The organism is Sporosarcina aquimarina (assembly GCF_023715615.1).
GTDB classification, from domain to species: Bacteria; Bacillota; Bacilli; order Bacillales_A; family Planococcaceae; genus Sporosarcina; species Sporosarcina aquimarina_A.
The window spans coordinates 57,672-173,014 of record NZ_JAMBOM010000002.1 but is presented as its reverse complement, the minus strand read 5'-3'; the positions used below and the strand labels follow the sequence as shown (position 1 = coordinate 173,014).

Genomic DNA, 115,343 nt, shown 5'->3' with positions numbered 1-115,343 from the left:
ATGCGGCAACTCGCAAAATCACGCGGTGAAAAAATTAGTGAATACGGTGTCGAGCAAGAGGACGGAACCGTGTTAACATTCGATTCAGAAGAAGACTTTTTCGCCCATTTTGATTTACCGTTCATCCAACCAAACTTACGTCAAGACGGTCGGGAGCTGGATCGCATAGACGAACTAGATGGTTTGGTCGCACTGAGTGACATCCGGGGCGACTTCCACATGCATACGACTGCTTCTGATGGAGGCTATTCGATTCGTGAAATGGCAGACGCATGCAGAGAAAGAGGCTATAGCCACATGGTGATTACAGACCACTCCCATTATTTGAAAGTGGCCAATGGTCTAACACCTGAACGGTTACTCGACCAATTGAAAGAAATCCGGGAAATCAATGAAGAGTATCCAGACATCGAAATTTTTAGTGGGACAGAAATGGATATATTGCCAGACGGTACACTCGATTTTGACGATGAAGTACTCTCGCAACTTGATTTTGTAATTGCATCCATTCATTCAAGTTTCAGTCAATCCCAAGAGCAGATCATGGAACGATTACATTCGGCAATGAAAAACCCGCACGTCGATTTAATTGCCCATCCTACAGGACGTCTCATTGGAAAACGGGATGGCTACAATCCGGATGTGCCTCAATTAATCGAATGGGCTGCGAAATATGGTAAGATTCTAGAATTGAACGCAAGCCCTCATCGCCTTGATTTGGACAAAGAATACTTAGAAATGGCGCAAGAGGCTGGTGTAAAGATATCGATCAATACAGATGCCCATGCCAAAGAGCAATTGGAGCTTATGGCTATCGGTGTAGAATATGCACAAAAAGCATGGTTGAAAAAAGAGACAGTTGTCAATACCTGGTCATTGGATCAGTTCAAACAAAGAATCGTTGATAAGTGAAAGGAAGGGATCCGCAATGGATTCACGTGTATTAAAAACTTTAGAGTTTGACAAAGTCCTCGCACAAGCGGCACAACAGTGTACGTTTCCTGCAGGACGAGCTGAGATGGAAAAGTTGAAACCGGATACCGACTTCGAAACGGTAGAACGACTTTTAGAAGAAACGGACGAAGGTCTTGCGATTTTACGTGTACGAGGAAATGTACCGATGGGAGGAATTACGGACATACGCCCGCACGCACGTCGTGCACAAATCGGTGGTGTCTTAAGTGCGCAAGAATTGATGGAAACTGCGTCAACCATTCGAGCGAGCCGTATTTTCCGTCAATTCATCGAAGCAGTTGTACAAGATGAAGAAGTAGAAATTCCAAATTTTATCACAATTAAAGAAGCCATGCCAATCGTAACGGGGTTAGAACATGAAATTAATAGTGCAGTCGATGAGAATGGACGAGTGTTGGATAGTGCATCCAGTGCACTACGTTCCGTCCGTCAAAGTCTGCGTATTCAAGAAGGTAGAGTACGCGAGAAGTTGGAGAGCATTATTCGAGGGAAAAACGCAGCGATAATGTTGTCTGATAGCATCGTCACAATTCGGAATGAACGATTTGTAATTCCTGTGAAGTCAGAATATCGCAGTCATTATGGTGGGGTCATTCACGATTCGTCTTCTTCAGGTCAGACGGTATATATTGAACCTGATGCAGTCGTGCAAGCAAATAACGAGATCCGTACGTTGAAATCGAAAGAAAAAGAAGAAATTGAAAAGATTCTTCGAGAGCTTTCCGCGTTTGTTCAAGAACACGCTCATGACTTGTTTATCTTAGTCGATCAGCTTGTGAAAGTGGATGTCATTTTAGCAAAAGCGAAATACGGAATGGCAAACAAGTGTACAAAACCAATAGTGAATCAAGATGGCTACATGCGCCTTTCAAAAGCCCGTCATCCACTATTGCCGATCGAAGAAGCAGTAGCCAATACGATTGAATTCGGAAATGACATTACTACAATTGTCATTACTGGACCGAATACTGGTGGTAAAACCGTGACCTTAAAGACTGTTGGACTTTGCACGTTAATGGCACAAGCGGGATTACCGATTCCTGTATTGGACGGCTCGGAAATCGCTGTTTTCGGATCCGTTTTTGCCGATATTGGTGATGAACAATCCATTGAACAAAGCCTTAGTACGTTTTCATCTCACATGGTGAATATCGTTGATATCTTGAAGAAATTCGATCATGATTCTCTCATTATTTTCGATGAACTTGGTTCCGGAACCGATCCACAGGAAGGGGCAGCACTCGCAATCTCCATTTTGGATGAAGTCCATGGAACAGGTGCGCGAGTGATGGCAACTACACACTACCCTGAATTAAAAGCCTACAGTTATAACAGAAATGGTGTTGCGAATGCAAGCGTAGAATTCAACGTCGATACATTGAGTCCTACGTATCGCTTGTTAATAGGCGTTCCAGGACGGAGTAACGCATTTGAAATTTCAAAACGACTAGGTCTCGGAGATCATTTGATCGAGCGTGCCAAAACGTTTACCGGAACGGATCGTGGTGAAGTCGACTCTATGATTGCTTCTTTAGAATCGAGTCGTGTTCAATCCGAAAAAGATGCAGAACGAACGCATGATTTACTTTTAGAAACCGAATTGTTGAAAAAAGAACTTGCCGAAAAACTTGCTGAAAACGAAGCGATGCAAACTAGATTAACGGAAAAAGCGAAAGAGAAAGCTAAAAAGATTGTGGAAGAGGCGAGGCTTGAAACTGAAGCAATCATTTCAGATTTACGTGCGCTTCGCATGACTGCAGGGGCATCTGTGAAAGAACACGAACTCATCGAAGCACGAAAGCGTCTTGAAAATGCTTCGCCGAAAGAAGCGAAAAAGAAAGCACTGAAAGCGAAAGCCGCTCCTCGTCCATTGCAAGTAGGCGATGAGGTAAAGGTTTTAAGCTACGGTCAAAAAGGAACACTAATTGACAAAGTGTCCGATACAGAATGGATTGTTCAAATCGGCATTTTGAAAATGAAGCTGGAACAATCTGGTTTGGAATTTGTGAAACCTGAAAAAGAAAAGAAGATAGTAGCTTCGACCGCAATTCGTGGGCGAGATCAGCATGTTAAATTGGAGCTCGATCTCCGTGGGGAACGTTATGAAGATGCAATCAGAAGGACAGAGAAGTATTTGGATGATGCATTGTTGTCCAACTACCACCAAGTATCCATTATCCATGGGAAGGGTACGGGTGCACTCCGACAAGGTATCCAGACCTACCTTAAAAAGCATTCCCGTGTAAAAAATTTCCGTTTTGGTGATGCAGGTGAAGGTGGACTCGGTGTAACAGTTGTTGAGTTGAAATAATTTTTTTTTGAAAAGTGAAACCTATTCGAGGCTCATTCGTACTCGTTAAGACATCACCGTAAAGGGGCCATCGAACTATGTCAAAGACTGGGTTTTGGAGTCATCCGTTAGTAGAAACAACTGGTTATTTTAGTACAGTCGTCCTTTGTCTCGTTGTTTCAATGGTCATATTTGAAATTGTGACAAAGTACAGATGTTGGGATGAAATTAAAAAAGGGAACTTGTCTGTTGCTTTTGCAACGGGAGGTAAAATATTCGGTGTTGCGAACATTTTCAGATATTCTATCGAACGTCACAACACGCTTCCTCAAATGATTGGATGGGGATTGTTTGGATTCTCGTTGCTCATTTTTGCCTACCTGCTGTTTGAATTTTTAACACCGATGTTCAAAGTAGATGAAGAAATTGAGAAAGATAACCGTTCTGTAGGGTTTATTTCGATGATTATTTCTGTCGGATTATCATTTGTCATCGGTGCAAGTATTTCATAAGAGTATGGTCAGTAGGAGACGATTACGTATATGGAGAAATTATCAAAAATATTACTCGTATTGTGTGTTTTATTTATCGCTTTCGGTATATGGTGGATGGTCAAGCAAACCCCGTAACTCTTGTAGTTACGGGGTTTGCAATTCCTTCCATTATTAACATTGTAAACGCCTTCATTTTTCGTTATACTTAGTAAAGAAAGAATATTCTATGAATATACTGGAGAAAAGGAGGCTGTTCCATGACGAACAAACCATGGCTTTCACAATACCCAACTGAAATACCTGCGGTTATCGACTTTGTTCCGATTCCTCTTCAAGAATTTTTAACACGCACTGCGTCCAAGTATCCTAAAAAGAATGCTATTCACTTTTTAGGCAAAGACATTACGTTCGGAGAGTTTTATGAATCCTCTTTGAAGTTTGCAAACTATTTACGGAAACTGGGAATCGAAAAAGGCGACCGAGTGGCCATTATGCTACCGAATTGCCCTCAAAATGCCATTGCTTACTATGGGATTTTGTTTGCAGGAGGTATAGTTGTTCAAACGAATCCGCTTTACAAAGAACGTGAAATCTCGTATCTGATGTCCGATTCAGGTGCCAAGGCAATTATTACACTGGACTTACTATTTCCCCGAGTGTCCTCAATATTAAAAGAAACTCAGTTGGAAAACATTATCGTAACTAGCATTAAAGATTACTTACCATTCCCGAAAAACGTCCTTTATCCTTTTATACAAAAGAAAGAAAACGGAATTGTAGTAAAAGTGGAGCACCGAGGAATTCATCATCTATACACTGAAATCATGAAGTCGACGCAAGCTGAATCGATTCAACTAGAATTTGATTTTGAAAAAGATATTGCTTTGCTACAATACACGGGCGGGACTACGGGACCTCCAAAAGGAGTCATGCTTACCCATAAGAACCTCATTGCAAACGCGGAAATGTGTAACGCATGGCTGTACAAATCCAAAGAAGGCGATGAAGTCGCAATGGGAATTTTACCGTTCTTCCATGTCTATGGGATGACGACTGTGCTCATTTTCTCAGTCATGTGTGGAAATAAAATGGTATTGATTCCAAAATTCGATTTCAAGACAGCACTCAAAGAGATTGACAAACAGAAGCCGACGTTATTCCCAGGCGCACCAACAATCTATATTGGCTTACTTAATCATCCAGATGTTGCGAAGTACGATTTGTCGTCCATTAAAGCCTGTTTGAGTGGGTCAGCTGCACTTCCAGTAGAAGTGCAAGAGAAATTTGAAAAAGTGACAGGTGGGAAACTGGTAGAAGGATATGGACTCACTGAAACATCTCCAGTCGCGATTGCTAATTTTGTTTGGGAAGGTCAGCGTAAACGCGGTTCCATTGGCGTACCATGGCCGAATACCGACGTTGCTATATTACCACCAGATTCTTCTATACCGATGAAACCGGGTGATGTAGGAGAGATTGCCATTAAGGGACCTCAAGTGATGACTGGCTATTGGAATCGCCCGGAAGAAACAAAAGAATCATTCCGTGAAGGTTGGTTTTTAACAGGGGACCTTGGTTATATGGATGAAGATGGCTTCTTCTACGTCGTTGACCGGAAAAAAGACATGATTATTGCAAGTGGTTTTAATATTTCACCACGAGAAATCGAAGAAGTATTATATGAAAACGAAGCGATTCAAGAATGTGTGGTCGCAGGAGTACCAGATCCTTATCGCGGGGAAACTGTGAAAGCCTATATTGTCTTAAAAGAAGGATATTCACTGACCGAAGAAGAACTAGATACGTATTGCAGAACAAATATGGCATCATTCAAAGTCCCACGGATTTATGAGTTCCGAAATGAGCTTCCGAAGACCGCTGTTGGGAAGATTCTAAGAAGAGCTTTAGTAGACGAAGAGAAAAAGAAAGTCGAGCAACAACAGTTGACATCCTAACTAAAAGGCTTGACTAAAAACTAAATAACTATTAATATGAAAATATGAATGAACCATCATTCATATTTTCTTTTTTATGGTGGTGAGAAAAAATTGAAGCGAGAAAAACCGAAATATAAAAAAATAGTGGACGCTGCTGTGTCAATTATCGCACAAAATGGCTACCACCAAGCACAAGTGTCGAAGATCGCAAAAGAAGCAGGCGTCGCAGATGGTACGATTTACTTGTACTTCAAAAACAAAGAAGACATCCTCATTTCGGTATTTCAAGAGAAGATGGCCGTTTTTGCAGACTACGTAAAAGATATTTTAGAAATGGATTTATCTGCTTCCGACAAGCTATTTAAAATGATCGAGAACCATTTTAAAGTGCTGCACGATGATCGCAACTTAGCCATCGTCACACAACTGGAGCTACGTCAATCCAGCAAAGAACTTCGTTTCCGTATCAACGAAGTACTAAAAGAATACTTAACCTTATTGGATGCTTTACTTCGAGAAGGAATTGAAAGTGGGGAGTTCTCTTCAGATCTCGACATCCGACTCGCTAGACAGATGGTTTTCGGCACAATCGACGAAACTACCACATCCTGGGTCATGAACGATCAGAAATACGACCTACTCGAACTAGCCCCAAGAGTACACAAACTACTACTCTCTGGCATGAAAGGGTAACTTTTATTCATAACTATTTGAGGTGTTATCTCTTTTGATGGAAGTATCCGTTGATTGAAGCGGAAGGCGTCGACTCCGAAGGGATAAGCGAAGATTGAAGACCCCGCAGGGAGCAACGCGACTGAGGAGGCTGAAATCGAGCCCCTCGGAAAGCGTACGCCTGAAGCGTAAATCAACCCCGTAATCTATCTGTGTAAACAAAATTGTCGCAACAAAGTGGAAAATCTTTATTTTTAAGAAACTAGTATGCTATCATTGAAGGCGCTTCCATTTTACAAATCATCATAGCAAACCGTACTGAAAAAGGATGGGATGACATGGATTTTTTGAAAGTCTCAATTGATCAAGGGGTCGCCGTCGCAACAATCAATCGTCCCCCTGCAAACGCTCTCTCAAGAGCACTCATTCTAGAAGTTGGCGACTTGCTAGAACAACTGAAGGACATCGAAGAAGTACGAGTGATCGTCCTTCACGGAGAAGGCAAATTCTTCTCAGCTGGAGCCGACATTAAAGAATTCACAACTGTCACTTCAGGAGCAGAATTCTCAAAACTGTCAGCAGACGGTCAACGTATCTTTGAGAAACTGGAAACCTATCACAAACCAGTGATTGCAGCCATCCATGGCGCAGCATTAGGTGGAGGGCTCGAACTTGCCATGGCGTGCCACATGCGTTTTGTAACTGAAAACGCAAAACTCGGTCTACCAGAGTTACAGCTTGGCCTGATTCCTGGCTTCGCTGGAACACAGAGGCTACCGGGATACGTTGGGAAAGCTAAAGCAGCCGAAATGTTGCTGACGAGCGATCCGATTTCGGGACTCGAAGCTGTGAAATGGGGACTTGCAAACCGTGTCTTTGCTGAAGACGTGTTGCTGTCCGAAACGATGGCGATCGCACACAAAATTGCAAAGAAGAGCCCAGTAGCTATGAAAGCTGCATTGGCCATGCTTCAATTCGCCAAAGACGATTCTTATCATAAGGGCGTCGAGGCAGAAGCGGATTCGTTTGGTGAAGTATTTGTATCAGAAGATGCCAAAGAAGGCATTCAAGCATTTATAGAAAAACGTGAACCTAAATTTAATGGACGATAATACGTCAAGGAGGTCTGCAGTATGAACATTTATGCTTTAGTAAAACGTACATTTGACACAGAGGAAAAGATCGTTGTTAAAAATGGTGCCATTCAAGAAGACGGTGCAGAATTCATCATTAATCCGTACGATGAGTATGCTGTTGAAGAAGCAATTCAGGTCCGTGATGAACACGGTGGTGAAGTAACTGTCCTTTCACTTGGTGGAGAAGACGCTGAAAAGCAGCTCCGCACTGCACTTGCAATGGGCGCTGACAAAGCGGTATTGATCAACACAGAAGATGACTTGGATGAGATGGATGAATTCTCAGCAGCTAAAATCATCTCTGAATACTTAAAAGACAAAGATGCTGACTTGATCATCGCTGGAAACGTTGCAATTGACGGTGGATCCGGTCAAGTCGGACCACGTGTCGCAGAACTTCTAGGCATTAACTATGTCACGACAATTACTGACTTGAAGATTGACGGGACATCTGCAACGCTTGTCCGTGACGTTGAAGGCGACTCTGAAACAATCGAAACTTCATTGCCACTTCTTGTGACAGCTCAACAAGGGTTAAACGAGCCTCGATATCCATCACTCCCAGGAATCATGAAGGCAAAGAAAAAGCCTCTTGAAGAATTGGAATTGGATGATCTCGATCTTGATGAAGAGGACGTCGAAGCAAAGACAAAGACAATCGACATCTTCATGCCACCAGAAAAGGCAGCTGGGCGTGTACTTGAAGGCGACATCTCGGATCAGGTAAGTGAATTGGTAAACTTATTAAACAAAGAAGCGAAAGTCATATAATACCAGCATCTTAAACCGTTCTAGGAGGGACTCTATATGTCTAAAAATGTATTAGTACTTGGCGAAGCTCGTGAAGGCGAACTGCGTAACGTCTCATTTGAAACGATTGCTGCAGCAAAAACAATTTCAGAAGGAGGAACAGTGACAGCTGTTCTCCTTGGGGACTCTGTTGAAAATCTAGCTCAAGAAATGGTTCAATACGGCGCAGATCGCGTTGTAACAGTTGAACATCCTCACTTGAAGCAATACACTTCAGATGCTTATAGCCAAGCATTCATGGCAGTCTATGAGCAAGAGAAGCCTGACGCAATTGTCTTGGGACATACTGCATTGGGGAAAGACCTTTCTCCGAAACTAGCAAGTAAACTAAGCTCAGGACTCATTTCTGATGTGACGAAAATTGAAGGAGAAGGCGATGCAGCTGAGTTCATCCGCCCAATCTATTCAGGTAAAGCTTTTGAAAAAGTTCAAAGCAAGGGCGGACTTCTATTTATCACGATCCGTCCAAATAACATAGAACCACTTGCGAAAGATGAAAGCCGTTCAGGTGACGTTTCATCTTTGTCAGTCGATATTACAAATCTTCGTTCTGTTATTGCAAACGTTGTTCGTAAATCTACTGAAGGTGTAGACTTGTCAGAAGCGAAAGTAATCATCGCTGGCGGACGCGGTGTGAAGAGTGAAGACGGATTCAAACCGCTCGAAGAACTTGCACACTTGCTAGGCGGAGCTGTTGGAGCTTCACGTGGGGCATGTGACGCGGATTACTGTGATTACTCCTTGCAAATCGGACAAACAGGTAAAGTTGTAACACCTGATTTGTACATTGCAGTAGGAATCTCTGGTGCAATCCAGCATATGGCTGGAATGTCGAATTCAAAAGTAATCGTTGCCATCAACAAAGACCCGGAAGCGAACATTTTCAAAGTTGCTGACTACGGAATCGTAGGCGATCTATTTGAAGTTGTGCCAATGATGATCGAAGAAGTTAAGAAACTAAAAGGGTCACCAGCTGTTTAATCAGTTGATGAAATAGCGAATTGATTTGAGAGAGCAGAAGTGGTTCCTTCACTTCTGCTCTAAAGTATTTGTAGATGAAAATGCGCTAGGAATGCAGTAGGCAGATATTTCGCCTGTTCAATAACTGCATGATATAATGTTTACATAGTTGTTACCTATAAAGGAGGACTTACCCAATGGCTATTTTGAATGCAACAGATGCAGATTTCACAGAAATAACTAATGATGGCGTAGTACTTGTTGATTTTTGGGCACCTTGGTGTGGACCTTGTAAAATGATTGCTCCAGTTCTTGAAGAGTTGGATGGAGAAATCGAAGGGAAAGCAAAAATCGTTAAAGTAAACGTGGACGATAACCAAGAAACAGCAAGCAAGTTCGGCATTATGTCAATCCCAACATTGCTCGTTATGAAAAACGGCGAGACTGTTGATAAAGTGGTTGGCTTCCGTCCGAAAGAAGAGCTCGCAAAATTGGTTGAGCAACACGCATAAGTTTACTATCTCAAACCGGGTCCCTTTTCTAGAGGAACCCGGTTTTTTTGGCAGGTGATTCTAGATGAATGAATTGATTCAAAACAAGCTTGCAATCCTTCCTGATATGCCTGGCTGTTATATGATGAAAGATCGTCAAGGGACTGTAATTTACGTCGGCAAAGCGAAAGTTCTAAAAAACCGTGTCCGCAGTTATTTCACGGGCTCCCATGATGCCAAAACACAGCGACTTGTGACTGAAATCGAAGACTTCGAAACGATTATCACGTCCTCTGATATTGAAGCGCTGATCCTCGAATTGAATCTGATCAAACAATACGATCCGAAGTACAACATCATGTTGAAAGATGATAAAACGTACCCCTACTTGAAGTTGACTGCGGAAAGACATCCTAAACTAATTGTTACACGTATTGTGAAAAAGGATAAAGGACGATATTTCGGACCCTATCCGAACGTCACGGCAGCGACGGAAACGAAGAAATTACTGGATCGGTTATATCCATACCGTAAATGCCATACGCTTCCAGATCGTGTTTGTCTGTATTACCATTTAGGGCAATGTCTTGCTCCTTGTGTGTATGATGTTCCTAAAGATACTTATAAAGAAATGACAGATGATATTGCTCGCTTCTTAAATGGTGGCTATAAGTCCATGAAAAAAGAGCTTACTCAAAAGATGCAGGATGCAGCTGAGAATCTTGAGTTTGAACGAGCCACTGAATATCGTGACCAAATCTCTAATATTGAAACCGTCATGGAAAAACAAACGATGACGATGCATGACTTTAAAGATCGGGATATTTTTGGTTATGCTGTTGAAAAAGGCTGGATGTGTGTTCAAGTATTTTTTGTACGTCAAGGCAAGCTCATTGAGCGTGATGTTTCTCTTTTCCCGGTTTATCGAGATCCAGAAGAGGAATTATTAACATTCATTGGACAATTTTATGGCAAACTATCGCATATTAAACCGAGTGAAGTGTTGTTGCCACCAGGAATTGACCAGGAGATCGTCGAACAATTGCTGGATGTCCATGTCTACATTCCTCAACGTGGGAAGAAAAAAGATTTGGTTCAGCTTGCAAATAAGAACGCAGCCATTTCTTTGAAACAAAAGTTCCAGTTAATCGACCGACAAGAAGAGCGGACGATTGGGGCTTGTGAAGAATTAAGCGATGCGATGAACATCTCAATTCCTTTGCGAATTGAGGCATTTGATAACTCCCATACTCATGGTGTGGAGCCAGTTTCAGCAATGGTTTCATTCGTCGATGGAAAACCGAATCGTAAAGACTACCGGAAATACAAGACGAAAACCGCTTCGGCACATGACGATTACGGCGCAATGCGCGAAGTCATACGCAGACGGTATACGCGTGTCCTAAAAGACAATTTGCCATTACCAGATTTAATTGTTATCGATGGTGGAAAGGGGCAGATGGGCATTGCGCGTGAGATCATTGAAGATGAGTTAGGACTATCCATACCGATAGCCGGGCTTGCAAAAGATGATAAACACCAAACTGCACAATTATTATATGGGTCACCGCCTGAGCTTATCCCGTTAAAGCGTTCGAGTGAAGCATTCTATTTACTTCAACGAATTCAAGATGAAGTCCACCGTTTCGCAATTACGTTTCACAGGCAACGTCGCGACACGGGTTCTCTCGTATCTTCGCTCGATGGATTGCCCGGAGTTGGTCCCAAGCGTAAGCAGAAATTACTGAAACACTTTGGTTCTGTGAAGAAAATTAAAGCTGCTACGAAAGAAGAGCTTGTTGAGGCAGGACTTCCAAAAGTTGTTGCAGAATCTGTAGCTGAATATTTTGCAGAAAAGAACAAGAATGCAGAACAAGCGAAAGAGTAAAAGAACGGGCCACCCTGGCTCGTTCTTTTTCATGCAATGGACAGGGTTATCTCTACTATAGAACCGTCGAGAGGGAAGAGTGCTCATAAAACGGGGGGAAGTGATCATAAATCGTAGAAAGTGCTCATAAAACTGGGATTGTGATCATAAACCACGAAATTTGCTCATAAACCAAGAAATGTGATCATAAATCTGAGAAAATGCTCATAAAGCACAAAAAGTGATCATAACCACCACGAAGCCCCTATCACGCGGCACGATTCACTGTAATTCAAGCTCAAACTCGCGCGAAGTGTTCACTTAACCAAATTAAATTAAGTGGTTGTATGTGTGCTTCGCTGTGCGAAGCATTTAGTGATCAATTTGAGATAATTTGAGTCGCTGTAGTCCGATTAATCCCACGTGCAACCTCCAACTCCTACTTACAGATGGTGGTGTGCTCATAAAACAGGGGAAGTGATCATAAATCGTAGAAAGTGCTCATAAAACAGGGATTGTGATCATAAACCACCAAATTTGCTCATAAACCCAGAAATGTGATCATAAATCTTAGAAAATGCTCATAAAGCACAAAAAAGTGATCATAACCACAGGCAAGCCCCAATCACGCATCACGATTCTCTATTAACCCCAGTACTACCTCGCGCAAAAATGCACTTAATCAATTAAAACTAAGCACTTAATGGAAATCAAGAGTATGCCTTCAATAGACAATGACAAAAATCCACACAAAAAACTGGAGGATGCGAAACCGCTCATCCTCCAGCCACGTGATTATTTTTCTATCTTATAGGTTTCATCCCAACGTACTTGCAAGATGATCTGTCTGGTTTTCTCATCTCGTGAACCGTAACATTCTGTCAAGCAACCATTCGCAATCTGGTATTGCTCAGCTATGAAGCCGGACTCCAAGTGATACGAATCCTTAGTAGCTGGAGAAATAATCCGTCCAGACAACTCATAATCAGCTTCTTCTTTACCTGAACTCACTAAACTCAATTCGCCCCAACCAGCTTCTTTAAAAAAGTCGGGGATTTCATCGACGGAAAAGACAGGGAACTTACGAGCAATTTCTTTTCCCGCCCAATACAAAATATCATCTTCATGTTTTCCCAGAATGCCAGGAATTACATGGTCTCTCAGTAGTTCGTAGCCGAATCGTGTCGGCTCTCCAGTTGAATCGTGTGCCAAAACGCGAGCATCCCTTTCGTATCTATCAAATTACCTCTCATGGTATGTCATTAGATTTACAACTAAAAGGTCAATCATACAAGTTCGTCACCTTGACCTTCCCAATATGGAGGAGTACAATGTACATGTTATTATATTGTAACATGAAGAGACGGACCGTCAAACATTCGCTTGTCGTTTTATCAGGTAGAAAAAGACATCCGGCTCCGAAATAAGGGAGGGTAAATCACTTGGTGAGAGAATCAGAGTTTTACTGGCGCCGACTGCATTCATTGCTTGGAATTATTCCAATTGGTTTGTTTGTGACGCAACACTTAATCATCAACCATTTTGCAACTAGAGGTGCTGAGTCATTTAACACAGCGGCGCACTTTATTGAAAACCTGCCGTTCATCTATTTCCTTGAATGGTTCGTCATCTACATACCGCTCATGTTCCACGCGTTTTACGGAGTGTATCTCGCATTTACTTCGAAAAACAACGTACAACGTTATGGTACATTCCGTAACTGGATGTTCATGTTGCAGCGTGTAACAGGGGTATTCCTTGTCATCTTCATTGCATGGCACATTTATGAAACACGTATCCAAAAAATGTTTGGTGCGGAGGTTAACTACGATATGATGGCAGAGATTTTTGCCAATCCATTCATGATCGTGTTCTACGCGCTTGGTATTCTTGCGGCTACTTTCCACTTGGCGAACGGCGTTTGGTCATTCCTAGTAACTTGGGGATTGGCACAATCACCACGCTCACAGAAGATTGTTACTTATGTAACTCTAGGTATTTTTGTAATTCTTTCTGTGATTGGAATGCGCGCACTATTTGCATTCGCTTAAGAAATACTACGTTATTATGTAAACTTTGAGGAGTGAAACAATAATGTCAAAAGGTAGAGTGATTGTCGTCGGAGGCGGTCTTGCCGGCCTAATGGCGACCATCAAGGCATCAGAAGAAGGCGTCGGAGTAGACTTGTTTTCCCTCGTTCCTGTAAAACGTTCTCACTCCGTTTGTGCTCAAGGCGGTATTAATGGCGCTGTAAACACAAAGGGTGAAGGGGATTCCCCTATGATTCACTTTGATGATACGATTTACGGCGGGGACTTCCTAGCGAACCAACCACCTGTAAAAGCGATGGCTGAGGCAGCACCAGGAATTATCCACTTGCTTGACCGTATGGGCGTTATGTTCAACCGTACTCCGGAAGGTCTATTGGACTTCCGTCGTTTTGGCGGAACAATGCATCACCGTACCGCGTATGCAGGTGCGACTACTGGACAACAGCTCCTTTACGCATTGGACGAGCAAGTTCGTGCGCAAGAAGTTGCAGGTCTAGTTCAGAAATTTGAACATTGGGAATTCCTTGGTATCATCATGGATGACGAAGGTGTTTGCCGTGGTATTAAAGCACAAAACCTTAAAACTATGGAAATCAAAGCATTCCCTGGTGATGCTGTCATTATGGCAACGGGCGGACCTGGAATTATCTTTGGTAAATCGACGAACTCTGTTATTAACACAGGTTCAGCAGCTTCCATCGTTTATCAACAAGGGGCTAAATATGCAAACGGAGAATTCATCCAGATTCACCCAACTGCAATTCCTGGAGACGACAAACTTCGTCTCATGAGTGAATCTGCACGTGGTGAAGGTGGTCGAATTTGGACATATAAAGACGGTAAGCCTTGGTACTTCCTTGAGGAAAAATATCCTGCTTACGGAAACCTCGTACCACGTGACGTTGCAACGCGTGAAATTTTTGACGTGTGTGTAAACCAGCGCCTTGGCATTAACGGGGAGAACATGGTTTACCTCGATTTGTCTCACAAAGATCCACATGAGCTCGATATCAAGCTTGGCGGAATCATTGAGATCTACGAGAAATTTACTGGGGATGACCCACGTAAAGTTCCTATGAAGATCTTCCCTGCAGTCCACTATTCAATGGGCGGACTTTGGGTCGATTACGACCAGCATACATCTATCCCGGGCTTATTCGCTGCGGGTGAATGTGATTACTCACAACACGGTGGTAACCGTCTAGGTGCCAACTCTCTGCTATCTGCCATCTATGGTGGAATGCTTGCTGGACCAGAAGCCGTTAAGTATATGAAGGGTCTGAAGCATTCTGCAGACGATATGCCTTCTAAGATCTTCGACGACGCTGTGAAAGAAGAGCAATTGAAGTGGGAAGCGATCCTCAATATGAAGGGAACTGAGAACGCGTATGTAATTCACCGCGAACTTGGGGAACTGATGACTGAGAATGTAACGGTTGTGCGTTATAACGATCGTTTGGAAGCTACGGATAAAAAGATTCAAGAATTACTTGAGCGTTGGGAAAACATCAACATGACGGATACACAACAGTGGTCGAACCAAGGTGCGACATTCACTCGTCAGTTGAAGAACATGCTGTACTTGGCTCGTGTTATCACTCTTGGAGCACTGAACCGTAACGAAAGCCGTGGGGCTCACTACAAGCCTGACTTCCCAGAACGTGATGATGAAAACTTCTTGAAGACGACAATTGCGACGTTTGATGGTGAATCCGCACCAATCTTAACGTATGAAGATGTGGATGTTTCACTAATTCCACCTCGTAAACGTGATTACTCTTCATCTAAATAAACTTGACGCGACTCGAGTAAGACGATAATTTCGCATCGAAAGGAGACTGACGGAAATGAGTGAACACCAAACAGCTGTTCAAGAACAGACAGCTCCCGCTAAAACTGTAATGTTCGAAATCCAGCGGCAGGATACACCTGAATCTGCGCCGTACATGGAATCTTTCGAAGTCCCATATAAAGCCAACATGAACGTCATTTCTGCTTTGATGGAAATCCGACGTAACCCAGTGAACGCTAAAGGTGAAAAAACAACGCCTATCAACTGGGACATGAACTGTCTGGAAGAAGTTTGTGGAGCATGTTCAATGGTCATCAACGGACGTCCACGCCAGTCGTGTACAGCGTTGGTTGATCAGTTAACACAGCCGATTAAATTAGAGCCGATGCGTACATTCCCAGTCGTTCGTGACTTGGTTGTCGATCGTGAAGGCATGTTCGATTCTCTTAAGAAAATCAAAGCATGGATTCCGATTGATGGCACGTATGATCTTGGCGAGGGACCACGTATGCCTGAGCGAAAACGCCAATGGGCATATGAGCTTTCGAAGTGTATGACATGTGGTGTGTGTCTAGAGGCATGCCCGAATGTTAACGATCAAACAAACTTCATGGGACCATTTGCGATCTCACAAGTTCGTTTGTTCAATACACATCCAACGGGTGCACAGAACAAGGATGAGCGTTTGTCAGCGTTGATGACAGATGGCGGTCTTGGGGAGTGCGGAAACTCACAGAACTGTGTAGTGGCTTGTCCGAAGGGAATTCCTTTGACAACTTCTATTGCGGCGATGAACCGTGCGACGACTGTACAAATGTTTAAGAACTTCTTCGGAAGTGACCATATGGTAGACTGATGTCTACTTGAAGATTGTCCGGAAAGTCAGCGAGAGCTGATTTTCTGGGCTTTTTGTTGGAATGAATTCTTGGACGGTGTTGATATTCGTTTCAGACGGACGCGTTCCGAGGGGCACGGATGGTGAGCCGCTTCAGTCGCTCCGCTCCCTCCAGGGTCTCCCCATCGTGCTGATCCCTCCGGAGTCGCCGTCTTCCACTACAATCAACGGCTAGTAGTGGAAGACGGTGTCTACATTCCAAAAAAATGTTCAAAGCAGAATCACTACTTATTGTCTGAGTTGTTTGATATAATGGGAGAATGAATGGTCATTCACTTTATCGACTGGGGGAGAATAGTATGAAGCAGAGCTATATAAAGAATTTTGAGGAGTGGGAAGAGGGGTTTCGGTTTTCGGCGCGGATGCGAGTGCGATTTTCTGAGACGGATATGTTTGGGCATCTGAATAATACGGTGACGTTTGCTTATTTTGAACAAGCGCGGATTGATTACTTAAAAAGTTTAGGATTGATGAATGATTGGCTCGATCCAAAAGGAGAACGCATACCTGTTGTGGCGGATCTGCAGTGTGATTATATGAAGCAAGTGTTTTTTGATGAATCAATTGATGTGTATGTGAAAGCGGATTCGATTGGGAACAGTTCCGTCGATATTCATTATATGGCGAAGAATGCGGAAGGCGACGTCGTATTCACCGGACGTGGTGCGATGGTGCAAATCTCGAAGAAGACAGGCTCGGGAGTTGCTTGGACAGAAGAAGAAAAGGATTTGTTCTACGAAAGAACTAGGAATTAAGCCGGCACAGCCTCTCCCTATTTGGAATACTGTAAAGGGAAACCGAATAGGAGGGGCGCGTCTTGATGGAGGAGTTAAACAACCGATCTGTTCTCACGGGTAGGGAACGTGAAATTTTCACATTGCTCATTGCCGATCATACAACGAAAGAAATTGCGGGAAAGCTTGGAATCAGTGAAAAAACTGTCCGCAATCACATTTCAAATACAATTCAAAAGCTCGGCGTTTCTGGTCGAGCACAAGCGATGATAGAATTGCTTAGACTCGGCGAGCTCAGTTTGAATTAGTATCTGAACGCTATTAGAAAGGTTGCAGAGAGTTTTGCAACCTTTTTTTCTTTGTCTGTCAATCGTATTGTTATTTGTAAAGCGGTAAGATCAAATTGTGTGTGCTAAACTGAATTTATATTGTTATTTTTTATGAGCTCAATTAAAAGGAGGAATAGGCGTTGAAATCGATTACTAAAAAACGGACCAAGGCATACTTCATTCACTTGGCGATATCGACTGCAGTAGTAGGGGCGGCTGAATTTTTTCTCCGAAAAAAGGTGAAGAATGAAGCAATTCATGCTCTCGTGACGCCAACAGTTGTCTATAGTACTCTCGAATGTGTTCAACTATTTAGAAGTGGACAAACAATCGGCTACAAGAAAATGGGGTTGCGATTGGAAAGTAAAGATGGGTCAGTTTTGAACAACAAGCAGATTATGAAAAGAATGTTTTATCGTGATACGTTCAATGCGTTCCAGTTCATGGGGAACCGCCAAGAGTTTGAAAAAAGTGGCGGGGAAATATTACCACATGATTCCTATGCAAGAACGGTTGTGAAGGAAGTATAATAAGAAGGTGATGAATGATTGGTCTTTGACTTTTTTGCGTCTTTAAAATGTGTCAATCCCGTGGAATGATGACTCCTAAGTGGCGCATTGGCATATCCGTTGATTAGTTATGTATTGCATTTTTTTAGATTTAAGAGGAAAATGATAAGCAAAATCATGATTTGGAGCTGGTATCATTGACAAAAAAAGTCATAGCGAATCTTGAAGAAATTCATCATATGGAGAAGGATTTGCGTTACATTGCCGCGATCATTAAAGAACAAGGGCGTCAGATACTAAGTAATTATACCATTACACCTCCTCAATTCATCGCACTCCAATGGCTATTTGAGCATGGAGATATGACCATTGGGGATCTGTCGAACAAAATGTTTTTAGCATTCAGTACGACAACTGATTTAGTCGATCGAATGGAAAAGAATGAATTGGTAAAACGAGTACGCGACGAAAAAGATCGTCGTGTCGTACGGATTCATTTACTAGCAGAAGGCGAGCGGGTAATCGAAGAAGTAATTGATAAACGACGTGAATACTTACAAGATGTTGTAAAAGATTTTAATCCAGAAGAATTGTCAACGTTTACAGAACTACTATCAAAACTACACGTGGAAATGAGCAAAGAATAACATGAAAGAATTATCGGATTTACCAATCGGCATCATTGACTCAGGAGTTGGCGGGCTTACAGTGATGGACGAGCTCCTGAAGAGGATGCCGAACGAACAATTTTTATACATAGGAGATGACGCTCGCTGCCCATATGGCAATCGGTCTCCACAAGAAGTCGTCAAATTCACTCAAGAATTAATCAGTGCGCTCAACGAATTTGGCGTCAAAATGGTCGTTATTGCTTGTAACACGGCGACCGCATTTGCGTTGGAACACGTACAACCTTTGTTCGACTTTCCGATTATCGGTGTAATTGAACCAGGTGCACGGACAGCGGTTGAAAAATCCGCGACGAAACAGATTGTTGTTCTCGGGACAAGTGGGACTGTGCAGAGTCAGGCATATGACCATGCGATTTTAGCGTTGTCGTCTGATGCATGCGTTCATGGACTCGCGTGTCCTGAATTTGTTCCAATCGTAGAACGTGGCGTTTATAAGTTGGAAGAGGCGGACCGAGTCGTCGAAAAGACGCTTGCACCCCTATCTTCTGAGACTTTCGATGCCGTGATTTTGGGATGCACACATTTTCCGTTGTTGTCCCATTTCATACAGAAACACTTGCCTGCGGGGTCAGTGCTCATTACTTCTGGTTCTGCAACAGCCGATATGGCAATTCGGATTTTGGATGAGTTACAACTTCACAGAGAAGCTTCGACGGAACAACGCTCTACATTCTTCACGACGGGGAACCCAGATCATTTTGAGTTAATCGTAAAAGATTGGTTACATATAGTGGATCCAGTTGTGGAGAAGCTAATTCTTTAACGTGTACTAGAAATTACATTCATTAACCCGGCGTGCTGGTTGCCGGGTTTTTGCGTGGGTTTGAATGGTTATGATAAGATGGATGGATGAAAAGAAAGAAGGAATATATGAATGAGACATGATGGACGAGCAGTTGACGCACTAAGAAATGTGCAGATTGAAAAAGATTATTTACTTCATCCTGAAGGATCAGTTCTAATCACAATTGGGAATACAAAGGTGATTTGTAATGCGTCCGTTGAAGACCGGGTACCTCCATTTTTGCGTGGTAGCGGAAAAGGTTGGGTTACTGCAGAATATTCAATGCTTCCAAGAGCAACGGGGCAGCGTACACAACGTGAAGCAACGAAGGGTAAAATTGGTGGACGTACGATGGAAATCCAGCGTTTAATCGGAAGAGCGCTACGTGCCGTAATTGACCTAGAAGCACTCGGTGAGCGGACGATTTGGATTGATTGTGACGTCATCCAAGCGGATGGCGGAACGCGCACAGCGTCAATTACAGGTGCGTTTGTTGCTATGGCGCTAGCAACTGCAGGCATTGTGGAGCAAAAGAAATTACCAAAGTTCCCGATTACTCAATATTTAGCTGCAACGAGTGTTGGGAAATCAGAACAAGACGAGCTTATCCTCGATTTGGATTACATTGAAGATTCATCGGCAGCAGTGGATATGAACGTCGTTATGACTAGCGAAGGGGAGTTTGTCGAGTTACAAGGTACAGGAGAAGAATCTACATTTACTCGCAAAGAGATGAATGGATTACTAGACCTTGCTGAAGACGGCATCCAACAATTGATCGACCTACAAAAACTAGCACTCGGCTCGATTTGTGACCTGATCGAATCTAAAGAGGAGGCTGCAAAATGAAACAAGTTTTAGTCGCAACGAACAATAAAGGAAAAGTGAGAGATTTTGAAGAGTTGTTCAAACCTCATGGTATTGAAGTGATTTCTCTGAAAGATTTGGAAGAGCCGATCGAAGTTGAGGAAACAGGAACGACTTTTGAAGAGAATGCGATTCTTAAAGCAGAGGAAACTGCGCAGATTCTAGGTAAATGGGTCATTTCTGATGACAGTGGTCTTGAGATTGATGCATTAAACGGCGAACCAGGGGTCTACTCGGCCCGATACGCAGGAGAACCGAAAGATGATGAGGCCAATATCGATAAAGCGCTAAACGGTCTTAAAGACGTTCCTGAAGGCTCTAGGAATGCACGCTTCCGTTGCGTGTTAGCGATAGCAGGACCTGGAATCGAAACAAAAACGTTTTCTGGAAGTTGTGATGGCTCAATTCTATTTGAACGTCATGGGGAGAATGGCTTCGGGTACGATCCAATTTTCTACGTACCTTCAGAAGGAAAAGCAATGGCGGAGTTGACGCCAGCTGAAAAAGCAGCGATTTCACACCGTGGCGTAGCGATGCGTAAATTCGAAAAAGAACTTCCGAATCTGATTGGCGAGGCGGGGATGAACGCATGAAATTGATCGTAATGAGCGATTCCCACAGTGATCAGGAGACAATCCAAGCGATTCGCAACCGGGAAACCGATGCAGATGCATTTTTCCACTGTGGGGATAGTGAATTGGCGGTAGATGCGAACATCTTGCAAGGAATGGAAATCGTTCAAGGGAACTGCGATTGGAACGCAACATTTCCTGAATCAGTGGTTTCTGAAGTAGGTACTCTAAAAATCTTAATGGTTCACGGTCACCAACACGGCGTAAAACAATCACTCATGCAACTGAAATACGCTGCAGAGCAAGTAAACGCCAACGTCGTGTTATTTGGTCACTCGCACCTATATGGAGCGGAATTGCAAGAGGGTGTGCTCTACGTGAATCCAGGGAGTACATTACTTCCTAGAGATGGACGAGTGGCAACATATGCAGTCATCGAACAAGAGGATTCCCTCAAGGTGACATTCCGCAGTCCAGACACTGGAGAAGCGGTAGAAAAAGTTATTTTCACAACAAATTAAAAACCTGTTGACTTCTATTCGTTTTTTGCATATAATAAAACCTGTCGTTCAAGTCATTTATGAATTTGACGCAGTTGTCTCAGTAGCTCAGCTGGATAGAGCAATGCCCTTCTAAGGCATCGGTCGGGGGTTCGAATCCCTCCTGGGACGTAAAGTAAAGTGAAAACACCGGATCTGTTGATGGAAAACAGATCCGGTGTTTTTTTGTGTTCTAAAGAGAGCTGTGCAGGACACAACTCCAGAAGTATTCAAATTGGTGTTCGAGTTGGTGATATACAGGCGGCGATTATTCTGATTCATCTTCTATCAGTTCAACTAATTAAAAGTAGGTGCTTGTGCACGGAACAATCATGAATGTTTAAACAAACATGAAAGTTTCTTGCGCAGGCACCTGATACTAAAATGCAATGGCTACCTAAGTAAATCTGCTATTTCTTCTTCAGTCAAGCAGCGCCATTGGCCGATCTCTAGTGATCCGAGCTGAATATGCTTAATTCGAACTCTCTTTAAGTGTCTAACAGTATATTGAAAATGTCTGCACATTCTACGGATTTGTCGATTTAATCCTTGGGAGAGTGTTATCCGAAACGTATAATCATCAAGCTGAAGTACTGAGCAGGCACTTGTTCTGGAAATGTCTTTTTTTCTAGGATTGTAAATATCCACACCGCTTGATAAACCGACTATAAAAGACTCTGTAATCCTTTTATCAACGGTTACTAGATATTCTTTTTCCTCATGGTTTTCTTCTTTCATTAACTTATTTACAATGCTTCCGTCATTTGTTAATAGAATAAGACCTTCAGTTTCTTTGTCTAGACGTCCGACCGGGAAAATACGTTCAGGATAGGCTATATAGTCGATAATATTATTTTCAATAGTAGGTAAGGCTGTACAAGTAATCCCGCTTGGTTTGTTAAACTTCAAATAGATTTTTTCGGATGTGTGTTTAATTCTGTGACTGTTCACTTCGACTACGTCGTTCTCTTCAATAAAACATACATGACGTGCAATCTCGCCATTCACTAAAACTTTCTCAGCAGTAATAAATCGCTCAGCTTGTCTTCTGGAACAGAATCCAGAAGAACTAATATATTGATTCAACCTCACATTTTTCGCTCCTTATCACTGCTTCTTTCTTTATGATACCACGTATGTATGTTTGCTGAATTCACAAGTTGAAACGCATGACCACAACAAACAAAAGTAGGTGCCTGTGCGCGGAACAATCATGAATGTTTAAACAAACATAAAAGTTTCTTGCACAGGCACCTAACACTAAAGGAGAAGAAGCAACTAAAGGCAATTACAGTGGAGCATAGAGAGCCTTTAGCAAATGTGTATTTGGAGCTTTGTGAGGAACTGTTTAGCGTATTTCAATAGCCTTCAAGCTTCTGTAAAGCGCTTGCGAGAGCATAACAAAAGCTCCCTTTCATTGAAGTTCAAAAGAGTTTTATTGCGGCATATTGTAATTGTCAGGACGCCCCACTTCTCGTAGAGTGTCGGCTCTCGCTGTGTTCTGATTCAATGATTTTTCCTGGTCACTAAAATTATTTTTCCGCCTAGTCAAAAAATCTACAAGATTGATGACTACAAGAAAAGTTACAATGGAACCCCAGAAAATCCAATGCATTATATTCACCTCCATTTTTCAATATATGCGTAGTGTTCAATTAAAAGTTTCATGTATTTCACTATTGAAGTAATCTGTCTGACGGCATATAGACTGAATAATCAGCTGTTTATTGTAGTGTAACATATTTCCAAATACTTGTGTATAGAAGTCTGTATGTGTAGTTGTAGCGTTTAACGAGCCATTAGCACCTGTAATCTTTAATAGTGAAGTAGGAATCATTCACACAGATTGTCAAATAGTTGCTACAGAGCTAACGGTGAAACTACAGGGGAGACTGTGAGGGCATAAAAAAAGGACTTGCATATATGAGAATCAATCATAAACTCAAGTCCAGGTCTTATTAATCTAAGCACCAGTTAGTTTAAATACGTTTATTCAAAAAACTGCTCTTTACTTGATTGCTAACTGCAATGCTCTATTTTAAAACTGTCTCGGCTGGGGTAAATGCTTCCCATTGATTATATTTTGTTGTTATTGATGAAATAAACCAATACTCTCTAAATGGTTCTAAATTCTTTTCCACGATAATAATCTTCTGTCCGCTACCAAAATTTTTATATGATGTCTCTAAATCGTATTTAACGGTATACCGCAATTTGGATTCGCTAAGCTTTTCTACTTTAGTAAGACGAAAGTTACTAACCCAAGGGCTTGACTGTCCTGTTACCCAGTGGTTTTGCTCAAATTTTCTCCTTGACTGTTTTTGAAGAGAAGGGGACAACATTGCATATTGAACAGCACCACTTCGATTGTTTACGCCTAATATCCACAATTCAACGGCTTGTTTCGGTTCGCCTACGTGCAAACCATCCATAAAAGATAATAACTGTATTTCCATACAACTAGTCACCTTTCGAACATACTTTTCTAATAAGATATGCTTCGAATGACATTAAAGTTCAAATGATATAGTGCAAAAAACTTGCAAATGTTGGTATTGAGAAATGCGGGAGGTTCAAAAGTAGGTGCCTGTACGCGAAACAATCATAAATGTTTAAACAAACATGAAAGTTTCTTGCACAGGCACCTCACATTATAATGCTGGCGGAGGAACAGCAATCAATGCGATTGACCGTTGTTGTTCAAAACAGGATGAGGAACTCCAAGGCTCAAATCGAAAACCAAGATGTACTGCTCATAGTAATCTGCTTAAATGTATGGATGGATTAAAAGGGCCATGAGATACTACAATCCGTGCCGGAATCAGATATGACGCATTTGCGAATGATTGCGGACTTATTTAATAAGTAACGCACGTAGGAATGGGGTAACATATCCCAAGACAATAAAAACGATTGCAACGTAAAGAACAGCTCCAGCTAATGGCAGATACCATTTTTTCTTCTTGGATTTGTATTGGAGCCAATAATTAACTGCCCACAAGACAAACATAAAACCAGTAGAAATGTTTCGAGATACTTTATCAATAGGATCATCTATAGGTGCGCTAACACTAAAACTAGCGATTAGCAAAAAAAGACATATGAATCCCAATAGTATAACGTTTACGATAGCAACGAGAATATGGTAATTAAATTCTTTCAAAAAATCTACACCACCAGGAATTTAGATTTTGAATTTCAAATTTATATTATATAACATATATGCACCTGCTTGAATTATCAGAATGATAAAAAGGACGAATCGACGTGCATTACTTAAACACTTACACTTGCAATTAAATGCGCAATTACAAATTTTTTTTATTTGTTTTGTCAAATATATCTCATTTTATACTTTTACTATAAACACCCGCAGGACTTTGGTTCTCTATAAAGCTATTAATTTCCATGTTATTATCGGAATATATTGAAATCAAAAACTCTGACAAATTAATATCGAAATCGTTAGCGATTTTTCTAGGCGTTAGTTCAATGCTTGTGAAGACAACAGCGATATGACGCAGACTTTTCCATTCGTTTAATGAGGACGCTGTGAGCAAAACAGTCATAAATGTTTAAACTACCATAAAAGTTTATTGCACAGACACCTAAAACTAAAAAAATTAATCAAAATTCCTTTTAAGCCTCTCTGCAATGGTTCTGTTGTTAACGCTACGTCAAGAGAGACATCTGCTTCTTGCAGTGCACAAGTTTACAAAACAATTCAAGTTGCTCCAAATATTAAAGCAAGGGTATTGTATATACATAATGGATATACAGGCCATTCTGTAGGAAAAACATATCACACAAATTTAATCATTATTAAAAATAACGGTACCTCTTACGTTGATATAAGAAATTATCATATAACCGCAAAAACAACTAATGGATCTGTTTGTTGGAATATTTGGCAGAGTACTACAAAAAAAGAGTATAAAAATCACCACCCTGGACTCAAAGAAAATGGTGCACCAAATGCAATGCACAGTATGTCGAAGGAGTTAATTGGAGTATGCTTAAGTAACAACTATCAGAGTAAAGGTTTGCTAATAGCTCTTATTGTAATAGTCTGTTATGGCCAATGGCTAGAGTAAGACAAGCCTAGCCGCTCAGAAAAGTATATCTATGATAAATGGAGGGATGACACTATGAATTATCTCATGGATACAGGTAACTTGAGTGAGACTGAAGAGATGGACAAGATAAACGAAGAAAAATGGGTAAAAGTTTTCAAATACTATGTCGACAAAGGAGATTTTCTATTTTTAACTTACTGGGAGGAGTATGACGATGATGATTTTCCAACACCTCACATAAAGATTCTAGAAACTCTTGCTGAGGGATGTGAAGAAAATATCTTTATGCAGAGAGTTATGAAACTTCCAGTTTCCAATGAAGTAAGAGATATTATACATGATGGAGCCTTCACTACTGGATCATCTCTCGTATCCTATTTTCAATTGGACATAAGGACTATTGAAAATAAAATGTTATTCTCTTCAGAAGATGGCGGTTCAGTAGTATTACTTGAAATTGATGAAGAAGATGATTTTTTTAAACAAGATAAAAATATTGTTAACTCATTGATTAAACTCTAAACACCCGTTGACGATGAGATACAATTTCATAATACCCCAGAACAATACTGATTATTGTTCGAATTAGTGGTGCACTGGCGACAAGTAGCCTAATTCCTCTTCTATCAGTTCAACTCATTTATCTTCGACTACTTGCACTATAGGCATTCTAACGGATGAGTTCGTATGTTCATAAGACACTCTCAATTTCTCAACTTTATCATCAACTAATAGTTTATGGCTTTCCCCCATGTGTAAGGGATGTTATTTTTGTCATAATGGACTTTGTGTAATTTGAAATAGGCTTAGTTAAACAAATTGGCCAACTCTTCTAATTTCCTCTAATTCCAGTACATCCTATGTTCCTTAATGTACAACATTATTAATTTAAGTAGGGGATGACTGATAAAAAAAATTATACTAAACGACCCCGTTTCCTCTAAATTGAAATGAGCCTGTAAAATTGTAATACGTAACTTATGAATATTAAAGATTGTGTCGTGTACAGGCAGCGATTCTTGTTTTCTATTGTCATAGTTATGATAACGAGTCTTTTAAATCGCTCTAGGAAGAAAATGTTTCGTAAAACACCCAATTTTGAGTTATTTTTTAATAACTCAAAATTGGGTGATTATGGTATGATGGCGTAAATACTGTTATTTTACTATCAACCATTCAGTTGACGAAGATAATCACTTCATTTGAAACCTCCACCAAAAAAATCGTTAAATATCTGTGTGGAAAATGGTTGTAGAATCGATAATTTTTTTAAAAGGAGAAGCGGTGATGATAAAAAGAATCATAATGTCAGGGGTTTTGTTTAGTTCAATTTTGTTAGTTGGATGTAATGGAGAGCGGGAAGTGGTAGTACTAGAGGATTCGGAAAACGAGGAAAATGATGTTGAACTATCATCAGAATTGAATTTTTTTGCAAAGTTGAAAGATGAGATACTAGCATCTATTACTAAACAAACGAAACTTGATAGAGAATCTACCGCAATAATGATAGATGGTACTGTTAAAGAAATGGCTGTATCTGTAAGTTACCCAAAGAATGAAAAAGTTGATGAGACACTGTTTCAACAAATAGTTGAAGATTCTATAAAGAAAGTTTCTGAAACAGAAAAAGCAACAATAAGCGAAGAAAATATAACAATCAAAATTGAAAAATACTAATGCGGTACATAAGCTATCGTAAACGTTTGTAGATCAACTTTAGAACATCTCTAAAAGTTTCTGTAAAACAATAATGCACCCATTTATGTATAATTTTTTAATACTTCAAATTGAATGGTTGTTATAGATTGAGAGGAATACTGTTAAATAACATTCGGAGTCACAGAGTTCGATAACCCTTGCACAAGGTAACTGTTCCAAATCAGTTGAAACATATAAAAGGGAGACTTTGTTATGAATCTTATGCTTGAAGAAGTTATTAACAACGAGATACATATCGTTAAAAATCTTTATTCTCTTTATCTCCATGACCTTTCGAGATTCACTGAAACCCTGGATATCAGTGCAGATGGTGCGTTCCATTTTGATGACTTAGATCTGTTGTGGAACGAAGAAGGATTTTCTCCGTATTTCATAAAACATCAGGACGATGTGATTGGTTTTCTACTGCTGCTGGAGCGTCCGTTTCTAAAAAAGGAGTATGATTTTGGCATCAATGATATTTTCATACTGAATAAGTACAGGGGGAAAGGATTCGGTAAGCAATCGATAGAGACATTATTCAAAGAAAAACGGGGTTCCTATTTTGTGATTGAGCTTACGGAAAATCAACCGGCCATTCTTTTCTGGAAGAAAATCTATCAACAACTCAAGATTGACTTCGAAGAAACGAAAAAACATATCGATGATGAGCCCTGTCTTATTCAAACATTCACCATACAATAAATTCTCGATGAACATATTTGCAACTGGTCCAGATGGGAGAACGAAAGTAACCGGAGGGAAATATGAGTACACATGTATATTTGACCAGACACGGAGAAACTGAGTGGAATACACAAAAACTGATGCAAGGATGGAAGGACTCTCCGTTAACGGAGAAGGGGACGAACCAAGCAAAACAATTAGCCGTAAGGTTGTCTGATGTTCAATTTGACGCTATTTATTCAAGTACGAGTGGTAGGGCAGTGAATACTGCTGAACTGATTAAAGGGAAAAGACTTTTGCGAGTAATTCAAACGGATAGGTTACGGGAAATCTCCTTTGGGAATTGGGAGGGCAAAACATTTGAAGTGAATGAAAGGGAGTCCCCGGAAGACTGGCAATGTTTTTGGCAAACTCCTCATCTTTTTTCGAACAATACAGTGGAGGACTTTCGTGATGTCCAATCTAGAATGGTAACAACCGTAAACCGGATTGTTACACAACACCCTTATGAATCTGTTTGTATAGTTTCTCATTCTATTGCGCTTAAACTACTGATTCATCACTTTGAGAACAAACCTCTTGAGGATTTATGGTCCACTGCACCTATACCTCCAACAAGTTTGACTTTGCTTAAGGTAAACAGTATAACCAGTGAGTTTATATTAAAATATGATACGTCTCATTTGGAATAAGTGTTGGTTAGGGCCGACGAAGGTAGCTTGGTAAGTCGGATCCGGAGTCATATAAGTTATCCGGCAAAACTGAAATAGGGACTGCTTTTAAAAGGTGGTGTCTGTGCGCTGAACTATCATGAATGATTAAACAAACATAAAAGTTTCTTGTACAGACACCTAACACTTTACTTTACAACAATGGCACGAATTGCTTTGCGATTCCTGTCGTTATTGTGTCAGCCATTTCAAGAGCTTGCTGTTCAATTTTATCAAATACAGCAATACTCGATTCAAAATCTTGTTGTAGCATAAATACTGCTTCCTGTTTGGTAAGAGCCAGATGCTCAAACCACATTTTTTGGAATTCATCTCTTGAAATAAAAGGATTTATTCTACTTAGAAATTCGGCTACATCTTTCCCATTCTCGTACCATTTTCTCTCTAAGGCTGCTACATCTTTCTGATTTCCCACTTTTGCAGCTTTAACAAGTTCCGCAGCAATAATCAAGTGCTCTCTTATTAAATTGCTGTACATGGCGGCTATTTTATTTCCATAGAAAGGCTTTAGTAAGTTCCCCATATCGTTAGCATTTTGGAGCAGACGGTTAGTAGTAGAATCGACATCAGGTAAACCGAAAACCATGCTTATTATCGTCATTCTCGTCCAGTACACATGTTGTTCCCAAACTAAACGCATTGAACTTTTTAAACTAACTTTCTGCTTCTTATCATGAGGGGTGTTTCCCCATCCATCATGACATTGTTGACTATGATTACACTGACAAATCTCCCCACATTGACAATAGGGATTTAAACAAGCAAAGTTAGAACAATTACGTTGGTAATAAGGAAAATATCTCTGTTCATTTTGCCACACATTTCATCCCTCCAAAAAAAATTAAATATGAACAAATTATCATTATCGTTGTAATACAATTGCTGGTTGTGAAGGATTTTCTGCATTTTAATAAAACGTGTATGGGGAGATGGGGAGCAATGAGTCTATACAGATTCTAATAGTTTCCATTAGTATGGTTATGGTATATGTAAATTATTTTCTCTATTCTATCTTATAGCTTATTTAAAAAGAGAAGAAGGTTAGTCTGAAGTTGCTTTTTTATTTGTGCAGATGTCTATAAGTATATGTCAACGGGTAGCTAGATGTTCAGAAGACGCAAGTAAAACGATTCCTAAATGACAGATGAGGAACTGCTTGCAGGAGAACCTGTAAACTCTTGAATTTAACCGATGAGCATTAAATCAGTGGCAGCTTGACATGGAGGGGGCTGTATGATAGGTTTTCTAATTGCACTTGCCTGTGGCGGATTCTGTGCAGCCCCGATTCCTATATGCTGCAGGGATCGGTGGATATTCAACGCTAGTATAGCAGGAGTTTTAGGTTGTTTCGCTTTAGTGTAAGGTGGTGTTTGAATGCATAAAATTTTAGCGTTTACAATCCTAGGTATGGCGTTAACAGGAGCCATTTTAATCATTTCGGTTTCTCTGTTATTCAACACTCCCATAGGGATTGGATGGACGATAGTCGTTGCTGGGGCAGCGACAGCTTTTGTAATCTTCGCTAGTTCGGCTCTTGTGCTTCGTCGGCGATTGTTTGAGCAAGACAAGAGGATAAGCTAATGAATAACATAGACATGCAGAAAGGAGTAGACGTTTGGTCTACTCCTTCTCGCACGAAAACTAGATTTGAAAGACGATAATGACTTAGGAGAACGGGCTGGAAATACAACTAGAGTAAATGTGCTCTAAATCTGATATATAAAGGGATTCCGAGAATGTACAGCATTCCAGTAATTAATGACGTGGTTTTATTCACCACTATGCCTTTAAAACCGATTCCTAAAGAACGGCGTCTTCTTCAACGTGAGACACAGCGGAATGGCAATCAGCATGCCGACCAAGCTCTGAATCAGATCTCCCGGAATGGAAGCGAGTGGCGCGGCCCAGTTGTTGTACATGATCGCCTGCCCGATGTAGTAGACGGCGAGCATGACGGGGGTGGAGGCTACGGCTGCGACGATGTTGAGTTTTACGCTGTCGCCTCGACGGCCATTCGACCAGGCGATTTTTCCGACGATGTAGCCTTGCAGGAAGCGGGCGATGATGGTCGTTGGTGCCCAGATGAACCAGCCGCCGAAGATGTCGAATAAGCCCATCCCAATTGCACCGGCCAGTGCTCCCTTTTTTGGACCGAAAAGAATCGCGGCGGTGAAGAGTGCGCCGGTGCCGAGATGGATGAGGCCGCCTTGTCCAATCGGCAGTTTGATGTTGATGAAGACGGTGGACACTAATACGATGCTCGACAGAATGGCTGTCAGCACGAGATCCATTGTTTTTGTACGTAACTGAGTCGATGTTTGGTATTGTACCGTTTGCATACGGGCATTCATCTCCTTGCTTTATAGAATGTTGATACTTTTTAGTTTACTGAATGGCTGACCGTTGAGAAAGTGCCAGTTTTATTAAATTGTTAGGGGTCAGTTTTATGAGGAAGAAATTGAGGTTTTCTGTATTTTTGCTTTCCCTTTCTTATGGTAGGATGGAAGCAATACAAGTATCGAAGAGTTAGGTGGGAGTTCTATTGAAAAAAGTTGCGGTCATCCAGGATCTATCTTCCTTTGGCAAGTGCTCGCTCACGGCGGCTATCCCCGTGTTATCTGTTATGGGGATTCAGGCCGTCCCCCTGCCCACTGCCATTTTGACGTCGCAGACGGAATATCCTAGTTACCATAGTGAAGATTTAACGGGGAAGATGCCCCGTTTCATCGAGGAGTGGCATAAATTGGGCGTTGCTTTTGATGGCATCCATACAGGGTTTGTGACAGGAAGAGAGCAGATCGATCATATCTTTTCGTTTTTACATACGTTTTACAAGGAAGACACAACACTGCTAGTAGATCCAGTCATGGGCGACAGAGGACAGTTGTATGATGTGTTTACGGATGAGTTGATCGGCTCTATGAAAGAACTGGTGAAGTGTGCAGATGTCATTACCCCGAACGTGACAGAATGCTGTTTGCTGACAGGTCTGTCGCATGACAAACTGCAGACATATAGGACGAATGTAGAATATCTCGCTGCCGTCGAGGAAGCAGGCCGGCAGCTGCAGGCAGACTCAGGTGCTAAAGTCATCATTACCGGGTTAAATCCGCCGGCGCTAGAAGGAAAAAGGCTTGTCGGTAATATGTATATGGATGGCTCCAATTCGTATCAAAGTCTTCAAACGTATAACGGCAAGAGTTATTCCGGGACGGGGGATCTGTTTGCTTCCGTCATGATGGGCGGCCTGATGTGTGGCCAGAATCCAGTAGAGACCATGGAGCTCGCAGAGAAGTTTCTATCTGCCGCCATCCAGTCGACCTCAGAAGAGTGTATTCCAACAGTTGCGGGTGTGAACTTTGAATCCTTTCTGGGGATGCTGCTCTAACTTTTCCTAATTTAAGGGTGCCTGTGTGACAAGCAATCATGAATGTTTAAACAAACATGAACGTTTGGAGCGCTGGCACCTTGCATGATGACTACTTTTGACCTTAATAGGGATTCATCCCGTAATTGTAGGGTCACTTAAGTGACAACCCAACTATATTTTCATCTGGAGGATAGCAATGAGAATAATTGTCTTACTATTTTGTGCTTTGGCAACACTTACACTTTTTGGTTGCAGCGAGATTGAGGAAAAAACTAAACATCCTAACGCAGAAGAAAAAGAAGTAGCTGAACAAGAGGAACTACATACAGACACTGAAAAAACCACATCTTCCTTAAAAGTACCCGATGGAGAGACCTTTTTGTACAACGGCCAAGTATTTCAGATCATTTATTTCTATAAGCCCTTCCTAGACTACATCGAGCAAGCGGAAGCGCAACCGGATCACTTGGATGATTTGTTCTTGGAAACCGTGGTTGATCCGATGGCGGGCGGTAATGGGCAAGCGCTGCTGAAGCAATACTATTTGAGCACACCTATGCGCCCAGCTCTGTTAGAGGAGTATCTTCAGTCCCTTTCAGACAATCAGGAGATTATCCACACACTGATTGTGGATGCCCTGAAAGAATCTGCAGACCGTCTGCAGCCGGGTGTGTCGAAATACGTCTATGTCCTGCCCGCCAATCCGGACGATGCATTCACGATGAAAAAAATGGATGGAGTGACTGGTGTTGCGTTTGATGAAAATACGGTTCTGCTTCAAATTGCTCCTCCGTTTTTGACTGATGCCCCATTAAAACATACCGTTGCCCACGAGTATCATCACTCCGTTTTGAAAGAAAAGTCAGAGGTGTCTACAGGGAATACTCTATTGGATTTTGTTCTGATCGAAGGGAAAGCGGATACATTCGCGCGCATCCTCTATCCGAATGTTCGAACGGGATATAGTGATTTTTCCACTGACACCGACGAAAAGGATACGTGGACCGTCTTGAAAGATCAGAAGGCATCCACTGATCCTGTACTGCAACAGCTCTTCTTCCATGGAGATGGTTCCAAAGGACTGCCGAGATGGGCGAACTATAAGATTGGTAACAAAATCATGGATCGCTTTATCCAAGAAAATCCGGATGTCTCCATTGTCGAGTGGACGAATATGCCGTCGGAGGAGATCCTCGAGAAGAGTGAGTATGGTGACATGCAGTAAGGTTAAAGCGTCTGAATGTATAACGACACCTTACACGACACGAAAAGGAAGTGACCTATGACCATACAACAAACCAACCTCCAGCCTGACCTCGATGCAGACGCCATCCGCCTGCTAATCGGACCGAATGACAATTATTACATCTTTCACTGGAATGAGACTAAGAAACATTCTTTCAACTGGGGTGCGTTCTTGTTCATCTTCCTTTGGATGGGCTATCGCAAGATGTACGGGCTAGTGGCGGGAATATTAGCTGTGTTCCTGCTGATCGATGTCTTGGCTGTGCCACTCGGGTTCGATGCGGATTTGATCGTGAACGTTTTAATAATTGCAATGGGCGTCTTCCTTGGATTCTTCGGGACAGGGCTGTATCGGCGATTTGTGATTCGGAAACTGCGGAAGCTGAAAGCCCGGACGGCATCTGATGAGTTGTTGGCAGCTGCGGATCAGCGACGTGCCGGTTGGATCGGTGTTGTTGTGGTCTGGGTTGTGTTGCTGGTGTATACGGGTTTGTCGAATCTAATCGGCCGTCTCTAGTAGAATCAAGAGACATGTAGCTTACGTAGACAGCTGTCCATCTGCTGTTTCAATTGTTACTTCCTTCTGGCAGAAAAAGAAATACCTATTGCCCCGTTAACCAGGTTGGAAATGATGTAGAAAAAGAGGGACCCATTAGGAGATTAGGGATGGTATAAACTGTAAGAACAACAACAAGAACTGACGCTTGGTTCAAGTGAGTCTCGTCTTGATCGCAGTTGGTTGAGGGATCAGTGCGTAATTGAAATGGTAGTTCAATGAGGTGTCGGAGCTTAATGAGAAAGGGTATAATTTTACGATCCTAATCTTTGGCCACTATGCCGCCGTGTCGTTGCAAAAGCGGTGGGCAAACGAGAGGAAGACATTCCGGTGAGGTCGATCAATTATTGCATAGGCTAGGTAAAAATCGTCATCGCGATTGCGCCTCATGGCATTCGTGCTCAGCATGTTCTCGACAATCCCCCTGCAGAAGAACGTTCTGGAGACGAAAAAAACTCTTCGGATTGGATTGATTCTGGAACTTATGCAGCGTTGGATGTGGTAATGCCCGAACTTTTTCCATAATAATAAATGCTATTCACTAAAATAAGCATCCTTGCCCATTGTTGGCAGAGGATGCTCATTTGATATTATATGTTTATACTATTTAGACAATTAAGAAAGTTATTCTCGCAGGCATGGGGTTCCGTATCTTCTCCTATTAGTTATCGTATCCGCTGTTTTCGCATCCATTGGGTTGCGACCCATTTCTCACCGATTTCCACTGGAGCTCCGCCGTGCAGAGTCATGTCGTTCAGGTCAGGGTCGTTATAGAAATACTCAAAGTAGACGGCCATCCCTTTTTTGGGGGTTACGGACAGTTTCAGGTGGGGGAAGAACGTTTCACCGCCCTGTTCGACGTCATTCAAATACATGACGAGTGTGCTGATCCGGTTGTTCGTGACATTGCTTGTCGATGAAAAATAATCATGATGTGCTTTGTATTGCTGGCCGGGGGCGTAGCGCAGGATTTGTAAACCTTCGCCGTGCTCGATCGGGATGTTCATGACGGCTTCGATTCGCTTTTCGATCCGCGTAATAATCAGATTGTCGGTTTCGTCGATGAACATGCTGCTGCTTGTCCTGATGTCGTTTTCTTCCCGTGTCGTGCCGATTTTGGATCGCTTCATCTTAGCGTTTGACAGCTGGATCAGTTCATCGCATTCTTCGTCACTCAACATGTTTCCAAGGACGACGACGAGGGGTTCCTCGACTTTGGCGATGATTTCAATGTCCCGGTCCACTGTGATTTTTTTCCCTATATGATTGAATATTGTTTGCTCTTTTGTTTCCGCTATCAACTTCGAACACCTCTTCATTTGTTTGAATTTCAAAAACAAATACAGTCTTTCACAATGAGTGTACAGCCAATATCGGACTTCTTTTGAGTTTCACACTTCCTCTTTGGATATAAATTCAATATATTTTAGCATGCCGGAAATGCTTTCGACAATTGCGAATGTAGTTAAAAAGGTAGTTATATATTCCTGTTTTTAGCATTCGATTTTTATAAAGTAAGCTTATTCATCTTGAGATCGTTGAAGTCCTGGTGAGTCTGAATTTAAAATGTTAAGGTGAAAGAAAAGATTTATATGAAGGCTATGTAATTGGCTTTATTGAATGATTCTCCATCGACTACCTGAGTGAAAACAATCAAACTTTATTTCAATGTTGTATTAACACGTGAGCTGTGTAATGAAAACTAGAGCGGGTAATACCTCCTCCTACTATGTGAAGAGCTAAATAGAACAAGTTTTTACCTAAAATAAAACACGTCAAACCCTTATAAGTAGGGACTTGACGTGTTTTTACCTTCTTACGACAATACATTAGAAATTAACATACTTCTATCTACTAATGGTCCATTTTGGAATAGGAATACTAGAGGTAACATACGAATACTCAATAGTCGTCCTAATAAGTCTCAACTTATCAAAGAGTACGAACGACGGTGAGCTTGTCCTGTATAGGAGTCCTTGGTCTGGCTTCAGGAATGGTATCGGGATATCCGATTTGCAGTAACCCAATTAGCTTTTCGTTCGAGTTTAGCCCGATGTTCGTCCTGAATTCGGGTCTAAAAGTATAAGGATCTGTTAACCATTTTACACCGATACCACGTTCCCATGCTGCAAGTTGAAGGTTTTGGACGAAGGTACCAGCTGCGAGCATATCTTCTTCCAACTGACGCTGACGTTCATCCTCTTTAATGATGACGGCCAAGTAAGCGGGTACTTGCATCAGTTTCACAGGGTCCTTTGGCTTTCTGGCGCTTTCTGCAATTTTACTGATCAGAAATTGCTTACCTTCTCCTACAAACAATATGAACCTCCAAGGCTCGCGGAGTCCATGGTTAGGAGCCCAGCTTGCTGTATTTAATAATTCAAGCAATAATTCTTCCTCAATCGGATCGGTCTTGAATTGCTTTATTGTTCTTCTTTCTTGAATCGCTTTAGCTACTGGAAATGTACTATTTTGCATAATAACTCTCTCCTCCATATTTATACTAATAAGCTAGTGCGTAAGGCAAACAAAGGGGGAGACCACTGCGAGGATCTACGATAATGTCACTTTTAATGCCAAACACGGATTGTAGCACTTCTGGTGTCATTACTTCCGCAGGACTGCCACTATTAATGACACTTCCATCTTTGATGGCCACGATATGGTGTGCAAAACGGCTTGCGTGATTGAGATCGTGAACGACCATAACAATGGTCCTCTGTTCCTCTTCGTTTAGCTTTTTTAGCAAATGTAGTATTTCTATTTGATGGGCCATATCTAGAAAGGTAGTTGGCTCATCTAAGAAAAGTACTGGAGTTTGTTGCGCAAGTGCCATAGCGATCCAAGCCCTTTGTCGTTGGCCACCGGAAAGCATGTCCACTGGACGGTTAGCAAACTCCATCATATTGGTTATTTCTATTGCCCATGTGATCTTTTCCTTATCCTCAGATGTTAATGACCCGAAACCAGACTGATGTGGAAATCGACCATAAGATACAAGCTCGGTTACTGTTAGGCCGTCAGGTGCAGTCGGATTTTGAGGTAACACTGCTAGCTGTTTTGCTACATCTTTCGTTTTCTGTCCATGAATGGATTTACCATCGAGGTATACAGCGCCCTTTTTTGGTTTATGCAGGCGTGCCATCGTTTTTAATATCGTGGATTTTCCGGAACCATTGGCACCGACTAACGCCGTGATTTTTTTCTCAGGGATATGCAATTGCAGTTCTTCCACAATGATGCGTTCTTCATAGCCAATTGTTAGTGCTTCTGTTTGAATCATTTTACATCTCCATTCCATGTGCGGGAGGGGCAAAATTATTCCTCTATATCTGACCGCACAGAGCTATTGAAATACCTCTAAATCGTTACTTCCCAAGATTTTCTTTAATCGCTTCCATTCCTGCAACTTGCCCTAAGAAAAAGGTATCTCCGACAAGTGTATCGACTGAGTATACTTGGTCGTTTTTAACTGCTTTTAAGTTTTTCCATACTGGATTATCCGTCCAGATATTAATAAGCGCTTCTGGATCATCTGGGTTCATTTGTCTGCGGTTTTCTGCAATAAAGATATGGTCTGGAGAAAACTCACTCAGTGCCTCAATACCGATTCGACCGCCAATCTTTCCTTCCAGCGGTAATCCTTCTACAGGTTTCAGACCAACTTCCTCATAGTAAATTGGAAAATTGTTCGGATGAATAACGGTGAAATCTTTACCATTAGATACAAGGAACAAAACGGTCTCATCCTTATGGTCGGCTGCTACAGTAGTCGCTTCTTCTTTAAGCTTATTGAATGAAGCGATGACTTCCTCGGCTTTATCCTCTTTGCCAACAATCTTTGCAAATTTTCTAAGCCTAGTAGGAGCATCTACGGTAAAATCAATGACAACACTGTCGGCCATCTTATTAAATTCATCGAATTTATCCATTTTATTGGAGCTTGTGTTACTCATAACGATCAGGTCAGGCTCGAGCTCGAGCAACGTTTCAAGATTTGTCTTACCTCCGAGATCGGTCACATCTTTACCTTCAGCATATTTGTTGAAGATAGGGGACTTGTCTTTTGTGCCAAAGCCCTCTGACACAATCGGTGCAATATCAAGTGCAAGTAAGTAGTCTGTTGCCATAATATCGACGCTCGCAATTCTCTTAGGCGGCTCATTCAGTGTGAGTTCACCCATCTCGTGCTCGATAGTACGTGGGAATCCAGATTGTTCTGAGCTCTTCTCGGAATCCGCTTTATTATTTGTATTTGAATTAGAGTTATTTGTTTCATCGGTTCCGCATGCTGTAAGAGCAAGTGAAGCTGAAAGTAGCAACGTTATGATGGTTTTGTGCTTAGTCATAGTATTATCTCTCCAATTTCTTTAAATTTGGTTTAACCTTTAGTTCTCATGAGTAGGTAGATAAAGTACGGACCTCCGAGTAATGAGATTACTACACCTGCAGGAATTTCTGTATATTCCATAAAACTTCGCCCGATTGTATCGCCTGTCAGAACAAGTAACCCACCAACAAATGCAGTAATAGGCAACATAAATTGGTGTTGTGGACCTACCAATCTTCGCGCAATATGAGGACCTAGCAGGCCTACAAACCCAATGCCGCCGCCGATTGCTACACTGGCAGCTGCTAGACCGACAGCTGAGGCGAGTAACACAAGACGTTCTCTATGGATTGAAACGCCTAAGCTTCCTGTAATTTGTTCATGCATGCTAAGCATGTTGAGTATTTTGGACTTCCAGTAAACGAAGGGAAGCAAGATAACAATCCAAGGTAGCAGTGCAAGAACAAATTTCCAGTTAGAACCCCATAAAGATCCCATTTGCCATGTTACTACGAACTCCAAGTTCCGTGGGTTCAGCTGAAGCGTCAAAATGATGCTAACTGCACTTAACCCTGCACCAACCGCTATCCCCGTAAGAAGTAACCGTGTAGGTGAAATACCGTGCCCTTTTTTATAAGACAAAATATAAATCAGGATAGCGGTTAAACCCGCTCCGACAAGTGCAAGAAATGGCATAAAGAAGGGGGATGCCATGTTGTTACTAGGATAGAAAGATACAAACAACAGCACAGCCAACCCAGCCCCAGAGCTTATGCCGAGGATGCCAGGGTCTGACAATCCATTACGGGAAATTCCTTGGAGCACGGCCCCTGATACTGCTAGCCCCATCCCCATTAAAACTGCGATAATCATACGGGGTAAGCGAAGGTCAAATAAAACTATGTTTTGTTTTTTAGAACCATTCCCCATCAAAGTTTGCAGTACTTCCATCGGAGGGATGCTGTATCGCCCAACATTTAAGCTAATGAAGAAGCCGACGATGAGTAAAGTGAACATGATAATTACAAGCTTGATACTACGTTTTTGGCGGAGTGGATTGAACAATTCTGTGCTCATTACAGCTCCCTCCTTTCCTTACGGGCTAGGTACAGGAAGAATGGAACCCCAATTACTGCGATAACTGCACCTAGTGGCGTTTCATAAGGAGCAGCGATCATCTTCGCTACAACATCAGCAAAGATGACTAGTACAGCTCCCACCACTGCTGAGCAGGGAATAATCCAACGATAGTCCACGCCAACTAGAAATCTGACAATATGAGGTACCATTAATCCGATAAATGCAACGCCACCTACAGTGGAAACAGAGGCTCCTGCAAGAACCATAATGACAACTGTTCCAAGTCCTTTTACCAACTTCGTTCGCTGTCCGAGTCCAGATGCTATGTCTTCGCCTAGACTAAGAACGGTAATGGAACGAGACAGAAGCATCGCTACAATTAGTCCACCTATAATCCATGGCATCATTACAGACACTTGAAACCATTCAGCTGTCGATATTCCACCGGCTGACCAAAATGCTAAATCGTAATTGATCTGAAATAGTAATGAAACAGCCTGGCTGATACCCGTGGTTAGAGAGCCGACTACGACCCCAGCAAGTACCAACTTAAGCGGTGACATACCGCCTTTTGACATGAAAGCAATTCCATATACGAGTAAAGCACCAAGACCTGCCCCGATAAATGAAAAAAGAATGATGAATTCAAAAGGCAAAGCAGGAAGGAAAGCAAAAACAAGAACAAGTGCCAGTCCAGCGCCAGCGTTAATGCCAAGTAGACCAGTATCAGCAATGGGATTGCGAGTCATTCCTTGAATAATTGCTCCGGAAACTGCGAATGCGGCTCCCACTAATGCACCAGCCAATGCGCGCGGCAAGCGTAGTTCTCGGATAATCGTATGTTGTTCATTGCTTACATCGTAATTAGTCAAAGCTTGCCAAATCGTTTCGTAAGATATGTTGGCTACACCCGTTAAAATCGAGAAACTGATACCAAATAAGGTCAATAACAGTCCGAGTACGATAATGATCGTTGCCATCCATGGGCGTGTTCGGATAGGTGGTTTATCAAGTTTGTTCGATGGATTTAACAAAGTAGGTACACGCTCCCACAATATCCGCTGGGTGGATTGCAATTTTTTTTAGCTGTGCAAGTGTTGGAGTTGAGATGACCTGAACCAACTGGGCATAACCGATATGTAATAGTTGGAAAAACTTTTTTCTGGGCATGACGCCATATATTATTAGAATTTTTAGGCGATAAAAGTGCTGTTTCATAACCCATGTCATTACATTTCCTTTTTCTCTCTCCAAAGATTAAGAGAAATGGCATCAACTTAATACGTCCCAGAGAAGATCTCATGGTTGTTAGTTTAAGAGGTTTGCATATAAGTTTCTCTGAAAGTGTGAGTGGTTTAAACTGTCTGATCACGTTGCGTTCTAGACTAGTTTCGTCTATTGGGATAGATGATGCGGTCATGTCTTTTCTCCTTTTATTAATCATTGATAATGATAACTATTATCAATTAAGATTCTACGAAATAAACTTTTAAATAGAAATAGCAAATCCTGATTATTTAGATGTACAATCCTCTAACCCCCTTATTCTGATGAGAAATAAAAAAGGGCTTCTTCAATAGACCTCTCATGACCTACCGCAGAATAATGTAACCATGGACATAATCTAGCATGATGGACTTGACCTGAGATCTGCGCAGGAGTTTCTTGTTCAATGGAATCGTCACCCAGGAGTAATATGTGATCTGCGTTGAACTCGTTTAGTTCTGTCAGATTTTCGATATCAGAAAAAGCGAATCTGTCTGTACCGATTGGCGCATTCAGCTGTAAATCCCCGTATAGAAAGCGTCCGATTTTACGTCGATTAGCCCCACATACACGAATTTTTTCGTCGTGTACTAATGCTACCAACACGGTTTGATCACCAAGTTGGCGATGAATGCGTTCTCGAACAGCTACTATTTTTTGTTCGTAGTAACTCAACCAATATTCCGCGATTTCTTCTACTTGAAGGATGGTTGCTAGTTCACGTAAATGTTCGCGCCAAGTAAAAGGCTTGTATGTTAGTAGATGAGTAGGTGCAATCTTAGCTAGTTGGTCATATATGGGCTTTGCATTGTCGATACCAAAAATTAGTTCTGGTTTTTCTCTGCTCAGCCATTGAAATTCCATGCCAGATGTATCGTGATCTCTATAGACCTCCTTCTGATCATCTCTGTTCCAGAAGGGAATCAGCATATCTCTCGGGACCCCAAGTGCTAAAAGGTTGTCATAAAGTGGTGGGTTTAAAACAGCTATTTTTCTTTGAAGTAATTGGCGATAACGATTAGGAGGGATGCCAACAACCTTTTTAAATATACGGCTAAAATAGTACACGTCAGGATAGCCAACAGCATTCGCAATTTCACGAATTGAGGCGTCTCCTGCGACTAGTAGTTGTCGTGCTTTTTCTATTCTATTTCTAGTTACGTATTGCAACGGACTAAGTGAAGTAGATTCTTTGAAAAGTTTAAAAAAGATGGTTGGAGTTACACCAGAGTGACGAGCCATGTCTTCAACCTGGAAATCGTCGTTATAATGTAGATCCATATGTTTAATAATGTTCTGGAGTTCTTTCTCAATATTAGATTCTTCTACAAATTCACCGGCTCTAATGGCCTCCCAAAGTTCCAACCAGGCGATATGAAGGGGAATAGTGAAGTCTAAGCTCTTCTTCCATAACTGATGGAAGTGATCAAACCTTTGTCGTATGAATGGAATCGGTTGAACACGCATCTTGCCACTAACAGGAGGGGGAGCGTCCTCAATTTTCCAGTTGCCTTTCAATCTAGAAACACTAGCGGAAGAAAAGCGTATGTAGTAAGCAGAAATAGGTTCCGTAATAGGTGTAACTGAATAAGATTCGGATCCTGAAGGATGTACAAACATGTCTCCATTCTTTAGAATTCCATTAAATAGCGTGGATTTAATGTTGACTCTACCTTCCAGGATGTAGATCAAATAATGATTCTTAGAATTTGGTTGTTTCCATTGCTCTGTTATCTCAATAAGTCGCATTTCCTCTAAAGCAGGAATACATGCTAAATCGTGAATTTTTTTCATGGACGAAATCTACTCCTTTAGAACGGATGGAATTGATAATGAAAATCATTATCAATTCCACCTATTGTAATACACTGAATTTTTATGTGCAACCGAGTATGGTAGTTAACTAGAGAATACAGTGAAGGTTTATAGAATGACTTCAGATTAAAAGAGGTAGCTATGCTTATGTAGGAAATTTAGCAGAGTTGAATTTAATTAGGAGAATAAGAGAGAAGAAATCCTTACAAAAATCCAAGACATGACCACCTTCAGTGATAGAGATTGAATGACTGGCTGTCACTATGTATTAAATTCACTTTATTGACAGATGAATTGACTAAAGCATTTAAGTTAAGAACTTGAATCGTTGTTGAATAAAAATCAAAAAAACTTACCAGATCGTGAACGGTATAGGCTTCATTTTTTATGTACATTTATACTTCAGGTATTGAAATTTCATTCGGTGGAACTACAGTAAGTGCTTACACCATAATTTTACCGACCACCGACTATTAAATAAAAATAACAAAACTAAAATACAATCTTTGAAAAAATTAAGTCAAATGAATTACCAAATATTACACCTATGTATAAAAATGTTGAAATGGTATATTAATTACGTTGTTTACAATTTGTTCACATTTTGATTACACATTGTTTCAATATCATTTCATTCTACTAGTTTTGTTACATACGCGGACTTCAAATCCCCCCAAAAAGAAAGGGTGTTAAAAAACATATGCTGAATCTGTACACGGTAAATCTTGCAGAGAATAAGGCAGGTAATTTAGTGGGAGAATGGATTTCGCTTCCAACAGAAAAAGAAACGATTGATGCTCACCTGAATGCAGTACTGGGGATTAATAAGGGGATACTCATTCATGAGTATGAAAGTTCCTTTCCTATTGAGGTTGGTGAATACGATGACATCTATGAGTTGAATCGTATCATGCAGTATCTTGAAGGGGTTGCAGAAACAGAAAGACAAATTATTGCCCTGATAGCCAAAACAAAAAGACTGGAATTGGAACAGGTCATACAAGTACATAAAGATGGCAAGTATATGGCTTTCAATTGTCATAGTTTGAATGAACTTGGACACTACCTTAATGACGAAGGTTTTCTCTCCTATGAAATTCCTAAAGAAGTTGTGGAATTCGTTGATATGGAAAAACTCGCAGCCAATTGGTTAAGTACAGGTGAACACATAGACTTATCTGACATTGGTTATTACATCACATATTGAACCTTCTACAATAAAACACAACCGCAGAACAGAGAACTTATAGCATGACTAATAAACAACCAAATGCAAAAGTAAAAAAACCAATCTATAAAAAATGGTGGGTTTTGGTTCTAGCAATAATCGTATTGCAGTTTCAACTGGTAGGGAAGACGAAGCAACGACTGCAGATACAACTCCCCTAAAAGAACAACCCGCTAAAGCCGAAACACCAAAAAAAGCAAAGCCTGAAAAGAAAGAAGCTAAGGTTACTGGTGTTGGCGAAGTGGTTAAAGTAGGCAAGGTTGAGTTCACAGTGAATAGCACATCCACAGCAAAGAACGTGGGTGGGGAATACGGACAAAATGCACAAGGTACGTACTTACTTGTTAATGTAACTGTTAAAAATACAGGAAATGAATCGATAACAGCGGATACTTCGTTCTTCCAAATCAAAGCTGGAGATAAAACATATGATGCGGATAGTACTGCATCCATCTATGCAAATGAAGCAACTGATTTCTTCCGTCAGCAAGTGAACCCTGATTTATCAGCAACTGGCGTTGTCGTCTTTGATGTATCAGACGAATTAATTGCAAATCCTGAACTAATGCTTCAGGTGCAAACTGGATTCTTTGGTACAGAAACGGGACTCATTAAGATTGGTCAGTAACAAAATATATTGTTAGATAGATGGTGGTTTGTTAGGTCTAACCTTTCAAATCACCATTTTTTTATGTAATAATTTTTGTATTGATATTCGATAACCTACATCTTCCTATTTCACGATTTGTCGGATGCGGAAATACTAATTAAAACCACAGTTGAAAAGATTACGTGATCATACTTATGTCATTCTTTTGGAAACGCACAAAAGTGCACTGCATACTAACAATCGGAATCCTCAATAATATGAAATGAAACCCGTAATTCGAATTTCGGAAGACGAAAGTTACATTAAATTATGGACCGATTTAGAAGTCAGGAAGCTCTACGCTGACACCATGGACGTTGCTCGAATGCCTTATAATCGATATTTGAAAGAAGCCCATTAATCATTAGACTTTGAAGAACTCTATTAAGAATTAATAGGCGTTGGACTATTACATAAGAAAAAGCGTTAGATTAGATTTTTTGGTTAATTACAGCACGCACAAGCAAATTCTCGTCAATCTCTATAATTGTGTTCATAGGTACTATTTGTATGGATCTAACCGCTTTTCGCTCATTAAATCACTCACAGTACCTAGATGAATTCCTCTCTTTTTTATCCCTTCAATTATTGCAGCAAGCCCCTCAGCAGTTGGTTTTGTGGGATGCATAAGAACCATTGAGCCATTTTCAATCTCTGATAAAACTCGTGTGACCATCTCAGACGTATCTGGTTTTTTCCAGTCGACCGTGTCCGTTGTCCAAAGGATAGTTTTCATCTTCAGTTCATGTGCAACTTCAATAGTCACCTGATTAAAACTCCCGCTTGGCGGTGCAAACCACTTCGGTTTTACGCCCAATGTCGCTTCAATGACCTCATTTGTTTTCACTAATTCAACCATTGTCTCTTCACGGGATTGATTGGCTAGATCAGGATGACTATAAGCGTGATTACCGATCTCATGTCCCTCAAGACTGATCATTGTTAAAATGTCGGGGTTCCGTTTCACCCAACTGCCATCAAAGAAAAAAGTAGCCTTTACATCAGACTCTTTTAACGTTTTTAACATATTTGGTATATGCTCCTCGCCCCATGCAACATTGATTAATAACGCGGCTTGCGGCTTTTCGGGATTGCCTTTATAAATAGGTGAAGGGGGGAGGTCCTCTAGATGAACTTTTGGGGAAACCTCTTTAAAGACGAGATGTTCAGTATTGAAATTGTTGTTATCTAACATTTTTTGATAGGACTTCTCGATGTCGACAGTCAAACCGTTGTATCCTGGAATGGCCTTCCACACCCGGTCAATTTTCGCATCGATAGGTTTTATTTCATACTCCTTTGCATAGGATTGGATTGCTTTTGTAGAAACGTTAGTTCCAGCGTCTGTCGCCATCATGGTTTCTTTTAAAGCGGGATTTTTTTCATTGCCAACAATTATGATAGCTAAGCAAACTATAATCACACACACCAATAGAACAAATTGTTTCATAATAACCTCCAGTATAGAAGTTGTAGTCAATCTATTCTGGTATGCCCGTAGTTTGATTATTAATACTGAAACTGAAAGTACATTCGTATTCCAAGGCTTTTTTTGAATGAATGTTCATCGTCTACAATGATGGTTTTGGCCTATTGAGTCATTTTGACGAGTTTTTCTAGACTGTATGGTATACAGAGAATACGAAAAGACCGAATCTGTTCATTTTGACAGATTCGGCCATAACACATTGAATTAAAATGGATCTTTGAAAAACGTTATTGACGATTTTCTTTCGATTCATTTTCTAAACGATTAAATTTTAAGTCGTGATCAGCGGTCTTATGATTCACGAACTTAAAATCTGCTTCTATTCTTTGGAATCCTTCACGGGTCTCATTAAAACGCTGAGTCATTTCTTCACGCGTGCCCCGCTGTCCATTTTGAATAAGTTGAAGAGCAGTCTTCGTTTCCGAACGAAATTCTTTTAGCTCGACTTCCAAACTACCAATACGTTGGTCCATCCCATCAAACTTGTTATCCATTCCATCAAAGCGTTGATTCATCCTATCTAAACGATGATGTATAGGCTGGAGAGCGTCATCCAAGACGGATTTCAACGTGTTGATTAAATCCTTGTCCATGTTCTTCCTCCTCCCTTTTTTGCTGGTTAACTCACTTATTTCCTATAAAATCCATTAGTATCCACCCGAGTGTATTCGATTTGTATTAGAACCAGAATACCACATTTCGCAAATTTCCTACACCAAATTTAAACGTAAAGTTGCATGGGTTTCTCAACGCCTAAAGATGCAACTTCCTTCATTAACAGCTACAATTAAAGTAGTTGAACATGCACCTGTTCGTAAAGGAGTGACACCATATGCAAAGTTACATAGTGATGCAAGGACGTACCTATCACGAAGAGAAAGAATTAGGAATTCTCTGGTCCTTGCAACAAGACAGTGCCGGAAATGTCCAGCATTTCTGGGAACGGATGAAAGAAGTCAAAGAGGGAGATCGTATTTTCCATTACGTAAAAGGGGATATTGTCGCAATCAGTATAGCGAAAACCGGATACAGGGAAGAACGAAAGCCAACCCCAATTCATCTACCAGGCAATGAAAACGATAAAGGCTATCTAGTAGAGGCAGATTACTATGAATTTGATAAGCCATTAACAATGATAGATGTTTTCGATGAGATTCTCCCACTTCTGCCGATAAAATATTCTCCCTTTCAAAAGAATGCCAATGGGAATCAGGGCTATCTATATCCGTGCAATGATGAATTGACCATTAAACTAGTCGAGCTGATAAGCGACTTGAACATTTACGAAATCGATGAGGAGCAATTGGAATTTGTAATGGGAACTGTTCGAAAGACGGAACACGATTTCCTCACTCCAATTCTCGCTGAAACCGAAGCAGAAGCAAAAACGAAAGTCCGACTTGGCCACCAGCGATTCCGAAACGAACTCATGCCGCTTTGGAACGATAAATGTGCACTCTGCGACATCGAGTTACCTGAACTCCTTCAAGCAAGCTACGCAAAACCATGGAAAGACAGCAGCAACAACGAGCGTATTAATCCGAACAACGGGATTCTCCTTTGTCGCAACCACGATGCTTTGTATAACAATGGTCTTATTGCATTTGATGGACAAGGGAAGATTCATATATCATCGAGCATCCCTGAAGAGGATTACAACAAGTATGGTCTTCATGGAAAGTTGCGGGTGAATAGAACCGAGGAGAATAAACCTTATTTCAAGTGGCATAAGAAGCATATATTTAAGGGGTAATTTATATCTTAGAGCATCCAAACTAATTGAATAACGAGACAGTATAATCAATATTCAGAATATAATTGAAACACTTTTTAGTCTCTTGTACAATAGCCGTAACGTTAATCGGCAAGGAGTGCATTCATATGATTCGTTATATGGTATGAATAACATAATTGGGTTCCTTTTATGACTAGTAATACAACAGATAACAAGGAATTCAGGGGGAATCACTATGAAGACAGCAAACAAATCAACTTATTTAGATGAAAAGCAAAAGGAACTCTCTTTTTCCGGAGCCTTTTATGGTCGAAAAGGAGATGACATCTTCACAGGCAGCCACGGGTATGCGAACTGGTCAGACAAAATTGCGAATCAGGTCAACACACGCTTTTCAATTGCTTCAGGCTGCAAGATCTTCACAGCGACTGCAATTTGCATGCTTATTGAAGAAGGAAAGCTCACGGTCGATTCAAAATTAAGCGATTGCGTCGATATTGAATTTCCTCATTTCAACAGCGAGATTACGATTCACCAGCTACTGACGCATACATCGGGTGTACCGGATTATTTCAATGAAGACGTCATGGAAGATTACGAGGAACTGTGGGAAAAACGTCCAGCATACAACGTGCGTTCACCAAAAGACTTCCTGCCCCTTTTTCAACATGAACTGATGCAAGCAGAACCTGGCAGCTCGTTTCAATACAACAATTCAGGCTACATCTTGCTGGGACTCATCATTGAGCATGTAGCTAAGGTCAGCTTTAGTGAATTTGTAGAAGAACGGATCTTCAAAAAAGCTGATATGCAAGACTGCGGATACTTTGAGATGGATCAATTGCCTCCTCGAACTGCGCTCGGCTACATTGAAAATGCCACCGGCACTTGGAAGACCAATATCTACTCATTGCCAGCTAAAGGCGGACCAGATGGTGGAGCTTACACAACTGTTGCAGACATAGCGAAGTTCTGGGATGCTCTGACAACGAAGAAGTTACTGTCTGAAGAAATGACAGCGAATCTATTGAAACCACGTGAAGTAGTAGATGAAGACGGGCTGATCTATTACGGATATTGCGGCTACATGAAAGTAGATAATCAGCACAACGTCGTCAAATATATTCAAATGGGTTACGACCCTGGTGTCAACTTCCGCGCCGTTTATGTACCTAAAGAAGAAGCGACGATTGTCGTGTGCTCCAATAAATCTGATGGTGCGTTTGCGATGTTGAAGGAGATTGAGGGAGTACTAGAGTTGACTATATAATTAGAACGTACTTAGGGCTATCGGGGAAAGTCTCATTGACTTATTCCTGATAGCTTTTTAATTTCTATAATACTTTTCAATAATAAACCATTTTTCATTGAAATTTGGCCTTGTTTTAGAGTTGCCTGTACACGTAAAGGTTTTTATTGTTCCGTCCATTTTCCACTTTTTCTTCAGCTGCCTTTTAAAAATCCGGTTAAAGTCCTGTGATTCTTTACAGTTCGGCAGTATGACCCGCACTTAATATGAAGGTGTCGTTAATAAACCCATCGCTCCTGTTTTTTTAGAACCAATCACAGTCGTCGGATGAGCCGAAAATAAGTTGTATTCTTCCCGGAAGAACGCCGCCAGCCCTTATGTTAGTGGGCTTAACGATAGTGTGATGTCTGTCTGTCCAGTAATTTCTTTGTTCCTCTCCATTAGCCACACTCCCGAATGCTTATTCCCCTTGTCATAGTGGATTACGTACCTGATAAACAGGGATCAAACTACTTGATTGCTGAAATCTGTAACATTCTACCACCTCCGACGTCTAACTTGTCAAAGGAGACTGAACTATGAAAAATATGATCTTTTCGTCTGGTATAACCATTGCATTATTAGTAGGCGGATGCGGGACAGCGGGGACGGAACAGTCAACAGACACCAGTTCCGTTGAGCAGGATGAATGGCATGTGATCAAAACTGTAGGCGACCGTGACATTATTGCAGAACTGAGTCAGACTGTCGAAGAGTCGCCCAAGAGGGATTTGACAGCTCAGGAACAACTGAAGAGTGCGGCGAACGAGTACGAAATCCCGTCAAAGGAATTGGAAGAAGACATGGCGGTCCAGGCGATTGAAGGCCCTGTTGCAATCGACGCGGTAGAAGAGGTGTATGGCGGTGATGGAGGATTTGATAAGGAGGGACTGCTCTTTTTCGAAAATCAGCTGAATGGTGCTGATCAGTCGGGGATTTGGATTGGACTCAAAGACCCTGACATGCGTTTGCAAAAGGTTCTCGACATCTTACAGCAGAAAGTCGATGCAGGTGAGATCTTGGCGGAACCGATTTATATTTTCCGCAGTCCGCATACGCAGCATGAATTATATGTTCAGCAAGATAAAGTTGCGAAAGCGGTGGATGAATTGTTCGACGGCCATGGTTCCTATTCAGTGTCCGTTGATACCATTTCAGGAGCAATTACAATCGGTCACGACTTTTTGAAAACTGAACAACAGCAAGAACTGAAGAAACAATTCCCTAATTGTGCGTTGAATTTTAAGCAGGAAGGTAGCATGGTTGCAGAACCGGGACAGTCTTCGATTATCAAACCGAAAAAGAATGAAACTGAGGCACCTGTGGAAGAAGGCGGGTTTGTCTTGGGTACGTCGGACACCAGCTTTTTTGTCGCAGGAGGAACGGAAGATGCTGTGAGTTATTCATTCCCCGAAGCCGATCAGCTTTCAGTCGGACAGCGAGTAAAAGTGGAAGCGACCGGCGCAATTGCTGAGTCATATCCTGCGCAAGGTACGGCGAAGTTCGTTGAAATACTTCCTGATTATCGACCCGCAGGTGCTATACTTTCAGAATCACAAGTTGTTGAGAAAGCGACTCAGGCGAGTACACACGATTTTTGGGTTATCGAAAAAGTGAGCTATGATGCCGCAAGCAACGTTTGGACACTGACACTGAACGATGAGAGTGAGGTTGAGATTGAAGACCGATGAGAAGGAATAAGACAATTTTGCCTGTGCACGATAAAACTCATGCATTGTCCGAAGACGTGTTTGAGTAACAATTTTATATGGAACCTAAGAGCTGGAATTACTAATAACCTAATAGTAATTCCAGATTTTTTTTTGCATATAACAATCTATACACACATAACTAATAGATAGGATGCTACAAAAAACATAAATTTTCTGATAGAAAAAACAATTAATCAATTATACAAACTTTTGTTAAAAATAATCCTCAGTCAACTTTGATGAAAAATTTGCATATGTTTACTCAGGTAGTAGGGGAAGTTTGTACGTTTTTATCGTAGGGGGTTGAAAAAACTTTAAGGGGGATAGCTATGAAGAATCTATTTGCTAAATGGAATCAAATTAGTTTAGTTAAAAGAATTTTTATTGGTATTATTCTTGGTATAATTTTAGCTCTAACGGTGCCTGCTGCAAGTGGAATCACTATTTTTGGTTCATTATTCGTCGGTGCATTAAAAGCAGTAGCGCCAGTTCTAGTATTATTTTTAGTCATGTACGCACTTGCTGCACATAAACGCGGAACGAAAACCAATATGAAGACGGTTCTTGCTCTTTATGCGATGGGGACGCTTCTCGCAGGGGTTGTCGCAGTCGCGGTTAGTTTCATATTCCCAGTTACATTAAAGTTGACTAAAGGAGCGGAAGGACTAACTCCTCCAGAAGGCATTGTCGAGGTTCTTCAAACATTACTATTTAATATGGTGTCCAATCCAGTAGATGCTTTACTGAATGCGAACTATCTAGGTATTTTAATGTGGGCAGTTGTCCTGGGTCTTGCACTAAAAAGTGCTAATCAAAACACGAAAGACCTGTTAGGCAGTTTTTCAGATGCGATTACTAAAGTTGTACAATGGGTCATCAATCTAGCACCGATTGGTATTATGGGTCTTGTGTTTGATGCAATTGTAACAACTGGACTATCTGCTTTACTCGTATACGGAAAACTCGTTTTAATCTTAGTGGGTTGTATGTTGTTCATTGCACTTGTTGTGAATCCATTGATTGTCTATATCTATATACGCAGAAATCCATATCCATTAGTGTTTAAAGTTTTAAAAGAAAGCGGTCTCACAGCATTCTTTACACGCAGTTCAGCTGCAAACATCCCTGTAAATATGAAATTATGTGAAGAGCTTGGCTTGGATGAAGATACGTACGCAGTATCCATTCCTTTAGGAGCTACGATTAATATGGCGGGTGCAGCCGTTACAATCGCTGTACTCACGCTTGCAGCAGTCAACACGCTTGATATTCATGTTGACTTCATGACCGCACTTCTGCTATCTGTAATAGCAGCTGTTTCTGCAGCAGGTGCATCAGGTGTTGCGGGAGGATCACTTTTATTGATACCGCTAGCATGTAGTTTGTTTGGACTACCGAATGAAATTGCTATGCAAGTCGTAGGTGTAGGCTTTATCATCGGGGTTGTCCAAGACTCTTGTGAAACTGCACTGAACTCATCGACTGACGTACTGTTTACTGCTACAGCTGAGTATTCTAAAGAGTAAAAGGAAAGTAAAGTAGGTAACGCTGCTACTTTGAAGTCGTAAAGTTTATAGAAATAATAGAGACTACAATTACCGGAGATGATCTGGTGATTGTAGTATTTTATTGTAGAGAGATAGTTTGCGGCATCGCGCGCTTTGTTGAAAAAAAGTAAGCTGAATTATGAAAGTCCAGGTCTGTTTAGGAATAAACAGTTCTGTATTTTTTTGATGAAATGAAAATCTACATAGTTTTGTCGATTTATCAAGTATTGTGACAATTTTAGATTACTGGTAAGATGTGGATAGAACTAGAATCCTTCAGTAAGTTGGTGCGATATGATCATTTATGAATCGACGAAAGAACAATTCGTAGGAGATGTCGTCAATGAGCTCCTTGTGGATCGTCTTTACAACTCCTATCAACAAAAAATCGGCCGGACTAGTAAAGCGGAAATTCGATCTTGGGAAAACTCTCTTCAAAAGATGTCTAACGTTATGCAGGATGATGAGATACCAAAAGACGCAGCGGTTGCAATCGAGTTTAATATTCCCAATACATCGAAACGAGTGGATTTCCTTATTGCAGGAAATGACGGAGCTCAGGATCATGTTGTAATAGTTGAGTTGAAACAATGGGATGAAGTCGAGAAGGTCCCAACGCGTGATGGAGTCGTCCGTTCTTATGTAGGAAAAGGAATGCGAGAACTCGTCCACCCTTCTTATCAGGCATGGTCGTATGCAGCATTAATTTAGGACTTTAATGAAAACGTCCAGCAACAGGAAATTCAATTGAAGCCTTGCGCTTACTTACATAATTACAGAAAAACAGAAAACGATCCGTTAACAGATGTTCACTATGCTCCTCACCTTGAATAAGCGCCTGTTTTTGCAAAAGGGGAAATTCAAAAGCTTCGGTCATTCATTAAAAAGTACATTCGTCTAGGTGATCAAAACCGTTTAATCTATCAAATTGAAAACGGCAAAATCCGTCCATCAAAATCACTGCAGGACACGCTGAATAACATGCTGAAAGGGAACGAAGAATTCATCATGATTGACGAGCAGAAAGTTTTCTATGAAGAGGCATTCCACTTAGCTCTCAACAGTGTTCGTACAAATGCGAAACAAGTAATGATTGTAGAAGAAGGACCTGGGACTGGGAAATCCGTGCTGGCCATCAATCTTCTGGTTAAATTGATTGAACAGGATTTAGTGGCGATGTATGTCACTAAAAATGCGGCTCCACGTAATATCTATTCAACCAAGTTAAAAAAGGATTTCAAGAAGTCGCATATCGATAATCTATTTAAAGGCTCTGGCAGCTTTACAGAAGCTGCACTCAACGAATTCGATATCTTAATTGTAGATGAAGCTCATCGATTGAACGAGAAATCCGGGATGTTCAAGAACAAAGGAGAAAATCAAGTCAAGGAATTGATTAAAGGCTCTCATTTCACTATCTTTTTCATCGATGAACACCAAAAAGTAACACTGAGCGATATAGGCAGCACGGAGACAATCGAAAAATACGCTGAAGAATTCGGTGCAGAAGTTATTACTAGAAAACTCGTTTCTCAGATTAGATGTGATGGATCAGACGGCTACATCTCATGGCTCGATGATTTGTTGGAAATTAGAGATACTGCCAATACGAACGATATGGGGATGGAATACGACTTCCGAATTTTTGACAATCCGAACGCCATGTTAGATTAAATTGAGAAGCTGAATGAACACAATAATAAATCTCGAATGATGGCGGGCTACTGTTGGGAATGGCCGAAGTCAAATCGACTCGACGTCGACCACTTTGACATCACTCTACCAGAGCATGATTTTGCCATCAGTTGGAACATAGAAAACACATGGGCAATCGAAAATTCCTCGGTTCGTGAAGCAGGCTGCATTCATACAGCACAAGGACTCGAATTCGATTATGTCGGCGTTATTATAGGTGATGATTTAAGAATGGAAAATGGACAACTAGTCACGGACTTCACCAAAAGAGCGAAAACCGATCAATCACTAAAGGGAATTAAAAAGCTTGCGAAAGAAGATCCGGAGAAGGCTCACGCATTGGCAGATCCAATTATTCGGAATACCTATCGGACGCTGATGACTAGGGGGCAGAAGGGGTGCTTTGTATATTGCACGAATCCTGAGCTGCAAGGGTATTTGAAAGAACGTTTGGAGATGGTGACGATGTACCAGAGGAAGAGAGAGCAGGATTTGTATTTGGTGGATGAGAAAAAGGAGTATTGAATTTTTATAGTAGATACCATTCGTGACTATGTGACTGTGCGCGGAATTATCGTAAATGTTCAAACAAACATGAAAGTTTCTTGCACAAGCACCTATTACTATATTTTTAGGAGATGAATTCTTATGTCAGTTATTCATAAAGTCACAAAATCCAAATTTGAGATGAAAAAACCGAGATTGCTTAAAGTTCTTGAAAATAGGGATAGTGAATTTGTTGAGTTAATTAAGAGAATATCAAGGAAAGTAGAACCTATCATTGATCAAAGAATAATAAAAATATTTTCAACCTACACATTACATGACAGTGATCATTCTCTAAGAATAATGGATTATATGTTCGATTTAATTCCGGATGTCGAGAAGATTAGTGATTTAGATATTACTATCCTTATTTTATCCGCTCTGTTGCATGATACTGGTATGGCTGTAGAAGATGATGAGATTAATGAGATCATTGAAGGGAAATACACGGTACCCAATCTTAGCTATTTTGCTGTTCTTAGAAAGCATCAAAATAATAAGGATGAGGCATTAAGGGAATATATAAGAAAAATACATGGTACTAGATCGCATGATTTTATTACTCAAAAACTAACCGACGATTTAAAGATACCTTCACAACCAGGGACTAGTATAGCTAATGATATTGCAAAAGTTTCTAAATCTCATACAGAGGATATTTCATGGTTACATAAAAATTTGAAAGTTTACAATGAGAAGGCGTCCTATAGCTATAGTCCATTGTTTTGTGCTGTTTTGTTAAGAATCGCAGATATACTGGATATTGACAGTCAACGTACGCCGCCATTTTTAATGAGTTTGATTTCGATGAATGAAATAAGCAATGAAGAGTGGAAGCAACACATGGTCATTTATAACTTGGACAAGGTGAAGAATGATGAATTTACAGGTGGAAAAACAATAAGTATTTTTGGTGAATGTAGGGATGCATCACTTCATAGGAAGTTGTTAAGTTACTTAGATTGGATTAACAGTGAAATTAAAAATTCGAATGATGTAGATAAGCGATTATCCGATAATTACAAACTGAAGATGAAATATCCCTTGATAAATAATGTAGAATCAATTGGATACTCTATTTCAGATATTCGATTGTCAATTGATTTCAAAGCAATTACTAACTTGCTGATGGGTGAAAAAATATATGGATCAAAAATTTATGGATTGCGGGAATTAATACAAAATAGTATAGATGCATGTAAAGTACGTGAAGAAATTGAGATCAGTAGAGATGAATATGGAGAAAATGATTATAAACCAAGTATAAAAGTTATACTAGACAAACAAAATAATGATTTTATTGTCAAAGACAACGGTATTGGAATGGATTTTGATATTCTGAAAAACTATTTTTTAAATGTTGGAGTGTCATATTACAAATCTGATGATTTTTTATTGAGAGGTCACATGTATAATCCAATAGGTAATTTTGGTATTGGATTTCTAGCTTGTTTTATGTTGTCTGACCAAGTGGAATTAAAAACAAAAAGTCTAGATGATGTAGAAAGCTATAAACTAACTCTAGTAAAAAATAGTCCTTTTATAACGTTGAATGAAGAGGAAAACCCATCATTTACGGGAACGGAAATAAAATTAAAATATGATGAAGTAATATTTTTATTCAACAATGATGTTAGTCATATAAAGAGGTTTTTATCTAATCAGTTTTTAACAGATAGTTTTGAGCTAGAACTGTTAATCAAAGGTGAAGAAAAAAATAAAATTAATAACAGGATTATAGATATAAAAAATGGATACAATGAACAAACGTTTATGGATTTGAGTAATTATTTAATTGGGATCGAAGGGCACGTAAATGTAGACGTGAGTAAGAATATACATGGAGAAAGTATTGTAGATATTCCTGTTCAAGGTGATCTGTTTTATTATGACGGAGTGGAACTGGTTGAAGTGGATGAACGATTTAATTTAGAAAAAATTTATAATGAAAACAACTTCTCAATTGAATATCTAGAAATTCCAATTATAGGGAAATATGATTCTGAAAGATTTTATCATATTAATGAGGTATTAGATGATCTTGAAGAAACTATTGAGAAGATGGAAGATGAATTAAGATGGATTACAATATTTTTAAATGGAGAAATAAAATGCGAAATAGAAGAACAAACAGAAATTAAAGCTTTTGAATATATTATTGGTAATCTAAAATTTGAAGATTTATTCAAGTTTGGACAATTAGAAGAAATACCGACATTAATATTCAGAAGAACCTATGATATGTATTTTTCTAACACAGAAAAAATATTTTTGAACTTCAGAAAAAAACATTATGACTATTATATATTTAATAGGCCAGAACAAAGCATATTTATTAAAAATATACTTGTCTCAGATACTAAATTTTCGCCATTAAATATATTGTCATTTGTTAAAATTCAAGAATATAAAATAAATATAGTTAACCCGAAAATATTTCCAGAAGTATCAAGGAATAAAATTGATAAAAATTCGGATAAAATGTTGCAATATGCTTTGAATAAATCAATATGTCTCTGGGTTATGGATAATATAGAGTTAACTGAAAAACAGAGGAGAATTTTAAATGATTATATTAAAGTGTTTTATTATGAAGATAATGAATTAATAAAGCGAAGAATGGTATAATAACTGAAATAATGTACCTGGACCACATATAATTCTGAATAGTATATTAATTGCGTGTGGTCCAGGTACCGATGAGTTAATCTGATAGTCTGTCACAATCACGTGACAATAATCCGGTAACCTGTCACAACTGAGTGATAATCTAAAATAAAGTGACCCCGTTCTAATATCAGGTTTTGCCTGATTCCCCACGACAAGTAGGGACAAAAACCTCTTATGCTCTTCTATCAATTATATTGAATCTTATACATAGAACAGGGTTCGAGTTTGTACAGTCATTTACTCTTAATCAATGGAAAATAATCGCCATGAATCTTTCGGAGGTATTAAAACATGATTAAAGAAGTGCTTTTAAAAGATGTGGGTTCATACGATGAAGAAGGTGCGAGTCTTACTGACTTAGCGAAAATAAATTATCTTTACGGCAGTAATGGCTCTGGTAAAACAACCATTTCTGAAGTTATAAGAAATACCACAGCTTATCCTAATTGCCAAGTGATAAGTAAAGAAATTGAACAAAAAACCTTTGTATATAATCGTAACTTTGTTGAAGAAAATTTTGGACTTAGTTCAAAAATAAAAGGGATATTTACTTTAGGCAAAGATCAGGTTGAGACTATAGAAGCAATAGATACTACGAAAGAAAATATAGAGAAGCATGTAGAAAAAATTGAAAAGCTGAGCGAAGAGTTAGAAAGAGTAAAAAAAGTAAGAATAACTATTAGTAATGATTTTAAAGAAGAATGTTGGGAAATAAAAAAAAGAAATAGTGTTTTTTTTGGAAAAGCGATTCAAGGTTTTGGAAACTCTAAAGAGAAGTTAATGAGAAAGTTTATAGATGAATCTCAAAATAAAAGAGAACTCTATAGTTATGAAGATCTGATGAAAAGGCATAATACATTATATGAAGGCTCACAAACTGAGATTTCAAGCTTTCAATTAATTGAATTCAATAACGTCATTAAAAATCAAGAAATCCTCAGTAAGAAGGTTATAGGTTCAGACGACGTTGATATCGCAGATCTAATAAACAAGTTGAATATCAGCGACTGGGTGTTTGAAGGCCGTAACTATATGGAGCATACCGAAGGCGTATGTCCTTTTTGTCAAACTGAGTTACCTGAAGATTTATCATTGAAGTTAAATAGATATTTTGACCAGACATACTCAGATCAACTAGAAATACTCCGCTTGTTTAATGAAGATTACCAATTAAAATTACAGCAAACCATGAAGGAATTAATGACTCTAGTTGATAATAGTAGCGATTACCTAGGGGTGGAAAAAATTCAGAGTGCCATAACATTGATCACGTCCAAAAATAAAGCTAATCTTAAATTAATTGAAGACAAATTAAATGAACCAAGTACAGTTATTGTGCTACAAGATATTACTAACGACATAGATGGTATTAATAGTGAAATAAGCAGTGCTAATGAATCTATAAAGAAACATAATGATATAGTGAGCAATTCAAGAGAAAAGAAAATTGAATTACTTTATGATATTTGGAGATTTTTAGCTGAAGAAAATCAGGATAACTTAAATCGGTATAAAAAGAGTGCTGATCGATTAGACAAGCAGATAACAGGCAGAGATTATGGAATCCAAACTAAGGTAACAAATAAGACTGAATTGGAAAAGGAGTTATTACAACTACAAGAGGATGTCACAAGTATTGAGCATTCAGTAACTGAAATTAATAATAGATTAAGTTCATTTGGGTTTACAAATTTCAAATTGGATACTGCTGAAGAAGAAGGACATTATAAGATTGTTAGAGGAAACGGTGATGATGTTGGAGATTCTTTAAGTGAAGGAGAAAAAACATTTATAACGTTTTTGTATTTCTACAATTTAATTAAAGGCAGCACTGAAAGAGATGACGTTAGTACAAATAAGGTTGTAGTAATGGATGATCCTATATCAAGTCTAGATAGCAATGTTTTATTTATTGTCAGTAACTTAATCAAAGAAATCATTGTGGATGTTAAAAAGGGACATTCAGAAATCAAGCAAATAATAATATTAACTCATAATATATATTTTCATAAAGAAATTTCTTTTACGAATAATAATCAAGCTTCTAACGAGGAAAAGTTTTGGATTGTAAGAAAGTCTGACAACAAGTCATCTATTCAACAATACGATGAAAATCCAATTAAGTCTTCATATGAATTGATGTGGAATGAACTAAACTTGGTAAAAGATCAAAGTCTAATTACGATGCAAAATATAATGCGAAGAATATTAGAAAATTACTTCACATTCTTTGGTGGAATTACACTATCTGATATAGTCGAAAAATTTGAAGGCGAAGAGAAGTCTACGTGTCGGTCATTATTATCATGGTTACATGATGGATCACACCACATAAATGAAGATTTATTTGTAGAAAGAAGCATTGATTTAGTAGAAAATTACTTAAAAGTATTTAAAGAAATATTTTATAGGATGGGGCATGGACCGCATTATGAAATGATGATGAAAGAACCTAACATTGAGACAGCAGTTAAAGATGAAGTTGAACAATTAGCACAAAAAGAAATAATGGAAGCAGTAGAACAAGCCGCAGCATCAACTAACGAATAAGTTCATTCTTTTATTTGGGATAGATATTATCTCTGAATCGGGCGATTTATTTGACGATTATTTCTATAATTAGGATGAAAAGCCGTGCTCTAATTTTCTGGAAACGTGGCTTTCTCTTAAATAACGTACCTGAACCACGTACAATTTCGAATAGTGTCTGAATGGTATTCGGTCCAGGTACCGATTAGCAAATTATAAGAATCTCGTAAGATTTGATGAAAAAATCCACAGTGCCAGCTGCGGTTTTTTCATATACGTATGTTAGTGTCTAGCAAGGATAAAAATATTAGCTGCCCGTGCACGACACAACTCAGGGACGGTTCTGAATAGTGGTCGAGTCGTGCGGTACTCAGGTAACCAAAAATGCAAATCACTTGGTCATTGAGAGTCGCGGACTGAACTGCGTACAGGAAATGATGCTTGGCAGCGTCAAACATAAAATGATCAAGGAAGCAAAATGTCCGGTGACAATCATTAAATAAGCGAGAATTCGTATATATATCTTTACTTCAGAAAACCCACCAGCAGATTTACTGTTGGGTTTTTTAGTGAGATTTTATGCTGAAACAGCTACTTACACTTCCAGCCCCGCTATACCAAATCCTCCAGGACCGGAATGCGTCGAGATCATCGCTCCAGCCTCAATCCACATACTATTCTCGAATCCTTGTTCCATCGCAATTTCATTGATGCGTTGTTTGATCGTCTCACTGAGTCCAATCGAATAAATGAAATAGACCTGCTGTCTGTCGATGTTGTATTGCTGTAGATAATCATGAAACAGAGTTTCAGTGACCTTCTCCATCTTACCGCGGTATTTCCTAGTCGACATAAGCTTACCGTCCACTAATTCAATACACGGCTTGATCTTCAGCAACGCGCCGCCAAGATACGCCATATTGCTTACCCGTCCGCCAGCCCGCAGAAAGTCTAGGCTGCCGGGAAGGAAGGCCAGTCGTGACTTCGGAACCTTAGCCTCAATCATCTCCACCAGACGTACAGGATCGATGTTAGGCTCTTCTTCAAGCAAGGCAGCCACATACATCACAACTGCAGTCAATCCGCCCGTGACGTTCAACGCATCAAGTAAATAAATATCTTTTACATCTTCCGCAGCCGTCAACGCATTCTGATAGGAAACAGACGCTTTTGATGTATAGCCTATATGAATGATGATGCTTTCAGGAAACTCCGTCCGGATAGTTTTGAAAAACTCCTGGTACTCATGCGTATTCGTAGCAGCAGTGGAAGGAATTTTTTTCGTGCGGTTATAAAAGTCAAAGATGTCCGCTACAGGCAACTGACCGTCTAGATAGTCCGTACCATCCATGATGACGTGCATCGGTACAACGTGAATGTTGTATTTCTTCGCTAGAGATTCGGGCAAATCGGCACCGCTTTCGGTTGTTAAGATGATTCTTGCCATTATGTGTCGCCTCCAGTTTGTATTGTGTGGGGGAGTGTATGTAGTTTCACTATACAGGATATGTGTGTGGGGGGTGTTGGATTAATGAAATATATGAAGTGTTCTCTCGAGTATTAAATGCCGCTGTGTATGAAACATTCATGAATGCTTGAATAAACGCGAAAGTTTGTTACATTGACATCAAACTATTAGCTCGACGAGGTTATTAGGAGTATGGTTTCGCATTGCGGTCAGTGATATGATATAGACGTAGCGACATATAGCGGATGGGCGGTTGGCACTCCCTTGAGAAATGGGGTGTTAATATGGTGACATACGAAGCAATGAACATGTTATTCCAATTTGGTATATTCCTCGCAGCAATGGCAACAACCATTGTAGCAATGATTGCTTTATACACCAACAGAAAAAAAGTAACCACCCACCGCTAACGACCAAGTAAGCAGGGCGATTACTTTTAACACCTTTGTTCAACTGGCCAACCGCACTTCATGCGGGTGTCAGCTGCATTGACTGGGTGTTGACGCACTCAGTTCTTTTCAGTATAGGTTTAGTTTAGCACAAATATTCAAAAATAACACCTATTGCTCGTTATTGGGCTATAAAAAAATTACGCCTGTGTAAGAATCAATTATGAGTGTTTGAACAAACACAATAGTTTCGTGCACAGGTATCACTACTCGGTTTGTGAGCCATCAAATTCGAATGGTCCTTAAAATATCTCCATTAATTGTACAAATCATCGCTGCATTCACGTACTTCGGTGCATCTACTGCAACAATACAGTATCGCTTTGTCTCTGGGTTCCTCATCAAACGACTCCAATAACTTCCGTTTTTCCCCTGAATATGATTAAATGAATGTATAACCATTTTTTTCAGCTCCTCTTTTTAAGTGGGGTGGGTTTTGGAAGTTCTGTGATTGGTACTTCTCTATACCCTGAAAACAATGGTTTTTTGCGTTTTCTTCTATCTATTTAACATAATAGGCAGCGCCTTCAAGGAACTTGGAAGGGAAGTTTACGTTTGACGAGGAAAAGTTGTCTGGTCCATCGTGCACACCTCATGGCCACGCTTCACACTAGAAAATTTAAATAAAAACACGGTATTTCAATTAAAATCCAGTTTTGTATTCATAACTAACTATGCCAAGCGCATAATCCTCGAAATAACGGAGAGTGCCCACTTGAAAGGAATTGGTTCTAAAAGATATTGCACAAGCCGAGCGTATAAATTCCTCTATACGATGTTGAGCTATCGGATTCACGTTATCTTGGGGATCGTGCATTACAAATAAGTCTAAGCCTTGCCGTTTAGCTTCTAACCAGCGGTTGTACCATAAGTTAAAAGTATCACCACATTCCAAAGCAAAGTTAGGACAAAAGCAATCCTGTTGACTAGTAGGCGGTGTTTCTGGGGGATCTTGAGGGTCTTGCGGATTTGTGGTCTTGCATCTACAATAGTTACTTGCTCGTGTGCTATCACGGAGTTGTCTTTTCCTTGGATTCATAATAAACCTCCTCGTACATGATGGTGATTTATTATATGTAAAGTAAGAAAGTATCGTTGGGTAATTGTACCATATTTTGAAGATGACCCCTTCTTTGGAACACTATATTGACATACGAAGCGATGAACATGTTTTTCCAATTTAGTGATGGGTGCCTGTGTAAGAGGAATTATGAATGTTTGAATAAGTGAGAAATTTTCTTGCGCAGGTATCACAAAAAAATTACGTTAGTTAAATTTAAAAGTACAACACATAACATCAAACGCCGATAGATTATTTTTTCATCACTATCTTTATTGTAATAAATGTTAATAAATGTATAACACCTGCATAAGCAGACTTTATATTTTGAATATATAAAAAAATTAAAAACAAAATGTGGGGAGCGAACCTGGTGAAAAAAGTGTCTATGCTTGGTTTAATATCACTCTCTCTTTTTGGGTGTGGTGAATATTCACCTTCTAAACATGATGTAGTCAATTCACACGGAACTATAAAAAATCTTGATCTACTTGAAAAATTCACGGAAGATGTTTCTAACAATAAGGACAGTGAAGTTGGTGTGGTAAACTACACTGATGAAGGCGATCCAATAATTCACGACTTGAAGTATTCTGATGAAAAGTTGAGTTCTAAAATTGATACAAGATTCGATGAGTCTGGTGATCAAGGAGTAATAGAGGATACATGTAAGAGTATTAAAATAATAGAAAAAAGCGATCAAACGATTTATCAATTAAGAGGATGTGAAATTTACAAAGAAGGACTTCCTATAACTATAATTCCAAGTGATTAATCACGATAATTTCCATAATGAGGAGCAGTCTACTGTAACCGGTGGGCTGTTTCTTTTTTATCTAGGTCAATCACCTAAGAATTGGCGGGGTGCCCTTCAGGTCTACTAAGGGGGTGGAAGGGGAAGAATGTGCCTATGACTCCCTTAGTATCCTGTTTGTATCTCGCGCAGGTGTTTTTATTCATACACTTATACGAAACCCCCGTGAAAATTGAAGCTCGCAACTTTAAAAACCCACCTTTCGTCAATAGTATGCTGTCCATTACTAATAAAACTACGCAGTTAAAAAGCAGGAGAATCTATATGAAAAGATCCGAATATAAAAAACAACATAAAAAAGCAATGAAAAAGAACAGCAGCCTGAAGAAAAAGGTCATTCGTTTTGTATGTGTCGGTGTCGTGCTTGCTGTCCTTTCTGTACTACTTATACTGAATCTCTTCATCACATTCAGCGATGTCAGTAAACTCGAAGAACCCGCACCCCGATCGACGGTTATTTACGATCCGAACGGAGAAGTGATCAGCACGGTTTCGAATTCGAAAATAGAAGGCGTATCGATCGACCAGATTCCGAATGAGCTGGTGGAAGCTGTCGTTTCCGTAGAAGATCAACGGTTTTACCAACATCACGGTATTAATTATTTGAGGATGGGACGTGCTTTAGTCGAGAATGCGTTCAAAGGAAAAATCGTGTCAGGAGGCAGTACGATTACGCAGCAGCTTGCAAAAAATGTGTTTTTAACGCAGGAGCGTACGTACTCCCGTAAATTCAAAGAGCTGATCCTCGCAAAGAAGATTGAACGGGTGTTTTCGAAAGAGGAGATCATGGAACGGTACCTGAACCAAATCTATTTCGGTGACGGAGCGTGGGGTGTCCAACGTGCTGCACAAACTTATTTCGGTAAAGATGTCAGCAAATTGACGTTAGGCGAATCTGCGACACTCGCTGGGATCATTAAAGCTCCGTCAAATTTATCGCCTACGAAAAATATGGAAAAGTCGGTGAAACGGCGCAATTTGGTGTTGTCGCTGATGCTGCGTGAACAGTATATTAGCCAGGAAGAATATGATGAAGCGATTAAACAGAACCTAGTACTGTCCGAATCGACCGTGCCACATGATGACGAAAACTATCCGTATTATATCGATCGTGTAGTAGACGAGGCGGTCAATACGTACCAGTTGACGAAGGATGAAGTACTGTCCGGCGGATTGCATATTACGACAGAAATCAATCCGGTCGTCCAGAATGTGCTCGAAGACGTGTATGCAGATGACAGAAATTTCCCAGAGAGCACCCCGGATCAGCTTTTGCAGAGTGCCTCTGTTTTCGTAAATCCTAAAACGGGCGGAATTCTCGCGTTAGTCGGTGGGAGAGGAGAGTATACGAAGGGACGTTTCAACAATGCGACCGATCTCATCCGGCAGCCCGGATCTGCGCTAAAGCCGCTTGCCGTCTATACACCGGCACTTGAGAACGGATACCGTATGTCGGATTTGCTTGTGGATGAACCCATCGATATGGATGGGTACTCTCCGAAAAACATTGACCAGCAATATAGAGGGGAAGTGACCATGTACGAGGCGCTTGAGCAATCGTACAATATTCCTCCCGTCTGGCTGTTGGATCAGATCGGCATTCAAGACGGCGTGGGTGCGGTGGAACGGTTTGGGATTTCATTGACAAAAAATGACCGCACGCTTGGATTAGCGCTTGGAGGGCTAGATAAAGGAACCTCTCCCTTACGGATGGCGCAAGCGTTTTCTGCCTTTGCGAATGAAGGCGTGATGGAGGAAGCCCACGCGATTAGCGAAATTAAAGACTCGGAAGGAAATGTGCTCGGAAAGTGGCAGGGAGAGTCCGTGCAAGTGACGGATGCGGAAGTTGCCGAGCAAATGACTTATATGTTGCAAGGGGCTGTAGAGGAAGGGACTGCGAAAAAAGCACAGATTTCCGGTATGGACGTAGCGGGGAAGACGGGCACCACACAGCTCCCGTTTGAAGGAGTGGACGGTTCCAAAGATCATTGGTTCGTCGGCTATACACCTGACATTGCCGGAGCGGTCTGGCTCGGATATGATAAAACGGACGCCGACCATTATTTAACCTCTACCAGCAGCTTTACTGCACCGCCGATTTTCGAGCAGGTTGTTTCACAATCAGCCAGTGAATTATCTACGAAGAACTTTGACTTGTCGTTAATTGACGATGAAATAAAAGAGCTGAAGAAGCAGAAGAAAAAGACGAAGGAAGAAAGAGAAAAGAAAGAGAAGAAAAAAGAAAAGGACGAGAAGAGAAAAGAGTTTTGGAAGAGTATCGAAAAGTGGGGGCAGAAGTGGTTTAACGACTAATAAATAACGTACCTGGACCACATATGATTCTGAATAGTGTCTGAATTGTATATGGTCCAGGTACCCATGACCGATTATAGGAGCAAAGGAGGCTGATTAATCAAACTCTTCATATTCGTTCGGGTGCTGCCCCTCTACTCTTCCTGCTTCGCCTTTATCCAAGGAATCAATTGTTTGGATATCTTCGTCACTTAATTCAAAGTCAAAGACATTAAGATTTGCTTTTTGATGTTTGTATGATGATGATTTTACAATCGGTAAGACACCGTTTTGCAAGTTCCACCGAATAATAATTTGCGCTGGCGCTGTATTATATTTCTCAGCTATTGATACAATAGTATCATTTGTTAACACATCATTTATTTCGCGCCCTAAAGGACTCCAGGCTTCTGTTAGGATATCTCGGCTTTTATTGTACTCTACCAGTTCGTTATTGTTGAAATATGGATGGCGCTCAATTTGATTAGTCGCCGGCGTAACACCTGTTTTCTCAATGATCCGTTCGAGGTGTTCCGGTAAAAAATTCGATACGCCGATCGTCTTGATCAGTCCGAATTTCTGCGCATCGACTAAAGCCTGCCAAGCATCTTCATATTTACCTTGCTTCGGAAGTGGCCAATGAATCAAATATTTATCAAAGTAGTCAAGTCCGATACGGTATAATGATTCCTGGATCATGAGAATCGCTTTGTCGTAATCATGTGAATGTCCAGGAAGTTTTGAGCTGATCATCAGTTCCTCTCTTGGGATAGATGACCGCCGAACCGCTTCTCCTACCATTCCTTCGTTATTATAATTCGTCGATGTATCAATAAGTCTATATCCGGCTTCGATGGCTGATAAAACGGAAGTTACGCCTTGTGCACCATTGATGTTCACCGTTCCAAAGCCAATTGACGGAAGGCTTGTACCGTCGTTCAATCGATTTGATTGTATATTATTCATACTAGTCATACTCCTTTTATAATTATTTTATCTGATAGGTCTCTCTCTCATTTTCCCTTCAAGAGAGCTGCCAAACCTCCTTGAAAGCTTTGCCTGTCCGCAGCGGAATCAAGGTGGTATTCAGAATTGATTTGGAGATGACTTTATACAACCAAAGTTTTTAGTTTATCCACCTCACTGAGCATCCTCCCGTCGTTTCACAAATTTCCCCTTCAGCCTGCTATCATAATAAGCCCAGATGACAAATCCGCTGACTGCCAGAATTGAGCCATAGACGAGCATCTCCCAAGTAAGCAAAGCTTGAAAAATATCCTGAACTGAAGTTCCGCGGACAAAGACGTCATAGGGATTTGAGGAATTATAAGCGATTGGCAGTTGGTCACCGATGTCGTAATCTGCAAAGGTGTTTCGGGTCACATCTTTAATGACCTGTATGGTATTGCCGTCCTGATCATCGAATGCGATTGTGAATTCACGTATGGAATCTTCGTGTTTTCGGTAGGTAATATACGAATACTTGTCGAAGATCAACGCTTCCGTTTCTGTCTTTCCGACAGGCATCACCTTTCTGAATAGGTTAAGGAGGAAGCGGGCCGCGAAGAAAAGGAAGAATACAACGATGGCACCGGCAATTCCCCAACCGGTATCATGCTTTTTCTTATTCATGTTCTTTTTGCGCTTTTTGTGCTTCTTTTTTACATGACGTTTGTATGCAGACTTCTGTTCCGCTTGCTCAACTGCAGGAATGGATAGAATAGTGGCTACCAGGCAGCAGAACGCTAAGAAGCCGAGTACGCCGATGCCCACCAGGTAGAACATGCTGTCCATAAGGATGTCCCGGATTGTTGAAAAACCCGTCGGACCGGTGGAGTAGCCGTCTATTTCATCTCCCCGGGTAAGTTCTTCCGCTTGTATCTTTGAGATGCGGTACAGTTCTTCGGATGGTGTTCCGTCCGGCTGTTCGATTTTTACATGGTAAGCAGGTGGCGTGAACAGACTTTTTGTACCGACTATGCTCGCGACCGTCTCTGTCTTCCGCTCTGCGGACATTAAATCATACTCTTCAAAGTATGATGATGTAAGACCCCACGTCAGCAGGCTGAAAAAAATCGTGATGGCCGCCATCCCTATTAGTTCCTTGAACCTTTCCATTTGTAACACCCCTGTATTTTCATTGTTCCTATCATAGCGAAATGTACAATGAAAGAACAAGAGATATCGGAAACAGGACATTTTGAATCTGAAAATTTAAATGATAATTACAGCGGGTTTGGTGTTACGAATGCTGAACGTTGTTCGAAATTTTAAGTGCTACCACGCCGAACTGAAACAGCTGTGTTTTATTGATGCCAAAGAAAACATCAATGCAGATACAAAATTCACGTGAACCTCAACTTTAACCGTCATACTCAATCTCTTTCACTACTATTGGAACTGTAATTTCTTTTTGTTCTGTCACAATTCGGAAGGATGTTAACTCGGACGATAGTTTTTTATCAATCGCAATTACGAAGTTTCTTGGTGACAAATCTGCTGTGCACACATCATCCAACGGTTCAAAAGTAATCGCTAACTGACTCTCTTCTATGTTCGTCTTGAGTGAGTCGAGAATATAGGGACAACTGCTGGATTCAGTCATTCCGACAAACAATACGTCGTTCGTCTCGAAATCGATTTCTGGAATTGAACCTTCAAGTTGAAACTCTTTCCATGAATCTTTATACACTTCCTTGGTTTTAACAAGCTCTGTTTGAATCCCCTTTATTTCAGTTTGATTGCTAGTGCTGTCAAAATTGCTCGGCAATGTCTTTTCGGAAGCAACTAATTGAGCCAATTCCGCTTCAATTTCTCCCTTATTACTTTTATCAGAAATACAGCCCGTCACCACAAAGACAACACTAATCATGAAAAACACAGTCAGCCTTTTCATATGCTCACTCCTTTTCCTACTAGACGAACCGACAACTGGAAAGTTACAGTTATCAATTTAAGAGCCTGATCTCGAAAATATCAAAGACGCGGAAACAAACACACGAGTTTGACATGCAGGCAGCCATCATGTGAAGGGAATTGAATAGCTTATGAATGCGAAAGTCTCTTTTCTAAAGAGTCTTGACGAACGATTCTAACACTATTAAGCTAATTAAAGAGTAAGATGTTGGAAATCAAGGGACGATATAGAGAAGAAATGTTTAAGTTTATTGACCATCACTGTTTTAAATACATACTAGTCATGTCTGTGGGTGAGGAGAACTTAGTAAAATTAGTTCCATTGTTTTTCTGTGATCGTCTCTATACTGAATAAGGAACGATAAAGGATCTCAATTTCTCTATACGTTCAATGAAATGAACCTGAACGGTGAATTATGAAGGTGCAGCTCAGATACGAAATGAAAGTGGGAATGAACGTGAAAAAAAGTTACATAGTGGCTGTGCTTCTAGCGGCGGTTATCTTTATTTCTGTGCTAGTCATCGATAGAGATGAGGAACCGATTCCAAATTCCAAAAAAACGATCGAACATGAGGCACCATCGGGACCAGGTGTGGTATCCGACTATATAGATCCACCGGCTTTGACGGATCACCAAGTTGCACTAGACGATCTTTACGTAAAGATCCCCTACCAAAAAGGAGACATCGTATTAACAAAAAGAACAACGGACGATTACATCATCGTTGACATTACTGCTCAAGATACTGGCGAGTTGTTATACACGTATGGTGAGGCAGCTGGTCATGGGAACGAGAAATTGGTGTTTAGAGAGGTTCCTACGAGAGAGGGGAAGGTCCGACTGCAAATGGTCGTGGAAATTGATTCTGAGGCTGGATTAATTAGAAAAGTCGTAGAAACAAAAGTGGTGTATGACCCGAAACCCGAGAAAGTTGGAAACGAAACGATCTCTGCTATTTCGCGGTCTGGAGAGTTTCCAGCTGAGAATGTTGAAGTCTTGGCGAGTCTTTATTTGAATTGGGTAAACGAAAGTCAGGATTTGTATGAAGGTTATGAGATTGGCGTGATTGAAAAATAAGCGATTCATAGACTCAGAGAACAGGCAGCCCAAAGTTGTCTCATTAAAAAAGTAGTATGTGTAAATCTTGAATGCATGGTGTTTTTTGGTGAATCCTAATGAGCCTAATAGTTCCAGTATTGTGGTCCGTTTTAACGAAAATTCAGAACCTATTCTAAACCCAAGCTTCAAACTAAGAAAGTGATGGATAATAGGGAAGTAGGCGAGGTTAAAGATGAGCGTGACAATAATGATTGGTACAGCAGGAATTCTATTGATGCTGATTTTGCTGGCAATAGGGGTTCTCAGTAAGAACAAAGCGCTGGGCCGGCCGTCCAATACCGGATTGGGAATCTTGCTGCTGCAGGTGGGGCTCCTTGTATTGTTCTTTTCAGGTGTATTAGATAAGTTCAACACGCTACTTTTCGATATTGTCTGGTGGGTGAGTATTCTCGCCGGCTTGGTATTTGGATTCCGCGAATTTAGGCGGAATATTGCGGTCTCACTGCTCTTGTTCCTGCTGTCTGTTGTATTCATGATGTTCATGGTGCTGATGCTGCTAATCGGTTCTATGTAAATTCGTTTTTATGTGAGAAGCTTTCACCGCGAAATGAATTGTATGAATATGGAAAAAATACAAGAAAAATTCAGTTATGCTGATGCAGGACTATTATGCAAACCGGGGTTTTCTGGAATTAACTAAGAAAACACATATCATCTAATATGGAAAGGGGAGAATTTGTAAATGGCCATGCTGACAAAGGATACACAATACATACGAAGTCTTTATCTGAAGAGAGACCAAATTCAGTCCTTTGCGCGGTATCCACTCAATCTTCCGTTCATCCATGACTTGCGAGAGTTGGCATTCCATCCGAATGTCACCTATATCATTGGGGAAAATGGGATGGGGAAGTCTACGCTGTTAGAAGCAATTGCTATCAGCCTTGGGTTTAATCCCGAAGGAGGCACACGGAATTTCAATTTTTCGAGCTATGACTCTCATTCCAATCTGGACAAGTACCTTCGAATTGTCAAAGGTGTTCATCGGGCGAATGATTCGTTTTTCTTCCGTGCGGAGACGTTTTACAATGTCGCTACCCACATAGAAGAATTGGATTCAGAACCTTTGGGAGGACGAAGAATCATTGATTCCTTCGGTGGCAAGTCTCTCCATGAACAATCACATGGGGAATCATTTTTCGCGGCGTTCATCGAGCGTTTTCAGGGAAACGGTTTGTACATACTGGATGAGCCAGAAGCAGCACTGTCTCCAACCCGGCAACTCGCGATGCTCGCAAGGATCCACGAGCTCGTGACTGAAGGTTCACAGTTCATCATTTCTACCCATTCACCGATCTTGATGGCGTATCCAAAAGCTATAATCTATCAGTTGGAAGTCGAAGGGATGAGAAAAGTCGAATTGGAGGATACTCCACACTTTTCGATCATGAATCAGTTTTTCAGCGATCGCGACCGGCTACTGCATCATCTATTTAACTGATGAATGAATAATATATGTTGATGAATTTTAACTATAGGAGAAATAGGTGCGCGAAACAAACATAATTGTTTCGCGCATTGGCACCGTTTTAATTAAGCTACTTGCCGTACACCATGCAAGTGGCTCTTTGACATTTGGGGAATGATTGGGAAAAAGAGTGAACTCCAGTTTCCAAATGAACAAGATAAAATGACGGATTATTCATACAATAATATGAATCTGATAACCTGACTTTAAGAATAAAAAAGGACCATGAACAAATTGATTTGAAACGACGAGTTTGGAACATTGATTAGGTTAGTCATCGCTTGCCAAAAAAAATAGGGCATGGTGAGACATGCTTTAAACCTACTAACGCGAAATGTGACTTTCCACTACTCTGTCAAAATCGAGCTTGTTAATTTAATGAATGGGGTTTGAAACCATCCGAAAACTTCAGGAGGAATGTTGGGATGACAAAGAAGTGGTTGCTGGCAATGATTTTGTCTATGTCTTCACTGAGCGCGGGCTGTTCAGTCTGGGATGGAATTCGGGGATGTCCCGACGGTGAAATCGATTGGGCAGATGTCATCATGATAAACGATATTAAATATGGAAGTGACATTATTCAAGAACAGGAGAATACACATCCGGAAACAGGAGATAGCCTTGGTAAAGTAACGTATATGCTAGATGGTCATGCGTGCTCCAGCCATAAATTGAAAAACGATGAGGCAACTTATGTGTCGGCAGGAACTCCTGTGTACGAAGTAAAAGGCTACAAACCGGAATTTCGTGTTTTTGCGGATGGACGTGTGTTTCAAGTAATCGACAATCCAAATGCAGAAACGCTCGGGGACCTAGCTGATATACAAGGGAAAGTGACCAAAATCAGTATCCGAAGTGATGATGATACACTCCTTGGTGAATTAGATACAGAACAGACTGAGACATTTCTCAAAGAATACCTGGCGCTCGCTTATAAAGGAAATATAGACCCAAAAAACGAAAGTGATAGGAATAACCGGGTCTTTATTTACTTTCAACTGGAAGACGGTTCTACTTTCCATACAATCTACTTGATAGATGAAAATATATTTGGTTATGGTGCATATGGTAACCAGAAAACGAAGGGGATAATTGAAGAAATCGTGAAGGAGTGACGTCATGCGCGGGTATGAAGAGTGCAAACTTAGAGGTGATCAGTTATGAAAGTTGTATGGAATATTATTTTCCTATTAGTATTGGTTTTCGTTACCACAGCATGTTCAGAACAGTCTGCAGAAAAGGAAAAAGGACGACTCGTTCGGATTGACGTTCAGCACGTAGATGAACACGGCAATAAAGGAGAAGAAAAGATACTTGTGAATCACGAGGACTTGGAAGCGGCACAAAAAGCATTCGTTAATACGGAGTGGCAGTCAAAAACCAAAGCGGACATGGCGGGGCCAGAAGACGTTCTGGCAACTTTCTTCTATGAGAAAGACAAAAACATGCCCGGGTCACTTGTCCAATATCGGATCATGTTCGAAGAAGACGACTCTGCAACTATCACCAGCAACAATGAAGATGAAAGCTATGGCAGGATGAATCCTGAAAACGCTCAGGTCCTGAAAAACCTGTTCATTAAAAATTAACTGTAAAGTTGTAGGAACCGGTAAGGAAAAAAACAAACCAAAAATTACATTGTCGATTTGCACGACTCAACTCTGGGATAGCTCTGCATAGTGTTCAAGTTGTGCGGTGCACAGTGTGAACTGTAGTACTTTGTCCACCTGCTCCCGGAACAAAACCTGGAGCAGTTGTGCATTTTTCTATTTGCATTCCTATCCGCTACACATGACCATTAAAATAATTTTTAAACTAGCGTTACCAAATTCCGAATTTGGTGTCTAAGTATATAGAAGAGAGGTGAAATGATGTCCACAGAACAATGGTTTGAGGATTATGCTAGTGCTGTGTACAGCTATATCTTTATGCAAGTGCGGAACCGACACACAGCAGAAGAACTGACACAGGAAACGTTCCTGAAAGTCGTGGAAAAGGCGCATCAGTTCGACGGTCGTGCCGCGGTGAAGACGTGGATCTTCCGAATCGCTTACACGACAACATTGAACCACTTCAGAAAAAAACATCCTCTGCCTCACTTTTTCGATAAGGACTTCCATCTGTTCGCTAGCCACCCGTCCTCCGAAGAAACGGCCGAACTCAACGCACAGGAGACCGAATTTTATGAAGCGCTCCACTGCCTGAATAAGAGTCAGAAGCAAGTCATCCTGCTACGGCATATCCAGGGGTTCTCCACGAAAGATACAGCCGCAATTCTTGGCAGCTCTGAAGGTAAAGTGAAGATGAGCCTGAAACGCGCCCTGGACGCATTCAAAAAAGAACTCAAGAAAGGAGGCATGTCTCTTGAAACCCTATACCGACGATGAACTAACTCAAAAACTCGAGGCCCTTTGCGAGCCGTTTCAGCCTACAGAGGAACAAAAAAGGACCATGCACCAATCGGTCTTCCACGGGAAAAGTGTACCGCATAGGTATCGAAAGTTTCATTGGAAGCCTGCAATTATTTCTTTGCTATTGCTCGTTTCAATCGCCTTCACCGTGACAATTCTAATCGGCAAACCGATCTCGCTTAGTTCGGGATTTTTCGCTAAAGATGTAACGGCTTCTTGGGAAGGCACCATTATGAAACAGCAGGATTCGTTTGAAGTGACAAATTACTATATTGCTTTCGATGGGAAAACAATGTACATTCAAAACAATTTTATGGGAGATTCCTTCATGGGAACAGAACAGAGTGAATCGGAAATCAAGGCAGCGTCTGAGAACTATCAAGCGAAGTTAGCCAAAATGAAGCTGCAAGAAGGCGACTACAAAAACTATACCGTTAAAAAGCAAAAAGATCTGTATACCATCACCATACCCGGCGAAAATAACTTCTCTTACACATTGGAGAAAACCGCCCCACGACAATATGTTGGGGAAGACGGTATTCGTTATAGCGTAAATAACTATATCGACTAAATCGCAGCAAACAGAAAAATCACCAACTGAAATGGTTGGGGCTTGTGCTCGAAACAAACATGGAACCACTAAAAAATGATGAGCTGAAACGGGTTCATTACTCTGTGTGGGGAGTGAAGCTTGCCATCTAAGATGTGCTGATAACATCTATTTTTTTGTTTATGAAATGAAGAGATTCTCAAAAACGTAAAACGTGTCTGTGTGCGAAACAATGTATAAAGTAAGATGAACAGCTAGTAGTAGCCTTCATCTTACTTTTTTGTTAGTAGCTAAGATTTAGGAATGAAGTGCTGTCCAATTTAATTTTGAAAACTATCGAAGTCGTTCCTTTTTAGAGGAGCACTTCATTAGTTAGCGATAAATCGATACATTTTTCGGTGACCAGTTCCTATATTTACTTCTAATTATCTTAGTGTTATAGTGATTAAGTCCAATCATCCTACAACTTTTCTAAAAGAACATTTGGAGGTGTACTCATGCTGAAAAAGACAGAACGTTTGTCATTGGTTGAGCAAGTGGTGATTCAAATCGAACAACTTATCGAAAGTGGCCATTGGCAAATTGGCGATCAATTGCCTGCAGAGATGCAATTAATGAAGGAATTTGACGTGAGCCGAAATACACTGAGGGAAGCGATTCGCGCTCTTGTTCATGCGGGTTTACTTGAGACCAAACAAGGTAGCGGTACGGTTGTAAAATCATCTAGTGCCTTTGGTGTAGCGCTCCATAGACAAGTTGAAAAGTCGAGCATCATGGAAACATTAGAGGTGCGTCTTGCTTTAGAAAGAGAAGCGGCACAGCTTGCAGCCATCCGGCGTAATGATCATGATTTAGAAGCGATGACCGAGTCTATTCAGTTATGTAAATTGGCATCTGAAAAAGGAAATGTACAAGAATTTTTACAGGCAGATATTATATTTCATAAAGCAATCGTTAAAGCATCACATAATAAGATGTTAGAACGTCTTTATGAACATATAACTGAACCACTGCAGTCTTCAATCGTAGAAATAATGGTGGCAGATGCATACTTTAACTATAGTGAAGAGATTCACTATGAATTACTAGAAGCCATTAAGCAACAAGATGTGCAAGCAGCAATTAGTTATGTAAATACATACATAAACGATTTCAGAGAGAAGATTAAACGCATTCAGGAGGACTAAACTTGCAAAAAGATACAAAATTACAACAAACGAAAATAGATTCTAAGAAAAAATGGCTCTTAATGATTGGCGTCATCTTAATTGCTGCCAATTTGAGAGCACCACTTACATCAATCGGTTCTTTAATTACATTAATACGAACAGATTTAGGTATTAGCCATGCATTGGCGGGAACGATTACAACACTTCCTTTACTCGCATTTGCACTGCTTTCACCTTTTGCTCCGAAAATAGCGCATAAAATCACAATGGAGAGAACTATTTTCCTTTCATTAGTTGTCTTGGCATTTGGTATTGTCTTACGATCATTATTTGGAACAGGAGCACTATTCGCAGGAACTATTTTAATCGGGGTTGCCATTGCGTTTGGTAACGTATTGCTACCTGGATTTATTAAAATGAACTTTCCATTAAAAGTAGGAATTATGACCGGTATGTATGGCGTGTTTATGAACATCTTTGCAGCGCTAGGGTCGGGCTTAAGTGTACCTTTAACATCTATTGGTGATATTGGTTGGCAAGGATCACTCGCATTTTGGGCAATACCTGTCTTCATCGCGATTGCGGTTTGGGCTCCACAATTGAAAAAGGGTAAAGAGCCAACTGAATATTCAAAGGCAACACCAAAAGAGAAATTATCGTTAGCTCGTTCTCCGCTTGCGTGGTCAATTACATTATTTATGGGATTACAATCTCTCATTTTTTACACGTTAGTGACATGGTTGCCAGAAATCCTACAAGGCATGGGCTATAGTATGAGTGCAGCTGGATGGATGTTATTTTTAATGCAATTTGCTATTATTCCATTTACGTTTATTATTCCTGTTCTTGCCGAACGAATGAAAAATCAAATTCTGCTAGGCGTGGGCACTGCGGTTCTGTTTATACTTGGCATAACAGGTGTTTTAATTGGAAGTACGTCTTTGATGCCGGTAGCAGTCATTATGATTGGTATTGGCGCAGGTAGCGCATTTAGCTTATCAATGATGTTTTTCAGCATGAGAACAAGCACTGCTGTTGAAGCATCAGATATGTCAGGTATGGCACAGTCGTTTGGTTATTTACTAGCAGCAACTGGCCCAATTGTATTTGGGGGATTACACGATATGACAGATAGTTGGACAATGCCACTTATCATGTTAATTGCTTTAGCAGTTGTCATCTTACTAGTCGGTATCGTGGCTGGAAAAGATAGAGTAATTGGAAATGCAATTTCAGAGAACTAGAATCATAAGCAGACGGTAACCGTGTATGGCTCAACGCTACAGCAACTCTGAAGGTTGTCGAAGCATATAAATAAAAAGCTAGATGAAAGCTATTTTTTGTAGCTGCTCATCTAGCTTTTATTTATATTGGGATTCGATGACGAATTGCTGTCTTGCAACTCATATGCGGGTTTTGCACGAATTTGATTCCATTATCGAATGTGTTAGAAGGGGACACTTTCGAAATGATAGTCCTATTCATTGATTGAGCCCAAACTGCAACTCTAGAATTTATTTGACTATCTTTTTAGAAAACTATACAGTTTGGTAAGACCAATAACTAAACTGGTCATACCAAATGCGACGTTTTCATAACCTAGAATACCTCGGGAATTTTTTTCAACAATACGATAGGAGGAGTGTAAATGAATACGAAGTACATGAAAGAGTTTCTCACGTATCCAGATATCGCTATTATGCTTATTCTGTTTATTCCGCTCATGGGTTATACTTTATTAAATGCTCTTTACATGGGTACATGGATTGCTTTCATTATTGGGATGGCTACTTATGCAATGAGTGAATATGTAATTCACCGATTTTTATTTCATATGAAGACTCCAACTAATCCTTTTTTACTGAAATCGATTAAGCGCTTACATTTCGATCATCACGCTGATCCTAACAATTTAAAACTGTTATTCTTACCGCTATGGTTCAGTTTGCCTGGCTTCTCAATCTTTGCGCTCATTTTCTACTTAATAACAGGAAACTACCAATTAATGATTGCTTATCTCGCGGGAATCGTTGTCTATTTTATGTATTACGAATGGAAGCACTACATTGCACATCGACCTGTTCAACCGCTAACGGAGATAGGGAGAAAGATTAAGAAAGCCCATCTTTGGCATCATTTTAAAAATGAAAACTACTGGTTTGGTGTGACGCATACCTCTGTCGATAAAACGTTCGGAACTTATAGAGATCAAAAATTGGTCGAAAAAAGTGAGACAGCAAAGAATTTAGAGAAGCGCACTTGATGTATAGACATATTCCTCGCCATCTATTTATACGTTGCCAAAAGGAGACCTTGCTATGAATCGAACAGCATCTGTTGAAAAAGAACTCATTAAAGCAATCCTTCAAGGAGAATATCTAGCAGGTAGCCAAATTGAGACGGAAAGGGAATTGGCGGCTATCTATGATATAGGGCGTCCTGCGATTCGAGAAATTTTACAGCGCCTAAGTCATGGCGGTTGGCTGACGCTTAGAAAAGGCCAACGCGCTGTTGTGAATGATTATTGGTATGGCGGAAATATTACAACGATCGTCGATATAATAGAGTACTTTGACCAAGTACCAGATGCTTTCGTTCTCTACTTTCTAGAACTGCGTATTGCGCTAACACCTCAATATGTAAAAAAAGCAGTTAAGCTGAATCACCCTAAAGTAGTAGGCTTACTATCTGAAAGTGATGAGTTACCAGACACTCCGGAAGTGTTTGCGTCTTATGATTGGAAGGTGCAAAAAAAGTTAGCCAGATTATCAGAGAACCCTCTTTTTACACTCGTGCTTAATAGCTTTGAGCCAGCTTATGTGAAAATGGCAATGAAATACTTTGAAAGCTCTTTTCGCCGAGACGCATCGTTGAACTATTATAGGAAATTAATGGCCGTTGCATTAAAAGGTGATGATCAGCAAGCAGAAGAGCTCGCCCATGCGATGATGGAAAAAAGCTATACGTTATGGTCAAACCAATTATCATCAGATGAAAAAATCGGAGTGAGATTTAGGTTCGATGATATTTTATAAGTGAGTTGTACTTCGGACAGATACATAGTGGGGAGTGGGATTACAATTACTAAATTACTAGCCAGGTTTCTTTCAATCGTTCTACTCATAGCAACAACATTCATGATGGATGTAACAAAAGGGAGCGCTGATTCAGCTAACGAATCCATCACCATCCTTTTCACGCATGATTTACATGACAATTTCCTTCCTTTTGAAGTCGATAGAGGACAAGGGAAAATGACAGTTGGCGGGTATGCTGGATTACATAGTGCGATTCAAGCGCAAAGAGAAAAAGATCCGGATGCCCTATTAGTCGATGCGGGTGATTTCGCAATGGGGACATTGTTCCAAACGATTTACCAAACGGACGCGCCAGGTTTAAAAATGATGGGACAAATGGGTTATGATGTGACTACAATCGGAAATCATGAGTTTGACTTTAGAGCGGAAGGGTTAGCGAGAAGTTTACGCACTGCGAAGGATAGTGGTGAAGAACTACCAAGCATTGTTGCTTCAAATACGATATTTCCAACAGATGAGAATGGCGAGTTGCCCGACAACATCAAAGCGTTAAAAGAAGCGATGAATGAGTACGATGTGAAAGATTATATGGTCATCGAGCGTAAAGGAATTAGAATCGGCATTTTAGGGTTGATGGGAGAAGAAGCAGCTGGAAACGCACCTATGTCTGGAGTCACGTTTAATGATGCGATAGAAAGTGCCAAGTCAACGGTAGCTAAGTTAAAGAATGACGAGAAAGTAGACCTTGTCATTGCGCTTTCTCATTCGGGTACGTCCGAAAATCCGTCAAAATCAGAAGATGAACTCATAGCAAAAAAGGTTCCGAACATTGATGTCATTATTAGTGGTCATAGCCATACAACTCTAGAAGAACCAATTATTGTAGGAGATACAATTTTAGGTTCAGCCGGTGAATATGGAGAACATTTAGGTGTGCTAACTATTTCACAGAATGAACAAAACAAATGGAAAGTCAATAATTATGAACTACAGTTAATCGATGATTTACTTCCTTTAGATCCGGAGATTACCAAAACAATTGAGGAGTATAAACATGTGATTCAGGAAAACTACCTTCGTCACTTTGGAATGGAATTCGATGAATTGCTTGCTTACACACCCTTCGATTTCACTTCATTCACAGAGTTAGGGATAGAACAAAAAGAAGAACCAATCGGGAATTTGATTGGGGATTCCTTTATTCATACCATACAACAATTGGAAGGGAGCGAGTATGAGCCAATTGCTGCAGCTGTTGTCCCTGTTGGTACGATTAGAAATTCATTTCGTAAGGGGAACATCACGGTAGCAAATGTATTCAATGTGAATTCTTTAGGCATCGGCCCAGATGGGATTTCTGGGTATCCTCTGCTAGATATTTATCTAACCGGGAAAGAATTAAAGACGGTTGCTGAAGTTGATGCTTCGATTACGCCAATTATGAACGAGGTTCAATTGTATATCGCTGGTTTAAGTTATACGTTTAATACAAATCGTCTCATTTTCAATAAAGTGACAGACATCAGTTTGCAGTCTCAGGATGGTGAAAAAGTAGAGATTGATGATGAAAAACTCTACCGTGTAGTAGGTGGCTTATATTCAGTTCAAATGCTCCCTTTTGTAAATGAAAAGTCTTTTGGAATCCTCTCTGTGATGCCAAAGACAAAAGAGGGGAAGCCTGTGACAGATTTTGAAGACCATATTATTTATATGAATGATCACAAGGAAGTGAAAGAATGGTATGCCATCGCCAATTACATGAAATCGTTTGAAAAAGTCGACGGCGTCGCACAAGTGCCTAACTATTATAATCAACTGAAAGATAGAAAAATCGTCGTACATGATACAAATGTTTTTGCGATTCTTAAAAATCCGAATGGCATTATCCTAACCGCTTACGGAATCCTGCTAGCTTTCGTTGGAATCCTTGCTATATTGATTACCTATATTGTGAAAAGGAGAAAGCGTAAGAAGGGAACTGCAGTTTAAAACCGTTACCTTAGCACGACATAACTCTTAATCATTTTTGAATAGTGTTGAAGTTGTGTAGTGGACAGGTAGCGATTATGAAGGAGTTGAGTTGGTTGCGTAAAGTACTATTGGCCTTAATTACCATAATGGGGCTTGTCTATATTTTCCTAATTCCAGAAGAACCAGTAGGCATCAAAATCGCGTTTAAACTAGTTCCCATGATGTTGATTATTCTGTACGCGGCTACAAACACATCTCTTGTAACTCCTCTCTATAAAAAGATTGTCCTCATTGGTCTTGCGGTCAGCATGGTGGCGGATGCGGCAATTTATTGGTTCATGGCCGGCCTTGCTACATTTTTTTTCGCTCATGTGTTTTATATCGCTGCGTTTCGGACAGCACGACGTCAGTCCGTCCCTCTGATTGCTGCAATACCGCTTATCCTTTACGGAATTTTTATGGTGTTTTGGATTGCAGTTCCTCAAATCGCTTCAGGAGAAATGGTGCTCGGTGTAGCAATCGTGGCTTATATGGCGGTCATTCTGCTGATGGGGTGGGAAGCGATTCGAACACGCTTGCCACTGGTGATAATAGGGGCACTTCTGTTTATTTGCTCGGATTCATTCCTTGCAATCAATCGTTTTGTAACCCCACTTCCAGGTAGGGATGCACTCGTCATGATTACTTACTACGCTGCGCAAGTCTTCTTTGCCGCAAGCATTGGCAGCCGGTATGTGAAGGTAGGTCCTGAGAAGGAAGCGACGATACCTAGGTAAGGAAAAAAGATAAAAATGCCACACAATTTGTATACTAGAATCCATTAAAAGTAACCAATTCATCTACTAATTCAGGTAGATGAGATGGTTACTTTTTGTTTTACGAAAATAGCACAAAGTGTTTATCTGTGCACACATACCTAGATTGTTCTGAAGGTGTGTAGTGCACAGTCTATCATTTTTTGTCGAAGGTTATGTATGGACAGTAGGCTTAATATGTTTGTTGTTAGACTATTACGGGAAAATAGATGAAATAGATATACAAAGGAGGACGAATAATTATGAGTTCTGTAAATGTAAAACAGTATATTGACCCGTCTTATAAGCTCTATATAAATGGGGAATGGACAGAAGGTTCAAAAGGTGAAAAACTCGATTCAATAAATCCCTCTAATGGTGAAAAACTAACTGAATTTATAAATGCATCGCATGCCGATGTTGACGCTGCTGTTGACGCTGCACAAAAAGCATTTCCGGAATGGTCGAAAGTAGGTATTGAGGAAAGAAGTAATATTTTGCTAAAGATTGCTGATGTAATGGAAGAAAATATTGAACGGTTAGCTATGATAGAAACGCTCGATAACGGAAAACCATTGAGAGAAACAAATGGTGCAGACCTTCGATTAGCTGTTGACCATTTCCGTTACTTTGCTGGTGTGATTCGTTCAGAGGAAGGGGCAGCTCAGCAACTAGACGAAAATAACCTCACAATCGTTCTCAAAGAGCCACTGGGTGTTGTTGGACAGGTTGTTCCTTGGAATTTCCCAATTCTTATGGCTGCTTGGAAACTTGCACCTGCGCTAGCAGCGGGTAACACAATTGTCATTACACCGTCTTCTTCTACATCATTAAGTCTATTAGAGTTCGCTAAGTTATTTGATCCTCTTTTACCTAAAGGTGTAGTTAATATTATTACAGGTAAAGGATCAGAATCTGGTGATTATCTGCTTAACCATGAAGGTATCTCTAAATTGGCATTTACGGGTTCTACAGAAGTAGGTTATAAAGTTGCTAAAGCAGCCGCTAATCGGTTAATCCCTTCTACTCTAGAGTTAGGTGGTAAATCTGCGAATATTATTTTTAACGATGCACCTTGGGAGCGTGCGATTGAAGGTGTTCAAATGGGTATTCTCTTAAACCAAGGACAGGTTTGTAGCGCAGGTTCACGTATCTTTGTCCAGGAAGATATTTACGACGATTTCTTAAAAGCAATGAAAGAAGCATTTGAAAAAGTTAAAGTAGGACTTCCATGGGAAGAAGGCGTCCAAATGGGTGCGCAAATTAACCAAAAACAACTTGATAAAATTTTGAAATACGTAGAGCTTGGTAAGCAAGAAGGGGCTAAAGTGGTTACAGGCGGCTATCAACTTAAAGATGATGAATTAGGTGATGGTGCTTTTATGGCACCAACTATTTTAGCGGATGCCGACAATAAAATGCGCATCGCTCAGGAAGAAATCTTTGGACCAGTCGCAACAGTCATTAAATTTAAAGACGAAGACGAGGTCATTCAGCTAGCGAATGATTCCGACTATGGACTTGCAGGAGGCGTGTTCACACGCGAAATTAATAAAGCGCTTCGCGTCTCACGTGGCGTTCACACAGGAAGGATGTGGGTTAACCAATTCACAAACGTTTCTGCAGGGGCGCCATTTGGAGGGTATAAAAAATCAGGTATCGGTCGTGAAACTTACAAGAGTATTTTAGACGCTTATACTCAAACAAAGAATATTTTCATTAATACTAGTGAAGAAACCGAGGGCATGTATTAATTCAAAACTGCCGTTTGTTCATGAAATGATCTTGAGTTGATTCGAAGTTGTTTGGCGCATTGGTAGAGTCAATGGGTATATGAAAATTGTAGTTAAATTGAGAAAGTTAATAAAGAGAAGCGATCATCATTTTTTGGTGATTGCTTCTTTTTTTATGTCAAAATTTGTACTAGAACCAGTCATGAATGTTTGTACAAAGAGAAAACTACTTAAAAAGGTAGCTCTGACTAAGAGATGCTTAATTGAGAATTATTATCAGCTATAGTATATTAGATAAGGAACGATACTTATAATTATAAAAGGGGGATTTATAATGCAAATATATTGGACTAAAATAAATGGGATTATAGAAGAAACGCCTGAGGTCAAAACCTTTTTACTAGATTGTCCGGAAGACTTTACATGGGAAGAAGGGTCTCACACCCACTTTGCACTGAAAGGTTTTAATGCTGGAGAGAAACCGAATCGTAGCCTGATTCGTCATATGTCCATCTCCACGTTACCTCATGAAAATTCGATTGGTATTACAACCCGTATTAAGGAACAGTGCTCTGAGTTTAAAATGATTTTAAGAAATCTAGGTATCGGTGATGAAGTGGCCATATTCAAAACGCATTCAAATGTACCACTAAAAAGAGAAGATAAAAATGTATATTTGCTGTCTTCAGGTGTAGGTTTGGCAACGTTCAGACCGCTGGTACTTGACTATTTTGAACGTGCAGACAATGTCAATCAAATCCATTCACTGAATATTGACTCATCAAAAGATTTTTTATTCCCTACTATATTTGAATCCGCGCCTGATAAAAAGTTCACCTCACAGTTCGTCGATAACCGAGGAGACTACTATGAAGAAGTGAAGCAACTTGCTTCAGACAAGGATGGACTTTTCTATGTTGTCGGCAGCGATGAATTTCTCGTACAGAATATTAAAGTACTACGTGATCAGGGTGTCAAGTCGGAACAGATTATGCTTGATAAACGTGAACAATCTCTTTCTGAGTTTTTGTCAGTAGATTTGCTAATTTAAGCGAGGCAATATAATTAAGGGTGCCTGCCTGTCCAGAACTCAACTCCGAAATATTCAGAAGAGTATTCGAGTTATATGGTGCACAGCCAGCGATTACTCAAGTGTAGAAATCGTATGAATGTGGTAAGATAAACATATACTAAAAAAGACAGGGTGCTAGAACACCCAGTCCATGTAGCTGACATCCGCATGAAGTGCGGTTAGCCAGTGGGATAAGAGTGTTAAAAGTAACCATCTCATCTACTTAGCGTGGTAGCGGAGGGTGGTTACTTTTTTTGCTTGGTGTATAGAGCAATCATCGATACAACTGCTGTTACCGTTGCTATGAGGAACATTCCAAATTGGAATAACATGTTCATTGATTCATACGTCACCATTGTAACACCCCCTTTCTCAAGGGAGTGCCAACCGCCCATCCGCTATATGTCGCTACTTTTTTATTATACCATCTATGAAGTATAAAACCAAACGTATGTTTCGTTTTATGGAATAATTTAAAAATTATTATTTACATTAAAGTACTACACAACAGCTTAATCTATTGCCTTTCCCCTTCTGCTTTTCTTATCAAACCCGGCAACAACCCCAGCATTATCACAATACTTAGTGCAGAAGCTATTCAGAAGTACGTAAGGTTCTCATGCAGGCATTCAATAATATATTTAACACAAAGGCTTCAGTCGGATAATGAGACTGAAGCCTTTGTGTTTATTGCATTTAACAAGTTTTAGCAACACAGCTATCATTTTCCTTATCATCTCATTCGTCAATACCGTCTCAATTTATAGCACGGAACAATTTAAAAAGTTGTTTGCTCACATCATGAAGGCCATTCAGAATCAGGTCATGCAAAGAGAAGGTGGAGTGTCGATTAATCAGTTTTATCATTTGCGTTCTACTTGCTGAAAGGAGTTTTTAAGATCAGGATTGTAAAATCGATCCACTAAATTATAAATCGTCACGAGTTCATAAAGGATAATTAACTCCGGTGGAAATTGAGTTGGATGGATTTCATTGTTTTTTGTTATCTCTTCATTGTCTTCCCAGAAAAGATCGGTGATGTTTTTCAATTGCAGCTGATGCTTTTGTGAATTATAGTCTGTTGCATGCTTCAAGTCATTCGAAAGTTCTGTTACAGCGTCCATTATGATATCTCGCTCGGATTTTGACCAAGAAATTTTATTTAAGGGTAAATAGCGTAAATTCCCCAAATGATAATCGAGATTATGCAAATAGGATAATTGCTTTTCAGCCATAAGAAGTCCCTCTCGATCTCCACCCATTAAAGGATGCAAGTTCGATTCATCCCGTTGAAAACGAATTAATGTTTCTGTTTTTAGAATTTCCTTATTTAGTTGGTGAATGAATACTCCATCTATTGTGCGATCTATTTGTTCGTCATAAAGAATTGTTTGGAAGGTTTGTTCCAAAATGGTTCCTGCCCGTGCCCCGATTTTTTGGATACTATCTAAAATATCCTTCCGATAATCTGGACGGAAGACGATCATGTTTACAGAGATAGATACCAATAGACCTGTGGTGGTTGTACCAAGACGGATGAAAAAGGAGATTAAATAATTGCTGTGGATGACCTCAACCATGGCGACAGCTGTCAATGTTGCAACAAGAAGCCCCGCATGGAGGTTTAATTTGTAGCAAGTTAAAATGGTGAAAACTGCAGCGAGAGTATAGGTAATCGGTGAGTTACCGAAAAGGGCAATGAAGAAAACAGCATATGCTGAACCAATAGCAGATGCCGGAAATCGGACGATTCCTTTTTTAATGGAATCACTGACGGTCGGTTCAATCGTTACAATAGCCGTTATAACAGCAAATACAGGCGGCCAGTGAAACCATTCACAAATGATAGCTGTTAAAAATATGGCAATCCCTGTTTTTACAATTCGGATGCCGTGGAAATGAAAGTTTCGCATATAATCTTACCTCCAACACTCCTATTTTAACATAGGAATGGGATAGTGGCGTCCGTGATCACTAGGTTTCATCGATTAATGCTATTACAAACGATTAATTATTACTGTGAAAATAACCTGGTGGTAATTTATATTATATTGTGACAGCTAGTCGTTTCTGGTAAGATGTGGATATAGAAGACATAGAGCCACGTGTTCATAAATCTATCGATTATGAATTTTGTAGTTTTCAATTATTTACTGTTATAGCGCTAATTCATTAACGTGTAAGAACTATTTCATTGTACTTTAAGATGAAACGTTTCATAGCTGGTTTGTAAGTCAATTTATGAGGAGATTCAAAGCGGTGATTCGAATCATTATTTTGAAGGGCACTCAAGTGAATGGACATCGAAGGGGAAGTGATCTATGAAAAACATCCAGCAAAAGAAGTAGTTGCAAAATGTTGACATTAATTTGTGAAAGTAATGAATCGATGTATTTTTGAAAACTAGTCTATCAACTGGATAGATTCATTCGTCATGAGCAAGAAACTAACTAACTTAAATAGACACAAACAAGGAGAAAAACAATGAAGAAAATACTAACATTTTTAGCTATATGGGGAATAGCTTGTATAATAGCTGTGCAACCAGCAGCCGCGGCAACTAGTTTCCCTGATGTTCCAAAAAACAATCGATTTCATGATGAAATTCAATACTTAGTGAATAAAAAAATCACTAGCGGCTATTCCAATGGGAAGTTTCAACCAAAACGTAATGTCACTCGAGCAGAAGCAGCGATTATGATCGGCCGCATGTTAGGCTATGATGGAAGACCACGTGATACGCGGTTTACAGATGTCACTGCGCAAAATGGAGCAAGTGGCTATATTTCGGAAGCTGCCGTCTATAAGGTTATTTCTGGCTACCCAGATCGCACATTCCGTCCGAATGAGTACATTTCACGAGGCGATATGGCGATTATTTTAGCACGTGCATTTGAAATAGAAACAGGTACGATTCGGGTGTTTACAGATGTTAGTGAACAGATGAAAGCCTATTCTTCGATTCGAGGAATTGCAGGGGACTTTATCACAACAGGTTATTCTGATGGTACATTCCGTCCGGCTAGCAAAGTGTCTCGAGAACAGTTTTCTGCTTTTCTAGCACGAGGTCTTTCCTCCGAATATAAACAAAGAACGGTTAAAAAAGATGGTTATTCTCGTGATATGACAAAGAAATATGTATTCACCTCTCCAAATGGAGATATCCGCATGGAATACAAAAAAACGACGGGGAAATTTGCTGAGGTTCACTACACTGGGTTCTTCTGGGTGAGTGAAGGTCCAAAATCTGGAGACATCTCTTACTTACAGCAAGAAGAAACGGATGAAAAGCTGATTGAATCTTATCTGTTCTCCGAGTACTACACAGACCTAAAGTATCCTGTAGAGGTAGGAAAATCTTGGATAGGACCATCACCAAGTGATATGTCTAAAATTACAGGCATTAATAAAACAGTAAAAACGCCATACAAAACATTCACGAATGCTGTAGAAGTGACCGTGAATGGATTTAAACTTTACTATGTCAAAGGCGTAGGTCAAGTGAAGACGGTTGACTCTACTGGTAAACTGGTAAGTGAATTGAAGTCCATTCAATAAGAGAATGTTTAAACGTCGGTGATGAGCCGGCGTTCTTTTAATATTGATGGATGCATACTGCAGTAAAGTCATTTTTTCTACCTGTCAGGTAGCGTGTTTAAGTGTATCCAAAACCTATACTAGAGAAGTTGGATCGGATTGGAGAAGTGATCATGAATTATATTTTTAGCAAAATGTCACAAAAACAAGCAGAAAATATTGCTTCAAACTGGCACTATGAAGGCAAATATTCTTTTTATGATATTGCGGCTGATGAAGAAGATTTAGCTGAATTTTTGGCTCCTCAAGAACGCGGAGAGAAATACTTTTCAGTTAGATTAGACGAGGAAGAAATTGGGTTTTTTTGTTTTGAATATGAAACTGGTTCTGTTGAAATTGGATTGGGAATGAAACCTGAACTAACGGGAAGGGGTTTGGGATTGGATTTTCTCAAATCCGGTCTAAACTACGCAATATCAAAGTATAACCCAGAAAATATTACGTTATCAGTTGCCACTTTTAATGAAAGAGCAATAAAGCTATACATAAAAGCAGGTTTTGAAACAACAGGGACGTTCATGCAAGATACAAATGGTAGTCGATTTGAGTTTATGAGGATGCGGTATGTCTGTGGAAAGTAAACAGCTAAAAGGATCTTACATAGTTGCACACGGTTTTTAATTTTGGATCTGTGCATTTCCAGTAATAATCCGAGGTTGTGAACTCTTTTATTGCTTTTTTTCGTACAAATAGTTGGTAAGCTCTAGAGGGGGAGTAGTGTGAATAAAAGACGTCCAGCTTTTTTATTTTAACCATCAGTGTTTGGATGGCATATATAGTTTGTGCAATCATCTTTGGATTCAGTATCTGGTTTGTTAAGATTCTCAGTATAGGGTATATTACTCTTTTTGGAATATTACTACTATTTTATGTTTGGAAGTATGTAGAACGCAAAAATGGTTAACAGCAATAATTCGGAAAACGATTGCAGTTACACAGGTGGTCCTGCGCTTTCTATTAGACAGATGACGATGTGTACAAATAATAAAAATGTTTCACCTTAATAAAACTGAAAACGATGAACTTTTAATAAAATATAACGTCATAAAGAGAAAAGAGGTGGAATTATGGGTTTTTGGTATTTCTTCATAATGTTTCTGGGATTTTTCTTAGTAGTTAAAGGGCTATTTAGAAAGAGAAAATTGAGCTTCGTAGTTGTAGGACTATTATGTATTTCGTTTTCAATATTTATGTTCTCCCCAGAAAGTGATGAAATAATTTCAGACTTATTTAATCTGAATTAGAGTGTCACGTCTTAAAGGTACCTGTACCTATAACGCTCATGAAAGATTCGTATCTAATTAATTTTCATACTAGTGGATATAAATAATCTAAAGTATTCATCCAATACAGGCTATCAAAAACATTTACTTTTAAGCTGGGGTTGATGCAAGAGAAAACTTATCTTCAGACGTTCCTAGGTCAAAATTCTTCTGTATTACTGAAGTATGAAAATGTACTCTTTTAAACACCGGGGCAAGATCATAATAATTGAAAAGATGTTATTAGGATATACAGCTGACATCAATATTTAAGTATAGATAGGGGGATAGATGTGCGTAAATTTTTGAAAATTTCGTGTGTTGTGTTAGGAATTATTATTTTAGGAATTGTACTAATAATATTCGCCTTTCTTCAAAGTATGAAGCCGGATAAAGAGAAAGAAGAAGAGATAAAAAGACAGGCTGAGCAATATTTAAAGGAGAATTTTGATGGGAATTATGAAATCTATGATACCTTGTACGACAATATGGGAAACTTCGGATTTGAATATGCTGCAAAAGCGAGAAAAGAGAACACTGACTTTTTAATTTATTTTGATGATAAAACTGAGAAATTGGTAGATACGTACATTGCAAGTAAGTGGTCAAAGGAAATAGAAAAAGAAATACAGCCTTTTCTATCAGAGAATCTCGATGATAACATGGATGCTCATGTTTACATTAATGACGAGATTGGAAATGAATTAGGGATTGATCCTAATGACCCTAAAAGCTATAAAGATTTCGATGTGGAAGCAACTATTCGTTTGACGATCCCAAGAAAAAAGAATGCTACTGATGAGAAGGTGTTCAACGAATTTGTATCATTTCTGAAAAACAATGAGAAATTGCTACACGGTATGGTTTTCGTTGGTTATATTGCTGAAAATGGTGTGATTTTAGAAGAGGATGAGTGGAGCAAAAAGTTTTAAGAAATTTGGCAACTGCTTATTTCTTGGCCAAGAACCTTTCCCCGAAAACGAACTTAGAAAATTAAACTATAAAGGAAAGTTAGTTCTACAAGTACTTATTGATTACTTGTAGAACTTTTCACTTTTATCTTAAAGGGGTACGCGGTGTGTGAAAAATCACAAAATGTAGCTGTGATTGAGGCGGTCATGGCATAACAAGCTGTATTTGATACAGTAGAAGTAGAGGGTAAGTTACCAATATGCAAATACCAAGAGAGTCCAGATCTGTGGCGCATTTAAAACAGGTCTGGCTTTTTGATGAGATGAAAAATACCGTCTGTGACCGATATAAATCCCAATTTATTTATAGAGTATTAAAACGACTTTATGTTGCTATTGAGATTGGGATAGAGTTGAAAAAGAGGTTCCTGGGGATTAACGAACAACTACCACACACTGCGATGCTTCTTGTATAAGTAGAGGAAACTGTATTAAATATAAAATTGTAATAGAATTGTAAACTTATCCATAAGCTAGATAGAACGAGTTCTCACTAGCAAGAGAGTAACTTACATTTACACTAACAAGGAGAGGTACAATGAAAAGAATTCTATCATTTTTAGTTTTATGGGGAATTGTATGTATTATAGCCGTACAACCAGCAGCCGCAGCGGCAACTAGTTTTCCGGATGTTCCAAAGAACAATCGATTCCATGATGAGATTCAGTATTTAGTAAATAAAGGGATTATTAGCGGCTATTCCAATGGGAAGTTTCAACCGAAGCGTAATGTCACACGAGGCGAAGCTGCGATTATGATTGGTCGTATGCTTGGCTATGATGGAAGACCACGAACAACTCGTTTTACAGATGTCACTGCAAAAAACGGAGCAAGTGGATATATTTCAGAAGCTGCCGTCTATGGGATTATTTCTGGCTATGCAGATCGAACGTTTCGTCCGAATGAGTACATCACACGAGGCGATATGGCAATATTTTTAGCGCGTGCATTTGATATAGAAACAGGATCGGCTCGAGAGTTCAAAGATGTTGGTGAACAGATGAAAGCATATTCTTCTATTCGAAATATAGCAGGGGACTTCATTACAACTGGTTATTCAGATGGTACATTCCGTCCGGCTAGCAAAGTGACTCGGGAACAATTTTCTGCGTTCCTAGCACGGGGTCTTAGCCCTGAATACAAACAAAGAACGGTCAAAAAAGATGGCTATGCTCGAGGTATGACGAAGAAATATGTATTCAGCTCTCCAAATGGGGATATCCGTATGGAGTACAAAAAAACGATGGGGCAATTTGGTGAACTTCACTATGCTGGTTTCTTCTGGGTGATTCAAGGTCCAAAATCTGGAGATATCTGGTATATTCGGCAAGAAGAAACAGATGAGATGTTGATTGAATCTTATCCGTTCTCTAACTATGAAATAGCACTAAAGTATCCTGTGAAGGTAGGGACGTCTTGGAGTGGCTATGGTCTATCTGAAACTGATACTATTAAAATTACAGGAGTTAATAAAACAATAAAAACACCATATAAAACATTCACCAATGCTGTAGAAGTGAGCGATAAAGGATTTAAAAGCTATTTTGTCAAAGGGATAGGTCATGTGAAGACGGTTGACCCTACTGGTAAACTGACAAGTGAATTGAAGTCCATACAATAAAGGAGCGTCAAAACGTCGGTGATGAGCCGACGTTTTTTTTATGGGATGAGATGGAATTTCTTATTGAAAAGTGCATCAAACTGCAATAGACCTACCTGTTTTGTATAATGGATACCAGAGGTGATAATATGTATATCAGTAAAAAAGAAATGGAAATCAGTGAGGGTCAGACTTATGGCGTTTGGAACTAATCGTACAGAATTGACAGCTTGGAAAGAGGCGGTCCGTGCCGGAGAGCTTGCATTTCTCACCCATTACTGGCTCGATGATCGTTTTCCTGATTGTAAGACAGTAACGAAGGTAGGTTGCGCGAATCTTGATAGATTGATTGAATGGGGAGAAGCGTACGGGCTAAAGCCTGAGTGGATTGACTACAAAAAAGACTATCCCCATTTCGATTTGTTCGGCAAAATCGAAGTTGACGCTTTGATGGATGCGGGGTTTGAAGACCGTGTGGAACGTTTTAATTTGATGAAAAAGCATGAGGGATAATAAGTGAAAGGTTCCTGAAAAGGGTGGTCAATGCTTTAAAAAGTTTTAATCGATCCCTCAATAGTAAGCTGTAATTCAAATTGCATACGACATATTATTTGGACAAACTGGCACCTTCGCGAGACTTTTTTGGTTTATATTTCCTATTTACAAGATAGCAAACTCTCAATTATACTAAGCTAAATTGTTAAGTGTAAGGAGATTAGTATGAAAACATCAGTACCTTGTCCGAACTGTCAAAAAGCCATTACCCTCGAGGATTTCGAGGATTTTTCGTCACCTTTTACTATGAAGTGTCCGTACTGCCAAGCCAAATTAAAAGAGACAAAAGTAACCCCATTTCTAATAGTGGGTGTAATTGCAATCATTCCGTTATTTATATTCTTAACGGAACTAATCATTTCCTTATTGTCTAGCGTTATACCGATTATTGAAAAAATGCCTACAGCTATCGTATTCCTTGGTCTGCTGTATCCAATATATGCTCTTTATGAGCGGGCGAATGGACTTCTTATGTTCAATAAAGGGAATTTACAATTGAAAAAAAGGCAATGATCAGCGTGGAGATCCCACGCTTTTATAATTAGTTTGGGTGTCTGAATTTTGAAATATAATGTTTTGAAGCTAAAAGATAGGCGAGTTGTTAGGAAATATTTCGTAGGAGGACGGAGGACTTTTATCGAAACCAGATGGCGTTGCTTTTGTTCAAAAAATTGAACTAGCAAGAGCGTATTGGAATGGCAATGTAAAAGTGAGCTTCCTGAGATGCTGATTAATGGGAAAATAGAAGTGGTTGAAATTGTTAATTAATTTCCATTATATTAAAAGTTGCAGATTCTCGAAATACTAATGAAAGTTCGGTTTGCAGACATTCAAATCAAGACACCACTCAGAATTGTCTCCAAGTTACACACTGGATGCTCTTTCAAATAATGCATGGTCAGGTTGCATATACTTAGTGTGAATACTGCCAAGGATGTGATCACAGTTATTGAAAGGGCTTTACTTTTCATCATTTTGTTACGGGTGATTTCAGGGAGTATAGAAATATCAGCTGCTGCATTAATGTACAAGTTTAATGATTTGGAGAAGGCTTTCTACATTAACAGCTTGCTCGCTTTAGTGGGCCCAGTGATATTGGTTGTTACAACGGGGATTGCACTGAGTGGACTCACTGAAAAGATTTCTTTGACAAGGATGGTCTGTCTGTTTGCTGGGGTTTTACTAATCCTATATAGTCTAAAGGCCAAGTGAGAACTTTTACGGGGAATAATGAAAGGTAGCTGTGTAGGAAACAATCATGAATGGGTAAACAAATATGAAAGTTAGGTGCACAGCATGCCTTTTATTAACTATTCTTATCTGTAAGCACAACTCACTTTTTCGAACGCTGAATTTCATCCGCCACTACAAATGCCAGGTCGTCATTCCCGAACATTTGGAGAACATCTAGCAACGTTTCGTTGTCGATGTGAAGTTCGTCAAATCCATCATCACTTTCAATGACTTCCTCTAATCGACCATTTACCGGTTGGGCTGGGTAAGCTCTTTGATAGAGAATCCGTGGGTCAAGGTCATAATTAGCACACCATTGTACAAAAAGGCGAACCATAAGCGTTTCATCTTCTTTATACTTCTGAATGACTTGTTCATCAATATTTTTAAATTCCATCGTCTAATCCTCCATAGCGAATTTATGACTCTAAGTATAAACGATAACTTGAATATCTAAAAAGAATCTCATCTCTCGTCCGTGTATTAGTAGATTGACTACGCGCGTAATCTTTTATGAATATTAACACAGTCATGAGAATAAGATAAAAAGCTGCCTAGATTTAAGGCGGCCATTTTCGCGTGGATTATAAGTGCTTTGCTGATTTATAGGAAGATAATTCTGCATGGCCCTTAAAGTGTTTGAATATAAAACTGAATAGTTCGCTAAATCAATGTATTCTAACAAAATATAGGTTATAATCCATATGAAGGGGGAATGGGAAATGATTAAACAGTCCATTATAGAAAATGTATTGGAAGCCGCGTTATCGACTGGCGGTGATTTTTCAGAGGTTTTCATAGAAGACAAGTTTGTGAATTCAATTGAGTTGCAAAGTGATAAGGTTGAAAGAAGTATTTCGGGTCGTGACTTCGGAATTGGGATCCGAATTTTCTCTGGACTTCAAAATGTGTATACGTACACCTCCGACTTTACAGAAGAAGGACTGCTTGAGGCTGCGAAGCGTGCTGCATTAGCAATTAGCGGTGGAGGGAATGGGATCATCCATCCCTTACAAAAGGAAATCATTAAACCGATTCATACGATTGCTCAACTTCCGCAAACCGTAGAGCATGCGCGTAAAGTAGCGGTAATGAGAAAGGCGAACGGAATTGCTAGAAATTATGACGAGCGCATCCGCCAAGTGGGAATACGTTATGTCGATGAGGAACAGAATGTCTTAATCGCCAACTCGGAAGGAAAGTTCGTAGAGGATAAACGTGTCCATTCACGACTTGCCATTCAATCGACAGCATCGGATGGTGTGGAAATGCAGAGTGGGTTCTACGGTCCGGGAGCACATGCTGGTTTTGAATTCATCGAGAATCTGGATCTTCATCATTACGCAGGAGAGGCGTCACGTATTGCCGTGACGATGCTTGGTGCGGATGAGTGTCCAAGTGGAAAGTTCCCGGTGATCATCGACAATGAATTTGGTGGTGTGATTTTCCATGAAGCTTGCGGACATGGACTTGAGGCGACATCGGTTGCGAAGAACACCTCTGTATTCGCGAATCGTATCGGTGAAAAGGTTGCACCTGATATCGTAACTTATATCGATGATGGAACGCTCCCGAATGAGTGGGGCTCTCTGACAATTGACGATGAAGGAGAAAGAACACGTAAAAATGTATTGATTGAAAATGGAATCTTAAAAGGGTATATGATCGATAAATTCAATGCACGTCGCATGAATGCGGAAGCGACTGGCTCTTCTCGTCGCCAATCATATCGTTTTAATCCAACTTCACGGATGACGAACACGTATATCGCACCTGGAGAATCGACTCCTGAAGAAATCATCGCGTCTACTGAGAATGGGATTTACGCGAAATATATGGGGGGCGGTCAAGTGAACCCAGCAACAGGTGATTACAACTTTGCCGTTGCTGAAGCGTACTTGGTAAAAGACGGCAAGATTGGTCGACCTATTCGTGGTGCAACTCTTATTGGGAATGGTGCGAAAACGTTACAACTTGTCGATAAAGTCGGCAACAATTTGGCGCATGGTGCTGGGATGTGTGGGTCTGTCAGTGGTAGTCTCCCCGTAAATGTCGGTCAACCCATGTTGCGTGTCAGTGAAATTACCGTTGGTGGGACAAAGGGGGAATAACAATGGACATTCTACTATTTCAGGAAGAACTTTTGAAAAGAGCTAAGGATGTTGGTTTTAGTGAAGCAGAGGTTTACTATGAAAAATCTAACTCGTTCCAAGTGAAAATATTTGAAGGGGAAATCGATAGTTATGAAACTTCTGAAGAAGGTGGTGTGGGGTTCAGAGGATTGTACAAAGGAAAAATGGGCTATGCGTACACAGAAAAAATTGATGATGATTCAGTTTCTTTCTTAATTGACGGGGCAAAAGCGAATGCAGAAGTGTTAGACGAAGACGACGGCTCGGACATCTTTGGAGGAAGTGAACACTATTCGGAACACTCCCGTTATAGTGAAGAGCTTGCAAATGTATCAATTTCAGAAAAAATCGCTTTTATTAAGGAAGTAGAAAAGAAAACTTTGGCATATGATCCTCGCATTGTATCAGTAAATTATTGTGTGCTGCAAGACTTCTCACAGGATCGCGTTCTAACAAACAATAAAGGACTTTCTTTACAAGATAAAACGAATGGACTTATTGTTTTCATATACGCAGTGGCTAAAGATGGAGAAGAAATGAAGACAGGTGGCGCGGTGCGATTAACAAGAGATTTTAAAGAATTGGATGCTAATGAGATTGCAAATGAAGCAGGGAAGGAAGCAATCTCTAGTTTAGGTGAGCACTCGATTCCATCCCGGAAGTATCCGATTATTATGCGTCACGATGCATCTGCTTCTTTATTAGCAGCATTTACTCCGGTCTTTTCAGCTGAAGAAGCACAAAAAGATCAGTCCTTGTTGAAAGGTAAAATTGGTGAAGAAATTGGAACAAAAAACTTCAGTCTTGTTGATGATCCGTTCCATCCTGAAGCGTTGTTAGGTAGAAATTTCGACGGAGAAGGGGTTGCAACTAAAAAAACGATTATCATCTCGGATGGCACCTTAAAAACACTTCTTCATAATCGGAAAACTGCTAAAAAAGAAGGTGTTGACTCAACAGGTCATGCAAGTAAAGCGTCTTATAAAAGTACGCTATCAATTGCACCAGGTAATTTATACATTGCCCCTGGAGAAAAAAGTAATGAGGAATTGATGGCTACTATAGAGGAAGGCGTGTTAATCACAGATTTGTCTGGCCTACACTCAGGAACGAGTACCATTTCAGGTGATTTCTCGGTGGCAGCATCAGGCTTCTATATTAAAGATGGAAAAATCGCGTTCCCTGTAAAACAAATGACGATTGCAGGAAACTTCTATGACTATATGAATGGAATCGTATCGGTTGGATCTGATTTGAAATTCGTTCCAGGCGGGTACGGATCGCCTTCTGTAAAAGTAAAAGAACTGTCAGTAACAGTTGATTAATAGAAAAGTTGATTTACCCATGGTTAAAGAAAGCCAATCTGAATATGAACACGGACGATAAATGTTATTACAAGAACAAAAAGTAAGTTTTGATAGGAACGGCTGGACATCCCTCATAGGATGTCTTTTTTTCTTTGAATAAAATAGAAATAGCCAATGTGAGGTGTAAAAACAGATGGTGCACAAACACGTACATTTCTTCTGAAAGAGTAGGTAAGAAAGGAGGGATTCATGTGAATGCAGATAAATTGAAACAGTATATCGGATTGTTTGGTGGTTTGGCTTCAGCTGTCTTTTTGTTTTTACACACGATTGGTATTCAGTTCACCTGGTTCAATCCAGCTAGCATTGGAGCCTTCTCCGGGGTACTAGTGGCGGCAATTCCTTTTGTTCTAATTGTTTATGGAGTTTATAAAAACTCGTATATCCTAACAGAAAAAGCTAAAAAACAAGAAAAGGAATTGAAAAGGAGAGGACTCAAATAGATTTACTATAAAACCGGCATCTCTATAGGTTTTGCCTCTATTTTTTGACCCCCGAGAACTTTACATACTCCTATTTAGGAAGCCAGAAAAATTATCCTCTCGCAAAGAATTTTAAAAACCAGCGGCCGAGGAAGAGGTTGCTGGTTTTTTCAGTGCAATATTAATACCGTTGCATATCCGATTGCACATAATGATAAAGCAACTGCAATGTACATGCCAGTGACTCCTCATGAGTGCGTTCAAACGCGTGAGAAGAGTCAATCCCCGGGCCAATCAGGCCATGAATGATGTCATGTCCTGCTTTGATCGCTGCGGAAGCATCAGAAGCATAATAAGGATAAATATCAAGCTTATACGCAATGTCTTGATGCTTTGCTAACTCAACTAGTGAATTACGAAGTCCTACATGATAGGGGCCACTACCATCTTTTGCACAAATGGAAACCGTATACTCATCCGTAGATTGGCCATCGCCCATAGCACCCATGTCAACTGCGAGGTACTCGACGGTTTCCTCAGGAATGTTGGAGTTCCCACCATAGCCGATTTCTTCATTATTAGAAATTAGGAAATGCGTTGTATATGGTAGGGTGATATTTTCTTCTTCAATCTGTTTAATAAGTTGCAACAAAATCGCAACACTGGCTTTATCATCTAAATGTCGTGATTTGATGAACCCATTGTCACAAATCTCTACCCGTGGATCGAGTGACACGAAATCACCTACTTCAATTCCGAGTTCACGGACTTCTTTTTCATTTTTCACTTTAGCGTCAATACGTACTTCCATATTCACCTTATTACGTTCTGCTTTGCCGGCGTCTTTATAGACGTGTACAGACGTTTGGTGCATTAAAATCGTACCTGTGATTGTATTGCCTGAAGCCGTGTGAATTTGGCAGTATTCGCCTTCAATCGAATTGTAGTGATAGCCGCCTATCAAATCGAGGCGTAAACGTCCATTGCTCTTGACCTCTTTCACCATAGCGCCGAGAGTATCGACGTGGGCAGTAAGCATCCTGTGCTCCTTGTTACTTTCTCCTGGCAATGTAGCAATGAGACCGCCTTTGCGATTGCGCTTTGTTTCTACATTGTATTGCTTCAAGTATTCCTCAACAAAAGCAATTACCTCTTTTGTGTAGCCTGATGGGCTTGGAATCGATACAAGTTGTTGGATAAGTTCTTTTGTTTCAGCTGTGTCTGGTTTATACGTCATATGTATTCTCCTTTCGAAATGGTTCTTCTATGTAAGTTTATCGTTTTATAAAAATTGTCACAACTATTCAGGCTGATTATGTAAGTAGTTAAAGGGGGGGATTTTAAAAAAAGAACTTCATGGGAAACAATGAGGTGATTCAAAACATAGATGGCGAAGGGCATAGAAGTCACCAGGTGCTTGCACACCTGGTGAATGGGCTAGACATCTGCTAATAGAGTAGTTAACGAGTGATAGCTACAAGTGAATAGCATCATCACGCTCGTTCATAAACGAGTTCTCCATCGATAAAGGTTGCAAGTACGTTAATATCTTTAATGTAAAGAGGGTCAATGGAAGTTGGGTCTTTGTCTAAAACCGCGAAATCTGCTCGCTTGCCGACTTCAATGCTGCCCGAGGACGCTTCATCAAAATTAAGCTCAGCTCCGTAAATTGTCATCGATTTTAACGCTGTCATGACGTCACACTTTTCATCCGCTCCTAGAACATGACCTTCCTTTGTCAGGCGATTAACTGCAGCCCAGATCGAGAACAATGGTGAAATTGGTGTAATCGGACAATCGGAATGGAGTGTAAAAAGTATGTCGTTTTTAGCCGCTGTTTTCACTGGATTCAAGTGTTGAGCACGTTCAGGACCAAGAAATAACCGCTCATGTCGATCACCAAAATAATAAACATGATTTATGAAAAAGGAACTGGCAACGCCGAGTTCTTTCATCTTGTTCAAATCTTCAATAGTTGCGGTTTGAGCGTGTTCAATACGGTGGCGATGATCAAGTTGAGGGGCATTTTGTAGTGCATACTCATACCCTTTTAAAATTGATTCAATCGCTTTATCCCCATTACCATGGATAGCGATACGGAACCCTCTTTGATGGAAATTCAATAGTTGCTCATTCAAGGAAGTTTGCTCGTGGATAAGCGTTCCGGTAAGGGATTCATCGCAAAAATAAGGTTCTCGTAAAGCGGCCGTCAAACCTTGTATGGAGCCATCTTGAAACAGCTTCACCCCATCTAAGCGTACACGTCCATTTGACTTCTCCTGTATTTCTTCATCAAGTTCCTTCGCCGAATAGCGACTAAACATCCCTTCGTCTTGTAAAAGAGAATGGATCATCAACAACTGAGTGCGCATCGGATTTACTTTCGTTTTTCCTGCTTTTAGATGAACATCCAATTCCTTCTGAGGGTTATTCGACATTCCAATGGCTGCAACGGTGTTCATAGTAATCCCTTGGGCGATGTATTCTTCCGCTGCTTGACCAAGCAATTCAATCATGTGTTCTTCTTTTTTTTCTGGGATTGCTTGACTGACAGCAGAGGTCGCTGCATGTTCATACAACACTCCATTTAAACGACCATCGAAATCCCTTCCGAAATGACCCTTCGAAGAATCTTCAATGTCTTCAGGTACCTGTGCTAATGAAAGTGCTAGCGAATTAGCTACAGCTATATGCCCGGAAGAGTGGTTAAGAAATACAGGATGATTAGGGGCAACCTGATCCAGTTCCTTCCTAGTCGGATGACGTTGTTCAGTTAGAAGCGTATCATCGTACCCAAATCCATGTATCCATTCACCTTCGGGTAGTTGTTCCGCTTTGGAATGAATCCGGTTTAATAAATCATCAATGCTCTGGTTGAGTGGTGAGCTGCAATCTACCATATCCTTCAATAACGCGTAAGACAAAATATGGTTATGAGTGTCGATGAATCCTGGTATTAAGGTTGCTCCCTCCAAATCTATGATTTTTGTTCGATCTGGGATGGATGTTGTACCTGAAGGGGGAGTTGGCGTTTCCCAAATATCTGTAATTCGTCCATTTGTCACCGCTAAAGAACGGGCTTGTTCATTATTAGCATCTAGTTTTAAAATTACGGCATTTGTAATGATTAAATCTGGCATCGTGCATCCTCCTTGTATACATTATTCAATTTAATATGATGTCCATGCTACGTCACTATGAATTTATACGTCAAGCTTTTAAGGTTTTGAATGTGGTTATTTTTTACCTGTAAGCAAGTACATCGTGGTTGTGAAACAAAAGTAAGGTGAATTGAAGGAACATTCTATTGGGTTTATTCATCAACGAGGAAACACAAAAAAACGCGCCTTGAGATGAGGCGCGCTAACAATGATTGAGTCAATAAAATATCCATGCAATCACTGGCCCAAGCAGTGATCCGAAAATAGCAGATAGGGTCATTGCAACGGAACTCAATGATGCTTCCTGCTCGCCGTATTCAATCGCTTTGGATGTACCAATCGCATGGGTTGCAACTCCCAATCCAATTCCACGGCCAAGCGTGCTATCTAACTTGAAGAATGTTAAGAAATAGTGGCTGAAAATAACACCTGTGATACCTGCGATGATTACGAATACAGCAGCAAGTGCAGGGATCCCGCCTATTTGTGCGGAAATCTGCATGGCAATAGGTGTCGTAATAGATTTAGGCAAAAGGGAAAGAGCAAGTTCTTTCGAAAACCCTAAACTTTTTGCGAAGGCTACTCCAGTCACCATTCCCGTCAAACACCCAACCAACACCCCAGTTAGAATAGGAAAGATGTATTGCTTCAAAAGTTCTCGTTGTTTATACAAAGGGATTGCCAAAGAGACAACCGCTGGTCCAAGCAACTTGTCAATCCATTGACCACCAATCATGTATGTGTCATAAGGAATGTTAAACACTATGAGAATAATGATAATGACAATAGTCGTCGTTATGATGGGAACTAGAAAAGGTTGATGAAACTTCATGTAGAGGACATTCATCAAAAAATAGACAAGGATGGTTAACAAAATGAACCCACAGGTTAAGAGTATCAATTGCATTTTGAGCTCTCCTTTCTCTTATCCAACTGTTTCGCAATCCTTTGACTTACGAAACTAGCGATCCCCATCGTTATAAATGTACTCAGTATTGTGATTGGTATTAATAAAAAACCTTTACCAGCAAAGAAATGGCCATAATTCATAACGGCTACTGTTGCAGGGATGAAGAAGATAGGTAAAACGGATAGCAACGAATGTCCTCCCGTTTCAATCCATTTCAATGAAAGAAGTTTTGTGCTTAAAGCTCCCCATAATAATAATAAACCGATAATACTCCCTGGAAGTGGGATGTGGAGAAGGTCATGGAGCCAACTTCCTGCTACATAAAACCCATAGAGAAATACTATTTGAATAAGCCTGATTAAGATGTTCATGGTCTGTCGATTCCTTCTTTCACCAATTTCAAGTGATTGAGTGTTATCCAATCCAATCAGTCGATAAGTTGAAAACTATTTTTACTACGTATAATTATTATAAAAAACCATTCAATCAAACGCAAAAAACATTGTATTCAGTGTTTATCGAAAATCATGTAGGGGTTCAAATACTTCTGAAGGGAATTGCTGATTAACTTAAATTCAAAGCTTTTTGGCTAGCCTTTATTACTCGTCCTTGAAGAGAAATACTTAGCGCATGATCTCTTCAATTTATTTTTGCAACGTATTAAGAAATGCATTACGATGTTCGATGTTTCATTAAAAGAGACAAGCAGATTTCTTGAAAGTCAAAGAAGGTCAATGTAAAATAAATCTAAAGGTTAAAGTTAGTCAAAGTCGAAGTGATGAACAATAAATATACGAAATTGTAAGGAGGAATTAATGATGAAATGTCAACACTGTGAAACTAATGAAGCTACGATGAGGTTAGGGCTACAAGTGAATCATCAGGCGATGCGAGTAAATCTTTGCCGTTCCTGTTTTCAAGAATTGAAAGGGCAAATGAGTGCAGGCAACATGCCATCATTCTCAAATGAAGACAATCAAGTTTTTCAAGCAAATGGTGGAAAACGTGCACAAACACAAGTGAGAGAGCAAGATCGACATGAACCTGGATTGTTAGACCAACTAGGTAAGAATTTGTCCGATGATGCAAGAGAAGGATCCATTGACCCGGTCATTGGTCGAGATAGAGAGATAAAACGTGTCATAGAGACATTGAATAGAAGAAATAAAAATAATCCTGTGCTAATCGGGGAACCAGGTGTCGGTAAAACGGCAATTGCGGAAGGACTTGCAGTGAAAATCCATGCAGGTGATGTACCCGTGAAGTTGATCAACAAAAAAGTGTATGTATTGGATGTTGCGTCACTTGTATCGAATACAGGAATCCGTGGTCAGTTTGAAGAACGGATGAAACAGCTGATTGAAGAATTGGAAACACGGAAAGATGTACTGTTGTTTGTAGATGAAATTCATTTGCTCGTCGGAGCGGGAACAACTGAAGGATCACAGATGGACGCTGGGAATATCCTCAAACCTGCATTAGCACGAGGTAGCTTGCAACTTATCGGAGCGACAACATTAAAAGAGTATCGACAAATTGAAAAAGACCCTGCACTCGAACGTCGTTTTCAACCAATTATTGTGAAGGAACCGTCTGCAGAAGATACCATTCAAATTTTAAACGGTATCAAGGATCGATATGAAAATTGCCATGGAGTGCGCTATTCCCCTGAAGTGATACAGGCGTTTGTCACATTATCACAACGATATATCCAAGACCGTTTCTTACCGGACAAAGCAATTGATTTAATGGATGAAGTTGGATCACGATTAAATTTGGAGCAGACATCCATAGACTCAAATTCGCTTGAAATTCGTTTAACAGAACTCGTTCTACAAAAAGAGCAGGCAGCCAATGAGGAGAAGTACGAAGAAGCAGCGAATTTACGCGCTGAAGAAGTGAAATTAAGAGAAAAACTGGAAGCGGCCAAACAAGTCGATGATGTTGACCATTCAGAAGTCACGGTAGCGGATATTGAAATGATTGTAGAAGAGAAGACTGGTATTCCGGTGACGAAACTTCAAGCTGCAGAGCAAGCGAAAATGAAAAATCTTGCCGAAAACCTAAGTAAAAAAGTCATTGGTCAGTCTGAAGCAGTTGAAAAAATCGCAAAAGCGATTCGTCGTAGTCGGGCTGGATTGAAATCAAAAAATCGTCCGATTGGTTCGTTTTTGTTTGTCGGACCAACAGGTGTTGGGAAAACAGAAATCACTAAAGTCTTGGCTGAAGAGTTATTCGGTTCTCGTGATACGCTAATCCGTCTGGACATGAGTGAATATATGGAGAAACATGCGATTTCAAAAATTATCGGTTCACCTCCGGGTTACGTCGGTCATGAAGAAGCCGGTCAATTGACGGAACAAATTCGTAGAAATCCTTATTCAATTTTGCTGCTCGATGAAATTGAAAAAGCGCATCCTGATGTGCAAAATATGTTCCTTCAAATTATGGAGGATGGACGATTAACCGATTCACACGGTCGCACAGTAAGCTTTAAAGATACAGTCATCATTATGACAAGTAATGCAGGGACAGGCGCGTCTAAAAAAGCGGGTGTCGGGTTTAATCAGACAGAACATGAGTCGGTGAGCATGCTTGAAACATTAGGGGATTATTTCAAACCTGAGTTTCTAAATCGCTTTGACGCAATTGTTGCATTTAACGAGTTAACAGAATCCGATTTACTAGAAGTAGTAGATTTAATGCTTGTAGATCTTCAAGAAAACATTCAAGAAAATGATATTACCATCACGATTACACAAGAAGCGAAACGAATACTTGTGAAGTTAGGTTATGACAAACGCTTTGGCGCTCGTCCACTACGAAGAGTAATTCAAGATAAAATCGAAGATCCTTTAACAGATCTTTTATTGGAGGAAGAGACGATCGGAGAAGTAAGTGTCGACGTAGTTGAGGATGAGATCGTTGTACAGAAATTGCAGTAACTCGTGGTTTACAAATAAAAAACGAATGGTTAGTTGAATATAATAATTTTGGTAACCACCTTTTCTGCTCACTAAAGAGCAGAAAAGGTGGTTACTTTTTTGTTTACATAATTACTAGACGATCTCTTGCAAGTTGTTATCTATAGATGCGAGGGGAGGCTCGTATAAAACCTGCATACGTTTCTAAGTTCGTCTACTTATCGATGATTGAATATTGTATGATTAAATTTGGATCATACATAGATAGTTAAGTAGGAGGGGAAAGGATGGATACTCAGCCTGGAATTAGAGTCTATTTGATGACTATTGCAGGGGCAGTTTGTTGGGGCCTGATTGGATTATTCATCGCTCCGTTGTATGCACGAGGTTTCACCGCTTGGGATGTTGTGGCCATAAGGGGGATATTTAGTTTTATCTGTTTGATTCTGATTATGATGTTATTTTATCGAGATCAGTTACGTACTCGCTTAAAAGATCATATCTTTTTCGCGAGCGCTGGGATTTTCAGTCTTGCGCTGTTTAACTATTTTTATTTCGAAGTCTTTTCTCAATCCAGCTTGTCACTAGCTGTTACCCTTCTGTACACAGGCCCTTTGTTCGTCACGATTCTGTCTCGTATTTTCTTTAAGGAACCTCTAACAATTCGTAAGGGATGGGCGCTTGCTTTTGCGATTACTGGATGCGCATTTGTAGTGGGACTTCTCCCATTAGGATCCCAAAGTATTCCGAGTAAAACGTTATTTATGGGAATTCTTTCAGGTTTTTGCTATGCATCGTATAGTATTTTTACAAAACCAGTCACAAAACGATATTCTGCGTTAACGATCACTACGTATACGTTTCTGTATACGAGTATCTTCATGTTGTTGACGAGTGATATTTTAGGTAAAGTGAAGAAATTTCAGCATGCTGATGTGTGGGTGGCTGCTCTGTTATTGGCATTAGTCTCAACGGTTGCAGCGTATTTACTATATACAGCCGGTCTAAAATATTTGGAAGCAGGGAAGGCATCTATTTTAGCGACGATAGAACCGATAGTGGCTGTATTATTGGGGGTCTTGTTTCTCCATGATCAGTTGCATGGATGGCAAGTGTTGGGAATCGCACTGGTTCTGTATTCAGCTATTCTTGTAGCGGGAGGACGCTATCGAAAAACGAATAAAGGTTGATAAAGTTCCAACCTGCGATAGGTAAAAATAATTCGCTTAATGAATTTAGTTTATTGAATGGTCAGCATATCCGTGACATCACAGTGGTTTGGACACACCATGTTGAACAGAAGTTTTTTGATTGGTTAAGAAGATTATCATTGCACGAATAGTTTAGTTACTAGTGCAAGTAGGAAGTGTTACTTCGTTAAAAGTTTGATTATTTGGAATGAAGATTGATAATGAATTAGAAATTTTGATACAATAGTGTAAACAAATGGATTGTGTGGGCATGCAACAAACTGAACATAATGCAATCTAAAAAAATGTTCTCAGAGCTCTAGACAGAACTCTTTCCGAGGGACGAGGCTTAAGCCTCCTGAGTCGCTAAAATATTGCGCCATGTAGGGGTCTCAAGACGAGTGCAAAGATATGCTCTCAACGCTTTGCTTTTGTTCGCAAAAGCCGTTCTTCGTTACGTCTTTCGCTAATCCCTTCGGAGTCGTCCGCCTTCCGCTCCAAGCAACGGAGAATAGGATCTATAAAGGATATATTCAAGAAACTGGCCAAATTAGGGAAGGGTGTGATTGAAATGGGGAAACGAGGTACTGGAGTCGCATTCATTGCTATATCTGCTTTTTTAATATCAACGAAATATATTAGTGCTGCAATTTTTGGTTCAGGGGTTTCAAGTTGGAATCAAGATTTATTTAATGGGATGTTATCTTATGTTGGAAATACTTTAAACATTTTTAGCGTACTGTCTTTACTTGTAGGTATTCTTTATATCGTATGGGGAGAATATGAAGAATTAAAACGTCAGAGATAAAGTAATATCTGAATTTCAGCTAACGGGGGTGATTGTAAGACAACGCTGTACCAGAATCGGGCCATATTGATTAGCGCACATAAATGAAATAGCTATAGGAAAGAAGTGAGTGAATTGATTGAAACCATAATTGGATATGTGATTGCCTTGTTTATTTTTCAACCTCTAAATGTTTTTATACATGAAATCGGGCATGCATTTTTTGTGAAAATATTTGGAGGGAACGTATTCAAAATAGAAGTAGGAGTAGGAGAGCCTTTAATTAGAATAGGTTCTATACAAATAAACAAGCAATTTTTCATGTTTGGGATATGCAGATGTGAATATAACCCTACGGACCCATCCTTACTAAACGAAAAAGTGAAATTATCCTTTATAGCCTTAGGTGGAGTCATTTTTAACTTGATGACTATATTTATTTTAATTGCACTTAAGTTGAACACAACACATCATCATTTTCTTGATAGTTATTTCTTCGGTTTTACTGGATTCTTAATCCTATCAGCAATAATTCCTTTAACATATTTCACCGGATTAAAAAGTGATGGATGGATCCTTGTTAATATATGGCGAAGGAAAACTAATGAAGTGTACTAACAAAAAACTTTGAGAGATAAATAAATTAAAATTTATGAATTTTATTTTGGGAATGTTACAACTATTGATCAATCTGACACCATTCTGAAACACAGCCGTTTAATAATCGGGCCAAATTGATGAGTAGGAGAAGATGATTTGTAATGACAATTGAATCTTTACAGAATTGAATTGCGTGAATAAAACAATGGGAGGGAAATCACATGTCAAATAAAAATGTAAAAGCCTTCAAAGTATTATTCATTAGTTTTATGTTGATTCTTACTGGGGGATTGTTCGCTGCCTGTTCAAATACCGAGGCAGCGGATCCAAATGTAGGGATTGTCGAAAAAGTTCTTAAGCTTCAGTTCAACGGTCCTGACGAAAAGATGATGGATTTGCTTGAGAATCCTGATTACACAAAAATCGTGGATGGTCAGCAAGTCAATGAGAAGTTCGATAAGTACATCACAGAAGTATATGGAGATTATTTTGCAGAAGACTATCTAGTCCCGTTTCTTCAAATATCAGGGTTAAGATATCAAACTGCGGCAGAATTTTCTGGTTACGAACTAAATTTGAAAGACACAGTCGTTAAACAGCCCGAAAAGGATTCTAACAGATATACATTCACTGCAACTGTCGGTTATACAAAAGATGGAGAGAAAGAAAAGACAGCTGAAGTATCGGGAGTTGTTCTATTCTCTAGTAAGGAAAAGGGAAAAATCGGCAAGTTTGAATATGGTGAAGACAACGGACTATCTAAAGAATTATTCTCTTCAGACGAATAATAAGCTTCTTCTTCAATCGGGTGCAATTCACTAATAAGATCCGTTCTTCAAACTGGCCATTTTCTAAAGTGGATTAGTAAAGTAATCATATTTTGAAAAAATGGAGGGTTTGACTAGAATGATGTTTTTAGCACCATTTCTTGTGGCTATTTTATCGGGAAGCATTGTATTGTTGATGACTTGGAAGCTGAACAAAAAAAGGTTTTCTTTACTTGTATGAAATCTACCAGGAGGCGCTTCAATACTAGCTGCTATAATCCTATTTTACATTGGATTTGTAAATGTTAGAGGATTTGAAGGAGCAGCGTATTTAATTCTTGCCCTCTTTTTAGTTGGTTTTGCACTTATTGCTTTTGTTATGACAACCGTAATGACAAAAAAATAGTTATAACAAAGTAATAACAAATTTTCTCCTTTCAATAAACAGGCGCGATTCTTGTATTAGAGATCAGCAACGGATTCATGAAATGGACCATTTTGAAGCAATTAGGAGGAAGAAAAGTGAATGTGAAAACTGAAACAAACAGTAAGTCTATTGTTTCTTTAATTTTTGGTGTTTTATCAATTTTGATACCTCTGGTGGGGTTATTCCTAGGCATTTTAGGCATTGTAATTTCAAGAAATGCTACCAGAGAAATTGCAGTAACAAATGAGAACGGAAAGGGTTTAACAGTTGCAGGTCTAACTTGTAGCATTATAGGTATAGGACTCCAAGTTATCATGATTGCGTCTTACATATTATTTTTCCTTCTTTTTAGCTCAAGCTCTTTTGAATTACACTAATGCTGATGGGTTAAGTTTCATCCGTTCATCAATCGGGTCAGATTCTATATAGTGATGGGGGACGAAAATGGAAAAGAAGTTACAGAAGTCAGGCTTATATGGATTATTATTAGGATTAGCTGTTTCAATTTTATTTGTCAGTTATAAAGATGTTCAAGATTTGGGTAATGGTAGTTTCGAAATTTCTTATAAGCCCATTTATGACTATGTAATTTTGATTTTACGTTTAGGAATTATAGGAATGTTTGTAGGTTTATTTATTGGTTGGAAGGATTACGAAAAGAAAAAGAGAACCCAAAAACAAGGAAAGACTTATTACATCCTTGCATTTTTTGCTGTATTTCTTGTATCCAGCGTCATAATGCTGATACTTAATTGGTAAAAGGATTTCCGCAAATGGGGGCATTCTTGAACAAGGATGTGCGTCCGTTCATCAAACGTGCCACTTTACTGATGAAAATAACGACAAAAGGGGAGCGGGTGAAAATCCAAAAACATTATTATTTCCTCAATGAGCTAGAAGAAAGAAAAATCTTTTATAAAGTGGATAAAGTAAGTGTAGCCGATACGAACTTGCAGAATCTGGCCAATTTATTAAATAAGGATCTGTGCCTTTTATTTTCAAAGCGAGTCAAAAGAGGGGTCTGAATTTTAATATGACGAAAAGAAAATTATATTGGATATTACTTATTCCTTGTGTTTTTATATTTGTGTTAACTCTAATTTATCTGCCAGAATGTAAGAAAAACTATTCGGTGTTTATACCACTAATATATTGGGTTATATATTTTATTTTAGTTAAAACATTAGTCTTAAAGAATAAAGGTGAAAATAATTTTACTTGCTAGCTAATAATGTTGGCAATCGGGCGTGATTGTTTGATAGAACACTCTAGTTGATTGGAGTGGAAGGGGGCGACTCCAGCGGGAACAGCGCGAGCTGAAGACCCCGCAACGAAGCGTAGTGTAGTGAGGAGGCTGAAGCCGTGCCCGCGGAACGCGTCCGCCTGGAACGGAAATCAACGGGTTGCAGACTGTTCCATATTTGGGCGCGATTCTTGAATTAAGTTTATGTTTCTAAAGGGCAATCTTGTGAATTAAGATGCTTAAAAGGAATTAGATATTTTAAGGGGGGATAAAGTGAAGAAAGGATTGGGTGCAGGATTGGAAATGATCCGTATCGCAATAATATTATTAATTTTTGGAAGTTTATTAGGGGGGCTTGTGAAATTAATCTACACAGGATTTGGAATCAATGGAGATGATACTCATGGCGCTTGGTTAGTAGGGGGATCAATTCTATTACTGCTTTTCGTTTTGTATAGAAACAAACTCCAGTTCTCTGGGTTCTATAAAGGTGATGAAAAAGTAAAACTGCCGCGAACAATCAGCACTATTCTAGTTTCAAGCTCTATCCTAATATTAATTATTGCTCCCATTATCCATTAACAAGAGCGATTCCTTTATAACTGATTTCGTCCATATCACAATTTTGCTGAAATAGTGAAAGTGAGTGATAACAATGCACATATATTATGAAAAGGACTTGCCGTGGTATCTACAAGATACGCCATTTTTTATAATATCTTTTCTATTTGTGGCTATTCAATTGATTTTTAGGGGGTGTTACTTTGGAGGAAATTACATCTTATAATTATTGGCAAGATTTAAAGTTCGTAGTGATCCAGTTAATTATTCTGTTAGCTGTTGTCGCATTAATTGTGCTAGCCATACGGAATTTACCAAGAAGGTCAAAAGGAATGGAGAAATCTACAACAAATATATTAATCGCTGGTGTGATCGTGTTAGGGTTTTGGTTTGCTCTAGGTATTCTGGGGATAAATGCCTTCTACTTTGTTCCGAGGTTCATTGAATGGACGACGAAGTTTATTCTTCCATGGGTGGTATTATATTGGCTAATAAAGCTTATTAAAGTTCTGGAAAGAAAATAAATTCATTTTATAAGTGACCCGATTGCATCTATAACGCAATCGGGCGATTTACTTTAACGTGCAAGAATCGACTTGTGATGATGTTAAAGAAGTATTATACCTTCTTTAATCTGAATTCATTTCCTCGTACATTACCATCATTATAGATACAGGCTTAAACAAAGTGAATCAACCAGATGTTACCGTAGGACACGGTCCGCAATTAGAAAAATTTTCGCCGTCTAAACAAAATTGCATTCCTATTATCCAAGAGTTTTATTCTCGCATAGTTGAAATTTTAAGGGTGCCCTTTAGAAAACTTAACTACTCTTGCCCATAAATAAATTGTATAGATAATTAAAATAGAAACTATTACATAGGTGTAGAGTGAAGAGCCTGTATTTTGTGAGGATATAATAATAAAGTTATTGAAGCCATGAAAGGCAATTGCAATCAGGATGGATTGGTTATTTACACGGAGTAGGGAGAGGACCATCCCTATAAAGAATGCATAGAATATTTGTAAGATGGTATGTTCCAGTGCCCACTAAGTAGCTGCAAAGAGTGAGTAATTGCAAAAAGTCCACTGGAAACGAATACAGCAACCTTGACATTGTTCACACATAACATATTCAGCATGAATCCTCGGATTACCATCTCCTCAACGAACGCAACGACTGCAATTTGAGTTACCAGCATCACTAACAACGTACTAATAGGCGTGCTTGCAATTCCACCATTCCCAATGAATAATAGGATAACTATTAGCACTAATGGGCCGGAAAGTAGCAGGGATTTTCTCAAAGAGAAGAGCTTGTTCTTGGAAAAGTAAAATTTCCATTTCTTTGTTATAAATAGATAACTCAAAATCCCTATAGCTAACGGAACGATTCCTAAATACTTTAAAAATTCGTTGGAAGGCTCACTAATAGAAACAAATATCCCATTTACTGTGAAAAAGAAAATTACTAAAACCTCTAAACCAATAATTTTCATCCAAACACTAAAATTCCTTTTCAAAATATCTCCCACCTTCTTATTTTATTTATAAAAATTAAGGTTGAAATAGCTCTAGGGTTAAGCGGTGAAACTCTTCTCTTTTAAGTGTGCCATAATTTCTTTACAATTGTTGGGAACAAGCAATGTTAGAAGTTAAATTTTGTTGATTTGAATTGTAATCATGATACGGTTCAACGGTGTCAATAGTTCCATTGAGACATGTAATAATATGTTCTGCACATAATAATAAGCTCTATTTACATTCTTCTTCTACGTACTTTAATCACAAAGCAGTTTCAGCTCTGTAGTCAAAAATCTGAATTTACTGTTGACATCACGGAAAACTCTCTCTATAATCCATAAACAAAGCTTCGTATCCATATATTTGCAATGAGAAGGACATGAATCATTTCTTAATTTCGCTACCAGAAAACAAGGTCATTGGCTGGAAACCTTGAGCGGAATGGAGTGATTTACCACCTTTCTGGCTAACATGAGGAACTGCATACGTGCATGAAATCATGTTCGGGAAACCGTTATCGACTTAAGCGCATGCCTGTATTTCGGCATGCGGAAACTTGGGTGGCACCACGACCGCATTCGTCCCTTTTACAGGGGAGGAGTACGGTTTTTTAAATTGAATACAGTAAGCAATGACAAGGATATGAATTATACTTTAGTTCTTACCAGAGAACAGGACCTACGGCTGAAAGTCCTGAAGAAACGAGAGATGATTTACCGCCTTGAAGCTGACATGGAGAACCAAGGAATTCCATGAAACCGTGTCCGGGAAACCGTTATCGCAATGAAGTGCAGAGGCATGCTTTTGGCATCTGCAAAAAACAGGGTGGTACCACGACCGCATTCGTCCCTTTCCAGGGAGGAGTGCGGTTTTTTATATAAAAAATTTCAGGAGGCGTTATAACATGTCCATTCAATCACAGGAAGAAAAAAGAAATCATCGAAAACTCGGTCAAGAGTTGGAATTATTCATGGCATCAGAGGAAGCTCCAGGTATGCCATTCTATTTGCCTAACGGGATGACCCTTCGCAATGCGTTGGAAGACTATTGGAGAGTTGAACATCGTAAAGCGGGTTACGAGGAGATTAAGACACCGATTATGATGAAGCAACAATTATGGGAGACGTCAGGTCACTGGGATCACTACCAAGACAATATGTATTTTTCGGAAGTTGACAATCAGAAATATGCCCTAAAACCGATGAACTGTCCGGGTGCCATGTTGATCTTTAATCATAAGCGGCGCAGTTATCGTGAGTTGCCTATTCGATATGCAGAATTAGGGTTGGTTCATCGTCATGAACTCTCTGGATCGTTGAATGGTCTATTACGGGTCCGGGCATTCACACAAGACGATGCGCATCTATTCGTCCGGGAAGATCAAATTGAACCGGAAATCGATCAAGTTTTGGATCTTCTTCACGATATGTATTCGAAGTTCGGATTCCAGTATGAGGTTGAACTCTCGACTAGACCAGAAGACTTTATGGGTTCAGTTGAGTTGTGGGATCAGGCGGAACGTTCACTTGAAAAGGTCCTCGAGCAACGGGGGATGCCGTATAAATTGAACGAAGGAGACGGCGCATTTTATGGACCGAAAATTGACTTTCATATACTCGACTCTCTCGGTAGAAGCTGGCAGTGTGGTACGGTTCAATTAGATTTTCAAATGCCCGAAAAGTTCAATTGTCAGTATATCGGTGAAGATAATTCGCTACATCATCCAATCATTATTCATCGTGCAATATTCGGATCCATAGAACGATTTCTTGCGATTTTAATTGAACATTACGAAGGTGCATTTCCATTATGGCTGGCACCTGAACAAATTCGTATTTTACCAATTGCGGATGCCCATCTCGATTATGCGTTTGAGTTGAAACGAGAGCTTACTGCAAAAGGCTTTCGAGTAGAAGTGGATGACCGTTCTGAAAAATTCGGATATAAAGTGAGGGAAGCAGCAAAAGCCAAAATTCCATTTTCTTGGGTAGTCGGGGATAAGGAAGTGGAGAATCGAGAGGTGTCCGTTCGTAAGCGGAAAGAAGGCGACCTTGGGAAACTGTCGTTTGAGGTAGCGTTGGATCTGTTGGAATAGGAATAACACTACTGCACAATTCATGACGAATACAAAAGTAAAAAGAGGAGAACAGCCCAATGCTTTCTCCTCAAAATTCATAAACAACTCTTATTGAACAACATCCCGAGTTTTCATTTCAACGCCAGCTTCGATTTTATCCAACACAAACGCATATAACGCTGCGACTTCTTTCAACTGATTGAAACGCCCTGACTCACCAAAGTGACCAGCGCCCATATTCGTTTTCATAACAAGAATATTGTCGTCTGTTTTCAGTTCTCTCATCCGTGCAACCCATTTGGCAGGTTCCCAATAGCCAACGCGTGGATCGTTGAGTCCAGTTGTGACATACATGTGCGGATAATTTTTTGATTCTACATTGTCATAGGGACTGTAGGATTTCATGTAGAAATACGCTTCTGATTCCCTTGGATCTCCCCATTCATCCCATTCCAGTGTAGTGAGGGGGATGGTTGTATCGAGCATCGTAGTGACAACATCTACGAACGGCACTTCAGGGACGATGACTTTAAACAAATTACCAGCCATGTTTGCGACAGCTCCCGCGAGCAATCCTCCCGCACTACCACCGCGAGCAGCTAGTTGGCCCGAAGTTGTGTAACCTTCGTCGATCAAATACTTAGCTACTGCAATAAAATCAGTAAATGTGTTGCGCTTGTTCTGCATCTTTCCATCCTCGTACCAATGTTTCCCCATTTCCGACCCGCCACGTACTTGCGCTGTGACCAACACGACTCCCTTTTCTAACACAGGAAGGCGATAAGGACTGAAATTTGGATCACTGTTGGATCCATAGGAACCATACGCATACAGGATAATAGGAGCGGGTCCATTGTCGAGTGCTCCTTCTTTATAAACAAGGTTCAAAGGAACTTTTACTCCATCTTCCGCTGTAGCCCACAATTGTTTTTGACAGAAGTTTGAAGGATCATATTCACCGCTCACAGCAGCTACATGTAAACATTGCTTTTCTCCAGTGAGCAGATCGAGTGCATACGTTGTTTCTGGTGTAAGCATCGACTCGAAGACAAGTAACACTTCAGGAACATAGTAGCTTTGATTCGATTTAACTGAAACGGAATAGAGCGGCTCATCCCATTGAATCTGTTCCAACTGACCATTTTTCAGCTCCCAGATTTGTGTCAGTCCGTTTTCGCGACCAGCGACAAGTAGTTTGTCCTGGAAAGGATATAGCGCTTGAAGATAGCGATTTTCGTTATAGTCAACAACATTTTCACGAATGTGCAAATTGTTGAGTGGAGAACGAAGCAGCTGGAAGTTTTGTGCTCCTTCGTTCGATAGAATCAGTAAATCCTCACCCCAGTGCTCGACGTCGTATTCGATACCATCACGTCGCACATCTACTAGTTGCAGAGGGGAGAGTGGAGCATCAGCGTCAATTAGACGGATTTCACTCGTCGTTTTCGAATCCGCATGCACAACAATGTATTTGCCGCTTTGAGATTTGTTCATATAGAGAGTAAACGTCTCATCTTTTTCTTCATAGAGCAGTTCATCCTGATTTGGGTCACTACCTAAACGATGGCGCATGAAACGGCTAGGACGTTCATTTTCATCAACAGTTATATAGAAAATATACTCACCGCACCTGCTCCATTCCACACTACCGTAAATGAACACATCCGTAATCCGGTCTGGTACAAGTTCTCCCGTTTCCAGGTCTTTCACAAAGATGGTGTAGCGATCTGTACCATCCCGATTTTGCAAATAAGCAAGAAGGCGATGATCGTTACTCCATTTTAGTGCTGTCACACTTAAATAGTCACTTTCCTTAGCCAATTCATTCAGATCGAGTATTACTTCCTCATGTACTTCAGAAAGTAATTCACGGCTGGCTGCTTTTTTGCGAGCATAGATGGGGTATTGTTTCGTTTTGTCCAAACGGGAGTAGTAGAAATATGGCCCATGTTGCACAGGAACGTCGGCTTCTGATTCAGGCACGCGGTCCACCATACTCTGATAAATTTCTTCTGTTTGTTCCTTGAGAGGTTCCATAATTTCGTTGTAATAACGATTCTCATCCTCTACATGCTTGATGACCTCAGGATTATTGCGGTCCTTCAGCCAATAATAGTCGTCTTCGCGCACATCGCCATGCAGTTCATGAGGATGGGGGATACGTTTGGCAATAGGTGGATTCATATATTAAAATCTCCTTCCATCGATATATGTAATAGTTTCGTTATGTACTTGGGAAATCCTCCTTTGTAAGAAGGTTCTGACTACATATGAAACCTAAGTGCATAGCAAACAATTATGACTAAACGTTGCGAAGTAAGTTCAAGTTGTGAAGAGTTCACCGTGTTAAACTTCTGCTAATAAGATGA

Annotated in this window: 110 protein-coding genes, 1 tRNA gene and 3 pseudogenes (1 of these 114 only partly in view); 82 read left to right on the top strand and 32 right to left on the bottom strand. The window is 40.0% G+C overall.

Annotation, left to right across the window (positions count from 1 at the left end):
- From polX to uvrC, 10 genes are all read left to right on the top strand, one after another.
- On the top strand, positions 1–912 hold the 3' portion of the coding sequence (gene polX, locus M3197_RS07895) for a DNA polymerase/3'-5' exonuclease PolX (RefSeq protein ID WP_251660447.1). Its footprint begins 795 nt before the window's first position; only the last 912 of its 1,707 coding nucleotides appear in the window; the start codon falls outside the window, past its left edge; its stop codon occupies positions 910–912.
- A gap of 16 nt (positions 913–928) precedes the next feature.
- Positions 929–3,286 (top strand): endonuclease MutS2, encoded by a 2,358-nt coding sequence (locus M3197_RS07890; RefSeq protein WP_251660445.1) that lies wholly within the window; start codon positions 929–931, stop codon positions 3,284–3,286.
- A gap of 77 nt (positions 3,287–3,363) precedes the next feature.
- Complete coding sequence (locus tag M3197_RS07885; protein ID WP_251660443.1) at positions 3,364–3,777, top strand: DUF350 domain-containing protein; 414 nt, start codon at positions 3,364–3,366, stop codon at positions 3,775–3,777.
- 239 nt (positions 3,778–4,016) lie between these two features.
- On the top strand, positions 4,017–5,714 hold the full coding sequence (locus M3197_RS07880) for a long-chain-fatty-acid--CoA ligase (protein ID WP_251660441.1): 1,698 nt from the start codon (positions 4,017–4,019) through the stop codon (positions 5,712–5,714).
- Positions 5,715–5,807: 93 nt separating this feature from the next.
- The gene (fadR, locus tag M3197_RS07875; RefSeq protein WP_251661023.1) at positions 5,808–6,389 is read left to right on the top strand and encodes a fatty acid metabolism transcriptional regulator FadR; all 582 of its coding nucleotides are present in this window, start codon (positions 5,808–5,810) and stop codon (positions 6,387–6,389) included.
- A gap of 317 nt (positions 6,390–6,706) precedes the next feature.
- Positions 6,707–7,480, top strand: coding sequence for an enoyl-CoA hydratase (locus M3197_RS07870; RefSeq protein ID WP_251660439.1), 774 nt, complete (start codon positions 6,707–6,709; stop codon positions 7,478–7,480).
- 21 nt (positions 7,481–7,501) lie between these two features.
- A complete protein-coding gene (locus M3197_RS07865) occupies positions 7,502–8,275 on the top strand; it encodes an electron transfer flavoprotein subunit beta/FixA family protein (protein ID WP_251660438.1) in 774 nt (257 codons plus the stop codon).
- Between the two features lie 36 nt (positions 8,276–8,311).
- On the top strand, positions 8,312–9,295 hold the full coding sequence (locus M3197_RS07860; protein ID WP_251660436.1) for an electron transfer flavoprotein subunit alpha/FixB family protein: 984 nt from the start codon (positions 8,312–8,314) through the stop codon (positions 9,293–9,295).
- Between the two features lie 176 nt (positions 9,296–9,471).
- Positions 9,472–9,786 (top strand): thioredoxin, encoded by a 315-nt coding sequence (gene trxA, locus M3197_RS07855; RefSeq protein WP_025783270.1) that lies wholly within the window; start codon positions 9,472–9,474, stop codon positions 9,784–9,786.
- A gap of 64 nt (positions 9,787–9,850) precedes the next feature.
- A complete protein-coding gene (uvrC, locus tag M3197_RS07850) occupies positions 9,851–11,653 on the top strand; it encodes an excinuclease ABC subunit UvrC (protein ID WP_251660434.1) in 1,803 nt (600 codons plus the stop codon).
- A 774-nt stretch (positions 11,654–12,427) separates the two neighbouring features.
- On the opposite strand, the gene M3197_RS07845 is transcribed toward uvrC, so the two are convergent.
- Positions 12,428–12,844, bottom strand: a complete 417-nt coding sequence (locus M3197_RS07845; protein WP_251660432.1) for a YslB family protein — start codon at positions 12,842–12,844, stop codon at positions 12,428–12,430.
- A 230-nt stretch (positions 12,845–13,074) separates the two neighbouring features.
- On the opposite strand from M3197_RS07845, the gene M3197_RS07840 reads away from it, so the two are divergent.
- The 12 genes from M3197_RS07840 (at position 13,075) to M3197_RS07785 (ending at position 21,528) form a co-directional block, all read left to right on the top strand.
- Positions 13,075–13,683 carry a succinate dehydrogenase cytochrome b558 subunit gene (locus M3197_RS07840; RefSeq protein WP_285851245.1) on the top strand — a complete coding sequence of 203 codons (609 nt, stop codon included), beginning with the start codon at positions 13,075–13,077 and terminating at the stop codon, positions 13,681–13,683.
- Positions 13,684–13,726: 43 nt separating this feature from the next.
- Positions 13,727–15,475, top strand: coding sequence for a succinate dehydrogenase flavoprotein subunit (sdhA, locus tag M3197_RS07835; RefSeq protein WP_251660430.1), 1,749 nt, complete (start codon positions 13,727–13,729; stop codon positions 15,473–15,475).
- A 55-nt stretch (positions 15,476–15,530) separates the two neighbouring features.
- Positions 15,531–16,331, top strand: coding sequence for a succinate dehydrogenase iron-sulfur subunit (gene sdhB, locus M3197_RS07830; protein WP_432813985.1), 801 nt, complete (start codon positions 15,531–15,533; stop codon positions 16,329–16,331).
- A gap of 338 nt (positions 16,332–16,669) precedes the next feature.
- On the top strand, positions 16,670–17,125 hold the full coding sequence (locus tag M3197_RS07825; protein ID WP_251660429.1) for an acyl-CoA thioesterase: 456 nt from the start codon (positions 16,670–16,672) through the stop codon (positions 17,123–17,125).
- A 65-nt stretch (positions 17,126–17,190) separates the two neighbouring features.
- Positions 17,191–17,412, top strand: a complete 222-nt coding sequence (locus tag M3197_RS07820) for a helix-turn-helix domain-containing protein (RefSeq protein ID WP_025783277.1) — start codon at positions 17,191–17,193, stop codon at positions 17,410–17,412.
- Between the two features lie 161 nt (positions 17,413–17,573).
- Positions 17,574–17,963: an RDD family protein gene (locus M3197_RS07815; RefSeq protein ID WP_251660428.1), complete on the top strand. Its 390-nt coding sequence runs from the start codon at positions 17,574–17,576 to the stop codon at positions 17,961–17,963.
- Between the two features lie 218 nt (positions 17,964–18,181).
- A complete protein-coding gene (locus M3197_RS07810) occupies positions 18,182–18,589 on the top strand; it encodes a MarR family winged helix-turn-helix transcriptional regulator (RefSeq protein WP_251661017.1) in 408 nt (135 codons plus the stop codon).
- A gap of 1 nt (position 18,590) precedes the next feature.
- A complete protein-coding gene (murI, locus tag M3197_RS07805) occupies positions 18,591–19,397 on the top strand; it encodes a glutamate racemase (RefSeq protein WP_251660427.1) in 807 nt (268 codons plus the stop codon).
- 111 nt (positions 19,398–19,508) lie between these two features.
- Positions 19,509–20,267, top strand: coding sequence for a ribonuclease PH (rph, locus tag M3197_RS07800; protein ID WP_251660425.1), 759 nt, complete (start codon positions 19,509–19,511; stop codon positions 20,265–20,267).
- Entirely contained in the window at positions 20,264–20,878 is a 615-nt protein-coding gene (locus tag M3197_RS07795; protein ID WP_251660423.1) for an XTP/dITP diphosphatase, read from the top strand. Before rph ends, M3197_RS07795 begins: the two co-directional genes overlap by 4 nt.
- A complete protein-coding gene (locus tag M3197_RS07790; RefSeq protein ID WP_251660421.1) occupies positions 20,875–21,378 on the top strand; it encodes a metallophosphoesterase in 504 nt (167 codons plus the stop codon). Before M3197_RS07795 ends, M3197_RS07790 begins: the two co-directional genes overlap by 4 nt.
- 76 nt (positions 21,379–21,454) lie before the next feature.
- Positions 21,455–21,528 (top strand) — tRNA-Arg (locus M3197_RS07785).
- 261 nt (positions 21,529–21,789) lie between these two features.
- On the opposite strand, the gene M3197_RS07780 is transcribed toward M3197_RS07785, so the two are convergent.
- From M3197_RS07780 to M3197_RS07770, 3 genes are all read right to left on the bottom strand, one after another.
- Positions 21,790–22,488: a pseudouridine synthase gene (locus M3197_RS07780; RefSeq protein ID WP_251660420.1), complete on the bottom strand. Its 699-nt coding sequence runs from the start codon at positions 22,486–22,488 to the stop codon at positions 21,790–21,792.
- A gap of 941 nt (positions 22,489–23,429) precedes the next feature.
- A complete protein-coding gene (locus M3197_RS07775; protein WP_251660417.1) occupies positions 23,430–23,852 on the bottom strand; it encodes a hypothetical protein in 423 nt (140 codons plus the stop codon).
- A gap of 398 nt (positions 23,853–24,250) precedes the next feature.
- Positions 24,251–24,406 (bottom strand): hypothetical protein, encoded by a 156-nt coding sequence (locus M3197_RS07770; protein WP_251660415.1) that lies wholly within the window; start codon positions 24,404–24,406, stop codon positions 24,251–24,253.
- A gap of 1,138 nt (positions 24,407–25,544) precedes the next feature.
- Here M3197_RS07770 and M3197_RS07765 point away from each other — a divergent pair.
- The 4 genes from M3197_RS07765 (at position 25,545) to M3197_RS07750 (ending at position 28,549) form a co-directional block, all read left to right on the top strand.
- Positions 25,545–25,994, top strand: coding sequence for a hypothetical protein (locus M3197_RS07765; protein ID WP_251660412.1), 450 nt, complete (start codon positions 25,545–25,547; stop codon positions 25,992–25,994).
- Between the two features lie 765 nt (positions 25,995–26,759).
- Entirely contained in the window at positions 26,760–27,149 is a 390-nt protein-coding gene (locus tag M3197_RS07760; RefSeq protein WP_251660410.1) for a topoisomerase, read from the top strand.
- Between the two features lie 234 nt (positions 27,150–27,383).
- The gene (locus M3197_RS07755) at positions 27,384–27,875 is read left to right on the top strand and encodes a GNAT family N-acetyltransferase (protein WP_251660408.1); all 492 of its coding nucleotides are present in this window, start codon (positions 27,384–27,386) and stop codon (positions 27,873–27,875) included.
- Between the two features lie 62 nt (positions 27,876–27,937).
- A complete protein-coding gene (locus tag M3197_RS07750; protein WP_251660406.1) occupies positions 27,938–28,549 on the top strand; it encodes a histidine phosphatase family protein in 612 nt (203 codons plus the stop codon).
- A gap of 172 nt (positions 28,550–28,721) precedes the next feature.
- Here the strand turns inward: M3197_RS07750 and M3197_RS07745 are convergent, their stop codons facing one another.
- Complete coding sequence (locus M3197_RS07745; protein WP_251660404.1) at positions 28,722–29,408, bottom strand: acetylglutamate kinase; 687 nt, start codon at positions 29,406–29,408, stop codon at positions 28,722–28,724.
- Between the two features lie 554 nt (positions 29,409–29,962).
- On the opposite strand from M3197_RS07745, the gene M3197_RS07740 reads away from it, so the two are divergent.
- The gene (locus tag M3197_RS07740) at positions 29,963–30,169 is read left to right on the top strand and encodes a hypothetical protein (protein ID WP_251660402.1); all 207 of its coding nucleotides are present in this window, start codon (positions 29,963–29,965) and stop codon (positions 30,167–30,169) included.
- Positions 30,170–30,375: 206 nt separating this feature from the next.
- Here M3197_RS07740 and M3197_RS07735 read toward each other — a convergent pair whose 3' ends face one another.
- Complete coding sequence (locus M3197_RS07735) at positions 30,376–30,927, bottom strand: ECF transporter S component (RefSeq protein ID WP_251660400.1); 552 nt, start codon at positions 30,925–30,927, stop codon at positions 30,376–30,378.
- 203 nt (positions 30,928–31,130) lie between these two features.
- Here M3197_RS07735 and M3197_RS07730 point away from each other — a divergent pair, with 203 nt between their 5' ends.
- From M3197_RS07730 to M3197_RS07720, 3 genes are all read left to right on the top strand, one after another.
- The gene (locus M3197_RS07730; protein ID WP_251660397.1) at positions 31,131–31,976 is read left to right on the top strand and encodes a pyridoxamine kinase; all 846 of its coding nucleotides are present in this window, start codon (positions 31,131–31,133) and stop codon (positions 31,974–31,976) included.
- A gap of 178 nt (positions 31,977–32,154) precedes the next feature.
- A complete protein-coding gene (locus M3197_RS07725; protein WP_251660395.1) occupies positions 32,155–33,183 on the top strand; it encodes a DUF2268 domain-containing putative Zn-dependent protease in 1,029 nt (342 codons plus the stop codon).
- Positions 33,184–33,240: 57 nt separating this feature from the next.
- Positions 33,241–33,720: a DUF2628 domain-containing protein gene (locus M3197_RS07720; RefSeq protein WP_251660393.1), complete on the top strand. Its 480-nt coding sequence runs from the start codon at positions 33,241–33,243 to the stop codon at positions 33,718–33,720.
- Between the two features lie 704 nt (positions 33,721–34,424).
- Here the strand turns inward: M3197_RS07720 and M3197_RS07715 are convergent.
- The 8 genes from M3197_RS07715 to M3197_RS07680 all read right to left on the bottom strand — a co-directional run bounded on the left by M3197_RS07715 (position 34,425) and on the right by M3197_RS07680 (position 42,229).
- Positions 34,425–35,078: a 2OG-Fe(II) oxygenase gene (locus M3197_RS07715; RefSeq protein WP_251661015.1), complete on the bottom strand. Its 654-nt coding sequence runs from the start codon at positions 35,076–35,078 to the stop codon at positions 34,425–34,427.
- Between the two features lie 613 nt (positions 35,079–35,691).
- Positions 35,692–36,237, bottom strand: a complete 546-nt coding sequence (locus tag M3197_RS07710; protein WP_251660391.1) for a nitroreductase family protein — start codon at positions 36,235–36,237, stop codon at positions 35,692–35,694.
- A gap of 25 nt (positions 36,238–36,262) precedes the next feature.
- On the bottom strand, positions 36,263–37,042 hold the full coding sequence (locus M3197_RS07705) for an ABC transporter ATP-binding protein (protein WP_251660389.1): 780 nt from the start codon (positions 37,040–37,042) through the stop codon (positions 36,263–36,265).
- 85 nt (positions 37,043–37,127) lie between these two features.
- Entirely contained in the window at positions 37,128–38,108 is a 981-nt protein-coding gene (locus M3197_RS07700) for an ABC transporter substrate-binding protein (RefSeq protein ID WP_251660386.1), read from the bottom strand.
- Between the two features lie 32 nt (positions 38,109–38,140).
- Entirely contained in the window at positions 38,141–39,166 is a 1,026-nt protein-coding gene (locus tag M3197_RS07695; RefSeq protein WP_251660385.1) for a FecCD family ABC transporter permease, read from the bottom strand.
- Positions 39,166–40,149 carry a FecCD family ABC transporter permease gene (locus M3197_RS07690; RefSeq protein ID WP_251661013.1) on the bottom strand — a complete coding sequence of 328 codons (984 nt, stop codon included), beginning with the start codon at positions 40,147–40,149 and terminating at the stop codon, positions 39,166–39,168. The genes M3197_RS07695 and M3197_RS07690 overlap by 1 nt, the downstream gene beginning before the upstream one ends.
- 28 nt (positions 40,150–40,177) lie before the next feature.
- A complete protein-coding gene (locus tag M3197_RS07685; protein ID WP_251660382.1) occupies positions 40,178–40,399 on the bottom strand; it encodes a hypothetical protein in 222 nt (73 codons plus the stop codon).
- A gap of 312 nt (positions 40,400–40,711) precedes the next feature.
- A complete protein-coding gene (locus tag M3197_RS07680) occupies positions 40,712–42,229 on the bottom strand; it encodes an AraC family transcriptional regulator (RefSeq protein WP_251660380.1) in 1,518 nt (505 codons plus the stop codon).
- A gap of 721 nt (positions 42,230–42,950) precedes the next feature.
- Here M3197_RS07680 and M3197_RS07675 point away from each other — a divergent pair.
- The 3 genes from M3197_RS07675 to M3197_RS07665 all read left to right on the top strand — a co-directional run bounded on the left by M3197_RS07675 (position 42,951) and on the right by M3197_RS07665 (position 44,488).
- Complete coding sequence (locus M3197_RS07675; protein WP_285851243.1) at positions 42,951–43,457, top strand: antirestriction protein ArdA; 507 nt, start codon at positions 42,951–42,953, stop codon at positions 43,455–43,457.
- A 94-nt stretch (positions 43,458–43,551) separates the two neighbouring features.
- Positions 43,552–44,106, top strand: coding sequence for a DUF4352 domain-containing protein (locus M3197_RS07670; RefSeq protein ID WP_251660375.1), 555 nt, complete (start codon positions 43,552–43,554; stop codon positions 44,104–44,106).
- A 244-nt stretch (positions 44,107–44,350) separates the two neighbouring features.
- On the top strand, positions 44,351–44,488 hold the full coding sequence (locus M3197_RS07665) for a hypothetical protein (RefSeq protein WP_251660373.1): 138 nt from the start codon (positions 44,351–44,353) through the stop codon (positions 44,486–44,488).
- A gap of 141 nt (positions 44,489–44,629) precedes the next feature.
- On the opposite strand, the gene M3197_RS07660 is transcribed toward M3197_RS07665, so the two are convergent.
- Both M3197_RS07660 and M3197_RS07655 read right to left on the bottom strand, forming a co-directional pair.
- On the bottom strand, positions 44,630–45,577 hold the full coding sequence (locus M3197_RS07660; protein WP_251660371.1) for a polysaccharide deacetylase family protein: 948 nt from the start codon (positions 45,575–45,577) through the stop codon (positions 44,630–44,632).
- A 266-nt stretch (positions 45,578–45,843) separates the two neighbouring features.
- Complete coding sequence (locus tag M3197_RS07655; protein ID WP_251660369.1) at positions 45,844–46,209, bottom strand: hypothetical protein; 366 nt, start codon at positions 46,207–46,209, stop codon at positions 45,844–45,846.
- Between the two features lie 239 nt (positions 46,210–46,448).
- Here M3197_RS07655 and M3197_RS07650 point away from each other — a divergent pair, with 239 nt between their 5' ends.
- The 8 genes and pseudogenes from M3197_RS07650 to M3197_RS07615 all read left to right on the top strand — a co-directional run bounded on the left by M3197_RS07650 (position 46,449) and on the right by M3197_RS07615 (position 59,841).
- Positions 46,449–47,369, top strand: coding sequence for an HNH endonuclease (locus M3197_RS07650; RefSeq protein WP_251660367.1), 921 nt, complete (start codon positions 46,449–46,451; stop codon positions 47,367–47,369).
- Between the two features lie 217 nt (positions 47,370–47,586).
- Positions 47,587–48,621, top strand: coding sequence for a serine hydrolase domain-containing protein (locus M3197_RS07645; protein WP_251660365.1), 1,035 nt, complete (start codon positions 47,587–47,589; stop codon positions 48,619–48,621).
- Positions 48,622–49,178: 557 nt separating this feature from the next.
- Positions 49,179–50,330 (top strand): DUF3221 domain-containing protein, encoded by a 1,152-nt coding sequence (locus tag M3197_RS07640; RefSeq protein ID WP_251660364.1) that lies wholly within the window; start codon positions 49,179–49,181, stop codon positions 50,328–50,330.
- 350 nt (positions 50,331–50,680) lie between these two features.
- A complete protein-coding gene (sstT, locus tag M3197_RS07635; protein ID WP_251660362.1) occupies positions 50,681–51,877 on the top strand; it encodes a serine/threonine transporter SstT in 1,197 nt (398 codons plus the stop codon).
- 315 nt (positions 51,878–52,192) lie between these two features.
- Positions 52,193–54,118 (top strand): annotated as a pseudogene (locus M3197_RS07630) (DNA/RNA helicase domain-containing protein).
- Positions 54,119–54,241: 123 nt separating this feature from the next.
- A complete protein-coding gene (locus M3197_RS07625) occupies positions 54,242–56,767 on the top strand; it encodes an HD domain-containing protein (RefSeq protein WP_251660359.1) in 2,526 nt (841 codons plus the stop codon).
- Positions 56,768–57,100: 333 nt separating this feature from the next.
- The gene (locus M3197_RS07620; RefSeq protein WP_251660357.1) at positions 57,101–59,359 is read left to right on the top strand and encodes an AAA family ATPase; all 2,259 of its coding nucleotides are present in this window, start codon (positions 57,101–57,103) and stop codon (positions 59,357–59,359) included.
- Between the two features lie 329 nt (positions 59,360–59,688).
- Positions 59,689–59,841, top strand: a complete 153-nt coding sequence (locus M3197_RS07615; protein WP_432813984.1) for a universal stress protein — start codon at positions 59,689–59,691, stop codon at positions 59,839–59,841.
- A gap of 92 nt (positions 59,842–59,933) precedes the next feature.
- On the opposite strand, the gene M3197_RS07610 is transcribed toward M3197_RS07615, so the two are convergent.
- Entirely contained in the window at positions 59,934–60,785 is an 852-nt protein-coding gene (locus M3197_RS07610; RefSeq protein WP_251660355.1) for a DegV family protein, read from the bottom strand.
- 305 nt (positions 60,786–61,090) lie between these two features.
- Between M3197_RS07610 and M3197_RS07605 the strand changes: the two genes are divergently transcribed.
- A complete protein-coding gene (locus M3197_RS07605; RefSeq protein ID WP_251660353.1) occupies positions 61,091–61,216 on the top strand; it encodes a putative holin-like toxin in 126 nt (41 codons plus the stop codon).
- A gap of 264 nt (positions 61,217–61,480) precedes the next feature.
- Here the strand turns inward: M3197_RS07605 and M3197_RS07600 are convergent, their stop codons facing one another.
- Both M3197_RS07600 and M3197_RS07595 read right to left on the bottom strand, forming a co-directional pair.
- A complete protein-coding gene (locus M3197_RS07600; protein ID WP_251660350.1) occupies positions 61,481–61,657 on the bottom strand; it encodes a hypothetical protein in 177 nt (58 codons plus the stop codon).
- 241 nt (positions 61,658–61,898) lie between these two features.
- Positions 61,899–62,294: a hypothetical protein gene (locus M3197_RS07595; RefSeq protein ID WP_251660348.1), complete on the bottom strand. Its 396-nt coding sequence runs from the start codon at positions 62,292–62,294 to the stop codon at positions 61,899–61,901.
- Between the two features lie 394 nt (positions 62,295–62,688).
- Here M3197_RS07595 and M3197_RS07590 point away from each other — a divergent pair, with 394 nt between their 5' ends.
- Together M3197_RS07590 and M3197_RS07585 are read left to right on the top strand one after the other, a co-directional pair.
- Complete coding sequence (locus tag M3197_RS07590) at positions 62,689–63,090, top strand: DUF4362 domain-containing protein (RefSeq protein WP_251660347.1); 402 nt, start codon at positions 62,689–62,691, stop codon at positions 63,088–63,090.
- A 303-nt stretch (positions 63,091–63,393) separates the two neighbouring features.
- A complete protein-coding gene (locus M3197_RS07585; protein ID WP_251660345.1) occupies positions 63,394–65,442 on the top strand; it encodes a transglycosylase domain-containing protein in 2,049 nt (682 codons plus the stop codon).
- A 96-nt stretch (positions 65,443–65,538) separates the two neighbouring features.
- Here M3197_RS07585 and M3197_RS07580 read toward each other — a convergent pair whose 3' ends face one another.
- The 3 genes from M3197_RS07580 to M3197_RS07570 all read right to left on the bottom strand — a co-directional run bounded on the left by M3197_RS07580 (position 65,539) and on the right by M3197_RS07570 (position 68,317).
- Entirely contained in the window at positions 65,539–66,387 is an 849-nt protein-coding gene (locus M3197_RS07580) for an aldo/keto reductase (RefSeq protein WP_432813983.1), read from the bottom strand.
- 174 nt (positions 66,388–66,561) lie between these two features.
- Positions 66,562–67,539 (bottom strand): hypothetical protein, encoded by a 978-nt coding sequence (locus M3197_RS07575; RefSeq protein WP_251660341.1) that lies wholly within the window; start codon positions 67,537–67,539, stop codon positions 66,562–66,564.
- A 244-nt stretch (positions 67,540–67,783) separates the two neighbouring features.
- On the bottom strand, positions 67,784–68,317 hold the full coding sequence (locus M3197_RS07570; protein WP_251660339.1) for a hypothetical protein: 534 nt from the start codon (positions 68,315–68,317) through the stop codon (positions 67,784–67,786).
- Between the two features lie 472 nt (positions 68,318–68,789).
- On the opposite strand from M3197_RS07570, the gene M3197_RS07565 reads away from it, so the two are divergent.
- The 15 genes from M3197_RS07565 (at position 68,790) to M3197_RS07495 (ending at position 83,643) form a co-directional block, all read left to right on the top strand.
- Positions 68,790–69,416 carry a hypothetical protein gene (locus M3197_RS07565; RefSeq protein ID WP_251660337.1) on the top strand — a complete coding sequence of 209 codons (627 nt, stop codon included), beginning with the start codon at positions 68,790–68,792 and terminating at the stop codon, positions 69,414–69,416.
- Positions 69,417–69,630: 214 nt separating this feature from the next.
- On the top strand, positions 69,631–69,972 hold the full coding sequence (locus M3197_RS07560; protein ID WP_251660335.1) for a hypothetical protein: 342 nt from the start codon (positions 69,631–69,633) through the stop codon (positions 69,970–69,972).
- A 168-nt stretch (positions 69,973–70,140) separates the two neighbouring features.
- Positions 70,141–70,899 (top strand): AAA family ATPase, encoded by a 759-nt coding sequence (locus M3197_RS07555; protein WP_251660332.1) that lies wholly within the window; start codon positions 70,141–70,143, stop codon positions 70,897–70,899.
- 452 nt (positions 70,900–71,351) lie between these two features.
- Positions 71,352–72,041 carry a hypothetical protein gene (locus tag M3197_RS07550; RefSeq protein WP_251660330.1) on the top strand — a complete coding sequence of 230 codons (690 nt, stop codon included), beginning with the start codon at positions 71,352–71,354 and terminating at the stop codon, positions 72,039–72,041.
- Positions 72,042–72,086: 45 nt separating this feature from the next.
- On the top strand, positions 72,087–72,515 hold the full coding sequence (locus M3197_RS07545; RefSeq protein ID WP_251660328.1) for a hypothetical protein: 429 nt from the start codon (positions 72,087–72,089) through the stop codon (positions 72,513–72,515).
- 282 nt (positions 72,516–72,797) lie between these two features.
- The gene (locus M3197_RS07540) at positions 72,798–73,313 is read left to right on the top strand and encodes an RNA polymerase sigma factor (RefSeq protein ID WP_251660326.1); all 516 of its coding nucleotides are present in this window, start codon (positions 72,798–72,800) and stop codon (positions 73,311–73,313) included.
- Positions 73,291–73,908: a hypothetical protein gene (locus M3197_RS07535; protein WP_251660323.1), complete on the top strand. Its 618-nt coding sequence runs from the start codon at positions 73,291–73,293 to the stop codon at positions 73,906–73,908. The genes M3197_RS07540 and M3197_RS07535 overlap by 23 nt, the downstream gene beginning before the upstream one ends.
- A gap of 476 nt (positions 73,909–74,384) precedes the next feature.
- Complete coding sequence (locus tag M3197_RS07530; protein WP_251660321.1) at positions 74,385–75,074, top strand: FadR/GntR family transcriptional regulator; 690 nt, start codon at positions 74,385–74,387, stop codon at positions 75,072–75,074.
- 62 nt (positions 75,075–75,136) lie between these two features.
- Entirely contained in the window at positions 75,137–76,300 is a 1,164-nt protein-coding gene (locus M3197_RS07525; protein WP_251661011.1) for a CynX/NimT family MFS transporter, read from the top strand.
- A gap of 404 nt (positions 76,301–76,704) precedes the next feature.
- Positions 76,705–77,319, top strand: a complete 615-nt coding sequence (locus tag M3197_RS07520; protein ID WP_251660318.1) for a sterol desaturase family protein — start codon at positions 76,705–76,707, stop codon at positions 77,317–77,319.
- A gap of 55 nt (positions 77,320–77,374) precedes the next feature.
- Positions 77,375–78,091: a GntR family transcriptional regulator gene (locus M3197_RS07515; RefSeq protein WP_251660316.1), complete on the top strand. Its 717-nt coding sequence runs from the start codon at positions 77,375–77,377 to the stop codon at positions 78,089–78,091.
- Between the two features lie 102 nt (positions 78,092–78,193).
- Positions 78,194–80,083, top strand: coding sequence for a bifunctional metallophosphatase/5'-nucleotidase (locus M3197_RS07510; protein ID WP_251660314.1), 1,890 nt, complete (start codon positions 78,194–78,196; stop codon positions 80,081–80,083).
- A 95-nt stretch (positions 80,084–80,178) separates the two neighbouring features.
- Positions 80,179–80,841, top strand: coding sequence for a lysoplasmalogenase (locus M3197_RS07505; protein ID WP_251660312.1), 663 nt, complete (start codon positions 80,179–80,181; stop codon positions 80,839–80,841).
- A gap of 281 nt (positions 80,842–81,122) precedes the next feature.
- Positions 81,123–82,613 carry an aldehyde dehydrogenase family protein gene (locus tag M3197_RS07500; protein WP_251660310.1) on the top strand — a complete coding sequence of 497 codons (1,491 nt, stop codon included), beginning with the start codon at positions 81,123–81,125 and terminating at the stop codon, positions 82,611–82,613.
- 313 nt (positions 82,614–82,926) lie between these two features.
- A complete protein-coding gene (locus M3197_RS07495) occupies positions 82,927–83,643 on the top strand; it encodes a ferredoxin reductase domain-containing protein (RefSeq protein WP_251660309.1) in 717 nt (238 codons plus the stop codon).
- Positions 83,644–83,909: 266 nt separating this feature from the next.
- Here M3197_RS07495 and M3197_RS07490 read toward each other — a convergent pair whose 3' ends face one another.
- Both M3197_RS07490 and M3197_RS07485 read right to left on the bottom strand, forming a co-directional pair.
- Positions 83,910–84,020, bottom strand: coding sequence for a putative holin-like toxin (locus M3197_RS07490; RefSeq protein ID WP_251660307.1), 111 nt, complete (start codon positions 84,018–84,020; stop codon positions 83,910–83,912).
- Between the two features lie 507 nt (positions 84,021–84,527).
- A complete protein-coding gene (locus M3197_RS07485) occupies positions 84,528–85,577 on the bottom strand; it encodes an aromatic acid exporter family protein (protein ID WP_251660305.1) in 1,050 nt (349 codons plus the stop codon).
- Between the two features lie 571 nt (positions 85,578–86,148).
- Here M3197_RS07485 and M3197_RS07480 point away from each other — a divergent pair.
- From M3197_RS07480 to M3197_RS07445, 8 genes and pseudogenes are all read left to right on the top strand, one after another.
- The gene (locus M3197_RS07480) at positions 86,149–87,222 is read left to right on the top strand and encodes an S-layer homology domain-containing protein (RefSeq protein WP_251660303.1); all 1,074 of its coding nucleotides are present in this window, start codon (positions 86,149–86,151) and stop codon (positions 87,220–87,222) included.
- A gap of 152 nt (positions 87,223–87,374) precedes the next feature.
- Positions 87,375–87,842: a GNAT family N-acetyltransferase gene (locus M3197_RS07475; protein ID WP_251661009.1), complete on the top strand. Its 468-nt coding sequence runs from the start codon at positions 87,375–87,377 to the stop codon at positions 87,840–87,842.
- 974 nt (positions 87,843–88,816) lie between these two features.
- Positions 88,817–89,455: a hypothetical protein gene (locus M3197_RS07470; RefSeq protein ID WP_251660300.1), complete on the top strand. Its 639-nt coding sequence runs from the start codon at positions 88,817–88,819 to the stop codon at positions 89,453–89,455.
- Positions 89,456–90,032: 577 nt separating this feature from the next.
- Positions 90,033–91,115 carry an S-layer homology domain-containing protein gene (locus tag M3197_RS07465; RefSeq protein WP_251660298.1) on the top strand — a complete coding sequence of 361 codons (1,083 nt, stop codon included), beginning with the start codon at positions 90,033–90,035 and terminating at the stop codon, positions 91,113–91,115.
- Positions 91,116–91,289: 174 nt separating this feature from the next.
- The gene (locus M3197_RS07460) at positions 91,290–91,607 is read left to right on the top strand and encodes a hypothetical protein (protein WP_251660295.1); all 318 of its coding nucleotides are present in this window, start codon (positions 91,290–91,292) and stop codon (positions 91,605–91,607) included.
- A 207-nt stretch (positions 91,608–91,814) separates the two neighbouring features.
- Positions 91,815–92,162, top strand: a complete 348-nt coding sequence (locus M3197_RS07455; RefSeq protein ID WP_251660292.1) for a hypothetical protein — start codon at positions 91,815–91,817, stop codon at positions 92,160–92,162.
- Positions 92,163–92,261: 99 nt separating this feature from the next.
- A pseudogene (locus tag M3197_RS07450) lies at positions 92,262–92,417 on the top strand (DUF2441 domain-containing protein); the annotation flags it as partial.
- 126 nt (positions 92,418–92,543) lie between these two features.
- Complete coding sequence (locus M3197_RS07445) at positions 92,544–92,861, top strand: YqhV family protein (RefSeq protein ID WP_285851236.1); 318 nt, start codon at positions 92,544–92,546, stop codon at positions 92,859–92,861.
- Positions 92,862–92,982: 121 nt separating this feature from the next.
- On the opposite strand, the gene yxiS is transcribed toward M3197_RS07445, so the two are convergent.
- Entirely contained in the window at positions 92,983–93,279 is a 297-nt protein-coding gene (gene yxiS, locus M3197_RS07440) for a protein YxiS (RefSeq protein WP_251660290.1), read from the bottom strand.
- A gap of 325 nt (positions 93,280–93,604) precedes the next feature.
- On the opposite strand from yxiS, the gene M3197_RS07435 reads away from it, so the two are divergent.
- The 3 genes from M3197_RS07435 to M3197_RS07425 all read left to right on the top strand — a co-directional run bounded on the left by M3197_RS07435 (position 93,605) and on the right by M3197_RS07425 (position 96,824).
- A complete protein-coding gene (locus M3197_RS07435; RefSeq protein WP_251660288.1) occupies positions 93,605–94,993 on the top strand; it encodes a TldD/PmbA family protein in 1,389 nt (462 codons plus the stop codon).
- Positions 94,994–94,995: 2 nt separating this feature from the next.
- On the top strand, positions 94,996–96,339 hold the full coding sequence (locus M3197_RS07430; protein ID WP_251660286.1) for a TldD/PmbA family protein: 1,344 nt from the start codon (positions 94,996–94,998) through the stop codon (positions 96,337–96,339).
- A 233-nt stretch (positions 96,340–96,572) separates the two neighbouring features.
- The gene (locus M3197_RS07425; RefSeq protein ID WP_039044156.1) at positions 96,573–96,824 is read left to right on the top strand and encodes a phage holin; all 252 of its coding nucleotides are present in this window, start codon (positions 96,573–96,575) and stop codon (positions 96,822–96,824) included.
- Between the two features lie 160 nt (positions 96,825–96,984).
- On the opposite strand, the gene M3197_RS07420 is transcribed toward M3197_RS07425, so the two are convergent.
- The 4 genes from M3197_RS07420 to M3197_RS07405 all read right to left on the bottom strand — a co-directional run bounded on the left by M3197_RS07420 (position 96,985) and on the right by M3197_RS07405 (position 101,296).
- Entirely contained in the window at positions 96,985–98,040 is a 1,056-nt protein-coding gene (locus tag M3197_RS07420) for a M42 family metallopeptidase (RefSeq protein ID WP_251660283.1), read from the bottom strand.
- A gap of 256 nt (positions 98,041–98,296) precedes the next feature.
- Complete coding sequence (locus tag M3197_RS07415; protein WP_251660281.1) at positions 98,297–99,943, bottom strand: amidohydrolase; 1,647 nt, start codon at positions 99,941–99,943, stop codon at positions 98,297–98,299.
- A 238-nt stretch (positions 99,944–100,181) separates the two neighbouring features.
- Positions 100,182–100,871 (bottom strand): LrgB family protein, encoded by a 690-nt coding sequence (locus M3197_RS07410; RefSeq protein WP_251660279.1) that lies wholly within the window; start codon positions 100,869–100,871, stop codon positions 100,182–100,184.
- A complete protein-coding gene (locus M3197_RS07405) occupies positions 100,862–101,296 on the bottom strand; it encodes a CidA/LrgA family protein (RefSeq protein ID WP_251660278.1) in 435 nt (144 codons plus the stop codon). The genes M3197_RS07410 and M3197_RS07405 overlap by 10 nt, the downstream gene beginning before the upstream one ends.
- Positions 101,297–101,692: 396 nt before the next feature.
- Here M3197_RS07405 and M3197_RS07400 point away from each other — a divergent pair, with 396 nt between their 5' ends.
- The 11 genes and pseudogenes from M3197_RS07400 (at position 101,693) to M3197_RS07355 (ending at position 109,897) form a co-directional block, all read left to right on the top strand.
- Entirely contained in the window at positions 101,693–103,819 is a 2,127-nt protein-coding gene (locus tag M3197_RS07400) for an ATP-dependent Clp protease ATP-binding subunit (RefSeq protein WP_251660277.1), read from the top strand.
- Between the two features lie 266 nt (positions 103,820–104,085).
- Positions 104,086–104,988 (top strand): DMT family transporter, encoded by a 903-nt coding sequence (locus M3197_RS07395; RefSeq protein ID WP_251660275.1) that lies wholly within the window; start codon positions 104,086–104,088, stop codon positions 104,986–104,988.
- Between the two features lie 571 nt (positions 104,989–105,559).
- Positions 105,560–105,796 carry a hypothetical protein gene (locus tag M3197_RS07390; RefSeq protein WP_251660273.1) on the top strand — a complete coding sequence of 79 codons (237 nt, stop codon included), beginning with the start codon at positions 105,560–105,562 and terminating at the stop codon, positions 105,794–105,796.
- Between the two features lie 105 nt (positions 105,797–105,901).
- On the top strand, positions 105,902–106,393 hold the full coding sequence (locus M3197_RS07385) for a site-2 protease family protein (protein WP_251660271.1): 492 nt from the start codon (positions 105,902–105,904) through the stop codon (positions 106,391–106,393).
- 203 nt (positions 106,394–106,596) lie between these two features.
- Positions 106,597–107,163: a hypothetical protein gene (locus M3197_RS07380; RefSeq protein WP_251660268.1), complete on the top strand. Its 567-nt coding sequence runs from the start codon at positions 106,597–106,599 to the stop codon at positions 107,161–107,163.
- A gap of 238 nt (positions 107,164–107,401) precedes the next feature.
- Positions 107,402–107,548 (top strand): annotated as a pseudogene (locus M3197_RS17525) (YesK family protein); the annotation flags it as partial.
- A gap of 77 nt (positions 107,549–107,625) precedes the next feature.
- Positions 107,626–107,946 (top strand): DUF4190 domain-containing protein, encoded by a 321-nt coding sequence (locus M3197_RS07375; RefSeq protein WP_251660266.1) that lies wholly within the window; start codon positions 107,626–107,628, stop codon positions 107,944–107,946.
- A gap of 67 nt (positions 107,947–108,013) precedes the next feature.
- A complete protein-coding gene (locus tag M3197_RS07370) occupies positions 108,014–108,328 on the top strand; it encodes a hypothetical protein (protein ID WP_251660264.1) in 315 nt (104 codons plus the stop codon).
- A gap of 26 nt (positions 108,329–108,354) precedes the next feature.
- Positions 108,355–108,594 carry a hypothetical protein gene (locus tag M3197_RS07365; RefSeq protein ID WP_251660262.1) on the top strand — a complete coding sequence of 80 codons (240 nt, stop codon included), beginning with the start codon at positions 108,355–108,357 and terminating at the stop codon, positions 108,592–108,594.
- Between the two features lie 491 nt (positions 108,595–109,085).
- On the top strand, positions 109,086–109,394 hold the full coding sequence (locus M3197_RS07360) for a hypothetical protein (protein ID WP_251660260.1): 309 nt from the start codon (positions 109,086–109,088) through the stop codon (positions 109,392–109,394).
- A 182-nt stretch (positions 109,395–109,576) separates the two neighbouring features.
- Positions 109,577–109,897, top strand: coding sequence for a hypothetical protein (locus tag M3197_RS07355; RefSeq protein ID WP_251660258.1), 321 nt, complete (start codon positions 109,577–109,579; stop codon positions 109,895–109,897).
- Positions 109,898–110,174: 277 nt separating this feature from the next.
- Here the strand turns inward: M3197_RS07355 and M3197_RS07350 are convergent, their stop codons facing one another.
- Together M3197_RS07350 and M3197_RS07345 are read right to left on the bottom strand one after the other, a co-directional pair.
- Complete coding sequence (locus tag M3197_RS07350) at positions 110,175–110,372, bottom strand: hypothetical protein (protein ID WP_251660256.1); 198 nt, start codon at positions 110,370–110,372, stop codon at positions 110,175–110,177.
- Positions 110,373–110,374: 2 nt separating this feature from the next.
- The gene (locus M3197_RS07345; protein ID WP_251660253.1) at positions 110,375–110,872 is read right to left on the bottom strand and encodes a CPBP family glutamic-type intramembrane protease; all 498 of its coding nucleotides are present in this window, start codon (positions 110,870–110,872) and stop codon (positions 110,375–110,377) included.
- A gap of 929 nt (positions 110,873–111,801) precedes the next feature.
- Between M3197_RS07345 and thrS the strand changes: the two genes are divergently transcribed.
- On the top strand, positions 111,802–112,992 hold the full coding sequence (gene thrS, locus M3197_RS07340) for a threonine--tRNA ligase (RefSeq protein ID WP_251660251.1): 1,191 nt from the start codon (positions 111,802–111,804) through the stop codon (positions 112,990–112,992).
- 90 nt (positions 112,993–113,082) lie between these two features.
- On the opposite strand, the gene M3197_RS07335 is transcribed toward thrS, so the two are convergent.
- Positions 113,083–115,158, bottom strand: a complete 2,076-nt coding sequence (locus M3197_RS07335) for a S9 family peptidase (RefSeq protein WP_251660249.1) — start codon at positions 115,156–115,158, stop codon at positions 113,083–113,085.
- Between the last annotated feature and the right edge of the window lie 185 nt (positions 115,159–115,343).

Excerpts from the sequence above, each read along its gene's own strand:
- M3197_RS07890 (WP_251660445.1), top strand. The coding sequence starts at position 929 with ATGGATTCACGTGTATTAAAAACTTTAGAGTTTGACAAAGTCCTCGCA.
- M3197_RS07885 (WP_251660443.1), top strand. The coding sequence starts at position 3,364 with ATGTCAAAGACTGGGTTTTGGAGTCATCCGTTAGTAGAAACAACTGGT.
- M3197_RS07880 (WP_251660441.1), top strand. The coding sequence starts at position 4,017 with ATGACGAACAAACCATGGCTTTCACAATACCCAACTGAAATACCTGCG.
- M3197_RS07870 (WP_251660439.1), top strand. The coding sequence starts at position 6,707 with ATGGATTTTTTGAAAGTCTCAATTGATCAAGGGGTCGCCGTCGCAACA.
- M3197_RS07865 (WP_251660438.1), top strand. The coding sequence starts at position 7,502 with ATGAACATTTATGCTTTAGTAAAACGTACATTTGACACAGAGGAAAAG.
- M3197_RS07860 (WP_251660436.1), top strand. The coding sequence starts at position 8,312 with ATGTCTAAAAATGTATTAGTACTTGGCGAAGCTCGTGAAGGCGAACTG.
- trxA (WP_025783270.1), top strand. The coding sequence starts at position 9,472 with ATGGCTATTTTGAATGCAACAGATGCAGATTTCACAGAAATAACTAAT.
- uvrC (WP_251660434.1), top strand. The coding sequence starts at position 9,851 with ATGAATGAATTGATTCAAAACAAGCTTGCAATCCTTCCTGATATGCCT.
- sdhA (WP_251660430.1), top strand. The coding sequence starts at position 13,727 with ATGTCAAAAGGTAGAGTGATTGTCGTCGGAGGCGGTCTTGCCGGCCTA.
- sdhB (WP_432813985.1), top strand. The coding sequence starts at position 15,531 with ATGAGTGAACACCAAACAGCTGTTCAAGAACAGACAGCTCCCGCTAAA.
- M3197_RS07825 (WP_251660429.1), top strand. The coding sequence starts at position 16,670 with ATGAAGCAGAGCTATATAAAGAATTTTGAGGAGTGGGAAGAGGGGTTT.
- M3197_RS07820 (WP_025783277.1), top strand. The coding sequence starts at position 17,191 with ATGGAGGAGTTAAACAACCGATCTGTTCTCACGGGTAGGGAACGTGAA.
- M3197_RS07810 (WP_251661017.1), top strand. The coding sequence starts at position 18,182 with ATGGAGAAGGATTTGCGTTACATTGCCGCGATCATTAAAGAACAAGGG.
- murI (WP_251660427.1), top strand. The coding sequence starts at position 18,591 with ATGAAAGAATTATCGGATTTACCAATCGGCATCATTGACTCAGGAGTT.
- rph (WP_251660425.1), top strand. The coding sequence starts at position 19,509 with ATGAGACATGATGGACGAGCAGTTGACGCACTAAGAAATGTGCAGATT.
- M3197_RS07795 (WP_251660423.1), top strand. The coding sequence starts at position 20,264 with ATGAAACAAGTTTTAGTCGCAACGAACAATAAAGGAAAAGTGAGAGAT.
- M3197_RS07790 (WP_251660421.1), top strand. The coding sequence starts at position 20,875 with ATGAAATTGATCGTAATGAGCGATTCCCACAGTGATCAGGAGACAATC.
- M3197_RS07775 (WP_251660417.1), bottom strand. The coding sequence starts at position 23,852 with ATGGAAATACAGTTATTATCTTTTATGGATGGTTTGCACGTAGGCGAA.
- M3197_RS07770 (WP_251660415.1), bottom strand. The coding sequence starts at position 24,406 with ATGTTTGTCTTGTGGGCAGTTAATTATTGGCTCCAATACAAATCCAAG.
- M3197_RS07765 (WP_251660412.1), top strand. The coding sequence starts at position 25,545 with ATGAATTATCTCATGGATACAGGTAACTTGAGTGAGACTGAAGAGATG.
- M3197_RS07760 (WP_251660410.1), top strand. The coding sequence starts at position 26,760 with ATGATAAAAAGAATCATAATGTCAGGGGTTTTGTTTAGTTCAATTTTG.
- M3197_RS07755 (WP_251660408.1), top strand. The coding sequence starts at position 27,384 with ATGAATCTTATGCTTGAAGAAGTTATTAACAACGAGATACATATCGTT.
- M3197_RS07750 (WP_251660406.1), top strand. The coding sequence starts at position 27,938 with ATGAGTACACATGTATATTTGACCAGACACGGAGAAACTGAGTGGAAT.
- M3197_RS07740 (WP_251660402.1), top strand. The coding sequence starts at position 29,963 with ATGCATAAAATTTTAGCGTTTACAATCCTAGGTATGGCGTTAACAGGA.
- M3197_RS07735 (WP_251660400.1), bottom strand. The coding sequence starts at position 30,927 with ATGCAAACGGTACAATACCAAACATCGACTCAGTTACGTACAAAAACA.
- M3197_RS07725 (WP_251660395.1), top strand. The coding sequence starts at position 32,155 with ATGAGAATAATTGTCTTACTATTTTGTGCTTTGGCAACACTTACACTT.
- M3197_RS07720 (WP_251660393.1), top strand. The coding sequence starts at position 33,241 with ATGACCATACAACAAACCAACCTCCAGCCTGACCTCGATGCAGACGCC.
- M3197_RS07715 (WP_251661015.1), bottom strand. The coding sequence starts at position 35,078 with ATGAAGAGGTGTTCGAAGTTGATAGCGGAAACAAAAGAGCAAACAATA.
- M3197_RS07710 (WP_251660391.1), bottom strand. The coding sequence starts at position 36,237 with ATGCAAAATAGTACATTTCCAGTAGCTAAAGCGATTCAAGAAAGAAGA.
- M3197_RS07705 (WP_251660389.1), bottom strand. The coding sequence starts at position 37,042 with ATGATTCAAACAGAAGCACTAACAATTGGCTATGAAGAACGCATCATT.
- M3197_RS07700 (WP_251660386.1), bottom strand. The coding sequence starts at position 38,108 with ATGACTAAGCACAAAACCATCATAACGTTGCTACTTTCAGCTTCACTT.
- M3197_RS07695 (WP_251660385.1), bottom strand. The coding sequence starts at position 39,166 with ATGAGCACAGAATTGTTCAATCCACTCCGCCAAAAACGTAGTATCAAG.
- M3197_RS07690 (WP_251661013.1), bottom strand. The coding sequence starts at position 40,149 with ATGGCAACGATCATTATCGTACTCGGACTGTTATTGACCTTATTTGGT.
- M3197_RS07685 (WP_251660382.1), bottom strand. The coding sequence starts at position 40,399 with ATGACATGGGTTATGAAACAGCACTTTTATCGCCTAAAAATTCTAATA.
- M3197_RS07680 (WP_251660380.1), bottom strand. The coding sequence starts at position 42,229 with ATGAAAAAAATTCACGATTTAGCATGTATTCCTGCTTTAGAGGAAATG.
- M3197_RS07675 (WP_285851243.1), top strand. The coding sequence starts at position 42,951 with ATGCTGAATCTGTACACGGTAAATCTTGCAGAGAATAAGGCAGGTAAT.
- M3197_RS07670 (WP_251660375.1), top strand. The coding sequence starts at position 43,552 with ATGGTGGGTTTTGGTTCTAGCAATAATCGTATTGCAGTTTCAACTGGT.
- M3197_RS07665 (WP_251660373.1), top strand. The coding sequence starts at position 44,351 with ATGAAACCCGTAATTCGAATTTCGGAAGACGAAAGTTACATTAAATTA.
- M3197_RS07660 (WP_251660371.1), bottom strand. The coding sequence starts at position 45,577 with ATGAAACAATTTGTTCTATTGGTGTGTGTGATTATAGTTTGCTTAGCT.
- M3197_RS07655 (WP_251660369.1), bottom strand. The coding sequence starts at position 46,209 with ATGGACAAGGATTTAATCAACACGTTGAAATCCGTCTTGGATGACGCT.
- M3197_RS07650 (WP_251660367.1), top strand. The coding sequence starts at position 46,449 with ATGCAAAGTTACATAGTGATGCAAGGACGTACCTATCACGAAGAGAAA.
- M3197_RS07645 (WP_251660365.1), top strand. The coding sequence starts at position 47,587 with ATGAAGACAGCAAACAAATCAACTTATTTAGATGAAAAGCAAAAGGAA.
- M3197_RS07640 (WP_251660364.1), top strand. The coding sequence starts at position 49,179 with ATGAAAAATATGATCTTTTCGTCTGGTATAACCATTGCATTATTAGTA.
- sstT (WP_251660362.1), top strand. The coding sequence starts at position 50,681 with ATGAAGAATCTATTTGCTAAATGGAATCAAATTAGTTTAGTTAAAAGA.
- M3197_RS07625 (WP_251660359.1), top strand. The coding sequence starts at position 54,242 with ATGTCAGTTATTCATAAAGTCACAAAATCCAAATTTGAGATGAAAAAA.
- M3197_RS07620 (WP_251660357.1), top strand. The coding sequence starts at position 57,101 with ATGATTAAAGAAGTGCTTTTAAAAGATGTGGGTTCATACGATGAAGAA.
- M3197_RS07610 (WP_251660355.1), bottom strand. The coding sequence starts at position 60,785 with ATGGCAAGAATCATCTTAACAACCGAAAGCGGTGCCGATTTGCCCGAA.
- M3197_RS07605 (WP_251660353.1), top strand. The coding sequence starts at position 61,091 with ATGGTGACATACGAAGCAATGAACATGTTATTCCAATTTGGTATATTC.
- M3197_RS07600 (WP_251660350.1), bottom strand. The coding sequence starts at position 61,657 with ATGGTTATACATTCATTTAATCATATTCAGGGGAAAAACGGAAGTTAT.
- M3197_RS07595 (WP_251660348.1), bottom strand. The coding sequence starts at position 62,294 with ATGAATCCAAGGAAAAGACAACTCCGTGATAGCACACGAGCAAGTAAC.
- M3197_RS07585 (WP_251660345.1), top strand. The coding sequence starts at position 63,394 with ATGAAAAGATCCGAATATAAAAAACAACATAAAAAAGCAATGAAAAAG.
- M3197_RS07580 (WP_432813983.1), bottom strand. The coding sequence starts at position 66,387 with ATGAATAATATACAATCAAATCGATTGAACGACGGTACAAGCCTTCCG.
- M3197_RS07575 (WP_251660341.1), bottom strand. The coding sequence starts at position 67,539 with ATGGAAAGGTTCAAGGAACTAATAGGGATGGCGGCCATCACGATTTTT.
- M3197_RS07570 (WP_251660339.1), bottom strand. The coding sequence starts at position 68,317 with ATGAAAAGGCTGACTGTGTTTTTCATGATTAGTGTTGTCTTTGTGGTG.
- M3197_RS07565 (WP_251660337.1), top strand. The coding sequence starts at position 68,790 with ATGAACGTGAAAAAAAGTTACATAGTGGCTGTGCTTCTAGCGGCGGTT.
- M3197_RS07560 (WP_251660335.1), top strand. The coding sequence starts at position 69,631 with ATGAGCGTGACAATAATGATTGGTACAGCAGGAATTCTATTGATGCTG.
- M3197_RS07555 (WP_251660332.1), top strand. The coding sequence starts at position 70,141 with ATGGCCATGCTGACAAAGGATACACAATACATACGAAGTCTTTATCTG.
- M3197_RS07550 (WP_251660330.1), top strand. The coding sequence starts at position 71,352 with ATGACAAAGAAGTGGTTGCTGGCAATGATTTTGTCTATGTCTTCACTG.
- M3197_RS07545 (WP_251660328.1), top strand. The coding sequence starts at position 72,087 with ATGAAAGTTGTATGGAATATTATTTTCCTATTAGTATTGGTTTTCGTT.
- M3197_RS07540 (WP_251660326.1), top strand. The coding sequence starts at position 72,798 with ATGTCCACAGAACAATGGTTTGAGGATTATGCTAGTGCTGTGTACAGC.
- M3197_RS07530 (WP_251660321.1), top strand. The coding sequence starts at position 74,385 with ATGCTGAAAAAGACAGAACGTTTGTCATTGGTTGAGCAAGTGGTGATT.
- M3197_RS07525 (WP_251661011.1), top strand. The coding sequence starts at position 75,137 with ATGATTGGCGTCATCTTAATTGCTGCCAATTTGAGAGCACCACTTACA.
- M3197_RS07520 (WP_251660318.1), top strand. The coding sequence starts at position 76,705 with ATGAATACGAAGTACATGAAAGAGTTTCTCACGTATCCAGATATCGCT.
- M3197_RS07515 (WP_251660316.1), top strand. The coding sequence starts at position 77,375 with ATGAATCGAACAGCATCTGTTGAAAAAGAACTCATTAAAGCAATCCTT.
- M3197_RS07510 (WP_251660314.1), top strand. The coding sequence starts at position 78,194 with ATGATGGATGTAACAAAAGGGAGCGCTGATTCAGCTAACGAATCCATC.
- M3197_RS07500 (WP_251660310.1), top strand. The coding sequence starts at position 81,123 with ATGAGTTCTGTAAATGTAAAACAGTATATTGACCCGTCTTATAAGCTC.
- M3197_RS07495 (WP_251660309.1), top strand. The coding sequence starts at position 82,927 with ATGCAAATATATTGGACTAAAATAAATGGGATTATAGAAGAAACGCCT.
- M3197_RS07490 (WP_251660307.1), bottom strand. The coding sequence starts at position 84,020 with ATGGTGACGTATGAATCAATGAACATGTTATTCCAATTTGGAATGTTC.
- M3197_RS07485 (WP_251660305.1), bottom strand. The coding sequence starts at position 85,577 with ATGCGAAACTTTCATTTCCACGGCATCCGAATTGTAAAAACAGGGATT.
- M3197_RS07480 (WP_251660303.1), top strand. The coding sequence starts at position 86,149 with ATGAAGAAAATACTAACATTTTTAGCTATATGGGGAATAGCTTGTATA.
- M3197_RS07475 (WP_251661009.1), top strand. The coding sequence starts at position 87,375 with ATGAATTATATTTTTAGCAAAATGTCACAAAAACAAGCAGAAAATATT.
- M3197_RS07465 (WP_251660298.1), top strand. The coding sequence starts at position 90,033 with ATGAAAAGAATTCTATCATTTTTAGTTTTATGGGGAATTGTATGTATT.
- M3197_RS07460 (WP_251660295.1), top strand. The coding sequence starts at position 91,290 with ATGGCGTTTGGAACTAATCGTACAGAATTGACAGCTTGGAAAGAGGCG.
- M3197_RS07455 (WP_251660292.1), top strand. The coding sequence starts at position 91,815 with ATGAAAACATCAGTACCTTGTCCGAACTGTCAAAAAGCCATTACCCTC.
- M3197_RS07445 (WP_285851236.1), top strand. The coding sequence starts at position 92,544 with ATGGTCAGGTTGCATATACTTAGTGTGAATACTGCCAAGGATGTGATC.
- yxiS (WP_251660290.1), bottom strand. The coding sequence starts at position 93,279 with ATGGAATTTAAAAATATTGATGAACAAGTCATTCAGAAGTATAAAGAA.
- M3197_RS07435 (WP_251660288.1), top strand. The coding sequence starts at position 93,605 with ATGATTAAACAGTCCATTATAGAAAATGTATTGGAAGCCGCGTTATCG.
- M3197_RS07430 (WP_251660286.1), top strand. The coding sequence starts at position 94,996 with ATGGACATTCTACTATTTCAGGAAGAACTTTTGAAAAGAGCTAAGGAT.
- M3197_RS07420 (WP_251660283.1), bottom strand. The coding sequence starts at position 98,040 with ATGACGTATAAACCAGACACAGCTGAAACAAAAGAACTTATCCAACAA.
- M3197_RS07415 (WP_251660281.1), bottom strand. The coding sequence starts at position 99,943 with ATGCCAGATTTAATCATTACAAATGCCGTAATTTTAAAACTAGATGCT.
- M3197_RS07410 (WP_251660279.1), bottom strand. The coding sequence starts at position 100,871 with ATGCAATTGATACTCTTAACCTGTGGGTTCATTTTGTTAACCATCCTT.
- M3197_RS07400 (WP_251660277.1), top strand. The coding sequence starts at position 101,693 with ATGAAATGTCAACACTGTGAAACTAATGAAGCTACGATGAGGTTAGGG.
- M3197_RS07395 (WP_251660275.1), top strand. The coding sequence starts at position 104,086 with ATGGATACTCAGCCTGGAATTAGAGTCTATTTGATGACTATTGCAGGG.
- M3197_RS07390 (WP_251660273.1), top strand. The coding sequence starts at position 105,560 with ATGGGGAAACGAGGTACTGGAGTCGCATTCATTGCTATATCTGCTTTT.
- M3197_RS07380 (WP_251660268.1), top strand. The coding sequence starts at position 106,597 with ATGTCAAATAAAAATGTAAAAGCCTTCAAAGTATTATTCATTAGTTTT.
- M3197_RS07375 (WP_251660266.1), top strand. The coding sequence starts at position 107,626 with ATGAAATGGACCATTTTGAAGCAATTAGGAGGAAGAAAAGTGAATGTG.
- M3197_RS07370 (WP_251660264.1), top strand. The coding sequence starts at position 108,014 with ATGGAAAAGAAGTTACAGAAGTCAGGCTTATATGGATTATTATTAGGA.
- M3197_RS07350 (WP_251660256.1), bottom strand. The coding sequence starts at position 110,372 with ATGGTCCTCTCCCTACTCCGTGTAAATAACCAATCCATCCTGATTGCA.
- M3197_RS07345 (WP_251660253.1), bottom strand. The coding sequence starts at position 110,872 with ATGAAAATTATTGGTTTAGAGGTTTTAGTAATTTTCTTTTTCACAGTA.
- thrS (WP_251660251.1), top strand. The coding sequence starts at position 111,802 with ATGTCCATTCAATCACAGGAAGAAAAAAGAAATCATCGAAAACTCGGT.
- M3197_RS07335 (WP_251660249.1), bottom strand. The coding sequence starts at position 115,158 with ATGAATCCACCTATTGCCAAACGTATCCCCCATCCTCATGAACTGCAT.